The organism is Cohnella panacarvi Gsoil 349 (assembly GCF_000515335.1).
GTDB lineage: Bacteria > Bacillota > Bacilli > Paenibacillales > Paenibacillaceae > Cohnella > Cohnella panacarvi.
The window spans coordinates 1,628,056-1,743,398 of sequence record NZ_KI911563.1 but is presented as its reverse complement, the minus strand read 5'-3'; the positions used below and the strand labels follow the sequence as shown (position 1 = coordinate 1,743,398).

Genomic DNA, 115,343 nt, shown 5'->3' with positions numbered 1-115,343 from the left:
GGTTTGCGGGAAATCAGGGATTTAGGGGTCGATTTGACCTCTAGGTGGGGGATTCGCGGGAAAACGGGGATTTAGAGGGCGATTTGACCTCTATGTGGATGGTTTGCGGGAAATCGGGGATTTAGGGGTCGATTTGACCTCTAGGTGGATGGTTTGCGGGAAATCGGGGATTTAGAGGGCGATTTGACCTCTATGTGGGGGATTCGCGGGAAAACGGGGATTTAGAGGGCGATTTGACCTCTAGTTGGATGGTTTGCGGGAAATCGGGGATTTAGAGGTCGATGTGACCTCTAGGTGGATGGTTTGCGGGAAATCGGGGATTTAGAGGTCGATGTGACCTCTAGGTGGATGGTTTGCGGGAAATCGGGGATTTAGGGGTCGATTTGACCTCTAGGTGGATGGTTTGCGGGAAATGGGGGATTTAGAGGGCGATTTGACCTCTAGGTGGATGGTTTGCGGGAAATGGGGGATTTAGAGGGCGATTTGACCTCTAGGTGGATGGTTTGCAGGAAAACGGGGATTTAGGGGTCGATTTGACCTCTAGGTGGATGGTTTGCGGGAAATCGGGGATTTAGAGGGCGATTTGACCTCTAGGTGAGTGGTTTGTGCGAAATCGGGGAATTAGAGGTCGATGTGACCTCTAGGTGGGGGGGACGCGGGAAATGGGGGATTTATCCCCGAGGAAACACGAAAAAGCGCCGCTGCAGCGGTATCTTATACCGTTACAGCGGCGCGTAAGGAACAAATTAGCCTTCAAGAAGCAGCGTTTCCGGATCTTCGAGCATTTCCTTGACTTTGACGAGGAATTGCACGGCTTCGGCGCCGTCGACGATACGGTGGTCGTAGGAGAGGGCGATGTACATCATCGGGCGGTTCTCCATCCGCTCCGCGTCGATCGCGACCGGACGAAGCTGGATCTTGTGCATGCCGAGAATGCCGACTTGCGGAGCGTTCAGGATCGGCGTCGAGAGCAGCGAGCCGAACGTGCCGCCGTTCGTGATCGTGAACGTGCCTCCTTGAAGCTCGGACAGTTCGAGCGTGTTGCTGCGCGCTTTGGTCGCGAGGTTCACGATAGTGCGCTCGATTTCAGCGAAGCCTAGGCGGTCGGCCTCGCGAACGACCGGTACGACCAAGCCTTCTTTGGCCGATACGGCGATGCCGATGTCGTAGTACTTCTTGACGATGATATCGTCGCCGCTAATTTCCGCGTTAAGCAGAGGGAACGCCTTAAGGGCGCCGACGACCGCTTTCGTGAAGAAGGACATGAAACCGAGGCCGACGTCGTGCTTTTCTTTGAACGAGTCTTTGCGGCGTTTGCGGATTTCCATGATGGCGGACATGTCGACTTCGTTGAACGTCGTCAGCATCGCGGCCGTCTGCTGCGCTTCGACGAGACGCTTCGCGATCGTCATGCGGCGGCGGGACATCTTGCGGCGCTCTTCCGGTTTCGCGTAGTTGGCCGTCGCGGTCTTGTCCGACGCCGGGCTAGGCGCAGCTTGCGCTGCCGGAGCAGGCGCGTTGCCTGCGGATTTCACGTCGGCAGGAGTGATGCGGCCGATCGGATCGCGCGCCGGTACGCTGCTCAGGTCGATGCCTTGCTCGCGGGCAAGCTTGCGTGCGGCCGGCGAAGCGAGCGTCTGGCCAGCCGACGCAGCGGGCGCCGGTGCAGCCGAAGGAGCAGGCGCAGCGGCTGCCGCCGGAGGGGCAACCGCTGCAGGCGGCGCTGCCGGAGCAACTGCCGGAGCCGCGCCAGCGGCTCCGATCGTGCCGACGGTTTCGCCGATTTTAACGGTATCGCCTTCTTTAGCCAGAATAGCGGTAACGACGCCATCCTGTTCGGCGCTGATTTCCAAGTTTACTTTGTCGGTCTCCAGCTCTAGCAGCAAGTCACCTTGTTTAACGGCGTCTCCTACTTGAACGATCCATTTGGAGATCGTGCCTTCCGTGATGGATTCACCCATTGCTGGAACGATAATGTCATGCATTCGAAGTTACCTCCCGGATTTAACAACGCTTTTCTTTTTTTGGACGAGCGCTTGCGTGACGATATATTGCTGTTCGAGGACGTGTACTTGCTGGAAGCCGCTTGCCGGGCTGGAGCGTTCCGGCCGTCCGATATAGCTGACCGTCGCTTCCGCCGGAGCGATCTCGCGAATGCGCGGCTCCATGTAGAACCATGCGCCCATATTTTTCGGCTCTTCCTGAGCCCAGACGATCTCGTTCAGCTCCGGATAGCGGTCGATGATCGCTTGAAGCTCCGCCTTCGGGAACGGATACAGCTGCTCGACGCGAACGACGTGCAACCAATCGCGGTCCGCATCGGTGTTTTTCGTAAGCTCGTCGGCCAGGTCGATCGCGACTTTACCCGTGCACAGAACGAGCCGTTGAACGCGCTTCGTATGTTGGCCGAGGCCCGGTTGCTCGAGAACGGGCTGGAACGAACCTTCGCTCAGCGCCGACGCCGGCGAAGCGACGTGCGGGTTGCGGATCAAGCTCTTCGGCGCCATGACGACGAGCGGGCGAGCCGCTTCGGTATTCAAGATCGCCGCTTGGTGGCGGAGCAGGTGGAAGTACTGCGCCGCGCTGGACAAGTATGCGACCGTCCAGTTCTCTTCTCCGCAAAGCTGCAGGAACCGTTCCATACGCGCGCTGGAATGCTCGGGCCCTTGGCCTTCGTAGCCGTGCGGAAGGAGCATGACCAGGCCGGAGCGCTGCTGCCACTTCGAACGTCCGGCGGAGATGAATTGGTCGATCAGCACTTGGGCGACGTTAACGAAGTCGCCGTATTGCGCTTCCCAGATCGTCATCGTTTCCGGCGCGTACACGTTGTACCCGTATTCGAAACCGAGTACGCCGGCTTCCGACAACGGACTGTTGTGGATGGCGAACGAAGCTTTCGATTCCGGCAGCTCGTGCAGCGGGCAGAACACTTCGCCCGTAACCGGGTCGTGCAGGACAAGGTTGCGGTGCGCGAACGTCGCTCGCTCCACGTCTTGGCCGCTCAGTCGGATCGGCGTGCCGTCGGCGAGAATCGAGGCGAACGCCAGCGTCTCCGCGTGGCCCCAGTCGACTTTCTCCCCGTCGTTAAGCGCGTCTGAGCGACGCTCGAGTATACGCTGCAGCTTCGGATAGACGGTGAAGCTTTCAGGGAAGGAAAGCAATCCCTTGTTGATTTTGCGAAGCGTATCGGCTTTAACGGCCGTTACCGGCTTGCTTGCCAACGCGTTCGCGTCCGGTTGCGTCTGATGGACGGGATCTTTATGCTCTTGGCTCTTCACTTGATCGTAAGCGGCTTTGAGCTTGCGAAGCACGTCTTGTTTGATCGCTTCCGCGGCTTCCGCGGTCAGCGTGCCTTCGCGAACGAGTTTGTCCGCGTAAAGCTTGGCAACCGGCGAGTGTGCTTTAACTTTCTTATAAATAAGCGGCTGCGTCGTTTCCGGATCATCCGTCTCGTTATGGCCATAGCGGCGGTAGCCGATGAGGTCGATGACGAAGTCTTTTTTGAAAAGCGTGCGGTATGTGCTTGCCATACGCGCAGCCGCGATGACCGCTTCCGGTTCGTCGGCGTTGACGTGAATGATCGGAATTTCGTAGCCTTTGGCCACGTCGCTCGAGTAATGCGTCGAGCGGGAATCGAAGCTTTCCGTCGTGAAGCCGATCCGGTTGTTGACGATAATGTGGACCGTGCCGCCGTTAGAATAACCGCGAAGGTTATTGAAGTTGAGCGTCTCCGCGACGATGCCTTCGCCGGAGAACGCGGCGTCGCCGTGCATGATGATGGACGCGGCAGAATCGAAGTTCTGCGTCGGGAAGCCCGGCTCGGAGCGATCGTCCTGAGCGGCGCGGGCAAAGCCGGCAACGACCGGGTTCACGTATTCCAAGTGGCTCGGGTTGTTCGCCATCGTAAGGCGGGTTTCCGCCGTTTCGCCGGTTTGAATCGAACGATTCGCGCCTAAGTGATATTTGACGTCGCCCGTCCAGCCGTAATTGATGCCGATCGAGCCTTCGGACGGGATCAGGTTCTTGTTCGGCGAATGATGGAACTCGGAGAAAATATTGCCGTACGGCTTGCCTAATACGTGAGCAAGCACGTTCAAGCGGCCGCGGTGCGCCATCCCCATGACGATGTTGCGCGCGCCGTCGTTAATGAGCTCGTGAACGATTTCGTCTAACAGCGGGATGAGCGCTTCGTTGCCTTCGACGGAGAATCGCTTCTGTCCGACGAACGTGCGTTGCAGGAAATCTTCGAATTGCTCGGCTTCCAGCAGCTTTCTAAGCAAAGCTTCCTTCTCGGACGCGAGAAGCTTCTTGGAAGGAATCTTCGATTCCGCTTGCTTCTTCAGCCATTTGATCTCTTCTTCGTTATGCACGTGGCCGAATTCGAACGCGATCGGTCCGGTATAAGCTTCAAGCAGCTTGCGGTACGCTTCCCAGCTGTTCGCCAGCGCATACGGAGCGTCTTCCCATACGCACTCCGGAGGCAGGCCGCGAAGATCGGCTTCCGTTAACCCGTAAGTCGAAGGTTCGATCATATTCGCGCTAGCTTTCATATTAAGCTCAAGCGGATCGATGTCCGCCGCTAAATGTCCGAACGCGCGGATGTTCCAGGCCAGCTGTCCGGCGGCAATCGCTTTCTTGAGCGAACCCGTATCCAGCGTCCCGGATGATACGCGTGCTTCCGCCGCCGCTTCCAGCGCCTCGGAGCGCGGCGGGGCGCCCAAAGCCGCGAACAAGTCGCGATAGGCTTTGCTTACCGCTTCGGGATCGTTCGAATAAATTTCGTATTGCTCTTGGATATAACCGAGATTGGGACCATAAAATTGCTGCCATTGTCCTTGCGAGTTTGCTTTGAATTCTGACATTCCGCATCCCTCTATGTTCATGTTGGATTACCTAGTATTGCGCCGCAATCGGCGCTGCTCTTCAGATTTATTCTAACGCTTTCGAGTCAGATATAAAAATGATGATTAAACATGATAACGATCTAATTTATAGATCATTCATAGCGTGCACTCCACGGTTCCCGAACGGCTTTCTACATTATGCTTCAAAAGCCGCCGCAATATCTTCCTGATGCCAAAATTTGCGCGGGCGCGCAAGATTTTTGCGTCCGAGCGTTATTTTCGTCCTATTATGAAGGGACTAAACGATTAGAGGAAGGTGAACCCGATGATTCGGAAGGAAGTTCTCATTATCGGCGGCGGACAGGCTGGCCTCGCGATGGGACGGGCGATCCGGGCGGCGCGCCGACGAAAGACGAAACGGCCGACTCGGATTCATGCGGGCTAAGCGGACGTCCGCCAGAGGCCGGTTCGTGCAACGGCAACCCGCGCAAATCTACGGCCTGGAGCTTCGAGGCCTCCTTGAGCGGGATCGCATGTTGCTAAAACCGAGAGCAACGAACATCAACGGTGACCGGGTGAACGCCTTTGCCGTCGAAGCAATCCTACTTTCGTTCGTCTATAGACTGGACTTAGGTCCATTATTTGGATGGGTATCCTTTGTTACAATCAACGTGCAAGCGAGAGACGAGAAGAAGGATGCGGAGGTTACGAATCATGGCAAAGAAACGAACGACGGCTTATTTGCTAGCGTTGTCCATCGCGCTGAGCACGCCGCTATGGAGCTTGGCGCTCGCCAAGCCAGTCTCGGCGGCCGTCGAGACGGACGCCCGGGAGGCGCTCGGCTTTATGGACGAATTTTTCTCGAGGCCGGAAGCGATCGCGCAAGCCGGGGCCGCGGCCGTAGCCGTCGTGAAGGACGGACAAGTCGTCGTTGCCCGAGGCTATGGCGTGACGAACCGCGAAACGAAGCAAGCCGTCGATCCGACGAGAACGACGTTCCGAGTCGGTTCCGTGTCGAAAGTATTCACGGCGGCTGCTCTTATGCAGTTAGTCGAGCAAGGCAAGGTCTCGTTAGAAGACAATATCGAGAAGTATTTGGACGGTTACAAGGTTGACAATCCGTTCGCTCAACCGGTCACCGTCGCCATGCTGCTCACCCATACGACGGGCTTTGAGGTCAGGGATCCGACGGCTGCCAATATCCTCTTCGATCCGGCGCAACAACCGGTCGCGCTCAAAGAAGCGATCGTCGCGAACTTTCCGCCCGTCGCAAGAGAACCGGGCACTTCCTATATGTACGACAACTTCGCCTACGGGCTTGCGGGCTATATCGTTCAGCAGGCGAGCGGACAAAGCTTCAACGACTATATGCGGCAACATATTTTCGGACCGCTCGGCATGGATTCCAGCAGCTTCTTGCAAGAGGATCGACTGCTTGCCGAGACGCCGACGGTCTATGACCCGACCGGCGCGGCGGTACCCGTCTACCGGCTATCCCCCGACGTGATACCGGAGGGCAGCATGCTTACGACCGCCGAGGATATGAGCAAATTCATGCTTGCTTACTTAGGAGGCGGGACGACCGCCGACGGCAAGCGGATCTTATCGCCTGAATCAATCCAAGCGATGTCCTCTTACCATCAAGCGATCCATCCCGACGTACTCGACTCGACTTACGGCTTCGAGGGGCCGTTCGTGGACGCCAACGGGCATAACGTCATCATGAAAGGCGGCAGCATCACCGGTTTCGAATCGCTGTTGTGGATGCTGCCGGATCGCCGCACGGGCGTATTCGTATCTTATAACGCGAATTCGCCGCTTTCCATTGAGCTGTTCAGCGAATTCATGGACCGCTTCTTCCCCGGACAGTCGAAGCTGGGCGACGCCGGGTTCAAGGAACAATCCGCCGCTGAGCTGGCCAAATTCGAAGGGCATTACCAAGATCTGAGGGTCGGTGCGGTTAACAGCGTGCGAGTAGTCGGCGACGGTACGCTCTCGGCAGGCAACTCGGCCGGCATTCGTCGAGAGCTGAAGCAAGTGGACGATTCGCTGTTCGTCGACGAGGACGGCATGCCGATGGCGTTCCAATTGGACCGCGAAGGACGCGTACAGTACATGAAGTATAATTACGCGAATCCGGGCAGCTATGCCTCGAAGGTGGCGAGCGCGAAGCCGTTCGCCGACGTTCCTGCAGGCCATTCTTATGCAAAATACATTAACGTCCTGCACGATCTAGGCATCGTGGAGGCTAACGAATCCGGAGCATTCGGCGTAGAGGAGACGGTTACGAGAGGGCAGTTCATTCATGCGCTGATGAAGCAATTCGGAATCCCGGGCTCGAACAACGCGCCAGCATTCCAGGATATCGGGGAATCCCCGTATCGCGCGGAAATTCAAACGGCGGCGGAACTCGGACTGGTTCACGGGACCGGCCGACAGATGTTCCGTCCGGACGTTCCGATCAAGCGCGAGGAAGCAGCCGTCATCCTCTCGAGATTGCTCGTCGTATCGGGCATCCCGCCTCAACCGAGCAACACCGTGCTTGCGCCCGGAACGTCCGAATGGGCGGAGTCCGCGGTACAGCAAGTCATCGATCTAGAGCTGCATGGACCGGAAGTCGCCAAGCAAGGCGGCTTGGCGGATTATCATTCGGAGAGGGTTCTGACGAAGCAGGAGTTGGCGGCGATTCAATATTTGCTTATATTGCCGGAGGTGTCTCTGGTACAGTAACGGGGCAAGGGTCGCGGAAATCCGCCAAGGCGTGTTATAGTTAAAATAATCCAATGCAAAGGGGCGATCCTATGGTTCCGTCTACCGAACGCGTTGTTCGTGCATCTCGGGTTATGCCGACATACGCCCAATTTCCGTTCGACCAATGGGCGGAAACCCGTTATCGCCCCGGCGCAAGAAGAGGAGTCCCCTCGAAAATCTTCGACCGCAGAGCCAGATCGGCGGCGATCGGCATCGTCAATGTGCTATTCGCCATGCAGGATGCTAATCGGGCAGCGTCGGAAGACGATTCCGAGGACGAATCCGCGATCGATTACGTGCGCAAGATCGTATTGTCCTATAACAACCTTCGCGAGCAAATGAAGGACGCGGGCACGTTCTTGAGTCCGAATGTTCCGGGCGGTATAGAGCTGCAAGTCGAGGCGAGCGAATACGATCGACTCGGCGTTCGCCTCGCGGAAGACGGAAGCCTGGAGCTGGACGAAGATGCGTTTCGCGAGCGGTTCGGGGGCAACGAAGCTCAGGCGCTGGAAGCGCTGAGCGACGGCCGCGGGCTGCCTGCCGCGTTGAAGGAAGCGACCAATCGATATATCGGCGTTCCGGTTAGCCAGCTGTTGAACGATAAACTTTTCGACACGAAACTGAAACCGGGGTATCCGCCCAGACTGCATGCGGGCTTGCGCCTGTCCATGACGGGGATATTGCTGGATATGGTCATGTAATATACAACACCGCCTACCCTACCGTCGCATTCGACGAAACAGGGGGCGGTGTTCTTCGTTTAACGGAGCTTGGCGAGGTCGAACGGCGGTACGAGTCCCTCGTTCATCGCTCGGCCTAGCAGACTCTCGACTGCGGCGTATCCGTCCTCTCCGAGGTTGGCGGTGAAGGCGTTCACGTAAAGCTCGATGTGCGCTTTGGCTACCGAAGGGTCCATCTCTTGCGCGTGTTGACGGACATAGTCGCTCGACGCCTCCGGATGCGTCCACGCGTAATCGACCGATGCGCGAATCCATCCGGCGATGGCTTCGGTGTCGAGTCCTCTCCGGGCAATAATCGCACCGAGCGGGATCGGCAAGCCGGTATCCTGCTCCCACCAGCCGCCCATGTCTTCGAGTAAGGAAAGCCCGTACGAGCCGTAAGTGAAACGGGCCTCGTGGATGACGAGCCCCGCATCGACTTGTCCGTTCTGAACGGCTGGCATAATCTCATGGAACGGCATGACGACGATTCGGCCGACGCCGCCCGGCACGTTCTTGGCAGCCCATAGCCGGAACAGCAAGTACGCGGTGGAACGTTCGCTCGGCACGGCGACGACGGCGCCGGACAGCTGCGCCGGGTCTTGCGGGTTCGCTGCTTTGCCGGCGGTCAGGACGAGCGGTCCGCAGCCGCGGCCGAGCGCGCCTCCGCAGGGAAGCAACGCGTACTGGTCCAACACCCATGGGAGGGCGGCGTACGATATTTTCATCACCTCGGGGCCTTCCCCTTGAAGCGCCAAATAATTCGTAATATCGATATCGGCATATGTAACGTCCAGCTCGGGCGCTCCGGGAACTAACCCGTGAGCCCAGGCATGGAAGACGAAAGTATCGTTCGGGCAAGGCGAATAAGCGATTCTCATGGTTGCCATCCCTCCGTTAGTTGATCGAATGCGGCCTCCAGCGACCTGAGAGCGTCGCCGATTCGCCATGCGGACCGGTCGCGCGGGCCGACGCGATTGGAGATCGCGCGGATTTCGAGCGCGGGAACTCCTCTGGCTTGCGCGGCGGCGGCGACGCCATAGCCTTCCATGCCTTCGGCGATGACGCCGGCCACGCGCGCGGCGAGCCGCGCGGCGGTACCTGCCGTACCGGTTGCCGTGTTTACGGTGACGATCGGACCATAGCTTGTTTGGATTCCGCCTGCCGACAGCGCGCTTACAACCCGGCCGGCTTCCGGAATGTCCGCTTGAACGCGGGACGTGCCGAAGCCGAGCTCGTCCACGCTGCTGAACCCTTCGGGCGTCTCGACGCCTAAGTCGGCGGCCACGATCTCGGTCGCGACGACAACGTCGCCGATCTCCGCGCGTCCTTCGAAGCCCCCGGCGATGCCGGAGCTGATGACCAGGCGGTACTCGCCGCTCAGCAAGGCCGTCGTCGTGCTGATCGCGGCCGCTACCGGACCGACGCCCGCCAGTTGCACCTCGAACCGATCGTCTCCGTTAACCCCGCGCAACACGGCGTTCCGCTCAGCTTCCACGGCGGTCATGACCAATATTTTACCGTTCATGTGCTCCTCGTCTCTCCTTCTATTCCGTGCGTTCAACTTACCTCATTATAGTCCCTTCCATAAGGAGAGTCCAAGCCATAGATGCGGGCACGGGACGGGTACTGGGGAGAATGAGTCGGTTAGGGCGACTAACTTCGGACAGGAAACAAATCCTGAGCCAAAGGGATAACGCCGGCCCAACGAAAAACCGCCCCATAGTCTCAACGACTGTGGGGCGGTGCTAAGCAAAGTTACCTTGAAGCGGGAGCCGCAGTTGCCGGAACGACGTCGATCGCGGAGTTGCCGTACAGCTCGTTCATTCCGGGCAGAGGCGGATACTCGAGCGTCCCGCGTTCGCTTAGGCTGCCGAGATCGTTCGCTTTCAGCATGCTTTCGGACAGCGTGTACAGCGTGTCGCCCGCGTACAGGATACGGCGAACGGACTTGCCGTAGTTATAGCCGTACTGTCCGCTCTTGGCGAGATCGTCTTGCGACAGATGGGTAATCCGTCCGCGCAAGTCGAAGCCTTTGTTCGGATCGATGCAGTAGACGTATGCGCCTTGGTAGACGAATTGCCCGTATGCCGGGAAGCCGCCCTGCTCGATCCGGTCCTTATTCTGGACTTCCATTAGCTCGACCGGGAACGCCATCAGCCCTTTTTCCTTGGAGAACAGCAGCGCTTTATGGTTGTACAGCAGCTCGGAGCTCGTGCCGCGGTCGCCGATGACCTCCTTGAACTTTTCCTTCGGATGGTTGACGTCGGTGACGTCGAAAAGCGCGATTTTCATGCCTTGATAATAGGCCATCGTCGTTTCCTCGTCCGCGCCTTTCACCGGCAGCTCGACCGTTTCTTTGCCGAAGCCGATGATGTGGTTGTCGTCGTACGGGTGCAAGTAATCGCTGTAGCCCGGAATTTTGAGCTGACCGAGCACCGCGGGTTTCGTCGGGCTGCGAAGATCGAGGACGAAGAGCGGGTCGACTTGGCGGAACGTTACCATGTAGGCTCTGCCGCCCATGAACCGCGCCGAGTAAATGCGCTCTCCCGGCGCGAGATCCTCGAGTTTGCCGATCGTCTTCAATTGCTCGTCGAGCACGTACAGATTGTTCGAGGAGCGGTATTCGCCTTTCATCGTCCAAGCGTCTTTCGTCGTCGCGATCCGGAAGTAGCCGTTATGCTCATCCATCGAGAACTGGTTCAGCGCGTTGCCGGGAACGCTGCCCTCTCCGGCGTAGACGACGTTGCCTTGATCGAGGCGGAATTTATAAATGCGCGTTTGCATTGGATAGTTGTTATCGCCGTCCGGAACAGGCTTGGCGATCGAGACGTAAAGATGCTTGGAGGATGCATAGATCGTCTGGCCGGAGCCGAGATAAGCGGATACTTGGAAAGCTTGCTCCGGACGGTCGAGATCTAGCGCTCCGATGAGCATCATGCTGTTGTCGACGGCGTTCGGGAAGTAGCGGATATCGCTAAGCGGAAGCTTCCGGAGCTCCTTCGCCGAAGCGCTGTCGCCGTACACCGGTTCGATGCCGCTGCCGGAAGACGGCTGAGCGGGCAGACTGTCGACAAGCTTCCTCTTCTCCATCGGGTATACGTAATTGTAGTTGTATTTGTTCGTCACGACGTATAGCGCGCCGTCGATCTTCCTTGAAGAGACATAGCTGCCTTCAATCTCGGTCTCGCGCTTTAAAGTCGGGATGCCGGCATCGTCGAGCCCGTATATTTTCGTCTGAACCGTGCTCGCCATCGGAACGATCGGCATGATGCCGATTTTCTTCTCCAACGTCGAAGTATCGCCCGAAGCCGAGCTTGAACCGCTCGAACCGGAGCCGGCGGATTCGCCTGCCATAGGCAGGACGACGTTATGCTGTCCGATCACGACCAAGCGATGATCGTCTACGTACATCTCGGTCGGATAGAAATGGTCTTCCGCCTTATATTCCAGCGTTGCCGCCAGCTTCGGCGCGGAAGGGTTGGAGATGTCGGAGATGAGCCCCCGGTTGCCGCTGATCTGGTAGACGAACTTCCCGTCCGTCTTCGCCCAGTCGGCTTCGTCGACGCCCTGCACCTGCACGTTCGTCTTCGAATAATCCGCACCCTCTCCTGAACCGGAGCCTCCGTCCGCATTGTCCGCCCCCGAAGCGGCCCCATTAACCGAGGATGCTTGCGGAGCAGCGACGGCAGCGTTCGGCGGGATCGACTTCATCATCATCTGATCGGATACGACGATTCCGCCTTCTCGCATATCGAACATCCCGCCATTGTCGCGAATTTCTTGCATCAGCTCATCCAGCTTCTTCTGCGTGCCGACGACAGGGAGCTGCTTCGGATCGTCGATGCGGATGGCGTTCGCGACGCCGTCCCATGCGACGATCGTGCCGAGCGCTTCCGATATCGCCCGCACCGGAACCATGATCGATCCGTTCCGAAGCTCCGGCGCGACGTCCAGCTTGAACGTCCGGTCGTTCGCGACCATTCGAGCGACTCCCGCCGTGATCTCGGCATTGCTCTTGCCGCGCGTCAGCTTCGCGTAAGAACGGCCTTCGGCGTCCGTTCCCGAAGAGATCTTAGCTCCGAGCGCCTCCGCGATCGGCTTCAACGGCACCATCGTGACCTTATTCACCGTATAGGTCGGTTGCGAGAGCTTCAACGCGACGCCGTTCACGACGATGCTGCCTTTAAAGTCAACGGCGGCTGCCGCTGCCGGTTTCGCCGGAGCTTTGCCCGGCGGCGCGGCGACCGTAGACGCGACGAGAATAAAGCCGGCTAACAGCATCCCCGCGATCGTTGTTTTAACCATGATTATATCCCCCCAGGACAATAAGTGACTGCTTCATGCCTCGATTTGTTTGCGATTACAATCATTGACGCATAATGGTTCAATTTGGTTGCAACCCGGAATAACAAAAATGAGCCGAGCGGCATCCGTCATACAATAGAACAATCCCGCGCTTAGCCCGCAAGATGAAGGGGGTGATTCGCATGACCATGTTTCACAGCCTGGCCGCTCTTACGCTCGTCTCGTTCCAGAACCAAACCGAGCGCGAGCTCCGCCTGGAAGACGTGCGCGAACGCGTCGCAAGGTACGTGGCGGACGCGCCGGAAGCGAGCTACCATTTCATCATCGGCACCGACAGCCAAGGGCACCGCGGGTATACGAAGTTCGCGACGGGCGTCGTCATTCATCGGCTCGGCCAAGGCGCATGGGCCTGTTATCGGCAATTCTCATTTCCCAGACAATTGACAACGATCCGCGAAAAGCTGATGCTAGAGACGATACTGTCGTTGGAAGTGGCGAGGCGCTTCGATCCGGCTGAACTCCGAGGCTGCCGGAACCCGGCCGTTCCATTCGGCAAGCCCGGAGCATCCGCTTCGCTGCTCGCATATATCGACATCGACGCCGGTACCGTGCCGCAAGTGAATAAAACCGCGGAGTGCGTGCAGGAGATGGTCGGGCTGGTGGCCGTAACGGGAAAATACGAACCGCGCGTCAAGCCCGACGCCTATGCGGCTTCGTCCTATGCGAACCGGCATACGAAAAACTAAACCGAGTCTTGTAAGGGGAAAATCATGTTGCCATCAACGGTTAAAGTTCTGGCAAGGCACTTCTTCCGATTCAAAATCATGTATATCGCTCTTTTCCTGATCGCGTCCGGGATTTACGTCTTAACGCATCTATCGTTTCTGGAATCGGCGACGCCCGAACCGGCCAGCGCGAATTACGAATATGAAAGCTATGTCGCCGACAACGATATCACTTTACAAGTCATTAAGACGAACCCGAAGTACATCCGCTTGCGCCGGATCGACAACAACGTTACGGCATCAGGGATCGTCGGCGTGAACGGCGGTTTTTTCTGGGAAAAGCAGTTGCTCAGCATCGCCGTGCAGGACGATGTACCCGTCGGCGGGGAGCCCGGGGCGCGCGAGTCGGGCTGGTTCAACGCCAAATACGCCCGGGGAACGCTCGTGTACGACGGACGGACGCAAGCGTACTCGGTACAGGTCGTCGGCGACGCGAGTCAATTGAACGTGACGGATCGCTCCGACTACTGGGCGCAAGGAGGCGTCAGCCTCAATCTGCAGGATGATGCCGGTTGGCGAATGCAAGCCGATACGCAAGCGATCCCCGCGCCGGACGACAATCGTCTGCGCAGCGCGATGGCCTATGCCGAGGACGGCGTGTATTTGATCGTCGCGAATATGGGGTGCACGGCGGAAGACTTTCGAAAGACGATTCAAAGCTACGGCAAGTCGCTCCCGAACCGTCTGATCGACGGAATCTTCCTCGACGGAGACGGCTCCTCGCAATTGCTGGCGCGCGAAGCGAAGCTGATGGGCGACGGAAGACCGGTCGTTCAGATGATCGGCGTGGACTGACAGGCAGGAATTACGCGGAGGTTCGGTGAAAATAAGAAGTGGATAAAAGCAAGGTAACGCGGAGGGGAACACGATGAAATCGAAGTCGATTACGGTTCAAAGCTTGCAGGAGCATTTCAAGCTGGAGATTCTGTCCGGCGGGGATCGGCTCGATCGCGTCATCACGAAGGCGAGATCGCATCGGCCGGGCCTCGAATTCGTCGGTTATTTCGACTTTTTTCCGATGGAACGGGTTCAGGTGCTTGGGCGCAAAGAAATCAGCTATTTACATACGTTAAGCGAAGAAGAACGAAATTTGCATATCGGCAACGTCGTTAAATATCATCCCCCCTGCTTCATCGTGACGTCGAATCAGGAATATAAGGGATTGAAGTATTTGCTCCTCTACTGCCAGCAAGAAGGCATTCCGCTGTTGCGGACGAAAGACAATACGACTGAATTCGTAGGAAAACTGGACCATTATCTCTTGAAACAATTGGCGCCCGAAATCGCCGTTCACGGCGTCTGCCTTAACGTATCGGGAATCGGCATCCTGCTGCGCGGCAAGTCCGGCATCGGCAAGAGCGAAACCGCGCATACGCTCATCCGCCGCGGCCACCGGCTCGTCGCCGACGACGTCGTCGTGCTGAAGAAGCTAAGCTCGCAGACGCTGCTCGGCACGCATAACGAGACGACGCGCGAATTTCTCGCGCTGCGCAGCATCGGACTCGTGAACGTCGTCCGCCTTTACGGACGCAAAGCGTTCCAGGACGAGTCCCGCATCGTGCTTGACATCGAGCTCGCGCCGTGGCAGGACAACGCGCTCAACAACGACTTGGAGCTGGAGCAGAAGTTCTCGGAATATATGGGCGTGAAGGTTCCTTATATCGAGATCCAGCTGCAACCGGGGCGGGACGTCGCCGGCATGATCGAGGCGGCCGCTAACAACTGGTATTTGAAACAGCAAGGCTACAGCGCGGCGGAGGAGTTCATGAAACGGATCGAGGAAGAGATGGGCAGCGGCGGTTAACGTTACGGTTGCACGTATAAGTAAGCGGTCCTCGTCGTCCGGTACGTCCCTTCGAGCAGTCGCTCCGGGAGCACGTTCGTCTTGACGAGCGCGGCGATTTTGGACGGGTCCGTCTTGCACACCGCTTTCCATAGCTCGGGATCGGGAAGCGCCGAGAACACGAGCTTGTCGTCGTACACTCTTTTCTCCTGGTAGATGATTTTGAGCGTGTAATTGTGCAGATGGAATTCCGCGTCCGAAGCATAGGCGGCGATAATTTCCTCGCGAAGCGTATCTAGGGCGTCTTCGATTCGTTTCTGTTCTTCTTTCAATTGGCAATAGAGCATCAATCTCTCTTGGCGCATACGCTCACCTCTTAGAAATTGCTAGATGATGAAGTCTATGAACCTCTCTTCTGAATTATGCGTATACGTTACTACAACCGGGATCGAGCATTAGACTGTCGGTATTCCCCGGGAAATGTCGAGCGGAAAGCGGCCTCAATCTAATCGAAGCGGGGGATTACGGGTTTGAGACAAAGATCTATAACGGGCATTGCAGGGTTACTGCTGTTGGCGTTGTTGGCGGCTTGCGGCTCTTCGTCGAACGACGATTCGCAGCCGGGTGAGGGCGCGGAGCCGGTCTCCTCTACGGTCATCGCGTCTGCGGAGGCGGAATCGCCGTCCGTGCCGGCAGCCGAAGGCGAACCGCAAAAGCCGGGCTCCAAAGGTTTTCTGTGGCGCGTGACGGGCGGCGAGAATTCGGGTTACTTGGTCGGTACGATCCATGTGGCGAGGAAGGGAATGTACCCGCTCGACGAAGATCTCAAGCGTGCGGTCGCGGATTCGGATTATATCGGGTTGGAGCTGGACTTAACGACGGTCGATCAACTGGCGATGGCGAAGCTTGTGGCGGAGAAAGCGCTGCTCGCGGACGGGACGGAGCTCAAGGATCACGTGTCCGAGGAAGATTACGAGAAGTTCAAGCAACTGATGAAGAAGTCGCTGGGCATCGTCGGCGCAAGCGCGTTCGACAAGTACGAGCCATGGTACGGCGCCATGACGCTTGAAGCATTGCCGGCGACGAAATATAAAGAAGCCGACGGCATAGACCTCCACCTCGCGAAGGAAGCGCACGAGAACGGGAAAACGATCATCGAGCTGGAGAGCGTCGATTCGCAGTTGGGCATATTCGACGGCTTTACGGACGAGCTTCAGGAGAACTATTTTCACCAAACGGTGAAAGGAGCGGGGCTGGCGTCGATCGGGATGAAGCAGATGCTGGATATGTGGACGATCGGAGACGTTAGAATACTGGAGAAAATGCATGATTCTTATCTCGAAGAAGGCAGCAAGACGATGGGAGACTTGTTCGACGAGTTCGACAGAGAGTTTCTAGTGAACCGGAATATCGGCATGGTGGAGAAAATCGACCGTTACTTGAGCGAAGGCGAAGCGGGAACGTATTTATTCGCCGTCGGATCGCTGCACATGGTCGGAGAACACGGCTTGGTAGAGGAGCTTGAGCATAGAGGCTATCAAGTGGAATTTATCGATTAACGAAGCGAAAAGGCTGTTTGCCCGAGGGTTGAAGCGCACCCCGTCAAGGCAGACAGCCTTTACTATTATTTGAAAAAGACGAAGTTCGTCGGCAGCTTGCGAAGCCGGCCGTCCGAAGGGCTGTTGATGACGCGTCCGTTAAAGACGAGCGTAGACGAGCCGCCGCCGTCCAGGTTATAGCCGTCGATCGCGCCGAAGCTTTTCAGCATCGACTGCATTTCCTCGAGCGTCGCGCCGGAGCTGCCCCGCTCGTTGTAGCCGTCGGCGACGACGAACAGCAGCTGGTCGTCCTTGTAGCTGCCGATGACCGTTCTCGGCGCCCGCTTGGGACTGGTCTGCCACTTGGCCGGTATCGCCGTCTTCTTGCCGTTGTCCAGCAGGATCGGCACGAAGGAGGCGCCGAACTTCGGCTTGAGGGCGTCGAGCTGGGAGCGGCTGCGGAATTTACCTCCGATCAGCTTGTTGCTCTCGCTAAGACCGACGAAGAACAGGTCTTTATAGCTCGCCTCGAAACCGCCGACGTACTCGCCGTCCACGATCGTCGTGCTTAGCGGATATCTTCCGCCGCGGCCGTCCGCGAATCCGCCGGCGTTCACGCCGACCGCGGCCTTGTTGCGCTTGACGGCGCTTAACGTGGTCTCCGACTTGCCCGGTTGATCGCCGGCCAGCACGAGCTTCATGGCGTCCTTGTTCTTGAGCTTGACCTTGAGCGCGTAACTGCGGAAGTTTCCGTTGTTCATATAGAATAGCTGCGCGCGCAGCTTGTCCGAATCGATCGTGGTTGCGGGTTTCCCGAGCTTGCCCGTGATGCGCTTGTCGTAGATGAGGTATGGACGCGCCGCTTGCGAACTCGCTAAGCTTGCGATCGTCTTCATGTCGGCGTTCGTCCGGTTGTAAAGCTTGAGTTGCCGCTTGATCATCTGCCCGGTGATTTCGGCGGACGTCTCGGCTTGCGCGAGCCCGTTCAGCGCCGCGGCGGTTGCGGCCGCCGGATTGCCGTTGCCGGCGGCAACTTGCGGGAATGCGTCGTTCGTCAAGCCGACGTTCACGCTGCCGATCGCAAGCCAGACGAACAGACCGACGAAGGGCGCGCACGCGAGCAGCATCGTACGGTTAAGCCCGCGGGCGAAAGCCGCGCTCATCGGAGCACGTCCAGGTTCTTCTTCAGCTCGGCGAGCTGCTTCTTCACCTCGGCCAGCTGCGTGTACAGCTTATTGCTGTTGTCCGTCTTCGTATCCGCGTTGTCTTTCGTAAAGGTAAGCAGCTCGTTAAGCGTCTCGATCTTGCTCTCCAGCTGGGCGAGCTGCGCTTTGTAGCCGGTTTCGAGCTGCGTCATTCGCGCGTCGTACTCTTGCTGCATTCGGGCGATTTGCGCAGCGGTCTGCGTCTCCAATCGGTCGGACACTTGGTTCTGAATGCGGTCGGAATACCACTTGGCCCCGGCGACTCCGCATGCGATCAATAATACCCATAGGAGGATGAAAAATAAGATTGCCGAAGAATTGCGCTTTCTAGGCGCGGTCTGGCGATACGCATCGGTTGCGACTGCTGGTTGTAATTCCGTCGTTCTCATGGTTCGTTGGCGTGCACCTTTCTGTTTGTTTTGCTTCAAGAGGTTAAAGCTCTGTTAAGGATAACGTATATTGAACGCCCATGGGTACAAAATGTTGCAATTTTAAAGATTGTAATTAAAGGACGTGCTAACGGGGGCGTTGCTGCAGAGGTCAAAATGACCTTTAAAAGTAACTTTTCCCGCGAGAAGTCGCAATAGAGGTCAAAATGACCTTTAAAAGTGACTGATCCCGCGAGAAGTCGCAATAGAGGTCAAAATGACCTTTAAAAGTAACTGATCCCGCGTGATGCCGAAATAGAGGTCAAAATGACCTTTAAAAGTAACTGATCCCGCGTGAAGCCGAAATAGAGGTCGAAACGACCTTTAAAAGCAACTGGTCCCGCGTGATGCCGAAATAGAGGTCAAAATGACCTTTAAAAGTGACTGTCCCCGCGTGATGCCGAAATAGAGGTCGAAATGACCTTTAAAAGTAACTGTTCCCGCGAAAAGTCGCAATAGAGGTCAAAATGACCTTTAAAAGTAACTGTTCCCGCGTGATGCCGAAATAGAGGTCAAAATGACCTTTAAAAGTGACTGTTCCCGCGAGAAGTCGCAATAGAGGTCAAAATGACCTTTAAAAGTAACTGATCCCGCGTGATGCCGAAATAGAGGTCAAAATGACCTTTAAAAGTAACTGGTCCCGCGAGAAGTCGCAATAGAGGTCAAAATGACCTTTAAAAGTAACTGGTCCCGCGTGATGCCGAAATAGAGGTCAAAATGACCTTTAAAAGTAACTGATCCCGCGTGATGCCGAAATAGAGGTCAAAATGACCTTTAAAAGTGACTGTTCCCGCGAGAAGTCGCAATAGAGGTCAAAATGACCTTTAAAAGTAACTGGTCCCGCGAGAAGTCGCAATAGAGGTCAAAATGACCTTTAAAAGTAACTGATCCCGCGTGATGCCGAAATAGAGGTCAAAATGACCTTTAAAAGTAACTGATCCCGCATGATGCCGAAATAGAGGTCAAAATGACCTTTAAAAGTAACTGATCCCGCGAGAAGTCGCAATAGAGGTCAAAATGACCTTTAAAAGTAACTGATCCCGCATGATGCCGAAATAGAGGTCGAAATGACCTTTAAAAGTAACTGATCCCGCGAGAAGCCGCTCCCGCGAGAAGCCGCTCCCGCGTGAAGCCGAAATAGAGGTCAAAATGACCTTTAAGACGTGATAGGAATTCAGTCGATTTCGCGGCTTCATTAGGTAATCGACATCATTTGCAGTTAAAATAGACGTATGGGGTTAGCTGGAAGACTGGAGGCTGAGCGGCATGATCAGATTCGGAATAGTCGGAACGAATTGGATTACGGAACGGTTTATCGATGCGGCGAGGGAGAGCGGGAAGTTCGCGCTGACGGCCGTCTATTCGAGGACGGAGGCTAAAGGGAGAGCGTTCGCGGACAAGCACGGCGCGGCGCACGTCTATACGGACCTTCGGGCGTTCGCGTCCGGCGAGACGTTCGATGCCGTGTACGTCGCGTCGCCGAATTCGCTCCACGCGGAGCAAGCGATCGCGTGCATGAACGCGGGAAAGCACGTGCTGTGCGAGAAGCCGGTCGCTTCGAACGAAGCCGAGCTTCGGCGGATGATCGAAGCCGCGCGCCGGAACAAAGTGACTTTCATGGAGGCGCTGCTGACGACGCTGTTGCCGAATTTCCGCGCGATCGAGGACAACTTGCACAAGCTCGGGACGATCCGGCGTTACTTCGCGAGCTATTGCCAGTACTCCTCCCGCTATGACGCGTACAAGGAAGGCAACGTGCTTAACGCGTTCAAGCCGGAGCTTTCCAATGGAGCGTTGCTGGATCTGGGAATCTATTGCCTTTATCCGCTCGTGACGCTGTTCGGCGCTCCGAAGCGCGTACAAGCGGACGCCTATATGCTCGAATCCGGCGTCGACGGGCAAGGCGGCCTCCAGTTGAACTACGGGGAGATGAACGCGTCGATCCTGTACTCCAAGATCTCGTCTTCCTACGCGCCCGCGGAAATTCAAGGAGAGAACGGCACGATGGTCATCGACAAGATCAATACGCCGGAGCACGTGGAAATTCGGTATCGCGACGGCTCCGTCGACGTGCTGACGCGGCCGCAGCCGAACAAGTTCATGTACTACGAGCTTGAGCATTTCATCGAGCTCGCGGAGGACGGCACGCTCGAGTCGCCGACCAATAGCTGGACGAACTCCTTGAACGCGATGCGCGTCATGGACGAAGCGCGCAAGCAGATCGGACTTGCGTATCCGGCGGATCGGACAAGCGGATGAACGGGCGCGTAGACATGTCGGAACGCGTGATCGTCGGACTCGCAGGCTGGGGAGATCATAACGAGCTGTATCCGCCGGGCACGGCGTCTAAGGATCGGCTGGCGCAGTACGGCGAGTTTTTCCCCGTCGTCGAAGTCGACAGCTCGTTCTACGCGATTCAGCCGCCGGAGCGTTCGGCCCGCTGGGCGGCGGATACGCCGTCTTCGTTCCGGTTCGTCGTGAAGGCGTACCAGGGGATGACGGGCCACCAGCGAGGAGGACCGGGCCAATCTCCGTACGAGAACGCGGAAGAGATGTACGCGGCATTCCTCGAATCGCTGGAGCCGATCCGGGCCGCGGGGAAGCTGATTGTCGTACTGTTCCAATACCCGCCTTGGTTCGATTGCACGAAACAGAACGTCAGGCTGCTCAGGGAGACGAAGCAGCGAATGGGGGACGTGCCCTGCGCGCTCGAGTTCCGTCATCAAAGCTGGTTCTCGCCCGAGTATCGCGACAAGACGATCGTTTTCATGAAAGAGCAAGGCTGGATTCACAGCGTGTGCGACGAACCGCAGGCTGGCTCGGGCTCGATCCCGACCGTCCTGGCGCCGACGACGGAAGACGTCACGATCGTGCGCATGCACGGGCGCAACGTCGCGGGCTGGAACCAGAGCGGGTCGCCGAATTGGCGGGAAATCCGCTACTTGTATCAATATAACCCGGAAGAGCTGGCGGAGTGGGTCGGCGGCCTAGAGCTGCTGCTTCGGGAGACGAAGCAAGTATGCGTGCTGTTCAACAACAATTCGGGCGGGCACGCGGCGGGCAACGCGAAGCAATTCATGCGCATGCTCGGTCAGACGACGCGCGAGATCCCCCGCCAGCTCGATCTGTTCCATACGGAAGAATAAGTTCGTGATAACGCCGGCGTCCGGACAGACGATGCTTACCGTGCTGTTCTTCGGCGTATCGGGCATCATCGGTTCGTCGATCGGGGGTTTAGCCGTCTAACGATCGCGAAACGCCCAGATTCACATACAATAGGGTGACAACCGATGTCGGAAGGAAGGCGCGACTATGGCGAATACGTACGTGTACACGAGACGGGAGGAAGTCGTTAACGCGATCACGCATGGCTTAGGGACGCTGCTCAGCATTGCGGGATTGACGTTGTTGATCGTTTTCGCATCGCTCGAAGGAACGTCTTGGCACGTCGTGAGCTTTACGATTTACGGCGTTACGATGCTGCTGCTCTATACGGCTTCGACGCTCGTCCATGCGTTCCCGGAAGGCAAAGTCAAAGACTTGTTCGAGACGTTCGATCATTCTTGCATTTATTTGTTCATTGCGGGCACCTATACGCCGATCTTGCTCGTTACGCTGCGAAGTCCGCTCGGCTGGACGTTGTTCGGAATCGTCTGGGGACTTGCGGTGGGAGGCGTCGTGTTCAAGGCGTTCTTCACGAAAAAATATCTCGTGCTGTCGACGCTGTTCTACGTGCTGATGGGGTGGATGATCGTCTTCGCGTGGCAACCTCTGCAAACGCTGCTGCAACCGGGCGGCATTCGGCTGCTCGTCATCGGCGGCGTGCTGTATACGGTCGGCTCGATCTTCTATATATGGCGCGGCTTCCCGCATCATCATGCCGTCTGGCATCTGTTCGTGCTCGCGGGATCGGCCATGCATTTCTTCGCGATTTTGCTGTACGTGCTGTAGATCGCCGGCTCGCGTAATCCCCCTAACAACGAATCAGCGCCGTCGCGGCTGCCTGGATGGCGGCATTGCGTTCGGCGCTGATCTGCTTTCTTATTCATGACGATTTGCGTTTGCGGCTTGCGATGCCACTGTCCCCGTCTAATGGCGGGGCCGAGTTCGCCTTCTCTCTCATGCTTGCGTCTTGCCCGTTTTGCTTTCGACATTCCCATAGGGATCACCTCCGAATTTGATCTCATCATACAGCAGGCCGGGAGTCCCGCGCAAGACGGCGCTTACGCGAAAACTCTTTACATGCGGGGCGGATTCGTTCGATAATTCGGAATATAGAGTTGAATGGCTACTTAACGATGAACGACGGAAGGAGCTTGATTGTGTCTACTATGCCAGTATCCGCTCTACCGCCATCTGAAATCGTCAGACGCCAGCACGCGTTCTTCCGAGATGGAGCGACGAGACCCGTCTCCTTCCGCGTAGACCGGCTGCGCAAACTGCGAGAGGCGATCGTCCGCTTCGAGCCGCGTCTGCTCGCCGCGCTGCGGCAAGATTTGAACAAATCCGAACGGGAAGCTTACGCCACCGAGATCGGCATCGCCTTAACGGAGCTTCGCGTCGCGCTGCGCGGCGTGCGCGGATGGGCCAAGCCCAAGCGGGCCAAGACGCCGATGTCCCATTCCGGGGCATCGAGCCGGATCGTGCCGGAGCCGTACGGGACGACGCTCATCGTCTCGCCGTGGAACTATCCGTTCATGCTGACGATCGCCCCGCTCATCTCCGCGATCGCCGCGGGCAACACGGCGGTGCTGAAGCCTTCCGAGCTGACGCCGAACGTGTCCATGCTCATCGCCGAGCTCATACGCGAGACGTTCTCCTCCGACTACGTTGCGGTCGTGGAGGGCGACGCGCAGGTTAGCGCGGAGCTGCTGCGGCAGCCGTTCGACCATATTTTCTTCACCGGGAGCCCCGCGGTCGGCCGCATCGTCATGGAAGCCGCGGCGAAGCAGCTTATTCCGGTTACGCTCGAGCTCGGCGGCAAAAGCCCGTGCATCGTCGATAAAGATGCGGACTTGCAGCTCGCGGCCAAGCGAATCGCTTTCGGGAAGTTCACGAACGCGGGCCAGACGTGCGTCGCTCCGGATTACGCGTTCGTGCATCGCGAGGTGAAGGAAGCTTTCGTCGAGAAGCTGGCCGAAGTCGTTACGCGCTTCTACGGCGAGCGTCCGATGGAGAGCCCGGAATACGGACGCATCGTGAACGAACGCCATTACAAGCGGTTGACCGGCTATCTGGACGACGGCCGGATCGTCTTCGGCGGGCAGACCGACGGGACGAGCTTGAAGATCGCTCCGACGCTGCTCGATCAAGTGCCGCTCGACTCGCCGATTATGCGCGAAGAAATATTCGGGCCGCTGCTGCCGATCGTGGAGTACGAGGACGAGGCGGAAATCGAAGCGGTCGTCGAGGCGAATCCGAAGCCGCTGGCGTTGTACGTGTTTACGAGGAATAAGGCTTTCGCCGGAAGGATCGTCGAACGCATTCGCTTCGGCGACGCGTGCATCAACGATACCGTCATGCATTTCGGTTCTCCTTATCTGCCGATCGGCGGGGTCGGAAGCAGCGGCATCGGCAGCTACCACGGGGAGTACGGGTTCCGCGCGTTCTCGCACTACAAGAGCATTTTGACAATGACGAACTTGTTCGACCCGCCTTTCCGCTATCCGGACTCCAAATGGGGCATGAAAGTCATCCGCAAGCTGCTCCGCTGACGGGCTGCGAGACAACGAATTGCGATCCGACGTTATGACGAACGACGAGAGGACGATCCCTATTCAGACGCCCGATTACGCAACGTACAAATCGATTTTCTCCGGCATTCCGATGCCTTTCGCTTTCTTGGACTTGGATTTGCTGGATCGAAACATAAGCGATATTGACAAGGCGGCCGGAAGCAAAACGATCCGAATCGCCAGCAAGTCGATCCGAAGCGTCTCGGTGCTGCGTCGCATTCTGCGTTCAAGCGATACGTTCCGAGGCGTAATGTGCTATACGGCGGGTGAAGCGGCCTTCCTGGCGCGCCAAGGCTTTCAGGATTTGCTGCTCGGGTACCCGACGTGGGACGAGCAAGGCGTCATGCCGCTGCTCGATCTCATCGGGGAAGGGCATTCGATCACGTTCATGGTCGATTCGGTCGCGCACGTCGAGCATCTGGAGCGGCTCGCCCGGCAACGCGGCGTGCGGATTCCGCTCTGCTTGGATATCGATATGTCCGCGAGCTATCCGGGCTTAAGATTCGGCGTATGGCGTTCGCCGCTTGACGGATGGGAGGCGGTTCGTCCCGTCGCGGAAAGAATCAGGTCATCGTCATGGGTGTGGCTGGACGGTATGATGGGTTACGAGGCGCAAATCGCCGGCGTGGGAGACCGCGTTCCCGGCCAAGCGCTTAAAAATGCGATCGTTCGCTATTTGAAGGCGAGATCGATTAAAGACGTCGCCGCTAGAAGGGAAGAGGTCGTCCGGAAAATTCGCGCGCTCGGGATGCCGTTGCGTTTCGTCAATGCCGGCGGAACGGGGAGCTTGGCGACTTCGCGCGCGGAGCGCGTCGTGACGGAGATAACGGCGGGTTCCGGATTCTATTCGCCGCTGCTCTTCGATAACTATAAGGATTTCCGCTATCGTCCAGCGGCCGGATTCGCCGTAGAGATCGTGCGCAAGCCTCGCCCGGACATCGTTACGTGCATGGGCGGGGGTTATACGGCTTCGGGCGCGGCGGACGGAACGAAGCTTCCGGGGCCGTATCTGCCGGCGGGATTGTCATTGTTCCCGCTCGAAGGGGCGGGAGAAGTGCAGACGCCGCTCAAGATAGGCCGAGAAGCGCGCGGACTAGCGTTGGATTTAGGTGATCCCGTGTTTTTCCGCCATGCCAAAGCCGGCGAGCTATGCGAGCGTTTCGATAGACTCTATGTCGTATCCGAAGGCGCCATCGTTGACGAGTACGAGACTTATAGAGGCATGGGGGAGCATTTCTTATGACGAAGAGCGGGCACAAGTGGCGCAACTGGTCGGGCATCGTGCGGACGACGCCGCGAGACGTTGTCTACCCTTCGTCGATCGAGGAAATCGTGGATCTCGTGCGGCTGTGCAGGCGCGAGGGACGCCGTCTGCGTGTCGTCGGATCGGGGCATTCTTTTACGGCGGTAGCCGCGTCGGACGATATTCTCGTGTCTCTGGATACCATGCAGGGTATCGTGGAAGCGGATGCTGCGGCTCGGACGGCTACCGTGTGGGCGGGGACGAAGTTGAAGCTGCTCGGAGAGCTGCTCCACGCGGAAGGACTCGCCCAAGAGAACTTGGGCGATATCGACGTCCAATCGATCGCCGGCGCCATCAGCACGGGCACGCACGGCACGGGGAACGCGTTCGGAACGATCGCTACGCAAGTCGTCGGACTTACGGTTATTACGGGCACCGGCGAGGTCATAAGCTGTACGGAGGTTTCGCATCCGGAGCTGTTCAGGGCGTTGCAGGTATCGATCGGCTCGCTCGGGATCATCGCGCAGGTGACGTTGCGGCTTCGCCCGTCCTACAAGTTGCGTTACGAGAGCGCGCGCGTGCCGCTCGAGGATTGCTTGTCGCGGTTGCCTGAGCTTAACGCGGCGCATCGCAACTTCGAATTTTACTGGTTCCCTTACGCGGAGCCGTGCCAGCTGAAAATGACGAACGAGACGGAGGAGCCCGTGACTTCCCGTAAAGTTCGCGATTACGTCAGCGACGTCATTCTGGAAAATGCCGCATTCGGAGCCTTATCCGGACTGGCGCGAAGAGTGCCGGCGTTGTGCGGAACGGTCAGCCGCATATGCGCGGCTTCCGTGCCGGTTACGCGCAAAGTCGAGATGAGCCATCGCGTGTACGCGACGACGCGGCTCGTGCGGTTCAACGAGATGGAGTACAATATACCGGCCGAGGCGATGGCGGACGTCATTCGCGAGATGAGGGAGACGATGGCGCGGGAGAAGCACCGGGTCCATTTTCCGATCGAATGCCGTTACGTCAAAGCCGACGATATCTGGCTCAGCCCGGCTTACGGCAGGGATTCGGCATACATCGCCGTACATATGTACCGGGGCATGCCGCACGAGAAGTACTTCGCCGACATGGAGCGCATCTTCTTGCGATACGGCGGCCGGCCGCACTGGGGCAAGCTGCATACGCTTCAGGCGGAGCAGCTCTCCAAGGCTTACCCGATGTGGGAGAAGTTCGGCGAGGTAAGGGACCGGCTAGATCCGGACGGAATTTTACTGAACGGTTATTTGCGCCGCGTATTCGGACGATAATCGATTTACAAGCGAACAGGAAGTGATGGCAGTGCCGCATTTATTGATTCGGGGCGTAGATCCCGATCGCCTTGCTTCCGTAAGCGAAGCTTTGGCGGGAGAACTGGCGGTTATATTCGATTGTCCGTCCGACCATATTTTGTTGGAGTGCATGCATACGACTGCCGTATTCGCGGGCAAGCGCGTCGCTTCGTACCCGTTCGTCGAGGTCGTCTGGTTCGAGCGCGGAACGGCGGCTAGAGATGCGGCTGCGGCTTGCGTCGATAGGTATGTGCGCGAGGCGCTCGGGCTCGAGGAGATGGAAATCGCATTTCGAGTATATACGCCGGATGCTTATTACTCGAACGGGCAACGGCTAGGGGACGATCCTTCCGCTGGCGAGCTTGCGGAGCTGAGGGCGAAGAACGCCAAGCTGAAGGACGATCTGGATCGGACGCGCAAGGCGCTCCACGGGGCGACGCTCGGCGGCGGAGCGATGTCTTCGATGTCCAGCAAGCTGCGCGACGCGCTGAGAGAATGATGGACCGAGCCCTTCGCATGCGACCGGACGGAACGTTCACGATCGTACAGTTCACCGACCTGCACTGGAACAACGGAGGGGCGGCGGACTTGAGGACGCGGGCGTTAATGGAGCGCGTGTTGGCTGCGGAGAAACCGGATTTGGTCGTGTTTACCGGCGACATTATCGAGAGCCGGCGCTGCCGCGATCCGGTGAAGTCTTTCCGGGACGCGCTGTCCGTGGCGGCTTCCAGCGGAATTCCCTGGGCAGCGGTATTCGGCAATCACGACAGCGAAGGCAACGTAACGCGGGAGCAGCTTATGCAGGCGCAACTGGAGTTGCCGGGGAACGTGGCGCAATCCGGTCCGCCGGAGATCGAAGGAGTGGGCAATTTCTCGCTGCGGATCGAAGATAGGGAGGGGCGGTTGAGAGCCGCGCTCTATTTCCTCGATAGCGGAGACTATTCCGACCATGAGGAAGCGGCCGGCTACGGATGGATTCGGGAGCTTCAACTGGCATGGTTCCGTCAAGAGGCCAAAGCGTACCGTCAATTCAACGGCGGCGAACCGTTGCCTGCATTGGCGTTCATGCACATACCGATTCCCGAATACCGCGACGTCTGGAATCACCGCGTCTGTTTCGGACATCGGTACGAGAAGGTCGGCTGCGCGCCGGTTAATTCGGGTCTCTTCGCGGCGATGCTGGACGCGAAGTCGATCCAAGGCGTATTCTGCGGTCACGATCACATTAACGATTACGCTGGAGAGCTTTTCGGCATACGCCTATGCTACGGCCGCGCAACGGGCTACTCGACCTACGGCCGTTGGCTGTTCCAGCGCGGCGCGCGCATCATCCGGCTGCGCAACGGCAAGCCGTTCGATACGTGGCTGCGTCTCGCCGACGGCCGCAAAGTCGCCAACCCGCGCAAGCACTGGCCGACCTGGTACTCCAAAGCGTAACCGCGCCGCCTCCTCGCGAGGCGGTTTTTCGTTGTAGCGGTCTGAGAGACCGCTGCACGGTGCAGATACAGATAGCGAGATCGCGACGCCCTAGCGGTCTGAGAGACCGTAACGCGCCGAAACACCACTAACCTTCGAGCTACCTCGATACTCCGTAAGATCATCTTCCGACTGAAGTCCCGCTACACCTGAAATGCCCAAATGAGATGAACATCCACAAACTTTCAAACTATCGCAATAGCTTGCTCCTTCTCCGCATGAACCCATGGACAAGTTGTTACACTTCGTCTCATTTTGCCCATATTTTTGCTTATTGAGAAACAAAACGTATCGAACCTGCGTCAAAAGGATTAACCGCCGCCAACGCTGCTTATCTCAACCTAACCTGGGCGGAACAAAGGAGGTTGCGAAAGTGAAGAAAATCGTTGTGCTGCTCCTATCCCTCGTTTTGTTCGCAAGTGTCGCCTATAACGTCGCATCGGCTGCGGACATATCGACCGAAGAGAAATTCAATTCGCTGAAAAAAGAAGGGATCTTCACCGGTTACCCAGACGGCTCGTCCAAGTTATACAACGCGATGTCGCGCGAAGAGTTCGCCGTCGTGTTATACCGCGTTTTCGAGCTCGCGGACTCCCCGCGCACGAAAAGCTTCGACGACGTCGAGAGAAACCGCTGGTCGTTCACGGTAGTCGAAGCCGTTAACAAATCCGGTCTCATGGTAGGCGACGGGCGGAAGTTTTCTCCCGAGAATAACGTGACCGTCGAACAGCTTGCCGCCATACTCGTCCGCGCAACGGGCTACGAGAGCAGAAGCTCCGGATTCGTCACCGGCACGGTTTCGACATGGGCGAGAGGCGCCGTGCGCACCGCGCTAGACAACGACCTGATCGACAAAGCGGACGATTATACCGCTTACGCGACCCGCGGGCAGCTCGTAGAGGCGATCTATGCGATATTCAAGGATCTGAACGAGCCAGCGCTCACGGTCATGAACGTCGAGGCGGTATCGAACCGCGAGCTTAAAGTTACGCTCTTCCAACCGGCCACCAAAGTAGAGGACAAAAGATTTACCCTCGTCGACCTTTACGGCAACAAGATTAGAGTAGGGGTTTCTTCCGTCAGCAGGGACGGCAGAACGATTACGCTGTGGACGGATCGGATGTTCGGCGGCGTCCCGCATACGTTGACCGTCGATGGCGGTAGTCCATGGGGCTTTATTTCCTATGTCGAGGATACGACGAAGCCGCAACTGCAATCCGTAACGCCGCTGAACAACCGAACGGTAGAGGTCATCTTCAACGAGGCGGTCGACAAAGCTTCCGCGGAGAACGAGCACAATTACCGGTTCAACAACGGACTTCGCGTTCAGGACGCGGATTTGACTACGGATCGCAAAGTGCTTTTGACGACGAACGAGCAGCAGGACGGCTGGAGTTACGAGCTTACGATCCGGGGCGTCAAAGACAAGTCGGACAACGCGCTCGATCAGGTCACGCGTTCGATCTCAAGCGACTACAACAAACCTACGGTAACGTCGGTGCAAGTGAACAATACGGCGGTCGTCACCGTTAAGTTCAACGAGAAAATCAATCCCGACGATGCCAAGCAGACGAACAGGTACGCCATCGACAAAGGTCTCGCGGTCACGCAGGCCACTCTGGAAAGCGACGGCAAAACCGTATCGCTCAGAACGGCGCCGCAGCAGGACGGCGTGCTTTACAAGCTGACGGTCAGCGACATCCGCGACCTTGCCGGCAACCGCATGGATACTTCGACGAACTGGAAGTTCGGAGGCATCGCCAATCCTGAAATTCCGGTTCGGCTCCAATGGATCAAGGCCGTCAACAACAACACGGTTGAGGTCGGCTTCAGCCGTTCGATTACCGATCAGGATATCGCGAACTTGAAAGCCTATATTCTGAAAGACAACGGCGCGAACGTCTCGATGGACGGATGGAACCAATACGCGCTGCGCAAGGACGACAAGTCGGCAACGATCCAATTCCGCACGAAAGCGTCCGGCGATCCGAAGCTGTTCAATCCCGGCCATTATTACCTTGCTCGCGTATCCGGCGCGGCTTCGCTCTTGACTTCCGATGCCGCCGACGAGCTTGAATTCGCGGGAACGAACGTCGATAATCCGCCTCCGTACGTAACCGAAGTCAAAGCAATCGATAAAGGGCGGGTAAAGGTAAGTTTCAGCGAACCGGTAACGAACGTGGACGAAGCGGCGTTCACGGTCAAGCAGCTCGACGGGAAGCTTATCGAGATCGAGGGCGATGAGCTGAACAATCGTAACGCGCTCGTCTGGGATGTCGTGCTGAAGCTGGACCAAGAGATGGTGCCAGGCTGGGAATATCGGATGACGTTCAATGAAGGCGTTATTACGGACGCATCGAGATGGAACGGGCTCAAGACGAAGAACGGCAACGATCCGATCGCGATCGTGTACTCTGCCCGCTGGTAACCCGGAAGCAAGCAAAGGGGGTATCCCGAAAGTCATCAAGATGACTTAGGGATACCCCCTATATGTTAGGGTTGCAACTTCAAAATCTGCGTTAGCAGCTCGAACGTCTTAGGCAATCGTTCGTCTTCGGTCCGTATGCCCACGATGACGTCCTCGCCGGTCAGCTCGATGCCGTTAAAGATCGGATTGCCGGATATCTCGATCCCGTAAGCGGCCGGGCTCGGATCTTCGTCGGACTGGGATAAGCGAAGTCGTTCTTCGGGCACGTTCAGGGCGGAGAACCCTTGCAGCTCCTCGAGTTTGCGGAACGCTCCTTGCATGACGAGGTTGTCGAAGTTCCTTCGGTCTACGAAATACATCTCGTCATGATCCGCAATTAAATTGAGGACGCTCTTCTGCTGATAAGCGATATCCTGCTCCGTTCTGATTTCCAACGGAATGTACGACAGCTTCGGTTCGATGCGGTTCCATTCCGGGACGAGCTTCATCAAGTTGCCTTTGAGCAGGTCCATGTCGGCGAAGTAGAAGTTGCCCATCATGCCGATAGACAAGTCGATCGGACCGAGCCTTCTTTCTTCGTTGCGCTTATCGACGGCTTCCTTAACGGAATATCCGGCGATCAACAGGATCACGATGCTGACGATGAGATGAACTTTATAGTAATAGAAAAAATGGCCGAGTTTACTTTGTTTAGGCTGCGTGCTGGCTTTCTCCGACTCGATGCCGAGAATGAGTTTATAGGCCCGGGAGTATTCTCCAAGATCGATCTTCCGGTCGTCTCCATCCTCGTCGTCGCCGGCTCTTTGATGTTGCGTGCGTACTTTCTTCATGAGGATAAAATAACGCTTTTCAACCTGCTCGCGAGTGGCGTCGGTCGGCAGACCAAGCGTCTCGTAAGCTTTCTTCAGCTCTTCTTCCAAAGGTTTCACTCCCGTACTCTCCCGATGATAGGTCCTTATTAAAGCATCATACACGAATATCGGAAGCACGCGCAAATCCGAGGCTCCGGGCAATAACAAACCCGCCTCTACCGGTTAGAGGCGGGTTATCCTGTCGATTACCAGGTTTTGAGAAGGGACGGCGTCTCGTCGGCAGGCGCATGCGCCTGCTTCGAATCGGGCTCGCGGGCTGGCGGCGTTTCTTCGGCAACCGGCTGCTGCGATGCATCCATCTTGCTGAGGCCGTGGAAGACGGCGCCGGTTTCGATCGATAGCTCCAGCGCCGACAGGTTGCCATGCAGCTTGCCGGTCGCCTTGATCGTCAGCTTGCCTGAAGCGGCCACGTTGCCTGTCACTTGTCCGGCGATGATGACGTTGCGTGCTTTAATGTTCGACTTGGCGGTTCCGTTCTCTCCGATCGTTACGTCTCCCGTGCAATCGATGTCCCCGATGATCCGGCCTTCGACGCGCAAGCCGGCTTCGGACTGAATTTTACCTTCGAACGAGCTGCCTTCGCCGATGAGCGTATCGGTCGAGTTGGGGTCTATTTTCGCGGATTTGCTGGATTTGAACATGTCAATTTTCCCTTCTAGTCGCTTTGAGATAAGGTTTGGGGTCTACGTTGGTGCCGTTAACCGCTACTTCGTAATGAAGGTGCGGTCCTGTACTTCTGCCTGTCGAACCCATCTTGGCGATCAGGTCGCCTTTCTTCACTTTGTCTCCTGGCCCTACGAGCATCTTGCTGAGATGCGAGTAATGCGTGCGCACGCCGTTAGAATGGGAAATCCATATGTTAAGCCCATGCGAGCTCGTGCGTTCCGCGGAGAGAACGGTACCGTCCGCCGTAGCGTAGATCGAATCGCCATAATCGCCGCCGATATCGAGACCCGCATGGAACTTCGCTCTTTTCGTGAAAGGATCCTTGCGAACGCCGAACGGGGAGGTGAGCTTGCGCGAGTCCGTCGGCCAGATCGTCGGAGTGACTCGCAGAATGGCGGCCATCTTCAATACATCAGCCTTGGTCTGCTCAAGCTCCGGCCGCAAGGTTTCGGCGCGTTGCGCGAGATCGGAGTAAAAGTCCCGCGTTTCGCCGATCAACGCATTCATCTCCGCGTCGGTGACAGGGAGCTCTTCGCCGCCTGTCCCGCCTTCCATCTCGATCTCCGTCTCGACGAAGTCGGAATCGATTTCAAGACCGTCCAGCTTCGCGGCAGCCTTGGTATCGCCGCCGTCTTCTATGCCCGCCATCTGTTTGAGCTGCGATTCGAGTTCCTTGAGGTCGCTCATATGGTTGTCGATCGATTTGGCTTGCTCCGACAGGCCGACGATTTCGGTCTGCAGCTCGTTGATATGTACGTCTTTGTCTTGAATGATCTGTTCGTATTGACCGGTCGAAGCGGAAATCCGGTTCTGCAAGTGACCGATCTGGCTATGATTGCCCCTGTAGAGAAGAAAAGCGGTAATCGCGCTCGCCAAGATCGCGACGAATAACACGACGCCTGTAATCAGTACGACTGCGGAGAGCTGGAATCGAATCACTGAGCTGTTGGCGTCCGGAATCACCATGAAGGTGAATCTCTTACGGCTCCATTTCATGACTTGCCTCCTGAATCTAGCAACGATATTCATCGAGTCCATCTGTCTAAAGGCATCTTGCTAGCCTCATTTTCCTTTGCTATTCTCGTTGACCATTCACAATATCTTCGACCAAAAATGACCATAATCCTTTTTTACCGAAAAAAAACGTCATAAACCATCCTGCAAAAGGAGGATTTTGTCGTAAAAAAGCGAACTCAGTATCATCGAGTGTTCCGGATTACGGTAAACATCAACCGGCGTGCAATCGTAAGGAGGATCTTATGATCAGATTAGCAGGGATTGATATCGGCAACGATAGCGTTAAATTAGTCGTCAGCGGTTCCAACGAACCTATTATTATTCCGAGCGTCATCTCGCCCGGCTACGAACGGCATGTCCTCCAGGAGGAAGATTCCCCGCTCAAGGCGTTGGACGTCATGGTTTATAGCCCGAAACTGCGCAAGAAGAGCCAAAGATACTTCGTAGGCTTGCTAGCTTCCGAAGATCAAGACAACGCGGAGCTGGAGGAGACGGACAACAAAGCGACCAGCGACCAATCGCTGATCGTGGCGTTGACGGCGCTAGCATACGCCAGCGTAACGAGCGTGGCTCAGACGCTCCAGCCTGGCCAGTCGATCGAGCAAGTCGAGTACGTCATCGGGACCGGGTTGCCGGTTCGCACGTACGCGAGATTCCATCAGACGTTCGAGGAACGGCTCGTCGGCGAGCACGAAGTAACGTTCCTGTCGACGCCAAGATTGCGCGGACGCACGGTGCGGGTCAACATCCGCCGCGCGATCGTCTCGATCGAAGGGGCAGCGGCGCTGTTCCATATGGCGACGCACGAGAACCTGTCGGTTCGCGACGAAGAGCTGTACAACGGATGCATCGGCATTTGCGAGATGGGCGCGTTAACGACGGACTTCCCGGTCGTTAAGCGCATGAGTATCGACAACCAATTCAGCACGGGCGAGCAGCTTGGCCTCGCATCCTACCTCGATTCGATCATTCGCGATGTCGAAGATCAATACGGCTACAAGTTCCCGAGCCGCACGAAGCTGATTCACCGCATTCGCAGACACGATTTCATCATCCAGCGAGTCGGCGAAGGTCAAGCGGACATTCGTCCGATCGTTGACAACTACTTCTCGCGCGCGGCGCAGAAGATCGTCGACCTGATTCGCAAACGCTGGAAGAAGTATCCGGACATCCAATGTTTCTACGTTCTAGGCGGCGGAGCAGCGGCGCTCAAGCCGTACATTCTGGACGCGGCCGAGAACATGCGCTTGCGCTTCGTGGACGACAGCGAGCTGCAGAACGTATTCGGTTACCTGAAGCTGGCACGCAACAAAACTTCGCAGAACGAAGTGGTATCTTAATAGAGTCAAAGGCAGCCCCGGGGGCTGCCTTTGTTCGTTCCTCCTTCCTTTGAACGATATCCCCTTCGCTCAGGGGGAGGAAGTTACGACACTTCTGGAAGGAGGAGGCTACGACACTTCTGAGCGAAGGGGATATCGATGTAAGGGCGAGAGGAATAGCGTCATATCAATAGGTATTTAGAACAAATTTTACGCCGGAAGAAAAATAACAACAGAACGATAGTTATTTGAGAGCGTTTGCTGCGGATTACCGTTTCTCGCTCCGAATAACTGCGTACTGTTGTTATTTTGCCATATAACGAGATTTTCAGTGAAATAACTGCAAATGGTTGTTATTCGGAAACACGCGGTCGTCGAGCCCTCGTTCGGGATCAGATGTCGGAAAACGCGGTCGCCGAGCCTTCGTTCGGAGCAGATGTCAGGCATCAAGACTTCTCCAAAAAGCGGCTTTGCGCGCGCCAGTCGAGCGGCAGCTCGATCGATAGCTCGGTCCCGTGATCGTCTAGCGGCGCGATGGCGAGCGTTCCTCCAAGCCGAGCGATGTTATCGCGCATCGCGGACAAGCCGAAGCCGAATGCCGACGGTTCGTACTTGCGCCCGTTGTTCGCGAGCCGGAACTCGAGCTGTCCGCCGTTAACGCGCAGCTCGAACCTGAACCGCGTGCTTTGACCGTGCCGGATGCCGTTGGTCAAGCCCTCCATCAGCGCATGGAAGAGCGCCCTCTTCTGCGCGGAACCGAGCGGAGGCAACGATCCGATGCTTTCGGTAATTTCCACTCCCGCGGTGCGCCTCGTCTCTTCGATCAGTCCCCGGACGGAGCTTCCCAAATCCCCTTCCGTGCTTTCCAGCTTCAGCATGCGGACCGTTCCGCGTATATCGTTAAGTCCTTTGCTTACGAGCTCTCTCGCGGTGTCCAGCTTCGGAATCGCCTGTTCGGACCTGTTGTGGGCGATGAGCATCTTGGCCGCTTCCATCTGGGCGATGGAGGCGGTAAGCGAATGTCCGACGGTGTTGTGGATGTCGAAGGCGATCCGGTTGCGTTCCTCGAGCACCGACGCTTCCGCTAAAGCTTCCGCCGTATCTCTCAGAGACTCCTGAAGCTGGTTGTTCGTTTCCTGCAGCGCTTTCGTCCGTTGGGCGACTTTGCGTTCCAAATTGCGAGTCAACTGGGCGACGGTCAAGTGCAAAGCGATGCGGGCGAGCAGCTCTCTTTTCTCGACCGGTTTAATCAAGTAATCGTTCGCGCCGGCGTCGAACCCTTCCACGAGATCGGAAACCTGATTTTTCGCGGTGAGCAGAATGATCGGCAACTCGTTCGATTTATACGATTTGCGGATGAGCCTCGTTAAGTCGTAGCCCGTCATCCGCGGCATCATGATATCCGTCAACACCAGGTCTGGCCGGAGGCCTTGCTCGAAGAGCCGCACGGCTTCCAGCCCGTTGGCGGCCTTAACGATCTTGCACGGCTCGGCTGCCAGGAAATTGGACAGCACCTGGAGGTTGACCGGATCGTCGTCGACGAGCAGCAGCAGGGCTTCCTGTTCCTCCTGCGCCTCGACTTCGCCGTCCGCTTGTTCGAGGACTGGCAGCACGCCGGCCGCCGCGGTTTCGTTCCAGGCGATCGGAGGCTGCAGCGTCGGAGCCTGCTGCTTCCAGCTGCTGTCCGCGTGAGCGGCCGCCGGCTTCTCGTTCTCGTACAGGGGCAGCGTGAAGGTGAACGTCGAGCCTTTGCCGATCGTCGATTGCAAGCCGATCGTGCCGCCGTGGAGATCGAGAAGCTTCTTCGTGATCGAGAGCCCGAGGCCGGCCCCTTCATAGAGCCGTTCTGCGGAGCCTTCGCCTTGCTCGAACGGTTCGAAGATCGCATCAAGCTTATCGGCGGGAATGCCGATTCCCGTATCCTTGATCGAGACGTACAGCAGGTCGTCGTCCTGATGCGCGGACAGCTCGACCGTGCCGGACTCGGTGAATTTGAGCGCGTTGCCGACCAGATTGTACAGGATTTGCATGACGCGGTTTTCGTCCGCGGCCGCGAGAGGAAGACGATCGTCGATCAGGTTGACGAGCTCGATCTCTTTCATGATGGCGATCGGTTGAAGCACCTTGACGACGAAATCGGCGGTCCGCTTCATGTCGACGCCTTGAATGTGCAGCGTCATGCCGGCATGCTTAAGCTTCGAAAAGTCGAGGATATCGTTAATGAGACCCGATAACCGCTTGCCGCTGGCGACGACCATGGCCAGGTTGCTGCGGGTAAGCTCGTTAAGAGGTCCGCCGACGCCGTCGAGCAGCGATTCCGTAATGCCGATAATCCCATTGAGCGGCGTTCGAAGCTCATGCGACGTATTGGCGAGAAACTCGTCCTTCAGCTTGTCGATCGCTTCGAGCTGGCGGTTTTTCTCGACGAGCTCCTGCGCGTATTCGTTCACCTGACGGTGCAGCTCGTTCTCCCGCAGCATGACGATCGTAGCCATACAGCACAAAAATATGAATATACCTACGAAAAGCGGCAGTTGATCTTCCCGAACGTAAGGCGACAGCCATGGGGCGTTCGAGGATAGAATGTCGCGCAGCTTCGGATAGAGCAGAAGCAAAGAAGAAACCAGCGTCGTTACGGTGGACGACAGATAACCGAACACCATAATGAACGTCTCGGTCGTCCTTTTGCCTTTATAAATCCGATGAATGGCGATAAAAGAGAATATGGCGATGAGGATGAACAGGACCGGAAACACTTTATAGATCAGAATGCGATACAGCTCTACCTCTATTAAACTAGCGGCGAAACAGACAAAGGAGAACAGCAGCATGACGTATCGGGCCATACGGCGGCCGCGGACGGGACGCAATCCGAACATCTGCTCGAAAAATCCATGGAACGCGAATACGCCTAGCGGCAGCATCAGCTCGTGCACATAGATGGCCATCGGCGCATCGATGAACAAGCCGAGCGCGAAGGTCCGGCATATGCTCCCGTACGCGGCGCAGAAAGCAAGCAGCCCGAAATAGAAGTAAAGCCGGCGTTTGGTATTCAGATAGAAGAGCGCGGCCACGACGAAGATCGAAGAGAATATGATCGTATACAGCAGCTTGTCGCCGTCGCGATGAAGAATGCGCACGATGAAATCGGAGGCGTTGCCGGCATGGACGATGCCGGGACTTATGACGCCGTCCTCGGAATAAACGCGGAATAGGAGCGGATCGTTCGGATAACCGAACGGCAGCGAGACGAGGTTCCATTCGTAATAAGGAAGCATATACGGGTTGCGATCGCTGAAATTGAATTCGAACAGCCGCTCTTCGCCCCAATACAGTTCGTACGATTTCAGATCGTGGACGAACAGGTGCGGGTCGCGCCATTCCTGCGAATGAATTTGGATTCTGAGCCAATAGATTCCCGGAGAGTCCAAGCGCTTCTTGGCGCCGTCCGTATCGAAAGGCTCCCATTCGGCATCGTCGAAGAGCGGCTCTCCGTACGCGCCCTTGGGCAGATCGCCCGCATGTACTTGCCAATCGGATCTTTCGGTCAAATTCATCAGCCGCGCATCCGCGTTCTCGTTCAAGAATAAAATCGGGGCGAGCCATCCGAGCAGTACGCATAGCGTAAGTCCGAGTCCTTTAAGCAATTGCCTATACGATAATCCGAACATGAATAGTCCCCCGTCAGCGTGCTTCAGCTGTCCCGCTGCAGCCATTCTCTAAGCAAAGTGACGGCTTTCAGGCGGTCGTTGACGCCGATCTTGTTATAGATGATGCTGATATAATTGCGGATAGTGCCCTCGCTGATGAACAGCTCGGACGCGATTTCCCGATTGCTTTTGCCTTCGGCCATGCGGATGATGATGTCTTTCTCCCGGTCCGTAAAAGCGTAGGCGTCCAACACCGATGCCGTTCTTAGCGAATTCGATGCATGCGGAGGCGCCGGAGCGGTCGATGAGAGAAAGTTCAGGCGCGAGGCAAGCTTGGCGGCGATCGCAGGAGGCATGAGCAGCGAGCCCGCCATGGTGTCGCGGATGGCGGTCATGATCGTCTCGCCGGGCAAATCCTTGAGCAGGAAGCCTTTGGCGCCGTATACAAGCGCATCGATAATATAGTTATCCTCGGCGTATGTCGTTAAGATAAGCACTTCCGTGTCGGGATATTGCTCCCGGATCCGCTTCGTGGCGACGATTCCGTCCATCTCGGGCATTTGAATATCCATGAGCACAAGGTCGGGACGATGGAGGGCGACGAGCTCGACAGCCTTGGCGCCGGTTTCGGCGAGGCCGACGACTTCCATGTCTTCGGTAAGGCCGATCATCGTATGCAACCCGTCGCGCATGAGCCTCTGATCGTCTGCAATGACGATTCGGATCATGGAAGTCACCTCAATCTGCTTGGTGTATTTCGTCTAAGTCGTATTATAAGTGAAATTGTCGGTTCTTGAAACGTTTTCCATGGGATATTGCGGCGAACGAAACGGAAGCTCCGGCGGCGTACGCGCAGGAGCTTCCGTATGGAATCAGATCGACTTGCCGCCGATCCATACATGCCTAAGCTTAAGGGAGTCGTCCGTCAGCAGCAGGTCGGCCCGCTTGCCCGGAGCGATCGCCCCGCGGTCGCCGTCGACCCCGAGCTGGCGGGCCGGGTTCAAGCTCGCCATCTTGCTCGCACCGACTAGCGGAATGCCGATCTCGCGAACGATGTAGCGGAACGCTTCGATCATCGTGAGCGTGCTTCCCGCGAGGTTGCCGGAAGCTTTCAGACGGGCGACGCCGCACGTCATGCGGACGGGCAAGCCGCCAAGCTCGTAGTCGCCGTCCGGCATGCCGGCGGCAGCCATGGCGTCGGTCACGAGCATGACGTTATCCTCGCCTTTGGCAGCGGTAAGCATCTTAATGCCGGCAGGATGAACGTGATGCCCGTCCGCGATCACTTCGGCCATGATGCGCTTGTCCGTAAGCACGGCTCCGACCGTGCCGGGCTCGCGGTGGTGGAAGGCTCGCATCGCGTTAAACGTGTGAACCGCATGCCGCAAGCCATGGTCGGCGGCCGCTACGATCCGTTCGTACGTCGCGTCCGTATGTCCGCAGCTCGGAACGATGCCGTGCCGCGCCAGCAGTCCGATGTAAGCTAACGCGCCTTCCGATTCCGGCGCGAGCGTCTGGATCTTGATCACGCCGGGGAAACGCGCCGTCCATGCTTCCAGCCACTCCGGCTGGGGAGGCACGATGTAAGCCGGATTCTGCGCGCCTTTCCACGATTCGCTGATGAACGGACCTTCGAAGTGCACGCCGAGCACCTGCGAATAAGGCATCGGTTCCGACATGAAGGCGTTCACCCGTTCCAACACGGCGGTCAATTCATCCCTTGCCGCCGTTAAAGACGTGGCCAATAGCCCCGTCGTGCCATGCTCCGCGTGGAATCGGGTAATCGCGAGCAATTCGTCCCGATCCGCGTCCATGAAGTCGTGCCCGGCGCCGCCATGCACGTGCACGTCGATGAATCCAGGCAGTACGATGCCGCCTTGGGCGTCTACGATTTCATGCTCCGGCGCCGCTGGGGCGGAGCTCGAATCGTCTCCGATCGACTCGATCCTGCCGTCGCTGACAAGAAGCCAGCCGTTCTCGATCACTTGGTCCTCGGTTACGATGTCGGCGCCGACGATTAAGAACTTGCCGGTGTCGGGAGCTCTCATTGGCGGTTCTCCTGCTTCAGCTTCGATGCCGCCGGTTCGTCGAGCAGGACGACCAGGTTCGGATGCGTCTGCAGCAGCGAGGCCGGGCAATCCGTCGTAATCGGTCCTTGCAGCGCGCGCGCGACGATATCGGCTTTGTCCGCGCCTTTGACGACGAGCAATATTTTCTTCGCTTTCAGAATCGTCCCTACCCCCATCGTAAGCGCCTGCTTCGGCACCTCGTCGATCGAGTCGAAGAACCGGGCGTTCGCTTCGCGCGTTTCCTCTGCCAGATCAACGACGTGCGTACCGCGAATCAGGGCATGAGCGGGCTCGTTAAAGCCGATATGCCCGTTATGGCCGAGTCCGAGCAATTGAAGATCGATCTGGCCCGCCTGTTCGATCAGCGAGTCGTATCGCAGGCATTCCGCTTCCGGATCGGGAGCGTTGCCGTTCGGGATATAGCGCTGGGATGCGGGAAGATCGATATGGGAGAACAGATGCTGGTTCATATAGGAATGATAGCTTTCGGGATGATCGGCCGGAATATTCACGTATTCGTCCAGATTGAACGATACCGCGTTCCGGAAGCTGATCATGCCCCGCTTGAATTCCTTTACGACTTCCCCGTAAATGCCGACCGGCGTGCCTCCCGTTGCCAAGCCCAGCACGGCGCGCGGAGTCGTCTGAACCGTGCCTATAATAATGCCCGCGGCGGCTTCGTTTAATTTGCCGTCGCTGTCGAATGTCAGAATGTTCATCGCGTCGATTTCTCCTTTTTGCCCGTATAATGCGTAACCGTCTGAAAAGACCGCTCCAACCGCGGCACGTATTCCTCGAAATGCTCGCTGACGAGTCCCGTGAACAGAATATCGACGATGTGCAGCTGCGCGATTCGCGAAGCCATGTCGCCGCGCCGCATCCCGGCTTCCGCAGAGGAAGTGAACAGCCGGATCGACGCGGTATCGGCCAAGCCGTTCGAACCGTACTTCGTGATCGATATCGTCGTCGCGCCTTGCTCGGCGGCGGTGCGAAGCGAGTGAATCGTCTCTAGCGTCTCGCCGGAATAGGAAATGCCTACCGCTACGTCGCGGGAGGCGAGCGAAGCCGCTGACGTAAGCTGCATGTGCGGGTCCGAGAACGCGGCCGCCGCTTTGCCGATTCGGATCAGCTTGTGGAACAAGTCCTGCGCGACGATTCCGGACGTCCCCGAGCCGTACAGGTCGATTCGTCCGGCCGCGTGCAGCGCCGCGATCGCCGATTTGAGCTGGGCGACGTCGAGCAGCCTCGTCGTATCGGTGAGCGACCTCATGTGGTTCGCCGTTATCGCGTGCACGATGTCCGACAGCGGATTGCCGGCGACGATATCCTGATATTGGTTCGGCGTCGCCGTAAGTTGAACGAGCTCGGTAGCAAGCTTGCGTTTGAATTCGGGGAAGTTCTGGCATTGGAACGACTTACAGAACCGCGATATCGTCGCCGTGCTGCTGCCCGAATGGCCGGAGAGCTCCGTGATCGTCATTTGGACGGCTGCCGAGGGGTCGGACAGCACGAAGTCCGCGAGCCTGCGCTCCTTCGGGTGAAGGGTTTCCAACTTTTCGCGAATCGCATTCAGTAAGCTCATGGTCGCACCACGCTTTGAGAGAAAATTAATTTCGTAATTATATTATATAAAATGAAAATAATTTTCTCAATAGACACTCCATCTAACTAAAAATGTTTATGGCGACTGTCATGAGTATCTATTCCAATGTTTAATGATGTGAATGATGAAATGACATGCGACTATTCGCTTACGGACCGAAAGAAAATGAACTAAACCTAGTCGTTTTTACATATTTATCAAAAAAGGACTTTTGTTGGATGGATTAATTAATTGTTGTTGTTAAGCTGTGTTGGAGGAGCCATAATAGCTTTTGCTGAAATGTCGTCTCAATTCAACGTATTGGAGGGAATATCGTGTGAGAAGAAATATGTTTATTTCGATTGTTATGAGTATCGTATTGGCGCTGGGCGTGCTGGGGCAAGCGGTTGCTGCCAACGGAATTGTGTATTCCCGGAATAAAATCGCTTCCGGTGGAATCATTGGTCAGCCGTTGCCGGGGGTCAAGGGCGGGGTGCCGTATATGTGCAGCTACTCCAGTCCGAATCAAACATTTTTTACTATAACATGCGCCCAAGATATTAATTATAGTCCGTACGGGTTTTACGCAATAGACAAAAGGACATTCGATCTGAATATATTCGAGGACAAGTTAACTCTTAGATATTTGCGTGAAGACATTGATAACCTTGTATCCATGTATCAGAACTATCTTCGTGAATTGAGCTTGCTTTTGGAGGAGTTGAACAGGGCCTCATTAACATGGAACGAGCTCAAATACTATGCGAGAAATGCAGATATAGTAGGCTCTTATGCGAAACTTGCCCTCATTAATTGGCAATATTTAGAGGGGCAAATCGAGTATATTAATAATGAAATCGATTTTTGGGTAGCGCCGTAACGGAGAAAAGAATCGTTAATCGAAACAGAAGAAACTATACCGAAATTATTCCGATCACCGCCGTCGCCGGCTAGCATGCGCCGTGTGAGGGTGGTTTTCTATCCATCATAAGGATGCAGAGAACGAGGAGGATTATCGAATGAACCGTAAAGTGTTAATGTCGTCCGTATTGCTTATCGTATTGGTGCTAGGCGTGCTGGGGCAGGCGGTTGCCGCCAAAGTAATTACGCCTTCTCCGTATGAACCCGCGCCTGCCAGAAGTTTCGCGGACAAGCCGTTTCCGGGAGTTAAGGGAGGAGTGCCGAACGTGTGCAGCTACTCCGGGTTTATTGCCAAGTATTATACGTTTAAATGCGCCACGGAAATCGAATACAGTCCGAGCGGGTTGCATGCGACGGGCATCAGGTCGTTTACCTTGAATATTCGCGAGAGCCTCGACTACACCGAATTGCGTGAATATATTGATGAATTTGCGAAGAACTATAGTTATTATCGCGCCGTTTTGGACAAGTTTTTGAAGGATTGGAATAGAACCTCCGTAACATGGGACGAACTCAATAACTATTCGAAGTATAGAAGCCAAATGGGCTTTGATGCCGCTCTAATCGTACAAGAGGTGGGTTTCTTACAGTCCGATCTAGACGCGATCAATCATTTCATTGAGGCTTGGATATTACCGTAACGGTTAGAGGAACCGAATATCGAACCGCCGTCGCCGGCTAACACGTGCCGCGCGAGGGCGGTTTTCTATTGCTATAGGTTTGACAGAATTTTACTTCCCATATATAGTAAAAGTGACTTTGTTGCAAACGTTTGCAACAACCTTTCGAGCTTGAAAAACGGGGGGAGTGACGTCATGCGGAAGCTCAAAAACGGGCTTGCCGGGCGGGTATGACCATCTCTAATGGAGGCAGCGGCAATAGCGGACGGAGAGAAGCGCTCGCCTCCCGCGAGGTCGGCATCAAAGCGATCGCCGAAGCGCTGCGGCTATCCGCCAGCACGGTGTCCAGAGCGCTGAACGGCGTTCCTGGCGTTAATCCGGAGACGAGGAAGCTTGTCGAGAAGACGGCCAAGGAGATGGGCTACGTGCCGAACATGGGCGCGCAGCAGCTCGTAGGTAAGCGCAGCAATCTGATCGGGGTTTACGTCCCGGAATTCGAGCATGACAACATGTCTTTCGGGGATATGTTCTCGTCGATTCAGAAAAGCATTCAAAAGTATGGAAAAGATGTGATATTCTACTTTGTTCCTCTCGTCGTATACGAAGGACAAAGACTGATAGAGAGCGTTCAGTCTCGCAACCTTGAAGGGTGTGTCCTGTTTCCCGCCTTTGACGAGCATCATCCGCTCACGAGAGAAGCGCTGCGAATCCAAGTGCCGTGCGTCAATTTCGAGGGCGTCTTAGGTCCGCATTGCTCGTCGGTCTTATCCGACGATACGGAAGGAGGCCGGATTGCCGGAAGAAGATTGTTGGAAGCCGGTCATCGGGTCATCGGGTACATAAACGGCCCGTCGCATTTGCGGATCTGCAAACAACGATATCAAGGATTCGTGGAAGCGCTTGCGGAGTACGGAATCATCCATCCTGCCAGCCTTGTCGCCGAGGGCAACTTTACCGCCGCAAGCGGTGAAGCGGCATTGATGAAGCTGCGCGAAGCCCATCCGGAGATGACGGCGGTGTTCGGCGCGAACGATCTGATGGCGACCGGCGCGATCTCCAATTTGCAGAAGGGCGGGCTACGCGTGCCGGAGGATTTCTCCGTCATCGGGTATGACGACGACTTGCTCGCGAAATTCATCAACCCTCCGCTAACGACGATCAGGCATGGTCAATCGTCGGTCGTCCCCCTACTGAACGAATTGTTCGAAGGGAAGCCGGGGCGTCTGGTCATGGCGAAGCCCGAACTTGTCGAACGGCAGACGGTGGCGGACAGGCGAACGCGAGATTGAAGGGCGAGTTGGTTCCGAGCCGACGCAGAGTCGTTTCTATCAAGGAGGCAAGCATTCAGATGGCTGTAATCACCCAATCTATTATTCAAGCATCGGGCATTAAACGCGTCTTCGGCAGAGGGTCTGGCGCGGTTACCGTACTCAAGGGCGTAGATATCCGGCTTCCCGCCGGCAAGCTGGTCGCGTTCAAGGGTCGTTCAGGCTCTGGCAAGACGACGCTCATTAACTTGCTTAGCGCGCTCGACCGCCCGACGGAAGGGACGATCGTATTCGACGGCCGGGATTTGACGGCGATGTCGAACAAGGAGCGGGACGAAGTCAGGCGGACGGAGATGGGACTCATCTTTCAATCGTTCGCGCTCATTCCGCTCATGTCCGCTTACGAGAACGTCGAGTTCGTGTTGCGGATCGCGGGCGTACCGGCCGGAGAGAGGAAAGCGGCGGCGACCGAAGCGCTCGATCAAGTCGGGATAAAAGCGAGAATGCACCATCGTCCGTTCGAGTTGTCCGGGGGCGAGCAGCAACGCACCGCGATCGCGCGAGCGATCGCCCACAAACCGAAGCTGATCCTGGCGGACGAACCGACCGCCGAGCTCGATAGCCGGACGGGCTTGCATATCATTAGGGTGTTTCGCGATCTGGTCGAACAGAGCGGCATTACGATCGCTCTTACGACGCACGATCCGGCCATTATGGAGATCGTCGACCACGTATACGAACTGGAGGATGGACAAATTGTCTCGCACAGTCAATAAAGCTGCCGCATTAGGCCTGACCGTCATGCTCGGCGCAGCATTGGCCGGATGCTCGCTGCTTCCGAAGGAAGAGGAAGCGCTTAGCCCGCCGCTCGTCAAACCGGCCAAAGAGAACTATTCGACGACGAAAGCCGAGAAAGGCACCGTCATGAAAACGATAAACGGAAGCGGAACCTTCGAGTCCTATTCGACGGACTCGGCCCAATTCACGGGGGCGGGAGGACGGATCGACGAGATTCTCGTCAAGGCGGGAGATCAAGTCAAGAAGGGCGACGTTCTCGCGAGGCTGCTCGTCGACGGGCTTGATCTTCAGCTCAAAGAGCAGCAGCTCGCGTTCGAGAAAGCGAAATACAATTTCATGCAGACCCGGGACGGAGACGAGCAAGCGCTTAAGATCGCCGGACTGCAGCTGGAAATCGAGCAATTGAAGTACGACAAGCTGAGCAAGCTTTACGACAGCAAGCAGTTAGTCGCCCGGATCGACGGCGAAGTCACTTACGCCGAATCGCTTAAAGAGGGGGATTTCGTCGAAGCGTACCAGACGCTGGTCGTCATCTCGGATACGAAGAAGCTTCGTCTGGCGCTTCCGCTAACCAACCCCGCGGACCGTACGGAAGTGAAAGTCGGCGTCGAGGCGGAAATCACGTTCAAAGAGAAGAAATACGTAGGAACGGTGACGCAGGCCCCCTCCTCCGCTCCGGTCACGGACAACCAGGAGCTCGCGCAAAAATACGCGCAGACGGTCTATATCGATATGGATGAATTGCCGCCGGAAGTCGAAATCGGCAAGCTGGCCGGCGTGAAGATCATTACGCAACAGCGCGACAACGCCATTAAAATTCCGAAGAGCGGCTTGCGTTCGTACTTGGGGCGCAACTTCGTACGGATTATGGAGGACGGCAATAAGCTGCGCGAGGTCGACGTCGAACCCGGGTTGACGACGCCTACGGAAGTTGAAATCATCAGGGGGCTCGAAGAAGGACAAGAGATCGTGCTTCAGTAATTCATCCCCGTAATCCGATCGGTGGGAGGCTTAACCGTGGCCTTATTCGTCATGATTATTCGCAAAATGATTCAGAACAAGTGGCTCGTCCTCAGCATGTTCTTCGGCATTCTGATGACCGTCGCGCTCGTGAGCACGATGCCGATCTACTCGGAGGCGATTCTGTCCCGGATGCTCGTCAAAGACCTAGAGACGTTCCAGAAGGATCGATCGCTCTATCCGGGAGCGCACTGGTCCAGCGTCGGATTCTATAACGAGCCTTTGGATAAAAAGCAGCGTATTCTCCAAGAGCTCGACCAGTTCATGCAGGACAAGGCAGCGCCAAGCTTCGGCATTCCGGTGACCGAGCTCGTAACGGAGCGGCGCACGAAGCCGTTCGTCTTCGTTCCGGAGGAAGGCGTCGAGGATACGAGGAAATCGAAGCCGAGCGCGACGCTTCGCTCCTATACGGACTTGGAGGAGCATATTACGCTCGAAGACGGAAGAATGCCGGCGAAGGAGCCGGTGAACGGCGTCTACGAGGTGCTCGTCACGAACGGGGCGCTAGCCAAATTCAAGACCGTTCTGGACAAAGTATTCGTCGTGCAGGACGACAAAGTCGCAAGCACGATTAAGATCAAACCGGTCGGCATCGCCGCGAAGAAACGGGACGACGACCCGTATTTCAGAAGCGCGGGGCTCGCCGATTGGAATTCCGCGTTCCTTATGAACGATACGCTGTTCGATCGGGAGATCGTCAGGGGGAATAAAATCCCGCTGGCCTTAAGCAGCTGGTTCTTCGTGCTCGATTACAGCCAAATGAATTTGCGCAACGTCAACGCTTTTATCGATACGGACCAATCGATCCGCGACTTCGTCAAATCGCGCGTCGTCGTTTTCCAGGCGGATTTCAACGTGCCGGCGCTGGATACGATCACGAAATATTTCGATCGGGCCAAGCAGCTCGATAAGCTCATGTGGTCGCTCAACGTGCCGGTATTGATCATGCTCGGTTTCTACATGTTCATGGTATCCAACCTGATTACCGACAGGCAGAAGAACGAGATCGCCGTCTTGCGGAGCCGAGGCGCGGCAAGGTGGCAGATCATGGTTTCTTTCGCGGTCGAAGCGATGATCCTTTGCTGTATCGCTCTCGCGGCAGGGCCGTTCATCGGACTCGGACTGACGAAGGTGTTAGGCTCCTCGAACGGATTCCTGGAGTTCGTCCAGCGCACTTCGATGAACGTAAGATTGAATCCCGACGCGTATAAGTACGGAGCGATCGCCGCCGGCGTATCGTTCGTCATGATGCTCATCCCGGCGCTGCTCGCGACGCGCGTGACGATCGTCGGCCATAAGCAGCAGATGGCGCGTTCGATGAGAATGCCGCTCTGGCATAAGGCGTTCCTGGACGTGCTCGCGCTTGGTTTAGCCATCTATGGGCTTTACTCGATTCGCAACCGTCTGGAAGACATCCAGAGACTCGGGCTTAACGCCGACGATCTGAACATCGATCCGTTGCAATTCGTGCTGCCCGCCCTGTTCGTCGTCGGAGCCGGACTGCTTCTTCTTCGGCTGTACCCGTACGTGTTAAGGCTGATCTATTGGATCGGACGTAAATGGTGGCCGCCTTCCTTGTACTCGACGCTCATTCAGGTAGGCCGCTCCAATAGCCAGTACCAATTCCTGATGGTTTTCCTCATCATGACGATCGCCATCGGCGTCTTCAGCGCCGGCGCGGCGAGAACGATCAACGCCAACACGGAAGACCGGATTCGCTATGGCAACGGAGCCGATTTCGTGACGCAGGCGAACTGGCCGAACGACAAGCCGCCGCCGGTGACGGGACCGATGGGGGGGCCTCCGACGACGGAGCAGCCTATACCTAAGGTGATTCACTATATCGAACCGTCTTTCGATCCCTACACGAAGCTGCCGGGCGTCGAGCATGCGGCCAAAGTGTTCGTGAAGCCGAACGCCAGCTTCGGCGCTGGATCGGGCACGGGAAGCGCGATGCTGATCGGCATCGATACGGACGAATTCGGGCAGACGACGTGGTTTCCGGACAATCTGATCGATCATCATCTGAACGAGTATTTGAACCTGATGGCGACCGATACGAGAGCGGTGCTCATCTCGAAGACGCTCGCCGAGCAGAAGGGCGTGAAGGTCGGCGATTCGATCAACGTCGGGTGGGAGAACATCCAATCTCAGCCGTTCATCGTGTACGGCATTATCGATTACTTCCCGACGTTCAATCCGAATCCGCCGACGGGGTCGATTAACGTGGCGGACGCCGCGAAGAAAAACGCGCCGATGCTCATCGTCGGCCATCTGGGACGGATTCAGTTCCAATTGGCGCTTGAGCCGTATCAAGTATGGATGAAGATGAAGCCCGACGCTCCGACTAGCGAGCTCTACAAGGGGATCGAAGAGAGCAGGCTCGACATATTCAGCGTCGTCAACTCGCGAGAGCTGCTCGCCAAAGCGAAGAACGATCCGTTCCTGCTCGCCCTCAACGGCATATTGACGCTCGGGTTCATCATATCCATCGTCATCAGCTTCGTCGGCTTCCTGCTCTACTGGATTTTGTCGTTGAAGGGACGCACGCTTCAGAACGGCATTATGAGGGCGATCGGGTTGTCGCTTCGCCAACTGATCGGCATGCTGGGACTTGAACAGCTTCTGACGTCCGGGGTGGCGATCGGGATCGGGGTTCTCGTCGGCAACGTCGCCAGCCGCCTGTACGTGCCGAACTTCCAATTCGCCTTTAATCCGAGCAGCCTCGTGCCGCCGTTCAAGGTCATGTTCGATGCGGCCGATTTCTTCCGACTCTATTCCATCGTCATTATCATGCTGTTGCTCGGGCTGGGCATCCTGTCTTTCATGCTCTCCCGCATCCGCGTCCATCAAGCGCTGAAACTAGGGGAGGACTAATCGATGATTCACTGCGAAGGCTTGGTCAAAATATACAAAGCGGCGGATCTCGAGGTGTTCGCGCTCCAAGGGCTCGATCTGACGGTAGAGAGCGGAGAGCTTATGGCGATCATCGGCAACAGCGGAAGCGGCAAATCCACGCTGCTGAACATGCTGGGAGGGCTTGACCGGCCCTCCGCCGGACAACTGACGATCGACGGGAAGAACATGCTGAAGATGAACGAGCGCGATCTTGTGAGATACAAGAGGGAAAGCGTCGGGTTCGTGTGGCAGAACAACGCGCGCAACTTGATTCCGTACTTGACGGCGCTTGAGAACGTCGAGCTGCCGATTCTGCTCAAGGGCAAGCGCAAGCGGATGCGGGCGCTCGAGCTGCTCGAGGCCGTCGGTCTCACCCATCGGAAGAACAACAAGCTGCAGGAGCTGTCGGGCGGCGAACAACAGCGGGTGGCGATCGCCATCGCGCTGGCGAACCATCCGAAGCTGCTGCTCGCCGACGAACCGACGGGCTCGGTCGACTCGAAGATGGCGGATCAAATTCTCGACCTGTTCCGCGAGTTGAACCGGACGATCGGCATTACGATCGTAATCGTTACGCACGACCCGCTGCTCGCGAAGAAGGTGGACCGCGTCGTCGCGATCCGCGACGGCAAGATCTCCTCCGAGATGCTGCGGCGCAAGTCGTACTCGGAAGAGCTGGAGGAGCTGGAGCGCGGGATCAAGCAGGCGGAAGGCGATTCCCACGTCGAATACGCGATTCTTGACCGCGCGGGTCGGCTGCAAGTGCCCGCGGCGTTATTGGAATCGATCGGCGTCAAAGATACGAACAAGGTCAAGCTCGAATTGGTAGAGGGCAAAATCGTGCTGACTTCGCCGGAGGAAGCGTCTTGAATACGGATCGCTAAGTGCAAGCCTTTGCGAACGCTCGGTCATGCCGAGTCGCAGCAAAGGCTTTTTCGCGTGGCCGGGGATCGTCCTGTTATAATAATAATGATAGATTAACGATTAGCCGCGAAGGAAGCGAAGGAGAGTTCGTTCCATTGACGATAGATAAGCTACCTATAGAATCGGTACTTCCGGATCTAAGGCGAGGGCTGGAAGGTCACGCCAACGCGGTGCTGATCGCCGCGCCCGGCGCGGGCAAGACGACGCGCGTACCGCTGGCTTTGCTGAACGAGGCATGGCTCGCAGGCAACAGGATCATCATGCTGGAGCCGAGGCGGCTGGCCGCCCGGAGCGCCGCGAAATACATGGCTTCCGCGATCGGCGAGGCCGTCGGGGAGACGGTCGGATACCGCGTTCGGATGGATACGAAGGTCGGTCCTCGGACGCGGATCGAAGTCGTTACCGAAGGCGTGCTCACCCGGATGCTGCAGGACGATCCGGCGCTCGACGGGGTAGGGCTCGTCATCTTCGACGAATTCCATGAACGCAGCCTTCAAGCCGACTTGGGGCTGGCGCTGAGCTTGCAATCGCAGGTGCTGTTCCGCGAGGATCTGAAGCTGCTCGTCATGAGCGCTACGCTCGAGGCGGAGCCTGTCGCGAAGCTGCTTGGCGACGCTCCCGTCGTCGTCAGCGAAGGGCGCGCATATCCCGTTGAGACGATCTATCGTCCGCATGCCGCGGGCACGTACTTGGAGGATGCGGTCGCATCCGCTGTAGTCGATGCCTTGCGGGCGCACGAGGGGGACGTTCTCGCGTTCCTGCCGGGCATCGGCGAAATTCGAGCGGTAGAGGCGAAGCTGGGCGGCATGGTCGCGGGGATGAACGGGAGCGGCGGCGTGCGGATTCACCCGCTGCATGGAAGCCTGCCGATCGGGGAGCAGGACGCGGCGATCGCGCCTAACCGGACCGGCGGCCGCAAAGTCGTGCTGTCCACGTCGGTCGCGGAGACGAGCTTGACCGTCGAGGGCATTACGGTCGTCATCGACGCCGGACTCATGCGCGTGTCGCGATTCTCTCCGCGTACGGGGATGTCCAGACTCGAGACCGTTCCCGTGTCCGCGGCATCGGCGGACCAGCGGAGGGGACGCGCCGGCCGCTTAGGTCTGGGGACGTGCTACCGCTTATGGAGCCGCGAGGAGCAGGATCGGCTCGCCCCGCGCGGCATTCCCGAGATCATGGAGGCGGATTTATCGCCTTTGCTGCTCGAGCTGGCCGTCTGGGGAGTCCGCGATCCGGCCGAGCTGGCATGGCTCGATGCGCCGCCGCTCCCTGCCCAACAGCAAGCGAAGGAGTTGCTGACGCAGCTTGGCGCACTGGATGCGGGAAGCGGCGCAATCACGGCGCACGGCAAACGCATGAGCGAGCACGGCGTCCATCCGCGCGTCGCGCACATGCTGATTAAGGCGCTGCCGCTCGGTTTGGGCGCGATCGCTTGCGAGCTTGCGGTGCTCCTGAGCGAACGGGATATCGTTAAAGGGCGCGCGGGCGCCGACATCAGGCTGCGGTTAGATGCGCTCCACGGAAGAGGCGGCACGACAGCGGACGAAGGCGCGCGGCGGAGGCTGCTGGACGAAGCGGGAAGACTGAAGCGGGAGCTAGACGTAAAAGGCGAAGGCGCAGGCGCAGCGGACGACTGCGGTTTGCTGTTGGCTTTCGCCTATCCCGATCGCATCGCTCGCCGGCGCGATACCGGCAAGTATTTGCTCAGCGGGGGCAGAGGAGCGGCGTTCGCAAGCGGACAAGCGCTATCCGGGGAAGAATGGATCGTCGTCGCGGACGTGGACGATGCCGGCACGGACAGCCGAATCCGGCTGGCGGCCCCGCTCGCCTATTCGAAGCTGCTCGAGCACTTGAAAGAAGATATTGATGAGGAGACGGACGTGTATTGGGATTCGGAATCCCATTCGGTAAGAGCGCGAACGCGACGGAGGCTCGGGGCGATCGTGCTGGAAGAAACCCCGACGAACCGGCCTCCGGCAGAGCTCGTGCTTGCCGGGCTGCTGAAGGGCATTCGGGCAGAGGGTTTGGGTATACTGCCTTGGACGCGCGCGGCTCGGCAATATCAGGAACGCGTCGTGTTCGTGCGTCATCACGATCCGCAATGGCCGGATCTTTCCGACGATGCGTTGTTGGAAGGCCTGGAAGAATGGCTCGCTCCTTATGTGGAGGGGATGAGAGGGCGATCGGATTTGCAGCGCCTTAACGTCAAGGAGCTGCTCGAAGCGATGCTGAACTGGGAGCAGAGACGCTTGCTCGATACGTACGCGCCGACGCATTGGACCGTGCCAAGCGGCTCGCGCCTTCCGATCGATTACGCGGACATCGAAGCTCCCGTGCTGGCCGTTCGGCTGCAGGAGCTGTTCGGCCTGCCCGAGACGCCTTGCATCGCGGGAGGGCGCGTAGCGCTAACGCTGCATTTGCTGTCGCCGGCGCAGCGCCCCGTGCAAGTGACGCGCGATCTGGCGAGCTTCTGGCGCAGCGCGTATTTCGAGGTTCGCAAAGATTTGAAGGGACGATATCCGAAGCACTATTGGCCGGACGACCCCCTCGAAGCCCAGGCGACGCGCCGGGCGAAGCCTCCGGGTCGGTAACCTCGAGCTTTTCTCGGGATACCGCTTCAGCCCCATCGCACAATATTTTTAGTGAAATCGCCGCCCAAGCCAGTCGCTATACCGCTCCTTGCCCGTAGCTGCGAGCGTCTACGCTAGTTGAACGAAGACGAGAACGAATACGGAGGCCAGCCATGAAGATCGGATCTAAGCTATCGTTTCGCAATAAGCTGCAGTCCGCGTTCATCGCGCTCGCGATCCTGTCTATTCTCATTACCGGATTTTTCTCCTACACGACGACGGCGAACATTCTGGAGAATAACGCGCTTAAGCTAACCCAGGACAGCGTCGTCAAATCCGCGCAGATCGTCGACGAGAAGTTGAACAAGCTCATGCTCGTCATGATGACGTTTATGATTAGCAGCTCGTTCCAGAATATGCTTAAAGACGCGACGAGCGGCAACGACCGCGCTTACTTCACGCATTTGACCAACATGGATAACGTGTTCTCTCAAGCCCGCATCGCGGAGCCGCTCATTCAATCGATCTATATCTCGACGCCCATCGGAGAGTTCTATCCGCTCTCCATGAACCGGAACCGGGCGACCGCATTCGAGGATACGCAGCTGTACCGGCGCATCGCGGAGGAGAATCGCAACGTCTGGATCGAAGGACACGAGGATCAGCTGTTCACGGGCAAGCGCCGCGTCGCCTCGCTTATCCTGCAGCCGATAGCGGAATATCCGGCCAAGGACGTTTATGTCGTCGTTAACGTCAGGGAGGACGGCTTGCGCCGAATCGTCGGATCGTCGAGCGAAGGGAGCTCTTCGCGATTCCTGCTCGATGCAAGCGGCGACCTTGTCTATAACGAGTCCGATCCGCTCATCCGCCAGACGGCGGAGACGGGGCTCGTCGCGGGAATGGCCGGAGAGAACGCGTCGGGCTATACTTCTTTCGATCTCGATAACAAGACGTATTTGCTGAACTTCGCGAAGCTGGAACTGAACGATTGGACCGTCGTGGCGATTCAATCCAAAGCATACGTGCTTAAAGATTTGAACGTCGTCAAATGGACGATCCTGCTGATTGCGGGCTTAAGCCTCATCGTCACCGTCCTGCTCTCGGAATGGTTCACGAGATTCCTGCTTCGTCCGCTGCAGCGGCTGCAGCTCGTCATGAAGCGGGTCGAGAGCAACGATCTTGCCGCCCGCTTCGAAAGCCGTGACAACGAAGACGAGCTTGCGCAGCTCGGGACGAGATTCAACCGCATGCTGGAGCAGATCGTGCTGCTCATCGACGAGGTGAAAGCGGCGGAGGCGAGCAAGCGATCGGCGGAAATCAAAGCGCTATCTGCCCAGATGGATCCGCACTTCCTCTATAACACGCTCAATACGATCTACTGGAAGCTGAAGCTGAATCAGGTCGAGCATTCCCAACGGATGGTTGTGGCGTTGTCTCGCCTTTTCCAGATCGGACTTAACAAAGGACAGGAAATGACGACCCTGCGCAACGAGATCGAGCACGCTCGCCAATATCTCGCGCTTCAGGGCGACTGCTACGAGAACCTGTTTCGATACGAGATCGCGGTACGGGACGAAACGCTGCTGGAACAGCCCGTGCCGCGCATCATCGTTCAGCCGTTGGTCGAGAACAGCATCCTGCACGGCTTCGACAGCATGGAGACGGGCGGCGAAATCGCGATCGAGGCGGATCTCGGACCGAACGAGGGCCAATGGTTCGTTCGCGTGAGGGATAACGGACGCGGAATGGACCCGTCTGCGGTCGGAAGCCTTTATGCGCAGGAGGCCGGCCATGGTTACGCCGTAAGCAATCTGTTAAGCCGATTGCAGCTTTGTTACGGCGACGAGGCCCGATTAACGGTGCATAGCGGAATCGATGAAGGGACTACGGTCGAGATCGTCATGCCATGGAGAGGAGAGGACAAGCATGAATAACCGGGAACCCGTCCGCATGGTCATCATCGACGACATTAAGAGCGTTGTCGACGGGCTGACCTCCATCGAGTGGACGTCTTGCGGGGTAGAGGTCGCAGGCGTATCGGCCAACGGGCTGGACGGCCTCGCTCTCGTGAGCGAAACGAAGCCGGACATCGTCATTACCGATATTCGGATGCCTCGCATGGACGGATTAACGATGCTGAAGGAAATATTGGCGTTGAAGCATGCTTGCAAAGTCATCTTGATCAGCGGATATTCCGATTTCGAATACGCCAAGCAAGCGGTTCAGCTTGGCGCCTTCGACTTTGTCGTCAAGCCGTTCACGGAGGAAGAGATCGTCGGCGCGGTCGTTAAAGCTCGGGACCAAGTGCTGGAGGAGCGGACGAAGGTAACGGGAATCAAGGAGATGGAGCGAAGACTGAGGGAAAGCATGCCGCTTCTGCGGCAAGAATACTTCACGTTGCTCGTCAACCATCGAACGCCATGGGAGCAAGCGGCTAACCGGTGGGCGTTCTTGAACGTCGGCCTCGAGCCGCGGGGATTCGCGGTCATGCTGCTGTCTGTCGACGGATTCGAGGAGCATGCGGCCGGACAGAACGTTCACGAGGTCGAGCTTGTCCGGTTCTCGCTTCAGAACATCGTCGAGGAGACGGTCGGCAAGCACGCGAAGAGCGTCGTGTTCCGCTTCGGCGTCAACCGGTTCGTCGCGGTGCTTAACGAACCGACCTTATTCCAAGTCGGGGAAATCGCGGAGCGATGCTGCCAGAATATCGCGCGGTTCACGAAGTTCACCGTCTCGATCGGCGTCGGGGGTACGGTCGAACACGTGCACGAGCTCCCGGACTCGTATAGGCAGGCCGAACGCGCCCTTGCCTATCATCTGTTCACGGGCGGCAACGGCGCGGTCGGGTACGACGCCGTCGCCAAGACGGGCGGGCAGGAGCCGGTCGGATTCGACGGCAAGGAAGAGCTGCTGCTCGTCCTCCGTTCCGGCAACGGAGAACGGGCGTCGGCGCTCCTCGCGGACATCTCGCGATCGCTCACGATGGCCGATCCTCAGCCGAATCCTCTGTATTCGCTCAGCTTGTACGAGGAACTCGCGGCGTCGGCGATCCGTACGCTGTACGAGCTGGTCCCTTATCAAGAAGCGCAGCCGCTCGTCGATCGCTATCGCGCGGCCCGGGAATCGGCGGGCTCGACGCTGACGGGATTGGAGCAGCGCATTCACGCGCTCGTGCGCGGAGGGGCCGACCTCGTTAGGGATAATTCGTTGTCGGAAGGTCAGGCGATCGTCTACAAATCGCTCGATTTCTTAAAGAGTCAGTTGGACAGTAACGCGGGAGTCACGGTGGCGGATTGCGCGGCATGCGTGCACTTGAGCGCCAGTTACTACTCCAGCCTGTTCAAGAAGGTAACGGGGATGACGTTCACTCAATACGTAACGTCGGAAAGAATCAACAAAGCGAAGGCGATGATCGTCGGCGGCATGCCGGTGCAAGACGTCGCCGCGGCCGTCGGGTACGAAGAACGAAGGTACTTCAGCGAGATGTTCAAGAAAGCGACGGGAATGACGCCGTCGGAGTTCCGCGAGAGCTACTTCCGGAGTTCGACTCCTTCGGACAGACAATGATTTTGTCGCCCTGAATAGTGGACTCGCCGCACGTTGCCTCCGATGATCCCCTTCTATAATGAGGACGTAGCAACCAAATCACGGCAAAGAGGGGTTAGTCACATGTGGAAAAAAGCGCTAGGTATCGGACTGGTCACCGTAATGGCCGCTTCGACGGCAGCATGCGGCAATTCGAATTCGAACGATAAGGAATCCGCACCGGCAACATCGACGGCTTCCGCGACGACATCGGCTTCGCCGTCCGCTCCGTCCGGAGAGAAGAAAGTCATTGCGTACTGGACGGACGACCGTCACGATCAAGAGTATATCAAGCAAGTCATCGACGAATTCAACGCGAACAATACGGATAACATCGAAGTGGAATTGACGGTGCTGTCCGAGAATTACAACCAGAGCGTCGATATCGCCTTCTCCAGCAACCAGGCGCCGGATCTCCTCCGCCTCAAGAGCGCGAACACGGGAACGTTCGTGAAGAAGGGCTATCTTGCTCCGCTCGACGAATATATGACCGACGAGCTGAAGGCGAAATTTTCTTCCGTTATCCTTAACGACGTCAACGTGTTCGGCGGCAAGCTGTACAGTCTTCCGAACTCCGGGCTGACGCTGCGGCTCGTGTATAACAAGGATTTATTCCAACAAGCGGGTATCGCGAATCCGCCGAAGTCGCTTCAAGAGATGGTGGACGACGCGAAGAAAATTACCGAGATGGGCAAGAAAGACGGCGTATACGGGTTCGCGCTCAACTTCAAAAATCCGAAAAGCGCTTTCGAACGCTCGGTGCGGGAAATTCTATCGCTCAGCGGCTATCAAGGCTTAGGCTTCGATTTCAAAACCGGGCAATTCGACTTCGGCCCATACAGCCAAGTCATCGAATACTTCAAACAGATGCAGGATGACGGAAGCATCATTCCGGGCGCGGAGACGCTGGATATCGATCCGATGCGCGCGCAATTCGCGGCAGGCAAGATCGGCATGTACCTCAGCTTCTCGACCGAACCCGGCGTGTACAAGGATCAGTTCCCGACGACGATCAATTGGGGCGGGGCGCTTGCGCCGACGCTCGACGGTCAAATTAAAGGAACGTCCGAGATCGTATCGGCTGGTACGTGGCTCGGTATAAGCGACAAGTCAAAGAACAAGGACGCTGCTTGGAAGTTCATGGAATACATGCACCAAGACAGCATTCTAACCGCCTACCATGAGAAAGGCTTCGGCATCTCCGTCGTGCCGTCCATCGCGGCGAAGGCGAAACAGCCGGACATCGCGGGAATGGAAGGCTTCCTCGTCGGCGAGAACGATTCGTTGTGGCCGGCAGCTCCGAGCGTAACGCCGGAAGGCGCGAACTACGGGGATGCATTCTTCAAATACGTTCTGAGCGGCGGGAATTTGCAGGACATTACGGCGGATCTGAATGCCCGCTATAACGATGCGCTGTCCAAAGCAGTCGCCAAGGGCGACGTAACGGTAACGCCTGATCCGGCGTTCGATCCTGGCAAGCTGTAAGGAAGAGCACGATGTAAGGGAGGCTTTCGCGCGCGAGCGTCGAAAGCCTCTTTGTTTTTGCCGCGCACGGCTGTACCTGACGTCATGAACCGTCATTTTGTAGCCCTGGATAGTGAATCCGCCGTACGCGCCAATCCGCCGCCGCTTCCTATAATGAAAGAAGCAAGATTTAGAAGAAAGGGGAATGGGAGATGACACGTTGGGGGAAATGGCGGGAAAATTCCCTGTTTCTGCTTCCTAGCGTCGCGCTGACGTTGGCACTCGGTATTTATCCGCTGGCGTGGGTGCTTCGCTACATGTTCTACGAGTATGCCGGGTACGGCCAAGAGACGTTCATCGGGCTCGACAATTTCGAACGGCTATGGAGGGATGACGATTTCTGGGCATCCGTCCGCAACACGTTCGTATTTGCCGGAGGCAAGCTGCTGCTTACGATACCGGTCTCGTTGCTGCTCGCGGTCATATTGAACGGCAAGCTGAGAGGCAAGCACGTGCTGAGAGCGGTATTCTTCATGCCGACGGTAATCAGTACGGCCGTCATCGCGGTTGTTTTCTACATTATCTTTAATTCCTACAACGGAATGATTAATCAATTGCTCCTGACGAACGGCGCCATCGCGGAGCCGATCGCGTGGCTGGGACCTAAATTCGCGATGCTGACGGTCATAATCGTGGCGGCGTGGGGAGCGATCGGCAACTATATGCTGTTGTTCCTGGCGGGGCTGCAGAGCATTCCTCATGACTTGTACGAAAGCGCGTCGATCGACGGCGCAGGTCCCGCACGGCGGTTCTGGAGCATTACCGTACCGATGCTCGGGCCGGTCATGCAGATCATCATCATGCTCGCGATTATCGCTTCGTTGAAAGGCTACGAGAGCATTATGGTCATGACCGAGGGCGGTCCGATCGGCAAGACGGAAGTCATGTACCTCTACCTGTACAAGCTGTTGTTCCCGATCGCGGGCTCCGGCACGCCGGTCGATCAGCAATTCGGCTACGGCAGCGCGGTCGGCTTCGCGACGGCGCTCATCGTAGGCGTCATCACGGCAGCGTACTATTACATGTCCAGAAAAATGAACAAAGTTTACTAGGAGGCGGGTTATTCCATGCGCGAACATACATTAAAAGGCGGCCGATCGGCCACCCGTCTCCCGGTCATCGCCGGTAAAGTCATCGTTTGGTTATTCCTGGCGGCCGTCGCCGTCGTCACCGTATTTCCGATCCTCATGACCGTTACGGGCTCGCTCATGACGAATGCCGAATTGCTGGGCGGCGGCAACATCCTCCCCAAGAGCTGGCAGTTCGGCAATTACGCGGATGCTTGGCGGCAGAGCAACTTCGCCCGGTTCACGTGGAATAGCGTCTTCCTTAGCGTCATGGCCACCGTGGGCACGCTGCTCGTTGCAGCGATGGCTGCCTACGTCGTCGATCGCAGAAGCTTTCCGGGCAAATCGCTGTATATAGGCTTGCAGGCTTCGACGATGTTCATCTCGATGGGGGCGATCGTGCTTCGTCCGCAGTTCGACCTCATGGTCAAGCTGGGGTTGAATACGTCGCTATGGGGCGTCATCCTGATCCTCATGAGCGCCCACGCGAGCACGTTCTTCATTCTGCTTAGTTTCCTCAAGGCGATCCCTCGGGAAATCGACGAGTCGGCCATGATGGACGGAGCGAGCTTCACGAGGAGCTTCTATCGGATCATTCTTCCGTTATTGGCTCCAGGTCTTGGCGTCTCGGGGCTATTCGCCTTCCGTCACGCTTGGAACGAATATATATTGCCGCTCGTCTTCACGATGACGAATCCGAAGCTGCAGACGTTAACCGTCGGCCTGGCGAATTTGAGATACGGCTCTTCGGCCGCGATGCAGACGAATCTGATGATGGCGGGGGCATGCCTGTCGATCGTGCCGATGCTGATCGTTTACGTCTTGGCGAATCGCACGTTCATGCAGGTGACGGCCGGCTCTATCAAAGGCTAATCTTTAACCGTTCGAATACGGGAGATTCATTCAACATTGGAGGGTGTGCACCATGAACGAACAACGAATCGGCACGCTAGTCTCGAGCCCGATCATCCGCCGTCATCCGGCGAATCCGCTGCTTGAGCCCAAGAATGTGCCTTACGGGCCTGCGATGGTGTTCAACGCGGGCGTCGCCAAATACGAAGGGAAATACGTGATGGTCTTCCGCAACGACTACGGCAACGCCGAGAACGAGACGATCGAGCCGCACGCGACGACGAATCTGGGACTCGCGTATAGCGACGACGGCATCCGATGGGACGTGCAGCCCGCGCCGTGCTGGAGCTGGAACGACGAGGAAGTCGTTCGCGTGTACGATCCGCGCCTTACCGTCATCGACGGCAAGTGCCATATGTGCTTCGCGGTCGATACGAAGCACGGCTTGCGCGGCGGTATCGCGATTACGGAAGACTTCAAGACGTTCGACATTCAAAGCCTGTCGCTGCCGGACAATCGCAACATGGTGCTGTTCCCCGAGCGGATCGGCGGAAAGTACGTGCGGTTGGAGCGCCCGTTCCCGGTTTATAGCCGCGGCGGCATCGATCGCTTCGACATGTGGATGAGCGATTCGCCTGATTTACGCTATTGGGGCAACTCCAGTCTCTTGCTCTCCGTCGAGCAGGTACCGTTCGCCAACGACAAGGTCGGTCCGGGCGCCCCGCCCGTCAAGACAAGCCATGGCTGGCTAACGACTTTCCATGCGGTGGATCTCGACCGCTCGCGCGGGAAGAACGGCTGGGAGCCGTCTTGGAAGAAGCGATATACCGCAGGGATCATGCTGCTGGATCTAGAAGATCCGAGCAAGATCGTCGGCATGTCCCGCAAGCCGCTGCTCGCGCCCGAAGCGGCCTATGAGACGAGCGGCGGGTTCCGCAACGACGTTATTTTTCCGGGCGGCATGATTCTCGAACCTTCGGGTGAAGTGAAGATTTATTACGGAGCGGCGGATACCGTCGAGTGCTTGGCGTCCGCGGACGTGAACGATTTGGTACGAATATGCCTCGAAGGCGAATGACGGGAGGGACGGAAATGAGAGCTATCGAAGTTACGCTGCCGGAGACATCCGTGCCCGTATCGCGGGAAGCGGACGTTGTCGTCGTCGGAGGAGGCGCATCGGGCATCGCTTCCGCGATCAGCGCGGCGAAAGGCGGCGCGCGCACGTTGCTTATCGAACAGAGAGGGTTTCTCGGCGGAATGGGTACGGTATCGCTCGTGCCGGCTTTCTGCCCGTTCACGGATAAGGTGAAGCCGATCGTTCGCGGGATCGGCATGGAGCTGATGGAACGGATGAAACTCGCATGCAACGCGGAATATCGCGAGGCATACGCGAATACGCTCGATTGGGTGCCCATCGACCCGGAGACGCTGAAGCGGGTGTACGACGACGCGGCGGTCGAGAGCGGCGTAGAGCTCCTGTTCCACACGTTCGTATACGACGTGCTCATGTCCCCAGACGGGCGAACGATCGAAGGGATTGTCATCGTCAACAAATCCGGCCGTTCCGTCGTACGCTGCAAGTATGTCATCGACGCGACCGGCGATGCCGACATCGCGGCGCTTGCCGGGGTGCCGTTCCAGAAAGGAAGCGAGCAAGGAGAGCTCCAACCGGGATCGATGTGCTATTACGTCGCCAACGTGGACCGCAAGCGGTTCAACCGCTATGTAGAGGAGACGGGCGATACCGGGCAGTTGCACAGGACGGTGGAGCGCGCGATCGCCGAAGGCGCCCTGCCGGAAGGACGCAAGTCGATCTCCGGCCTCGCTTGGGTGAACGATTACCTGGTCGGCGTGAACTTCGGACACGTGTTCGGCATCGACGGCACCCGCGCGGAGGATTTGACGCGCGGCGCCGTCGAAGGCCGCCGTCTCGTCGAGCGGCAGATGCAATTCTTCCGCGCGTACGTGCCGGGCTTCGAGCATGCGCATCTCATCGCGACGGGCGAGCAGGTGGGCATTCGCGAGACGCGGCGCATTCAAGGCGATTACGTCTTGACGGCGGAGGACTTCATGAACGCCCGCTCGTTCCCGGACGATATCGCGCGCAACGCTTATTATATCGATATCCATCTGGCGAACAGCAAGGGCAGCATGACGTTCACGCATCTGAAGCCGGGACAGTCGCACGGCGTGCCTTACCGCTCGCTTCTGCCCGTAGGCGTCGACAACCTATGGGTGCCCGGGCGCGCGGCTTCCGCGGACCGGGCGGTACAGGGATCGCTGCGGGTCATGCCGAACTGTTTCGCCATGGGGCAAGCGTCGGGCACCGCGGCGGCCATGGCGCTGCGCGGAAGAGGCGGATCGCGGGATATCCAGGTCGCGCAGCTTCGCAGCGCGTTGCTGGAGCAGGGCGCATGGCTCGGCGAAGGAGGAGAAGAAGGTGAACTGGCAAGGGAAAACATGGGCGACGCTAGGTGACAGCATAACGGCTGCGAACGGTTATCAGCCGCTGGTCCGGGAAGCGCTCGGCTTTGCAGATGTACGCAACCACGGCAAGAGCGGGTGCCCGATGACCGCGGGCGGGGATACCGATGAAGGGTCGACATACCGGGTCGGTCTCGGTATCGAATCGGTACCCGACTGCGTCACGATCTTCGCGGGAACGAACGATTACCGGCTCGGCAAGCCGCTCGGCAGGCGGAACGAGGGAGATCCTCAGACGTTCGTCGGCGCATACGCCGGGCTGATCGAGGGACTGCTGGCGCGGAATCCCGCGGCTCGGTTGAATTTGTGGACGCCGCTGCAGCGGGATAAGGACGGATATGATACCGAAGCGCCAAACGCGGCGGGACACCGGTTGTCCGAATACGTCGAAGCCGTGCTGGCGCTCGGCCGCGAGTACAGCCTTCCCGTGCTCGATCTGTACGCGGAGAGCGGGTTCACCAAGCTGACGCTGCCATTGTTCACGTTCGACGGCTTGCACCCGAACGACCGCGGCCACGAGCGGATCGCTTCGCTCGCGGTGCCGTTCCTTCGTCGAATCTCGGATCAATAACGGTCAAGGGGGTGTCCCAAAGGTCGATTAGACCGAGGGACGCCTCTTTGTTGTTTACTGATCGATATCAACTAAGCCAACGCAGCATCATCGCTCGACACTAACTGCATGAATGGCAGGTATTCTAGTCAATGGGATACTCCTTGACCTGTAAACGGTACGAAGTGCAGTTATTCTGTAGAAAATGAGAGTTCGGACGGTTTCGGCGATAATGAGGAGTATTCGATGCAGCTATTCAGTAGAGGAATGACGATAGGGTGATAAAGAACTGTACTCCGTGCAGTAGCGAAAGGCCCCTGTAGCCGCCTATTTCGGGAAAGCCTCTTTTAATCTTACTATTCGCTTGTATCGGCCGTCGTCTCGCCGACGGCGGCAGCCGCGGCCTCTTCCTCGTCTTTCGCGCGCAATTCCGCCAATTTAGCGTCGATGCCTTGGGCCATATCTTGCAACGTAGGAACAAGCTCGCTAACATCTTCTTGCATCATAAGCATAAAGTGGTTCGAATAGTACCCCATCGCCTCGCCCCATCCGCTCGATTGCATGACCGCGCGTTGTTGCGAATAGGGGAGCAGTTGATAGTCGAGGGCCAGCGAAGGATTGACATCGGCACCGCTGTTGTCGAACACTTTCTTCGAAATGCTCATCCCGATTCGCAACGCCTCTCTTGTTATTTCGTTGTCTTCCATCGTCAATGCGATAATATATTTTAATGCGGCTTCAGGATTCAAACTAGACGAGTTAATGTTGAACATCGTTACGTACGGAGCGCTGACGATATAGTCTCCATTTATGCTCGGCAGAGGAACGATTCCGATATCGGCGTTCGCGGACATGAAGCTGTTGATAATCGGCGTTGCGGAAACGACCATTCCCGTCGTTGTACCGATCTGCGACAAGTCCCCGGTAGAGTCGGGATCGAGAGCGCCGCTGTCGGCAAGCCCTTTCAACCACGCCATCGTACCGACCGTCACAGGACCGTCCATGTAACCGGAAGTCTGTTTTCCGTCGGGTGATAGGAACGAGCCGCCTCTGCTCAAGACGATCGACTCGATATATTCCGAATACAACGGGAAGCTAGCTCCGTATACGGTTGTGGAATCCGCGCCGTTCGCCTCTTTGAGGGCGATGGCATCGGACTCGAACTGTTCCCAAGTCCAATTCGGACTTGGCTCGGCCAAACCGGCGTTGCCATACCACGATTTGCTGTAGGCGACCGCCATATGGTTAGCGGTTAGAGGGATCCCGAGCAGTTTGCCGTCCACTGTCGCCATATCAAGAAGACTACTCGGGAAATATTGCGTAATATCCACGTTCGCTTGCTCCAGCAGAGGATTCAAGTCGTACAGTTTTCCCGCGTTCTGAGGCTTCGTCAGCTCGTATGGTAGGGCCCAGTAAATGTCCGGCTTCAGTTCGATGATCTTGTCCGCGTATTGGTCATGGGGCACTCGCACCAAGTTAACGATAAGTCCGGGATTTTCCTGCTCCACGAACGTTTTGCTTTTATCCAGCAATGTGTTCACCTGCGAACCTAGCGCGCTCGCGCCTTGATCGTCCACGAGCACCGTGATCGCGACTTCCTCGAACTTCGGCTTTGCATTCGAGCAGCCGGTAAGAGCTACTGCGGTTAGCGCCGCCGCGAGCAGAATGCCGATTATTGTGCTTCTCCCCATCTTGGAACCTATCCACCTCTCCTAGTGTATATCTTATTGACGTAAATTGTGGAAATCGGTTTCATGATTTTGGAGAACGATAGAGAGATAGACCATACGATTAGGATACTGTGATATGATGATTGATAACGACAGTAGATTGGCGCGAACGCCAACACTGGGAGGTACGAGGTCAATAATGAGTAAGCTATTAGCGTTCGGAGCGTTATGGTGGTTGTTCGGAAATCCTTTCGTCGCCGTATTGGTCTTGCTCGTCATCTTCTATTTTTTGGAGCGGCGCTATATCGGATTATCCCCAAGCATCGTGCGCCCGTTGAAACGCAGAAGCGCCATCTCCAGATGGAGGCGGCACATTCAGATGAGTCCTCACGACGTGTCGGCGAAATCGGAGCTTGCGAGGCTGTTAATCGAACGCAAAAGCTATGCGGAGGCGCGCGGGATCCTGTCCGGGATCGAGACGCAGATGGATCATTCCGCGGAATATTGGAGCGACATCGGCACTTGCGATTTGGCGCTCGGCAGGTTGATAGAAGGGGAACGGGAGATGGAGCAGGCGCTGGCCATCAGCCCGAGAGTCAAATACGGCCAGCCTTATTTAAGGTTGGCGGAATCGTTCGCTAAGACCGAGCCCGAGAAGGCGATCGGGTGCTTGCAGCGTTTCAAGGACGTAAACTCGTCTTCCTGCGAAGCTTATTATCGGCTAGGCACGATCTATGACGGCCTCGGCCGGGCCGACGATGCGAAACTCGCGTTTCGGGAGTGCACTCAGCTTTACCGGACGCTGCCGCGTTACATGAAACGGCACGAGCGTAAATGGGCGATTCGAAGCATGCTGCGCAATCGTAAATAACGTAGTCAAGGGGCTTCCTCCTCGGTCTTGGCGACCGTCTGAGAAAGCCCCTTTGCACGGAAACGGATCGGTAGGAATGATGTCAGTCTACGACGGACTCTTCGCTAACGGCTTCCGATTCGTCCGCGGCAACTTCCGCCAGAGCAGGCTCGTCGGCTTCTGCCTCTGCCGTCACTTCGGCTTGTTCCGCTTCCGCTTCAACCGATTCCTCGGCTTGCGCCTCGGTTTCTACCGCTTCCAGCTCGGCTTCTACCGCTTCGGACTCGACTTCCGCTGCCGCTTCCGCTTCCACGGATTCCGCCTCCGCGACGACCTCCTCGGTTGCTTGTTCCGCAGCTTCAGCTTCCTCGGCTTGAAGGCTGACTTCGGCCTCCTCGGCCGCCGTTTCTGCCTGAGCGTCTTCTGAAGACGCTTCCAATCCTTCAACCGCTACTACTTCTTCGTTTTGATCCATTTCGAATACCCTCCCGAGAAGTGATTAAGGGGACAAGCCCCCTAAAATCAACGTTATAACGGAAGTCAAAAACTGGCAACGGTGTTATTTTGTAACTTAATGGCGCCTTTGATCGAAAGCGGGACAAGTCGCGTTTTTCCGTTATTTAACGGCAGAGGTTCCTATGAAGGTCGAAAAGTTGAAGCATAGTGAAAGAAGGATAACGCTGTCTGAGCATGGCGTGCGCAGGGGTTATTCAACACCGCGCGGCGACGAATACTTCCACGCGCAAGCAAAGTCTAGAAGAGCGAAATGGAGCTAGCAAGCTTTTCCTGTCCTATTTTTATAGGTTTTGTAAACCCTTAGCTTTGCGCTGAGCTTGCGGTTAAGGCGCGAAGTTTGACAAGGCTGGTCAGTTCCCGTATATTGTTCGTGATTCGGCGCGGCACGACCGTGCCCGTACGGGATAAATTCGGAGGTAAATCGCATGAGTGGAGCAGGCAGAGGGAGATCGGGCGGTTCCGATCGCGGCGGACGAAACGGCGGCAGATCGGGCCAAGGGGGCCGTAGCGATTACGCAGGCCGCGGGGGCAGAGGCGATGGCGCCGGACGAAGCGGACGGAGAGACGGCGCCGGACGTCCGGGACCAAGCAAAGGGGCAGGGCGATCCGGGCCGCATGATCGTACGGCTAGAGACGGTCGCGGCGAGAGCGTCTCGCGAGGCGGAAGCTTCGCGAGAGGAGGAAGCAAGGACGGCGCGGGGCGGACCGGCGCGTCCGGAGGCGCTCCGGTTAGAAACGGATCGCGTCCGCAGGCGCAGCAGGCCATGGTCCATCCGTCGTCCCTGCTAAAGATGGGTCGGATTAAAGGCGAATGGATGGAAATACGGCTTCCTGATTATTTGGCTGGCGCGCCGTTAGCGAAGGTGACGGCTCATCTGCCGTTGCCGCCGAAGCATATCTCCAAGCTGCTGCAGGCGCGCGGATTATTGCTTCAAGGACCGAATTTGCGTCTGCACCTGTTCCCTCGCGAGCAGCGCGATTTTCCGCCGGACTGGATGGAGCTTAATATTTTATACGAGGATGAATTTACGCTTGTCGTCAATAAACCTGCGGGAATCGAGGTTCATCCGAGCGAGCACGGCCAGAGGAAGACGTTGGCGCATGCGGTAGCCGCCTATTACGAGATGTCCGGGCAAGACATCCGCGTTCGCCACGTCCATCGGATCGACAAGGACACGACGGGCCCCGTCCTCTATGCGAAGAACGAGTTTGCCCACTACCAATATGACAAAGCGATGCGCGAGAAGAAGACCGAGCGGATTTATTTGGCGCTCGCCGAAGGATACGTGGAAGGAAATAGAGGCACGATCAACAAGCCGATCGGACAAGACCGCCATCACTCGACGAGACGCCGAGTCAGCGATACAGGCGAGCATGCGGTTACGCATTTCGAGGTCGTCGAACGGCTGCGCGACCATACGCTCGTAAGGCTGCGGCTCGAGACCGGCAGGACGCATCAGATCAGGGTGCACCTGTCCTCGATCAACCATCCGCTGGCCGGAGACGGCATGTACGGCGGTTCGCGAGGCGTCATGTCCAGGCAAGCGCTCCACGGCGAGCAGCTCATCTGGAGCCATCCGTGGACAGGGGAAAAGCAATCGGTTCGCGCGCCGCTGCCGGACGATTTCAGCGAGGCGCTGAACAAGCTGCGGCAGGATTAATGGAGAGCGGCGAAGTAACGTTGCGTGGCAACGCTAATGCGAAGGTGTGACGGGAGAGCGGCGAAGCAACGTTGCGTGGCAACGCTAATGCGAAGGTGCGACGGGAGAGCGGCGAAGCAACGTTGCGTGGCAACGCTAATGCGAAGGTGCGACGGGAGAGCGGCGAAGCAACGTTGCGTGGCAACGCTAATGCGAAGGTGCGACGGGAGAGCGGCGAAGTAACGTTGCGTGGCAACGCTAATGCGAAGGTGTGACGGGAGAGCGGCGAAGTAACGTTGCGTGGCAACGCTAATGCGAAGGTGTGGCGGAAGAGCGCCGCAGTAACGTTGCGTGGCAACGCTAATGCGAAGGTGCGACGGGAGAGCGGCGAAGTAACGTTGCGTGGCAACGCTAATGCGAGGGTGTGGCGGGAGAGCGGCGAAGTAACGTTGCGTGGCAACGCTAATGCGAAGGTGCGACGGGAGAGCGGCGAAGTAACGTTGCGTGGCAACGCTAATGCGAAGGTGCGACGGGAGAGCGGCGAAGCAACGTTGCGTGGCAACGCTAATGCGAAGGTGCGACGGGAGAGCGGCGAAGCAACGTTGCGTGGCAACGCTAATGCGAAGGTGTGGCGGGAGAGCGGCGAAGTAACGTTGCGTGGCAACGCTAATGCGAAGGTGTGGCGGGAGAGCGGCGAAGTAACGTTGCGTGGCAACGCTAAGCTAATGCGACGAATCTGGAGCATCTAAAAGGCGTCCTGCAGTCATCTCGATGATGACGGCGGGACGCCTTCATTTTACCGATCTCTGCAGATCGCAATCGTCATTAAATAGGATATCGTCGATTCCGCGCCGCAGTTCATATTCGGCCCGTAGCGCGTCAGCCCGTCGCAGCAGCTCCCGTCGGATGCGTCGACGAGCGGGGCGTGGAGGTCGTTGCGGCCGTAGAACCAATCCCGGCAAAGGTCCCGGAACGCGCGGTGATCGACGATGCTGTCCGGAAGACCGCCCGCCGCGAAGTTGCCGACGAGCACGCCTCGATCGTCCCGTTCCGCCGGCTGCAGAACCGTCGCGGCTTCAGCCAGCGCCAGCGCGAGCTTGAACACCTCCAACGGCTGCTGGTCCCATCGGCTCGAACGATTTCGCGTGCACCAGCTTTCGTTGCCGATCGGGCGAAGCCAACCTTCCTCGGCCAGCATCGTTTCCAGCAGAAAAGCCAGGCTTTCGAGCCCCGCCGCGAGCGTTCCTGAGCGACGGGTATACCGGTACGTACGAAGCATGGCCCAGGGCAGAACGCCGTTGCCGTAAGTCATGGCGGGCTCGAACCATCTCCATTCCCCGTCGTTAAAGTGGCTGAATGCGCGTGCGAGCACGCCTTCGTATCGATCCATGTGGTACAGCAGCTCTAAGCGAATGTCGCCCGGAAGGGCGATCACGCCGCGATCCGACGCATCCAGCAGATGCGCGCAGGCGGCCATCGCGAACGCTTGCCCTCTGTGCGAATCGATGCTGCCGAGCGTCGGCATCGCGCGCGCGACGATCGCCTTGGCGGTTTCGCGCGAAGATTGAGACAGCCGCACCCAAGCGTCGGCGCATGCCCAGATCGCACGGCCTTGGCAATCGTGGGAGCGTTCTTCCCGTTCGGGCGTCCGATCGTAAGCGATATTGTTATGAATCCAGCCGTTGTCGTTCTGGCTCCATAGCAGGTAGGCAATGTATATATCGGCAAGACGTTCAAGCTCGGAGCGCTCGCTCGGGAGAATCCGGCTGTCGTCGCCCGTGAGCCATTCCGTCGCCGTCCATAACGCGCGGGCGTTGTCGTCGGCGGTATAGCCCTCCTTGCGGCGCGGGATTCGCCCTAGCGCATGCTCGAGCAAGCCGGTATCGTCCGTCAGTCGGCGCAAATGGACGAACGAAGGGCGTTGATCCGGGCGCGGCAGCGAGCGAAGCTTAGACGACATCCGCGATTCCTCTCGATTGCCGATCGATGAGCTGCCGGAACAACCGCAAATGCTGCGCCCCCACATGCGGCCAATGCATCCCTTGTCCGATTTCCGACATGACGCGCTCCCATTCCGCAAGCATTCCCGGCGTCGTGAAAAGCTCGATCAATTTCTGTCCCCACTGATCCGAGTCCCCGAACGGAAGCAGCATCTCCTCATGTCCTTGAACCAAATCTCTCGCATATACATAAGGCGTAGACAAGATCGGACGGCCTAAACCCGCCGCATACGCGAGCGTGCCGCTCGTAATCTGAGACAGGCCGGGATAAGGCGTCACGTATAGATCGGAAGCCGCAATCATCGAGGCAAGCTCGTCCTCCGGCACGTAGCGGTCGATCCATTGCACGTGCCGGTTAAGTCCGAGGCGATTGACGAGCGTTAACAGCTCGTCCCGGTAGGCTTCGCCTTCGTGCTTGCGGACTTCGGGATGGGTCTGCCCGGCGACGACGTACAGCAGCTCGGGAACTTCGCGGACCGCGCTTTCCATGGCCTGCAGAATGAGCTCGATGCCTTTGCTGCGCCCAAGAAGGCCGAAAGTGAACATGACTTTGCGCTGATCCCAACCGTTATCCCGGCGTATCCGCGCTCGATCGACGCTGCCTAGAACCGGCGTGCCGTGGGGAATGAACGATATTTTAGCGGGAGCGATCTCGAATCCGTCCTGCAAATAGCCGATGCCTTTGCGGTTCATCACGATCAGATGATTGCTCCAATGCGCGATCTGCTTCTGCACGTCCGAGTAAGGAGCGGCGGGCTGTTCGAATACGGTGTGGAAAGTCGTGACGACGGGCTTCTTAAGCCTGCGAATCAATTCGATCGCGTAATGGCCGGCTTCACCGCCGAAAATACCGAATTCATGCTGCAGCGACACGACTTCGGCGGCGCTGTCGTTAATGAGATCGGCGATGTCGCGATAGTCGCTTAGGTTCACCTTGACGAGCGGATGCATCCAGGGCTCCCGATAGTCGGGCAACTCATCCGCGTTGCACATCGCGACGACGGGATCGGGAAGCGAGCCTTCTTTGGCTTTGGAGACGGCTTCCCGCAGATGGTGCGTGTAAGTAGCTAAACCGCATTTTTTCGGAACGTAAGTGCTGACGTAGGCGATTTGCGGATATTTGGCGTTCATTGACGATTAACCTCCAAGTTACGATTACATACGGCTTCGTGAAGAATATGGGGACCGGCTTGCATCCCGGAACCGAAAATACAATTGTTAAGCTGCGCGCCCGCGCGAACTCTGCAGCGATCCCACAGGATGGAGTTGGATAAGCGGACCTGCCCGCCGATTCGGCTTCCGTTGCCGATAACGGCGTACGGACCGATGATGGACCGGTCTCCGATCGTCACGTCGTCGCCGATCATGACGGGCGGCACGATCAAGACGCCTTGACCGATCCGAACGTCGTTGCCGAGCCATATCCCTTTGTCGTCCATCTCCTGTCCGTCGATGCTGACCGGAAAACGGCGATCGAGCAAATCCCAATGAAGCTGGCGGTAACGTTCCGTCGTGCCCATGTCCATCCAATACCCGCCGATCGGATGGCCGTACACGCCGCTTCCGTTGGCGATCAGCAGCGGGAACGTTTCTCTCTCGATAGACGCAGGCTTGCCGTACGGAATAAGGCCGAGCGCCCTTCGTTCCAGAATGTATATGCCCGCGTTGATCAGATTCGAAGGCGCCTCGTCCCGCTTCGGCTTCTCGACGAAACGGACGATTTCCCCGCTGTCCAGCTGCTCGACGACGCCGTAATGCGACGGATCGTCGACCTCCGTCAGGCAGATCGTCGCCGCCCCTCCGTGCCGTTCATGGAATTTCAAAGCGGAAGCGAGATCGACTGAGTGAATAATATCCGCGTTGACGACGATAAACCGATCGCCCAGCAGATGTTCCGCGTTCTTGATAGCGCCCGCCGTGCCGAGCAAGTCTTTCTCGACGGCGTATTCGATGCCGACTCCGTATTTAGAACCGTCGCCGAGGTAGCCTTCGATGAGCTCGCGGTAATGTTTGACGGCGATGACGAATCGTTGCACGCCTTGTTCCCTATAATTCAGCAGCAGATGCTCCAGCCAGGGGCGGTTGCCGACTAACGCCATCGGCTTCGGAAGATGTTCCGTCAGGGGGCGAAGCCTGGTACCGAGTCCGCCGGCGAGTAACAGTGCTTTCATGTGGGATCAACCTCCGTTATTTCAAGTGTTCCCCGGAAAAGCGTCTCGCAACCTTATTTTCCAACGTCGTCGTTCAGCTAACAGATTTATACTTGGGGTCAAAATGGTTTATGCTTCGTTCCGGGAAGGACAAAGCATGCCGGCGCCGGGTTTCGGATTCAAACCCGCGACAACGGGAATACCAAGGACGCATGTCCCAACAGGAACAACAGAATTCGGACGGAGGTGCGACATGATGGAGAACATCGCGATATTCGATAACGAACAAGGCGTGCTGGATGCCATTCGCTTGCTTCGCGAGGCGGGTGCGGAGCAAGACGATATCCGCGTCGTCGTGAACAATCGAGAAGGAGCGCCCAGGCTTACGTCGGAGGGCAATGTTCGGATCGAGGAGCTCTACGAGCTGCAGTTGGCCCGCTTGGACAACGGGGGCGATGCGCGTCTGATTACCCCGGGACTTCAGCCGGGCGGGCTGTCGCAGTACGGCTCGACCGGACTCGAAGCAGCGCTCGTCGGCAACCCGCACCGCGACGAGCCGTCTAGCGAGGAGCTGCTGCGCGACATCGGCATACCTGGCGAAGCCGCCGGCTGCTGCGCGAAAGCGATCGAGAACGGAAGGTACGTCGTCGTTACCGATACCGAGGTCGGCATAAACGCCGAAGCCTTGCTTAGGCGATCGGGGGCAACGGACATCGTTGGCTGGGAAGGCGTATAAATAAGGAGGAGCTGCTTCAACCCTGACTTAAGGCGGAGGCAGCTCTTTCCTTAGACGGACGAAGCGGCGCCGGCGCCCGGAATGGCGACGCGGCGATCGGGCCGGACGATGGTTGAAGCCGGATGATCGTTGCCCGTCAGATTATCCCGAATGACATTCGCGCCAAGCATGCTGTATACCGCGCCGTTCCCGCCGTAGCCGAGCAAGTAGTGCTGGCCCGGGCGGTCGGGATCTTCGCCGATCCAAGGCAACCCGTCCGCCGATTCGCAGAAGGAGCCGCACCATTCATACCGGATTTCCGGCTTCCATTGCGGGAACAGCTTGTTCATTTCGGACAGCAATCGAAGCGAATGCGCGCGCAATTCCTTGGCGGTGAGCACCGGCAACCTGAGATTCTCGTCCAGTCCGCCGACGACGAGGCGGTTATCCGGCGTCGTCCGGGCGTATAGGTAAGGGCGGGCCGTCTCCCAGAGCAAGCAGCGTTCATGCCAGCCGGTCAGGCTTGCCAGCGGGTCCGTGACGATCGCGTACGTGCGGCACGTTCTGGCGCGTATCCAGCGGCCTCCGGCTTGTTCGGGCGTATAACCGACCGCATAGACGATGTGGTCGGCTTCGATCGTGCCGCCGCTCGTCTCGACGACGAATCTCGCGCCGCTGCCGGCGGGCGCATGATGGACGGATTTCAACGCCGTATGCTCATAGACGGATAATCCGAGCTTGACGGCTTCTTCGGCGAGGGCGAGCACGAATAAGTAAGGGTTGAACTCGGCGTCTCCGTGCGTAAGGATCGCCGCGTCTTTGCGAAAGGGGAAGCGCTCGGCAATCATGCTCGCGTCCCACCAGTCCGCGCCGAACCCATGCCGGCGAAGAAGCTCGTATTCTTGGCGGAGCGGAGCGGCTTCCTCCGGGGTCGAAGCATAGTACAGGCTGCAGCGTCTTCGGGCTTGCGCGCCGCGAGGCAAACGCTCGGAGATCGCGAGCAAGCGTTCGACGGCTTGAAGGCAGGCCCGATATAAAGTCACGGCATCCCGCTCGCCGAGCGTGCCTATGAAATCGCCTAGCATTCTATCGCTCATAAATTGCACGATTCCGCTATTCGCCGCCGAGCTGCCGCCGGCGATCCGCCCTTGCTCGATGAGGACGGCTTCCATGCCGGACCGTGCGAGCTCGTATCCGCATGCAACGCCGGACATGCCTCCGCCGACGATGGCGACGCGCGTCTTGACGTCTTCGTTCAGCGCGGCATAGGAGGCGGGCTTCGCGCAAGTCTCGGGCCAATATAACGTTCCGAAATGCAAGCTCATGGCAGCGGTTCCTCCGTCCGTTGATAACGATACACTAATATGCCGAAATCGATGTCAGGCTATGCAGTGCAACTATTCGCGCGGTCATAACGTCATTCGGTTAGAGATTGCCGCACAACGTTGAAACGCGTACTTTTCGGCGACAGCGCTTTCGTCTACAATAGGAAGGACTACGTGCGAGAGAGCGAGGACGGACATGGAAGCTTTAAACACCGCGAATAGCGGCTACGCATACTACGGACGGAGGAATGAATCGTCGCGCGAGCACAGACGCTGGACGCGGACGGATCTGATTTGGATATTGCTTCTAACGTTGATTTCCGCCGTGATGACGTTTACGGATTTGGGCAACCGATCGGCGCCGCAGACGTTCTGGAAACCGGGCCATGCCGGGGAGGGCTTCGTCGTGGATTTCGGTCAAGCTCGCGACGTCGACCGGCTCAATCTATACGAAGGGCCGGGGGCTAAAGGCAAGACTCGCGTCGAATCGTCGATAGATGGTCGGAATTGGTTACCCTACATAGAAGTCGAACACAAGACGAACCGCGTGTTCACGTGGAAAACGGACGAGAAGTCGGTAAAGGCCAGATACATGCGTTTTACGGCGGAGAGCATCGGTTACCGGCTCTACGAAGCGGCTTTCTACACCAAAGGCATCACGGACGTCGCGATCCCGTTCGACAAGTTAGAGCCGATCGGCACGCCGGGCGCGGATACGGAAGGCAGCGAGCTGAACGTATTCGACGAGCAGGAACTCGCTCCTTATCGCCCGGATTACCGTAACAGCATGTACTTCGACGAAATTTATCACGGAAGAACGGCCTACGAATTCCTGCACGATATGGAACCGTACGAGTGGACGCACCCGCCGCTCGGCAAAGTGCTGCTGTCGATCGGGGTTAAGCTGTTCGACATGACGCCTTACGGTTGGCGCTTTATGGCCGGCGTCTTCGGCACGCTGATGATTCCGGTTTTCTATGCCGTCGCTAGAGGGATGTTCAAACGCACGCGTTACGCGGTCATCGCGACGGCGCTAATGGTGCTTGAAGGCTTTCACCTCGTGCATTCCCGCAGCTCCAACATCGATATCATCGGCGTGACGTTCACGATCATCATGTTCTACGCCATGTACCGGTACGGCGAGACGGCTTGGCGCAAAGGAGAGTTCGGCCGCGGTCTCGGCTGGCTGGCCCTTGGGGGCGTTTTCTTCGGCGCCGCGGCCGCGGTGAAGTGGAACTATTTGTACGGCGGAGCCGGACTGGCCTTTCTGCTCTTGCTCGCGCTCGTCCGCCGCTGGCGGGAGGCGAGATACGAAAGGGAACGCGGCTTCGCGCAGAAGCTCGTGCTTACGTTGATGGCTTGCATCGTTATTTACGTTGCGGTTCCGGTCGGCATCTATTCCGCTTCCTACGTTCCTTTCTTCCATGCGACGAAAGCGGAGGACGGCGTTAACGCCAAAGACTTGTGGCAGCAGCAGAAGAACATATATAACTACCACAAAGGCGTCAAGGAGAAGCATCCGTTCTCGTCCAAATGGTATACGTGGCCGCTTATGCTGCGCCCGGTATGGTATTACGGAGGCAAAGACCTCGCGCCGGACACGAAGCAGAGTATCGCCGCGATGGGGAATCCCGCGATATGGTGGGGCGGTCTCGCCGCGATGCTTGCCGCATGGGCGCTATCGACGATCGCTTGGTTCCGGGGCTCGCTGCGCAGGGACCGCATCGTTCTTACGCTTACGGTCGCATACCTGTCGTTCTACGTTCCTTGGATCGTCGCTCCGAGAAGCGTGACGTTCCTCTATCACTATTTTCCGATCGTTCCGCTGCTGATCTTGTTCCTCGTCTGGTTGTTCAAATGGCAGGAGGAGCGGAGTTACTTCGGCAGATGGATTACGTACGCATGCTTATTCGTCACCGCGTTCTTATTCGTCTGGTTCTATCCGGTATATACGGGCATTACGATCGACAAAGACTGGATGAATATCGCGATCCGGTGGTTGCCGAGCTGGGATTTCTAGAGACAAGAAGGGGGTTACACGCGTGAAGGAGCCGATTTTCCTTTCCGTCGTCGTACCGATGTATAACGAGGAAGAAGTCATCGAAGTGACCTATAATCGGCTGAGAACGGTACTGCAGTCGCTCGGGGAGACGTACGAGATCGTGTTCGTGAACGATGGCAGCCGAGACCGGACCGCGGCGATCGTAAGGGAAATTTGCGCGCGCGACCGTACCGTGAAGCTGGTCGACTTCTCGCGTAACTTCGGGCATCAAATCGCGGTAACGGCCGGCATGGACCATTCCAGCGGCAGAACCGTCGTGCTTATCGACGCGGATTTGCAGGATCCTCCGGAAATTATTCTGGATATGGTCGCCAAGTGGCGGGAAGGGTACGACGTCGTGTACGGCAAACGGATGGAACGCAAAGGCGAGACGTGGTTCAAGAAAACGACGGCCGCGATGTTCTATCGGCTGCTTCGTTCGATGACTTCCGTGAACATTCCGGTGGACACGGGCGATTTCCGGCTCATGGACCGGAAAGTGCGCGACGCGCTTACGCAAATGCGCGAGAGGAGCCGATTCATCCGCGGGATGGTAAGCTGGTCGGGCTTCAAGCAAGCTTCGGTGGAATACGTGCGGGAAGAGCGGTTCGCCGGGGAGACGAAATATCCGCTTCGCAAAATGCTAAGGCTGTCCCTCGATGCCATTACGTCGTTCTCGACGAAACCGCTTAAGATCGCGGGAATACTCGGTTTTCTTCTGTCGGCGGGAGGATTTATTTATCTGATCGTCGTTCTATGCCAGCACTTCTTCACGGATACGACGACGCCCGGCTGGACTTCGCTGATCGCGATCAGCTTGCTGTTCAACGGGATTACGCTGTCGCTGCTCGGCGTGCTGGGCGAATATATCGGAAGGATATACGAAGAGACGAAAGGGCGGCCGCTCTATCTCGTCTCGGACAAAGTGAATTTTACGAGCGAAGCGCGGGACGATCGCAAGTTGACCGAACCTGTAGGCGCCGGAGCCGGAAGCTGATCAGGAACGTAGAGAGACGACCAACGCGTTGGTCGTCTCTTATATGTGCGTGCCTGCATAGAAGTGAACAATGGAGCTACGCTAACAACACGAATCTGGGACATAAGAGATAGGAGTAAACGAGATGAACCATATACCTCAAGATCAGACATTAGCCGTGATGATTCGCGGAGCACTCCCGGAGAACGCGCATCGGGGGCGGATCAGCGTCGTTGCGGCGACGGACGGCCGCGAGCTGTATTCGGTCGGGGATACCGGGGCGCCGACCTACGTGCGTTCGACGGCGAAGCCGATGCAGGCGATCGCGTCATTGGAGGATGGACTCGCGGAAGCGTACGAATTGGAGTCGCGGCACCTTGCTCTGATGGGGGCTTCTCATCGGGGAAGTTCCGAGCAGATGGTCGTGCTGGAGGAGATGCTGGCGCTGACCGGGGTGCCGGAAGACGCGCTTGCGGTTGGGGCTACGTTGCCGGCAGGCAGTCGAAACCGCGATGCCTTCGTTGCGGGGGGAGGTCGGCCTCGCAAGCTGTTTCATACGTGCGCGGGCAAACATCTTGGCGTGCTGGCGTATAGCAAGCTGAAGGGATGGCCGCTGGAGGGATACATTCATCCGGATCATCCCGCCCAGCGGGAAGTGCTCGGCGCGGTGGCGCGGTGGACCGGCGAAGACGCTTCGCAGGTGACGGTCGGCCGCGACGGCTGCGGCTTCCCGGTGGCGGCGATGCCGCTGCGGAGGCTGGCGCTCGGGTACGGCAGGCTCGCGAGTCCCGAACTGGCCGCGACAGCAGGCGTCGACGCCGCTTCGACGGCGGCAGCGGCCGCGATGGCGCAGGCGATGAACGCTCACCCGCTGCTCGTCGAAGGCGACCGTCGTTTAGCCAGCATCCTGCTGGCCGACCCGAACGTCGTCGCCAAGAGCGGCGCGCACGGCGTATTCGCGTTCGGCCTCCGTCGCGAGCGGCTTGGCGTCGCCTTCACGGTGGCGAACGGCACGGAAATCGCGTGGCCTTATATCGCAATGGCGCTGTTGGAGCGGTTCGGCAACTTGGCCGAGGAGACGAAGCAACGCCTCGCGGCCGCGTTCCCGGCGGAGTTCCAGAACGATGCGGGAGAATCGGCAGGTCGGTGGGAAGCGGCGCTTCCGTGAGCTGGCGCGTTAGAACCGGTGCAGAGGGCGAAATAGAGTCACTGTGTGATCTTAATTTGCGGGAAACCGGTGCAGAGGGCGAAATAGAGACACGACGTGATCTTAATTAGCGGGAAACCGGTGCAGAGGGCGAAATAGAGACACGGCGTGATCTTAATTTGCGGAAATCCGGTGCAGAGGACGAAATAGAGACACGGCGTGATCTTATTTGGCGGGGAACCGGTGCAGAGGGCGAAATAGAGACACGGCGTGATCTTAATTAGCGGGAAACCGGTGCAGAGGGCGAAATAGAGACACGGCGTGATCTTATTTGGCGGGGAACCGGTGCAGATGGCGAAATAGAGACATGGCGTGATCTTATTTGGCGGGGAACCGGTGCAGAGGGCGAAATAGAGACACGGCGTGATCTTAATTAGCGGGAAACCGGTGTAGTTGGCGAAATAGAGACACGGCGTGATCTTATTTGGCGGGAAACCGGTGCAGAGGGCGAAATAGAGACACGGCGTGATCTTAATTTGCGGAAATCCGGTGCAGAGGACGAAATAGAGACACGGCGTGATCTTATTTGGCGGAAATACGGAGCGGGGCGAAAACGCGAATGCCAAATAGAAGCAAAATCGCCCTAAAATGGAGGAAACGCGGACATGCGCATCGAATAGAGGCATGTCCGCCTTTATTTGGCCCCCTGTCCGACCGCGGACCGGTACATCGACGGCGATTGACCGTGCCAGCGCCGGAATTGCTTCGAGAAGTAGAGCGGATCTTGGATACCGACGGAGGACGCGATTTGCTCGACGGTCAGCTCCGGGCGCTCCCGAAGCAGGCGTCTTCCATGGTCGATTCGCAGCTTGGTCAGGAAGGTGACCGGCGACAACCCGACGACCTGCTTGAACAGACGCGATAAGTAGGCGCGATTGTAGCCTAACGTTTCCGCCATCGCTTCGATGGTGATCGGCTCGGCGTACTGCGTCGTCAGATAGCCGATCACGAGCTGGACAAGCTCTTCGTTGTGCGAATTCGGACGAAGTTGCGGCGAAGCCGCGCGATCGGAAGCGCCGGTCGCCAGGTCCGCGAACAGCAAGTGCAGGTGGCCGGTCGCTTCCACCGAAGCGGCCCCGGCACGCATGCGAAAACAATCGAAAATCGCGCGGCAGCGATCCGCCGGCGCCGGGCTGTCGCCGGTGTCGACGACCGGCGAGAGGAGCCCGAGTCCCGCCGATGCAACCAGCTCGCCCGCATCCGCGCCGATGAAAGCCACCCAACGATAGCGCCACGGCTCGGCCTCGTCGGAGACGTAGTCGAACAATTGATGCGGATGGATGAGGAAGCTTGAGCCGGCCGTCAGCTCCCCGTCGTATTCGCCGCTATGAAACCGCCCTCTTCCGGACAAAACATGGTGCAACAAATAGTAATCGACGACTTTAGGACCGATGCGGTGACCCGGCTTCGTCTGGCTTTCCCCGGAGAACAGCACCGTCAATCCGCGCGGCTGCAGGGTGACCGGATTGGACGCCACGCGATACGTATAAGCGTCGGATGCAGTCATGGTTATACTCCTTATGACCTCATAAACTTTCCCTCATTATAGCACGAACAGTCGGCAGGAGTTCCTCTGAAAGTCACATTTCTCCATGTATAAAGCATTTCAAGCCATTGGGGTAAGCAAGCGGATTCGCTATACTGATTACAAAAATAGACGTACCAAGGAGAGAAAGTTCCGATGGCAGATGTGACTTCTTTGAAACAGCGGTTCGTAGAACGGTTTGGCGGCAACGCCTCCGACATTTCCGTATTTCAAGCTCCCGGACGCGTGAATCTGATCGGCGAGCACACGGACTACAACGGCGGCGCGGTTTTCCCGGCGGCGCTTACGTTCGGAACGACGCTGCTGATCGCGCCTCGCCAAGACGGCAGGCTCAGCTTCGCTTCGACGAATTTTCCTTACTCGCTCGAGATATCCGCGGACGACATCGCTTACGCGGATGAGCACGACTGGGCGAACTACCCGAAAGGAATCGTATGGGAACTCGCGCGGCAAGGCGTCGGCCTGAGCCAAGGGTACAGCTTTCTCTACCACGGTGAAATTCCGAACGGCTCCGGCTTGTCTTCCTCGGCATCGATCGAGGTCGTTACGGCTTACGCGTTATTGACGCTGGAAGGCCAGCCAACGGATAAAATCGCGATCGCACGCTGGTCGCAGCATGCGGAGAACGAATATATCGGCGTCAAATGCGGCATCATGGACCAGTTCGCGGTCGCGAACGGACGGAAGGATCACGCGATTCTGCTTGATTGCGATACGCTCGACTACACGCTCGTTCCTTTTCGCTCCGGCGACTATAAAATCGTAATAAGCAACACGAACAAACGCCGCGGATTAGTAGATTCGAAGTACAACGAGCGTCGTTCCGAGTGCGACCGGGCGGTTGCCGATCTGAAGGGGGCGGTCCCTGATCTCGCATTGCTCGGACAGTTGACTCCGGCGCAGTTCGAGTCGCATCAACGCCTGATCGAGAACGATACGGTACGACGACGCGCGCGGCACGTCATCGAAGAGATCGACCGCGTGAAGCAGTCGATGGCCGTGCTCGGCCAAGACGATCTGGCGGCTTTCGGCAAGCTGATGAACGCTTCCCATGACTCGCTGCGCGATCTCTATGAAGTGACGGGCAAGGAGCTCGACGCGATGGTAGACGCGGCGCGCAGAGTGCCGGGCGTGCTCGGCGCGCGCATGACGGGAGCGGGATTCGGCGGCTGCACGGTGTCGCTCGTGCATCGCGATTCGGTCGAGCGATTCAAAGCGGACGTTGGCCGTGAATATGAAGCGAAAACCGGCTTGCGCGCGGACTTTTACGTTTGCGATATCGGCGACGGGGTACGCGAGATCAAAGGGGGGGCGTAAACGATGGCTGTTCTCGTTACAGGCGGCGCAGGATACATCGGGTCGCACGCGGTTGCGGCATTATTGGAAAAGGGCGAGCAGGTTGTCGTCGTGGATAACTTGGCGCAAGGACATCGGAAAGCGGTGCTCGGCGGAAAATTGTACGTCGGCGATATACGGGATGCGGAGTTTCTATCGAACGTGTTCGCGGAGAACGAGATCGACGGCGTTATTCATTTCGCGGCGAGCTCCCTCGTCGGCGAGAGCATGCAGGATCCGGCCAAATACTATCGCAATAACGTATACGGCACCTTATGCTTGCTGGAGCAAATGCACAAGTCCGACGTGAAGAGAATCGTGTTCTCCTCCACGGCGGCTGCTTACGGAGAGCCGGAGCGCACTCCGATCGACGAGTTCGACCGGACCTTGCCGACGAACACGTACGGCGAGACGAAGCTCTCGATGGAGCGCATGATTCGTTGGTTCGACGTCGCGCACGGCATCAAATACGTATCGCTTCGTTATTTCAACGCCGCCGGCGCGCACGAGAGCGGTAGGATCGGCGAAGACCATAGCCCGGAGACGCATCTCGTCCCGCTCGTCCTGCAAGCCGCGCTAGGGCAGCGCTCGCACATCTCCGTGTTCGGAGACGACTATCCGACGGTCGACGGCACCTGCGTGCGCGATTACGTTCACGTAAGCGATCTGGCGGACGCGCATTTGCTCGCGTTGGAGCGGCTGTGCAACGGCGGGGAGAGCGGTATCTTCAATCTCGGCAGCGGCCAAGGCTTCACGGTGAAGCAAGTGATCGACGTCGCTCGCCAAGTGACGGGACGAGAAATTCAGGCGAAATACGAGCCTCGCCGCGCGGGAGACCCGGCTGCGTTAGTCGCTTCGCCTGCTAGAGCGATACGGGAGCTTGGTTGGACGCCAAGACGCGATCGCCTGGAAGATATTATCGCCAGCGCTTGGCAATGGCACGTCAACCATCCGGAAGGTTACGGGCAAGACTGATGGCGAGTTTGTTCGAGCCCGACGAAGATTACAATTATCGAGGAGGAACGACATGTCGCGGACGAATTCAACCGTACCGGATCGGGCAACGACCGGTATGCACATCGAGAGGCTTGTCGCTTTCGCTTTGAAGAACGGACTTATCGATTCTATGGATTTAGAGTTCTCTCGCAACTCGCTATTGGACTTATTCGGACTGACGGAGCCGGTTACGGGATACTCGGCGGACTTAGACGCGCTTCCGGACAGCCCCGTGCCGCTGCTAGAACCGCTCTTGGATATCGCTGCGGCTCAAGGGCTTATCGAAGATCATCTTGCGGCGTATCGCGATTTGTTCGATTCCCGTCTGATGGGATTGCTCATGCCTCGGCCTTCGGAGACGAACAGGATTTTTCGGGAGAAGGTCGAGAGCAGCGGCGTTACGGGCGCGACGGACTGGTTCTACAAAATGAACATCGTCGTGAACTATATTCGCGAGGACCGCAACCGGAAGAACGGGTATTGGAGACACGCGACGCCGTTCGGCGAGCTGGAAATCACGATCAACCTCGCGAAGCCGGAGAAGGATCCGAAGGAAATCGCGCTTCTCAAGTCGATGCCTCAGGCGAACTATCCGCCATGCCTGCTTTGTCGGGATAACGTCGGCTATGCCGGACGTCTCGACCATCCGGCCAGGCAAAACTTGCGCATCCTGCCGTTAACGCTTCATGGCGAGCCGTGGTTTTTCCAATACTCGCCTTACGCTTATTATAACGAGCATAGCATCCTGCTCAAAGGCGAGCATACGCCGATGGTCATCTCTCCGGCGACGTTCGTCAGGCTGCTCGATTTCGTCGACCAATTCCCGCACTACTTCATCGGTTCCAACGCGGATTTGCCGATTGTCGGCGGATCGATTCTGAATCACGATCATTTCCAAGCCGGACGTCACGTCTTCCCGATGGAGAAGGCCGACGCGCTCGATTGGAATGCCTGCGCGGCCGAGCCTTCCGTATCGATCGGAAGGGTGGAGTGGCCGATGTCCGTGCTGCGTATGCGCGCTGCGGACCGCCATGCGTTGCTGCGCGCGGCGACGTACATTCTGGCGAGCTGGAGAGCATACAGCGACCCGGATGCGGATGTATTGGCGTTCAGCGCTAACGGAAGCGAACGAGTGCCGCACAACACGATCACGCCGATCGCGCGGCGACGGGAAGACGGCTCGTACGAGCTTGACCTGGTGCTGCGCAACAATCGTACCAGCGAAGAGCACCCGGCTGGCATTTTCCACCCTCATCAAGAACTGCATCATATTAAACGCGAAAATATCGGGTTGATCGAAGTGATGGGACTCGCGGTATTGCCGGGACGGCTGAAAGGCGAGCTTGCGCAGATTGCCGACTTGCTTACGGGCGTCGCGCCGTACGACGCCTCCATGCTGCGATCGCCGTCTCACCCGCTGAACTTGCACGCGGATTGGATCGGCGAGCTCGTTGCCAGGCACGGAACGGCGAACGAAGCCGAGGACGCGCGGCGTCTGCTGGAAGCCGCGGTCGGGGACAAGTTCGCGGCGGTGTTGCGGGACGCCGGCGTATACAAGACGGATGCCGCCGGGCGCGAAGCGTTCAAACGCTTCTTAACGAAAACTTCGATTATCTGATACAATAAGTTGGAATCTAGACGATAGAGGAGCGCTTGAATATGTCGGTAGCAACGATTAAAGTCATTCAACATGAAAGATGGGGCCGCTGCGTATCGTTGGCGAGCGATCGCGTGGAACTGCTGGCAACGCTCGATTTCGGGCCGCGCATTATTCACCTGTCCTCCCAGGGCGGGACCAATCTGTTCTTGGAAGATAAAGACGACGCGCTGACGAACGGCGGCGACGCGTTCGAGCCGGTCGGCGGGGACAAGTGGCACATTTACGGCGGACACCGCCTGTGGACGAGCCCTGAACGACTGCCGCGCACGACTTACCCGGACAACGATCCGATCGAATGGGCGCAAGTCGGCGAGCGCGGCATCGTTCTTCGTCCTTCCGAAGAACGGTGGAACCAAGTCGCCAAGGAAATCGAAATCCAATTGGATGCTTCCGGCGACGGCATTACGGTTACGCACCGCGTGACGAACAAAGGAGCTTGGCCGATCAACTTCGCGGTATGGGCATTGTCCGTCATGGGCGCCGGCGGCCGGGCGATCGTGCCGATGAGCGGCGCGAATACGGGCTTGCTGCCGAATCGCCGCTTCATTCTGTGGCCTTACGCGCGCTTGAACGATTCGCGGATCGTGTTCACGGAATCCGAGGTCGTCGTCAACCAAGGAGACGGGCCGACGCCTTACAAGTTCGGCAGCGACAACGAAGCCGGTTGGGCGGCTTACAGCAACCACGGCGACACGTTCATTAAGCGTTATACGTCAGTTCCCGGCGGAACGTATCCTGATTTCGGCGTTTCGTTCGAGCTGTACACGAACAACCTCATGCTGGAGCTGGAGACGCTCGGCGAGCTGCAGGAAGTGGAATCCGGGGAAACCCTTACGCACGTCGAGACATGGCGAGTCGTGAAAGGGCTTGACCTGAAGCGAGGCACCGAGCAAGAGGCGGTAGCGAAGCTTCAGCCCTATGTGCAGTAAACAAAAATCCTTCAACCGCAATCGGGTTGAAGGATTTTTTTAGGAGAATAAGCACACGTGGTGACTCTAAATGCGTCGGTGGCGCGGGTTTCGGCGAAATAAGCACACGTGGTGACTCTAAATGCGTCGGTGGCGCGGGTTTCATCGAAATAAGCACACGTGGTGACTCTAAATGCGTCGGTGGCGCGGGTTTCGGCGAAATAAACACACGTGGTGACTCTAAATGCGTCGGTGGCGCGGGTTTCGGCGAAATAAGCACACGTGGTGACTCTAAATGCGTCGGTGGCGCGGGTTTCGGCGAAATAAGCACACGTGGTGACTCTAAATGCGTCGGTGGCGCGGGTTTCGGCGAAATAAGCACACGTGGTGACTCTAAATGCGTCGGTGGCGCGGGTTTCGGCGAAATAAGGTTACTTCTATGCCCGCAGCTTGCCGAGCTCGGAGACGAGCGCCTCGACTTCGCTGATGCTGAATCGGTCTTTGGACGCGACCATGTCGTAAATGTCTTTAATGTCCTCGTACTTGTCGACGGCGAAGCTGGACGCTTGCATGGCGGCGCCGGTTGCCATCCGCAGCTTCGTTTTGATCGCTTCGATCATATATTCGATGTTTTGCTCATTCGGAACGCTAAGATCCATTCGGTTAACATCCTCTCCGGAGAATAGGGATGCCGTCATTGTATCATAGAGCGCCAACCGTCCGCCATGCGCCAACACGCGGCTAGCCCGCAGCGGTAGCAATCGACGAGCGAGAATGGTAACCTGTATGTAACTTGTTCAATCGAAAGAAAGAAGAGAATGACATGTCGGATCCATTGGCGCAGGCGGCCAAACGCGTCGATATCGCGGGCGTCGCCGATTTTATAAAACAGATCTGCCGGACGCATCCGATCGAGCAATTGACTTTCGTCTGCATCGGCACCGATCGTTCCACCGGGGACAGCTTGGGACCGCTCGTCGGAACGATGCTCGAGGAGAGCGGCTTCCGGCGGGTCATCGGCACCTTGCGCGAGCCCTGCGATGCGGACCGGCTGCCGCAGATGGCAGATCGATTCGCGCGCGAAGCCGAGGAAGGAAGAACGTTAGTCGCGATCGACGCTTGCCTGGGACGGCCGGAGGGCGTCGGCGCTTATTTAGTATCGAGCGGCCCGCTCGTTCCAGCGCAATCCGTAGGCAGGACGTTCCCTCCGATCGGCGCGTACAGCATCGCCGCCATCGTGAACGAGAACGGTCCGAAGCCTTATTGGACGCTGCAGACGACTTCGCTATATCGGGTAATCGGCATGGCTAAGGACATCGCCGACGCGTTGACAACGTTGAGGAAGAACACGAATCTAGCATGACAAAAAGGAAGGGTGCGAACATGTTCGTTAAAGAAACCGGGAGCGGCGTGCCGCTCGTCTTGCTGCATGGCTATTGCGGCAGCCATCGATATTGGGATGAGGCGGCAGCGCTCCTGGCCGAGCGCTATCGCGTCATTACCCCGGACTTGCGCGGCCATGGCGATTCGCCGGCTGCGGATGGCGACTACCCGATGGAAAGCTTGGCCGAGGATACGCTTCGGCTGCTCGACCGTCTCGATCTGGCGCGGGTTTATTTGTTCGGCCACTCCTTAGGCGGGTACGTCGCGCTGGCGTTCGCCGAACAATATGCCGATCGCCTATTCGGCTACGGGTTGGTGCATTCGACTTCGTACCCGGACACGGACGCGGCGAGAGCGAACCGCGACAAAGCAGTCGACACGATCGGCAAAGAAGGCGTTGAAGCGTTCGTTAACGGTCTCGTGCCCAAGCTGTTCGCTCCGGAGCATCGGAACGAGGAGCAATACCCGATGCGCAAGGCGCTCGAGATCGGTTACGGCACTTCCTCTCAAGGGGCGATCGGCTGCGCTCTCGGCATGCGGGACCGGCCGGACCGCACCTCGGTGCTGCGGCGCGCGAATATGCCCATTCTCCTGCTTGCCGGGGAGAAAGACGAAGTGATAACCGAAGAGCGGAGATTCCCCGTCTCGGGTCCTTCTATCGCGCAGGTGACGCTATCGGGAGTCGGTCATATGAGCATGATGGAGAATCCGCGCGCGTTAACCGACGCGATTACAGCTTTCGTGCAAGGGACGGGAAAATAACGTGCTGGAAAGAGACTATTTGATGCGCTTGATCTCGCAAGCCGCGTTAGTGCTGGGTCGATCGATGGGATTAAGAGAGCAAATGAAACCGAATGAAGCGCTCGATCTCATCGACGAGTTTCTTAGCAAGGAGCTGCGCATACGCACGCGGCTAGCCATGGGTCTTACCGACGAGCAACTGCTGCAAATGCTCACTGTCGGCGGCGTTCCGAACGCGGAGTCGGTTGCCGTCATCGCGGCTTTCCTGCAGGAAGAGGCGGATCTGCTCGCCGAGCTCGGCCAAGAAGATCAAGCGCTGCCCAGATATGAGAAGGCGTTGAGGTTACACCTTTATTTACTGCGTAATCATGTCGAGATTCAGGAATGGAATCTCGAAGGAAGGGTTAACGCGCTGATGATGGCCATCGCTCCTTATCGGATCGAAGTCGGGACGAAACGGGCGATCTGGAGCTGGCACGAAGAGAACGGCAGGTTCGCGGACGCGGAGAACGTTCTATATGAACTCGCGGGCGATTCCGGCGTTACGGCCCTAGAAGGCGAAGACTTCTACGTCCGTCTGGGGTTGCACAGCGACGAGCGGCTACAGTCCGGAGGCATGCCGCGCGACGAATTGGAGGAAGGGCGCAGACAATGGCAAGCGCTCATGAAGGAGAACATCGGATGACGGATAATCAGACGAACGCCAAGCGCAACCGTTCCGCGGAGTGGGACGACTTCGCGGACGAGCTTGCCGAGCCGGGCAAGCTGCTGCAAGCTTCGTTCAGCGGACCACGTGACAAAAGCTCGGATATAGCCAGGAAAATCACGGTGAGGCCGATTAAATTGAAGAACGGTGTCCACTTTCAGTTCGAGAGCCGGTTGAACAATAAAGCGTATCACGACAACGTACCTGCCGAACGTTTGAAGGATCGGCTGAACGCCGTGATGTCGCAATACAAGCAGGCGTTGTTCAAGACGCCGGAGGCGGACGTTCAAGTGCTTGCGAACAAGAAAGGCGCACTGTCGCTGCTTGCCCGCAAGCCCACGGCCAAAGCGGCGGAAGCTCCGTTAACGCACAACCGCAACAAGTCCTACGTGATCCCGGATGGAGAACCGGTTCCTTTCCTGATCGCGCTCGGGGTGATGACAGCCGAAGGCAAAGTCGTTAAAGCGAAGTACGATAAGTTCCGTCAAATCAATCGGTTCCTGGAGATGGTATCCGACGTTCTGCCCGAGCTGCCGAGAGACAAAGAGCTGACGATCGTCGACTTCGGCTGCGGCAAATCGTATTTAACGTTCGCGTTATATCATCTGCTCGCGGTCAAAGAGCAATTGCCCGTGCGCATTATCGGCCTCGACTTGAAGGAAGACGTCATTGTCGCCTGCGCCAAGCTCGCCGATCAATTGCAATGGGACAAGCTATCGTTCGCCGTGGGCGACATCTCTCAATATGAAGGGCTCTCCAGCGTCGACATGGTCGTTACGCTTCACGCCTGCGATACGGCAACCGATGCCGCGCTGCTCAAGGCGCTAGGCTGGAACGCGAGCGTCATCCTGTCCGTGCCTTGCTGCCAGCATGAGTTGTTCCGGCAAGTATCGCAGCCGATTCTGAAGCCGCTTCTGAAACACGGCATACTCAAAGAACGGTTCGCTTCGCTCGTGACAGACGCCGTTCGCGCGAATTTGCTTGAGACGGCGGGCTATCGCGTGCAGCTGTTGGAATTTATCGATATGGAGCATACGCCGAAGAATATCCTGATTCGTGCGGTCAAGCAGCGTCAAGCCGACAACTCCGAAGTTCTGGATGATTATATCAATTTCAGGGAGTTTTTAGGCATATCCCCATATATGGAGAAATTGCTTCGTTAATTTACGACTTAAGTCATAAGGAAATCGCCGGAAAGTCCTTTAAATCAAATAAGTTTGTATAAAATTGCGGGACATTTGGACGCAATTACTGTCGTAATATCGCACGATATGGTAATATTGGGCTTGTAAATTCTTTCACATTACTGTCGATGGAAGAGTGAATGCCTTGGCGTTTCTTCGGCCCGATTTCTTTTTATTCGTGTTTTTATTCCTGATGTTCGTCGGCGTGCTCGCTTTTAATCGCATCACGCAGACGCATAAGGTGTATTTGGCGTTCCATTTCGTTATGATGATCTGGCCGCTAGGTCAATTCTCGACACACTTGACGGACCTCCACGAATACGAATTGTTTTTCATCAATATGTCATTCGTGGCAATGGGTTTGCTCGGACCCGGCTGGCTGATCTTCGTGTTCTTCCTAACCGGAAGAAGTCCGATGCTGAAATGGAAGCGCATCCTTCTATACTTAACGCCGGCGTTCGCCTGCATTACGCTCGCGATGTGGAATCCCGGCCGCTTGTTCATGTCTCCCGTCGGCGGCACCTATGTGGACCGGATTTACGGACCGCTGTTCTGGCTGCTCGTGCTCGTGCAGTTCGCCTACTTTTTCACCGCGCTCATGAACATGTTCCAAGCTTTGAAGACGGTTAACGGAATCAATCAGCGCAAGCAGCTCGCTACCGCGCTCATCGGCATGTTCGTGCTGACGGGCTTCGGCTTGCTGGACGTGCTGGTCAACGTACTGCTGTCGCAATGGCTTCCGATCGTTCCAGGTCTTCTGGCTACCGGAATTCTGCTGTCGGATCTCTGCTTCGTCGTTGCGATCTACCGTTACGGCATGTTCGATCTGCTCAGCATGGCGCAAAGAGACTTCATCGAACATATGACGACGGGCATCATCGTCATCGACGAAGAGGGGAAAGTGCTTGAGGTGAATCGGGGCGTGTCTCCGTTCCTCCAAATTTCCAAGGGCGAGCCGTTCGAGATGGAGAGGTTTCTGTCGCCGATGCACGCGCAAGGCGAAGTGTACGAATTCCTGTATCGTTACATCAACCATCCGCACGAAAGAATACAGATGGAATACGCGTTGCAGGATGCCGCGGGGCGTCACGTATCGATACAGATTTCCCCGATTCTGGACGATCGGAAGACGTTGCTGGGGCGTGTCATTACGTTCCACGACGTGACGGAGCTGCGCAAGCTGGTGGACGAGATGAACCGCAAGAACGAAGCGTTGCATGAACGCAATCTGGAGCTCATCTCCATTCAGGAAGAACTGTTCAACGTCAACCAGAAGCTCGAGCAGATGGCGGTCACGGACGCGCTCACCGGCTGCTTCAATAGAAGATATCTGATGCAGCAGCTTGAGCATGAAGTGCTCCTTAACGTTCGTTATCGTATTCCGTTCTCCATCTTTCTGTTCGATATTGATCATTTCAAGCAGATTAACGACAAATACGGTCACCTTGTCGGCGACGAGGTCATTCGCAGCACGGCGGACACCGTCCGTTCGAAGCTTCGCAGGACGGATATTCTCGCGAGGTACGGCGGGGAAGAGTTTACGGTCTATCTGCCGCATACGAATCGCGAGCAAGCAGAGCTTCTTGCGGATCGAATCATGCATGCCATCGGCGCGAACATCGTGCAGGCGGGCACCGAGCAAGTCAGCGTGACGATCAGTATGGGCGTCGTCTCCGAAGATACGGACGACCTTACGGTCGAGAATCCGAAGGAATATTTACGCGATTTGTTTTCGAGGGCGGATGCTGCGCTGTATAAAGCGAAGAACGAAGGTCGGAATCGCGTCGTCACTGCCTATTAATTCCATCCCTAATCCTATTCTTATAGAAATCTTAGTGACTTAGGTCACAAGTTTATGTTACAATCTTCTCCAAGATGCGATTTGTGGCTATCCGATAATGGCAAACTTGCTGAAAGGCAAGGACGCAAAGCTACAGGGTCTAATGTTCACGCGAACGATGACAGCCTGGCTGCCGATCAGTCCCGTAAGTTGGGTCTATTAGGTACATCAGGCAGCTCCTTAACGGGGCCGCCTTTTTTTCGCTAGAATGATATTTTCCGAAGGCGGAAAGGTGGTAGCTGATGACACAGGCCGGAAACGCAAAAAGAGTTGTAGCCGACGAGAAGGAGCTTCCTCCTCTCAATGTACTGTTGCACTGTCGGACCGTAGTGGAGAGCGCGAACAGCCTGACGACCGGGGTGATGACACACGTCGAAGGAGAGCTGTTCGAAGTCGAATTGCACGATTTCGACAAGTTCGAATTAGGAGAGAGCGTGAAGCTGACGGTCTATTCTCCCGCGGGTTTGCAGACGATCCAATCGACCGTGTTCGCCAAATACGAAGGCGCGATCGCCTTGATTCAGCCGCCCAACGTGCAGAAACGGTTCAAGGAAAGGCGCGAGCATCCTCGCGTCAACGTCAACGGGAGCATAATGGTTCACTCCGTTCAAGACGAAGGCGGGCAGGTAATGAAGTTCGAGCACCCGTTAACGTTCGAGGTGAACGACATCAGTCTGTCCGGTATCGGTATTTCGGCGCCCGATACAACGCAAATTTTTCGCAATATGAAGCTAAGAGCGAGCGTCGAATTCGACTTCGCCTTCAATTGCGAGCTCGAAGTGATCCGGAGAGAACGTCAAGACGACAAACTGCTGCTAGGCGCGAAAATGCACTTGATCGAGCAGGAGATGATGCGCCCGCTTAGAGCTATGATCTTGAAGCATCAGGTGGAGAAGAGCGCTGCGCTTCGCAAGGAAACGGTCATGAAAAAACGCTTCTAATCGATTACAGGCTCCCGAGCGGGGCCTTTTTTATTTGCGGTCATGCGATGCAACTTTAGGCAGGTTTCGTTCGTTAATGGCGAGGACTTATTTGTTATCGCTTGAAGGGATATCGTGGGGAGATTGACGATAGAAGGCGCAAAAAGAATGGTGCAACTGCTGCCGGCGCCTATAGGATCCGGGATTGTTTGCGTTACGTTAGGTTGGCCGGCGATTGGCAGGAGATGGCGCTAAAGTTATTGGACGAATAAATGGACGCGTTCATAGGAGGCTGCCCGTAGCTGTCGGCGATGGAACCACATACATTGAAGTTGAAACTATCGCTTCAAGGAGTGATTCCATGACTGTCCGGTGTCCAACACCGCCGAGGTCCGATTCAGGCCGATCCAGAATCGTGCGCCGAACATCGATCAAGAGACCCCGCGCCTTGAGAACGGGACCGATTTTTACCCGCCTCACGGTCGAATGGGTGCAAAGGAACGGCGTTCCCTTTAATACAACCGGATTTTTCGCCAGCTTATCGATCGGGGGCACGCTCGTAGCGACGACGAGATTCGACCGTTTCGGCGTTGCGCGCTTCAACAACGTCAGAACGTTAACGACCTCCCGCTTTACGCTTCGTCTCTTCAACGCGAACGGCGTCTTGTTCCGTACGAGGACGATTCCCGCGGGCATCGAGACGTTCGTCGTCATCGGTTAATCTTCGAGCTTGCTGAAAGAAAATCGATCATATTTTAGAAATGGTGGCTATAGGGGGATGATCCCTGTAGCCACCATTTCGCGTTTTTTGGTCCATCGCAGCCTTCTTCAATCACCCGATTGACCGACAGCGCATAGCCTTCCTCGCTACCCCAACTGCACGGAGTACAGTTCGTATCGCCATATCGCCCTTTTTCTACTGAATAACGGCATTGAATACATCTCATTATCGCCGAAACCGTCAGAACTCTCATTTTCCACAAAATAGCTGCACTTCGTACCGTTTACAGGTCAAGGACTAAACTCGCTCGATTGGAATACCTGCCGTTCATGCAGTTAGTGTCGAGCAATGAGATGACGCTGCGTTGGCCTCTTGGTGCTGCTTACAGGACTTATTTACTTCAAATCTTCTGGAGGATGACCGCCGCTCCGGCGCGAGTCCTGCACGAATGATCGTCCCTTATCCGCCGAATGCCGCTCTGAACGCTTGCCGCAGACGCTCGAGATCGACGTTCCACAACGCGGCGATTTCTTCGCTGACCGCATCGTCCCACCAATCGGCCAGCGCCTTGCGATTGCTGCGGTTATCGTGGATCCAGAGCAGGTTGCCGATCACTTTGCGCACGTATGACTCTTCGGCTTGCTTCACAAGGGGGGCGGGGACGTGCAGCTTCAGCCTCTTGACCGTCCTGTACAGCTCGTTGCCGCACGCCCTGCGAATGCTCCGCGGGGACGGAAGAGGGGAAGTATGCTTTTCTTTGAATATTGTCATCCTTGCTTCACCATGCCTCTCTTTCGATACCCTATGCGGAGGGCAGGGGAGGGGACACCGGGTTGGGCGAACGTCTAGAACGAGCAAGAAGAACGCTCCCATAAGAGCGTTCTTCGCGAATCGGACTATGCTTACTGAACGTACAAGTAACCGATCATCGGGGTGCTTGAGTTTTCTTCGGAGTGGGTCTCGCAAATAATGCTGTAGACTCCGGACTCCTTCGGCGTGAATTTCACGATCGTCGTTTTGCCTTTATTGACGGTTGCGGAGATGCCGAGTCCTTCGATTACGAAAGGATGCGATTGGCCGTTGACGCCCGAGATGCGAAGCTCTACCGGCTGGTTTCTTTTCACGTAGATGGAACCGGGAATGAATTGGTAGGCTTCGAGCTTTTTGCCGCCGACGTCTGCCGTAAATTCGCCCGTAACCATGTGATACACTTGCACGTCGCCGGACGCGGCCGGCGCCGACGCAGGCTTGGACTGCTGCCACCCGATGTATGCCCCCGCCAGGATCACGACGAGCGCCAAAATACCGTAAAACTGAATCTTTTTCCGGTTAAGTAATACGACTTTGCTCATGCCACTCTCTCCTCTTCAACTTTGTCCACCTACCGAATGTGTATGCGCATGTCCGCTCCGTCATGACAGGCCCGTACGAAATAACGAGACAAGTCTTGAAGTGGAACAAGCAACATACCATATGCTAGAATGGTAACGGTAATCATGGGAGAGAAAGCAGGTTTGCGCGATGATGGATACGATTCACCAATGGCTTGACCAATTGTTGTTATGGATCGAGGACTTAGGGTATTGGGGTATTATTATCGGTCTCGCCATCGAAGTCATTCCGAGCGAAATCGTCTTGGCATACGCGGGGTATCTCGTGTTCCGCGGAGAAGTTTCGTTCCCGGTCGCCGTCATATGCGGCGTGATCGGCGCGCTCCTGCAGCAGTGGCTCCTCTACGCCATCGGGAGGTACGGCGGACGGCCTTTCGTGGACAAGTTCGGCAAGTATTTGCACTTGAAGCCGAAGCATATCGATATCGCGGAGCGATGGTTCGAGAAGCACGGGACGATCATCGTATTCACCGCGCGGTTCGTGCCGGTGATGAGACAAGTCATATCGATCCCTGCGGGAATGGCGCGGATGAAACTAAGCTTATACACGCTGCTCACCGCACTGGCATCTATTCCGTGGTCGATCTTGTTCGTTTATTTAGGTAACGAGCTCGGGAATAAATGGGACACGATCGAAAGCGAGTCGGGGGACCTGGTGATATGGATCCTTTGTTCGGCTCTCGGGCTTCTTTGTTTGTACTTTGTCGTTCAGTATTGGCGCAAGCGGGGCAAAAACAAATAAAGAGAGCTTGTTCGGGCTCGGCGAAAAATCAGATTGATCAAGGAGAGGTTACGATGAGTCAGCAATTGGGAGATTATTTGAGAAAAGGCATCTCGCCGCAGCAATTCATAGACGGAATGGCCAAGAATCAAGAGGCTCTCCGTTCGTGGCAGGAGAAGTTCGAGTGGCCGGACGCGGACACGGAGTATTTCTTCGAATCGCAGAATAACCGAGACGACCTGCGCTGCATGATCATCGCGGCGGAATGGTGCGGCGACGTCGTGCGCAACGTTCCCGTCGTTCTCGCGGCGATGGAGAAGGCAGGCATCCCTACGGAAATGTACATTATGGAGCAGCACCTGGAGTTGATCGACCAGTTCCTCGTGATGGGCGGACGTTCGATTCCGGTCGTGCTGATCGTGGACACGGGCGGTCATCTGCTTGGCAAATGGGGACCTCGTCCGAAGTACATCCAAGAGCCGATGGTGGCGTTCAAACGCGACAATCCGGACCGCGAGGCGCCGGATTATCAGGACAATCTGGCTGCGGCGCGCAAAGAGATCATGGCGCGTTACGGCGAAGGCACCGACTATCAGAAGCTGATTCTGGAAGAGCTGCGCGAGCTTCTGTCCGGGGTATAAGGGGTTTATCGATCATGTTGACGTTCCATACCTATAGTCTAGGCGCGCTGGAGACGAACGGCTACGCCGTCGTGAACGCGGAGCGTACGCATGCGGTCGTCATCGATCCGGGTACGGCCGACGGCGCGCTCATGCGCAAGCTGGACGGCCTGAAGGTCGAGGCGATTCTGCTGACACACGCGCACTTCGATCATATCGGCGGCGTAGACGCTTTGCGCAAGCGCTATGAATGTCCGGTTTACATTCATTCGCTGGAGAAGGATTGGCTGACCGACGCCGCCAAGAACGGCTCCCTGCGCTGGGCGCAGGTGACGCCTCCGATCACGACGGATGCTCCGGAGCATTTGCTCGCGGACGGTCAATCGCTGACGTTCCTCGGAGAGAATTTCCGAGTGCTGCATACGCCCGGACATTCCCCGGGCAGCGTAAGCTTCTTGGTCGGCGATTTGCTGTTCGCCGGAGACGCGCTGTTCCGGCGTTCCGTCGGGCGTACCGATTTGCCCGGCGGCAATCACGAGCAGTTGTCCCGTTCGATCCGCGAGAAGCTGTACGCATTGCCCGATTCCGTTATCGTATTGCCGGGTCACGGGCCGGATACGACGATCGGGGAAGAGAAGCGGGACAATCCGTACGTGAGAGCATAAGATGCCGACCTATCGCTCCTATTGTCTCGGCGTGGTGCAGACGAACGCGTACGTCGTCGTGAATGAGGCTGGCACGAAAGCGGTCGTCATCGACCCCGGCACGGCGGACGAAGCGCTTATGCGGCAGCTTGACGGCCTGAAGGTCGAGGCGATCCTCCTGACGCATGCGCATTTCGACCATTTCGGCGGCGTCGAAGCGCTGCGGAAGCGATATGATTGCCCGGTATACCTCCATGACTTGGAGAAAGACTGGCTGTGGGACACGGATCGTAATCTATCGCTCAATTGGCCGAACGTGCCGGAGATTACGGCGTCGCCCCCGGACTACTTGCTCGAGGACGGGCAGTCGCTGGGGTTGATCGGCGAGACGTTCCATGTGCTGCATACGCCGGGGCATTCCCCGGGCAGCGTGAGTTTCTTGGTCGGCGATTTCCTGTTCTCCGGAGACGCGTTGTTCCGCCGCTCGATCGGGGCGACGGGCATGCCCGGCGCCGATCACGGGCAGCTTGTCCGTTCGATCCGCGAGAAGCTGTATACGTTGCCCGACACCGTTATCGTGCTGCCGGGCCACGGTTCGGAGACGACGATCGGGGAAGAGAAACGGGATAATCCGTTCGTAAGCGCATAGCCCGGGAATCGTCAATTGGATAAAAAAGGGCTTTACACCCGTACGTGTATTTGTTATATTGAGCGTGACAAATCCGATATAGGCTATTTGATCGCTGCGAAGCACGCAGGCGAAGGAGATTGATCTCCTACGCCTGCGTTTTTTATTTTTCCGGAAAGCGGTGATGGAGATGAACAGGCGCAAGCAACTGACGATCAGTCTAGCGGCGGCCGTATTGTCCGGTCTGCTGGTGTACGGCGTATACCTGCTTCAATTGAAACAGATCAAGCTCGAGGAGACGGTGGAGGTCGTCGCTCCGAAGCGGTTCGTTCCGGTCGGCACGATGTTGACCGAAGCGGATCTGAAGACGATAGATCTGCCTCGAGGAGCGGTAGATGAGGGGATGGTCAGGGCGATGGCAGACGCGGTCGGCATGGAAGCGGTCGTACCTCTCGGCGGGGGAGAGCCGCTGCTTCGTTGGAAGCTGGACAAATACAGGCTGCTTCCTCGGGTGGACGAAGCGACTTTCCAAATTCCGCGAGCCTACGTCAAGTCGATATCCAATGGCATTCGCGCCGGAGATCAAGTCGCGGTGTACGTATCCGGGGAGTCGGAACAAGCGCCTTCGCGCAAGCTGTTCGACGGGCAAATCGTCGTGGCTGCGGTCAAGACGGCTGCGAACCTGGAGATCGACGATCCGAAAAATCCGAATTTGCTCTCGCTCGCGAACGACGACAAGGAGAGCATGTATGCCTCGCGGAGGGACGCCAACGGAGCGATCGATTCGATCAACTTGAACCTGACGGAAGCGCAATGGCTGGAATTGGACGCTGTCTGCAAAGGAGGGGGCGCCAAGCTGATTATCGCTTACCAAGCGTCATCCATTGGAGAGAAGGAGGAGGAAAGGGAATGACGGGAAGATTGGCAGCGTTCGCAGGGTCCACGCCGAATATCGGCACGTCATTGACGGCGCTAGGAACGGCGTACCGGATCGCGGCCACGACGGAGCTGCGCGTCGGCTATTTATGCTTGAACCTGAAGAGCGCCAAGTCGCATTTGTACTTGGGCGTCGATAAACCGGAGGTTACGCTGGACGGCGTTCGCCCGGAGCTTAGGGCGAGAACGTTAACCGGGGACAAGCTTCGGCAATACGCCTTTCAATCGCCGCGAATGGGCGGGTTGAGCGTTCTATTCGGCAATATGGCCCGGGAACAGGCGGAGTACTACGAACCGGAGGATATGAGCCAGTTGTTCGCTGCCGCGAGGGATGCCTTCGATCTTACGATCGCCGACGTTAGCGCGTATTGGGACAATGCGGCTACGGTGTGCGCGATGAGAGAAGCCGATGACCGGTTTCTCGTAACGACCGGTCGTCTGAGCCATTTTCAAGAAGACGTCCATAAATGGACCGGTCAAGTCGGTTCGATGTTCGGCATCGCGCCTGAGCAATTCGAATTGGTGCTGCTGCAAGGAAACGAACGAATATCGGGGGGATACCGCATGAAGGAAGTCCGCAAAGAAACAGGATGCATCGCATTTACCGAGATGAAGCTGGTCGAGAACCTTCATCTGCAGTTGGACAGCGGAAGACTGGACGAATGGCTAAGCGCGCAAGAAAGGAACGCGGCTTCCTTCGATCCGGTGGCGAATAAGCTGCTCCACCGGCTGAATTGGACGAAGCGGTTACAACAAACCGATCGTCCGTGGCTGCGCAGGCTGATGGTGCATCGGTCCAGAACAAGATGAGCGCGACATCGTCGCCGAAGCGGTTTTCGACTTCCGCCTACGCCGCCGATCTGCAGATTCGTTCGCCGGATCCGGCAGAACAGAAGGCCCGATCGGAGAGCGGATCCGATATGCGCGCGTACGCGGAGGAGATCAGACGCATGCTGGCCACACCGCGAGGTCATACCGAGGAAGAGCGAAGGCAATATACGGAGAAGCTGAATCGTTCGGTCATCGGATTTTCGCAAGAGCGGCTGGAGATGCTCGCCATTATTTCGGACTGGATCATTAAGAAACGGCTGCAGCATATGCCGATCGAGCAGTCCCAATACGTATCGCTAGCGGAGGCGATGTTCGCCGAGGTGATCGGACTTAACGTGCTCGAATTGGTGCTGCGGAACCGGGAAGGGCTCGAGGAGGTGCAGGTCGTCGGCACTCGGATTTTCGAGGTGCGGGACGGCCGGGCGACGGCTTCGCCCTACAGGTTCCAGAGCATCGCGGACGTGGAGCGGATCCAGCAAAATTTGGTGTTGTTCAATAACGACAGGATCAATCCGCGCAAGAGATGGGCAGAGGTGCTGCTTCAGGACGGTTCGCGGGTGACGCTCACCGGCTTCGGATTTACTTCCCAACCGACGATGACGATCCGTTTGTACACGGTTAAACGGTTCGGGCTCGATACGCTATGCCGGCAGGAATACCAGACGATCGACGACAACGTGCGGCAACTGCTGCTCGTCATTCTCCGGAGCCGATTCAACATGGTCATCATCGGCGCCACGAATACGGGGAAGACGCATTTAATCAAAGCTTTGATCGCCGGAATGCCGGACGAAGAGCGGATCGTGACGATCGAGGGGCGGTTCGAGCTGATGTTGACGAGGGATTTCCCGGATAAGAACGTCGTCGAATACGAGTCGGAGGAGGATGATCCCCAGCACGGTTCGAGGCAGGCGTTCAAGCTGGCTTTGCGTCAGTCGCCGCAACGCATATGCCACGCCGAGATCAGGGACGAGGACGCGAACATTTACGTGCGCGCTTGCACGAGGGGGCACGAAGGCAGCCTGACTTCGGTTCACGCGAATGCGCTCGAGGACGTGCCCGACACGATAACCGACATGTGCATGCTCGACGGACGCGGCATGAATCCGGCGAGAATGACGCGGCGCATTACGGAGCATGTCACGCAGATCGGCCTTGAGATGCGAATCGTCGGCGGCGTTCGCAAGCTCGTGCGAATCGGCGAGTACGAATGGCGGGACGGCGAGGTGAGGGTCCGAACCGTCATGCACTACGATGAGGGGGCGAGGAGATGGGAATTTCCCGGACCTCCTTCCGAGCGGGCGGCAGCTAGAATGGCCAGAATGGATCCTGAAGGCTATGAAGCCATTCGGCGGTTGTACGCGGTGGCGGAATGCTGACGTTAGCCCTCGCGTCTCTTGCCGCCCTGCTCTTCGTGTTGCTCTACGTTAGCTTTAAGCACGGACTATCGGCTTGGTCGGATGGATATTCTCGCAAACGCAGGTTGAAAGCTTATCGAGACACGTTATGGAGCAAGTTTCTGAACCGTCAACTCATGAAGATCGGCAAGCCTTATGAGCATATCGCGGATTTGTTGCTTGCTCTCGGTTGGAAGACGGGACCGATCGGGTTCATGCTCATGTCGTCGCTGCTCGGTGTTGCCGGCATCGTAATCGGGGCGCTGCTGTTTCAATCCCTGAAATCCTCGACCATCTTGCTGGCGATTCTCGGATGCTTCCCGTATATGCTCCTTCGGATGTCGCTCGTTAATCGGCAAATGGCGACCCGGCTCGAATTTCTGCCGGCGGTCGAGCTGTTTTATCAATGTTATTTGGTTACGGGGCGCAGACACGTGCGAACCGCTCTTCAGAAGACGGTCGAGGAGAGGCGGCTTGGCGGTCGCGTGCAGTTCGTATTCGACCAGCTGTATCGCCATTTATCGATACGATCGGAGGACGAGAGCAGCATTCGCAGGTTTACGCTGTCGTTCGGACATGTCTGGGCCGATTATTTCGGAAGCATCTTGAAGGTGTCGCTGGAAGAAGGCAACGATATCTCGGCCAATTTGAAGGAATTGATCGCTGATATGCGCAAATCCCAGATGGACAATCAAGCGGAGAGATATCGATTGCTTGAAATCCGGATCGCCAACTTTACTCCGATCGTGTTTTTGGCGGTGTTCCTCGGCATTAACTTTCAGATGAATCCGGAAGCGAGCCATCAATATTATATCGTGGATCCGGGAGGCAGAAGCATGTTGTTGAATGCGGTCGTCCTGTTGTTCGTTTCGTTCATTATGGGATTGGTCTTATCTCGGCGAAAGCTGTAAATGCGCTTCGGAGATCATTCGGGAGGAGGAAGGCAGCGTAATGACTGGATATGGCGAAGGGTTAAGTTACGCTATCGGCTGGCTGCTGCAATTCGCTCTCGCTTTCGTAAGCATTGCGGCTTTGCTGAAGGCGTTGACCTCCTCGCGTAATCGATGGCGCATTCATCTAAAAGATTGGCGGTTGCATCGATCGCCGAGGTGGTGGCTCGCGCTATGGCGGGCTAGCGCGGAGAGCGCCGCGTTGCAGGAGAGGCGCGTGCTGCTCGCGGGTTGCGGCATTCGATTTCCGCCCGATTCGTATTTGGCTTATCGGCGCTTTTCCATGGCGATGTGCCTGTTAGTCGCCGGAATCTTATATCTGCTTGCCAGGCGGGGGATAGGGTTCGGGTTCGCGAGCTGGAACATCGGGTTGGCGATCGGAATCCTGTTCGTTGCGATCGCTTACGATCATGCGTTGCTCCAAGCCTTCAAACGATATCGAACGGATCGGATCCGCAAGGAGATCGTATCGGTCTGCAGCCAGCTTCTCTATTACACGGGTTCCAGGCTTCATCTTCATGCCAAGCTGATGAAATGCTTGCCGCTTACCCGCGGTATCCGTAACGAGATGAACTTGCTTCTTAACGAATGGTATCACGATGCCGACGCTTCGCTGAAGCGGTTCAAGGAGCGGCTCGGCACGGAAGAAGCGTACGGTTTTGCGGAGACGTTAAGGTCTTTACGGCTGGACGAGAGCGAATCGATCTACGATTTGCTCCGGGAAGTCGTCCGCGAATACAAGAACAAGACCGAGCTTGCGAAGAACAGCCGCAAGGAGACGACGTCCTATTTGCTGTTCGTACTGGCGGGAATTCCGATTTTGTATATGTTCCAAATCTTCTTGTATCCATGGGTAAGGGAAGCGGCGAAGCTGTTCGATGCATTGAATCCATAATTCGAATCGGAGGATTAACGAATGAGAAACATTTTAATCACGGTGATGATGATTATCGTAGTGGCTTTGATGTTCAACGGCATCATCGCCAACGATACTACGGGTACGCGCGCTCGGATCGAGACGCAAGGTACGGCGGCGAATTCGACGATCGGAAGCATGACGCCATAATCGGGGAGGTTGTATGATATGCGGCAAATATTGACGACCGTGCTGTTGCTTATGACCGTCGCCTTGCTGTATTCGAATCTTGTGAGCGGAGAAGACGGTACAAGAGAGCAAATCTCGTACTCGGGGTCACGGATGGCGGATAGGATCGCCAAGATGAGCCCGTGAAGCAATTGCTCGTATTCGTTCTGTTCGCGGCGATGTTCTGCTGGCTCATGTTCTCCCCGATCTATAAGCATGTGCTCGTCATTAGGCAAGCGCTACTTCAACAGGAGGTTAACTACATGCTCGAGATCGGGGCCAGCGGGAATTACGGCTATATCGACGAAAGCATGGTCGCGGACTCCCGGCAGAGAATGGGTGAATACGGCTTTAACCCTGCTTTGCTGGAATACGAAGTGACATCCACGACAGGGGGGGAAGGCCGGAGCGCTTCCGAGCCGTTGCCGAGAGGAGCCGGATTGCGCCTGAAGCTGACGTATCCGTACGAACGGCTGCTGGACATCGATCGATTAATAGGTTTAGCTCCTCCTTCGGAAGATGCGCGAATTGCCGGGCGCGGCATGCGAATGAGCGAGTACGTGCCTTGACGGAAGGACGGTGAGGGCGGATGGCCAAGCTGCTATTCGGTATTCTGATGACCGTCGTATGGTGGATGCTGCACGCGCTTCAGCTTGACGAAGAAGCGGCAATGGGAACGTTGAACGACGTGAAGCAGGCGGCGAACAGCGCCGCGCACGCCGCCGCCCAGCAGTTAGACAGGGACAAGCTGGAGCTAGGCGTTGTGACGATCGATTATGACCGGGCGGAACAAGCGGCGGCAACCTATTTAATGGAGAACCTTGCGCTCGATCTAAATTTACAGCCTACGGAAGAGAGTATATTGGAAAGCGCAGTCGAGGTACGCGCGTTCGAGGTATTCGGCGAACATACCTTATATCCTTATACGTATAGGAACGAGGAATACGATTACGAGGTTACGTTCGACCGCCCCGGCGTCGTGCTGATCGTGCACGTGCGATACCCGGCGTTGTTCGGCGTTCTCGCCCCGATCGGGTGGGACGTCAGAAGCTCGGCGGAATTGGTCTATTAGCGGCCGATGGCCATAGTTGACGCGCCCCCTTCCATTTGCTCTAATGGTTTCATAGCGAACGAATCGGAAGGGGGATCGCGAGCATGACGCAACGACAAGCGCATCCGGAGGAATGGAACAACCGGGCGGCGAAGCTCCAGACGCGGCTTCGAGAGGCAGGGATGCAGGGCTGTCTGATCTCGCAGAACGTCGGCATCTATTATTACGCCGGAGCGATGCAGACTGGGTATTTGTTCATGCCCGCGCAAGGCGAGCCGACGTACTACGTGCGAAGAAGCGTCGCGCGAGCGGAGCGGGAGTCGAAGATCCGCGCCTCGGAGCTTCTTTCGTTCCGGAATTTCGGCGAGCAGTTAGCGGCGGATTATCCGTGGCTGAAGGCGGCCGAAGATCAGAACAAACCTGCGATCGGAGCAGATCTCGACGTCATGCCGGCGCAGTTGTACTTGCGCTTGGCGGAGGCCGCTCCAGGGGTCGCATGGACGGACGGTTCGTCGCTGCTGCGCGAGGCAAGAAGCGTAAAGTCCGAATACGAGCTTGAATGCATCTCGAACTCGGCGCAGGTAGCCGCGGATGCGCTTGAGGCGGGACTTGCCGCGCTTAAGGAAGGGATGACCGAGCTCGAGCTGATGGCGGTCATCGAGAACGCGATGCGATTGCGCGGCCATGTCGGAATCATGCGGATGAGAGGGTACAATCAAGAGATTATGACCGGCGTCGTCGCCGCGGGAGCGGCTGCCGCCGAACCGTCTTATTTCGACGGACCGGCCGGCGGCAGGGGATTAACCGAGGCCGCGCCGCAAAGCTCGAGCACGAGGCCGATCGGCCGGAACGAGCCGATTCTGCTCGATATCGGTTGCTGCGTTGACGGCTATACGATCGATCAGACCCGCACGGCCGTTATGGGTAAGCTTCGCCCTGAACTACAAGCGGCATACGACACGTCGGTTTCGATTATAAGAAGAAGCGAAGAGCTTCTGAAGCCCGGCGCAAAGCCGGAAGATCTGTACGCGGAAGCGCTTGAGATGGCCGCGCAAGCGGGATTGTCCGAGCATTTCATGGGCTACGGCAGAGACCAGGTCAAATTTCTCGGACACGGCATCGGACTCGAGATCGACGAATGGCCGGTGCTGGCCCGCGGATTTCGCGCGCCGCTCGAACCGGGCATGGTTATCGCGATCGAACCGAAATTTACGTTCCCGGAATGGGGCGTCGTCGGAATCGAGAATACGTACGTCGTGACGGAGACGGGCTGCAAGGCGATCACGAAGTCGCCGGAGCGCCTATTTGAGTTGCCGTTGTAGACATGCTAGAATCTGTATTATAATGGAAAATAATGCACGTTGGGGGGATTGCAATGTCGGATAGAACGTCGTTCGATCCTTTTCTGATCAAAGAGTCGGGCTGGACTTACGAGGATTACGCGGAGCTTCCCGATAACGGCAATCAATACGAGATCGTGGCGGGAATGCTAGAGTTAAAACCGTCTGCATCGACGACTCATCAAAGAGTTAGTCAGAAGTTGGAGAGAATTTTACTGGGAAGTTGCGAGAATGAATATATCATTATAGATGCGCCGATGGACGTTATCCTCTCCGAACAGGATACGCGGCAACCCGACATTCTGATGGTGCACCGTTCCCGCGCTCACATCGTGCAGGAACATGCCGTCGTCGGACCGCCGGATCTCGTGATCGAGATCTTGTCCCCGACCTCGATCAAGCGCGATCGGATGATGAAGCTGCGCACGTACGCGCAATTCGGCGTACCCGAGTATTGGATCGTGGACCCTGCACATATTACGATAGAACAATATTCGCTCGCGCATGCAGGCCAACCCTACGAGCTTCTGAACGTGTACACGGCGGAAGAATACGTCGAATCCGAGCATATTCGCTGCGTGCGTTTTAAAGTCGTCGACGGCCTGACTTTCAAGTAGTTCTCATCTACTCTCTTAAGGCGTTTCCTCGGCGGAAGCGCCGCATTTGTTTTCCGGCGATTTGCATAGCGTTGTCGATTTTAGTAGGATATAGCTAATAGAAACGAAAAGGCAGCTTGTAACTTGTTACAGTAGGAGGAGTAGCGATGCTGAAGCTCGGGGAAAAAATCATAATCGTGGAAGATCGCTTCGAGCAGAATATGCCCGTTGGCGAGTACGGCTTTATTATCGCTTATGATCGTAACAACGACAGCGCGTTCGACTACATTATCCGCGTTCCGAAAGCGAACAGGCAGTTCTACGTGCCTGCTACCGATATTGAATTGGAAACGACGTTGCTGGAGCTGGAGGCGGAACGGACTTCGCGCGAGGCGCTGATCGATTATGCGCTCGCCACCCGTAACGAGGAGCTGTTCAAGAGCATTATGAACGGCGGCAACGGGGTTCAAGCGGAGCAGGAAGACGATGAGGGCGCCGAAGTTCTCAGCCCGGAAGCGTTCATTAAGCAAGTCAACTTAAAGGCATGGATTTGAGATCAATCGGGACGGAGCAGGATTTACCCGCTCCGTCCCTTTCCTTATCGCGAAGACGCCAACATTCGGGCAGGCCCCGGCGATGCTCGGCCGAATAGGAATCCCTGGAACAACGGGATACCGACTTGGCGCAAATAACTCCATTCCTCTTCCCTTTCGACTCCTTCGGCAAGAACCGTTCCCCCGAATTTCGCCGCGCGATTAACCAAATCGCCGATATACCGTTTCTTTGCCTCGTCGGTATCGCAGCCGCTTACCCACCTTCTGTCCATTTTGACGTAGTCCGGCTTCAGCCGATCTACCGTACTTAGCGTCGCGAAGCCCATACCGACGTCATCCAAAGCTAGTCGAACGCCTTGCGAACGAGCGATGTCGAACACCCTGCCGAGCGCAGGGTCGTCCAACCGTTCGGTTTCCATGACCTCGAACACGTAATCCTGCGCGTAGGTCCCGGATTCGCGAATGCAATCGAACGTCCCTTGCAAGCACTCGTCGGGTTGATGGAGGGAAGAGGGGAGGAAGTTGATGAATCGCTTCGTACCCGCCGGCAGATGGCTGGCTCCCAGGCGAATGGCAGACCGGCGAGCGGCGCGATCCAGGAAGGCGTGATGGCCGATTCTCCGCGCGGTTTCGAACAGATTCGCGGGCTGGAACGGAGCAAGCTCCGGCAACGGACGCAGCAGGAACTCGTATCCCTCGATGCGGCCTCCGGACTGTACGATCGGCTGCATGTAGGTCGTGAACAGGCGATGCAGGATCGTCTCGGCAACGCTTCTTCCCCCGACTTCGCCGAACAACTCGGGAAGCGGCTTCCAATCCGGTTTCATGTCGGGACCGTCGGAAATTCGGAAGCGTATCCGCCTCGTTTCATCTGGAGGAAGCCGTCTTTGAAGCGTGCTGATCAGACGCAGAAGCTGTCCCTCTTCATCGTAATGCAGCGATAGCGGCATATTCTCGGACGGCGATACTTCATGAATGACGTCGCGAAGCAAGGCGCGCGCGCCGGCGTTGTCCGCCGCGAACTCTACGTAACCGTTATCTTTAAGCGGAAGCGGGTAACGTCCGCTGCGGGGTTCGTTCTCGAGTGGCATGTTAACCCTCCTTGTCATGTTGTTGCTTAAGCGCGAGTATGTCCGATATAATGGTAGGAATGAGCGGAAATACGGTTGTTAAGGAGGATTTACACGAATGAGCATCAGTATTAAAGACGTCGAACATGTAGCTAACCTAGCGAGACTAGAACTGTCGGATGCCGACAAAGAACAGTTCGCGGGGCAGCTTAACGCGATATTGAAATATGCGGAGAAGCTGAACGAGCTTCATACCGACGAGATCGAGCCGACGAGCCATGTGCTCCCGATCGTTAACGTGATGCGGGACGATGCCGTTAAGCCTTCATTGACGGCCGAGAAGGCGCTGTTGAACGCTCCCGAAGAGGAAGACGGTCAATTCAAGGTGCCGGCAGTACTGGAATAGGAAACTAAGGGTGAGTTAGTTCGAACCCGACGAAGATTCAATAAATCTAGGAGGAGCAGAGCCCCATGTCGTTGTTCGATTTACGGCTTTCCGAATTACATAATCGTCTTACAACCAAACAATTATCCGTCGCCGAGCTCGTCGATGCCTCGCTGTCTAGAATCGCGGAGACCGACGTCAAGATCGGCGCGTTCTTGACTTTAAATGAAGAGAACGCGCGCAAAGCGGCATCCGAATTGGACGCTGAGCTCGCGTCCGGCGGCGAGAAAGGCCTCTTGTTCGGCATTCCTGCCGGCATTAAGGACAACATCGTAACCGAAGGCTTGCGCACGACTTGCGGCAGCAAGTTCCTGGAGAATTACGACCCGATCTATGACGCCACCGTAATGAAGAAACTGCGCGCCGCGCAATCGATTACGGTAGGCAAGCTGAACATGGACGAATTCGCGATGGGCGGATCTAACGAGAACTCCGCGTACCATCCCGTTCGCAACCCATGGGCGCTGGATCGCGTACCCGGAGGCTCCAGCGGCGGTTCGGCCGCAGCGGTCGCCGCGAGGCAAGCGTATTTCACGCTCGGCTCCGATACCGGCGGCTCGATTCGCCAACCGGCAGCTTATTGCGGCGTAGTGGGCTTAAAGCCGACGTACGGTCTCGTGTCCCGGTTCGGGCTAGTCGCCTTCGCGTCGTCGCTCGATCAGATCGGTCCGATTACGAAGAACGTCGAAGATTCCGCGTACGTGCTGCAAGCGATCGCGGGTCACGACGAGCGCGACTCGACTTCCGCGAACGTGGACATTCCGGATTACCTGTCCGCGCTTACCGGCGACGTCAAAGGACTCAAGATCGGTGTTCCAAGAGAGTACATGGGCAAAGGCATCGACCCGCAAGTGAAAGAGCGGGTGCTCGAAGCGCTCAAAGTATTCGAATCGATGGGCGCGCATTGGGAGGAAATTTCCTTGCCGCATACCGATTATGCCGTTGCTACTTATTATTTGCTGGCTTCTTCCGAAGCATCCTCGAATCTCGCTCGGTTCGACGGCGTCCGTTACGGCGTCCGCGCGAGCAATCCGGATAACCTGCTCGACATGTATCGCCGTTCCCGCAGCGAAGGCTTCGGTCCGGAGGTTAAACGCCGGATCATGCTCGGGACTTACGCCCTTAGTTCCGGATATTACGACGCTTATTATAAGAAGGCGCAGCAAGTGCGCACGCTCATTAAACGCGATTTCGATCAAGCGTTCGAGAAGTACGATCTCATTATCGGACCGACCGCGCCGACTCCGGCGTTCAAGATCGGAGAGCAGGTCGGCGATCCGCTGACGATGTATTTGAACGATATTTGCACGATTCCGGTCAGCCTGGCCGGCGTGCCCGCGATCAGCATTCCTTGCGGCACCGCGGACGGACTTCCGGTCGGTCTGCAAATTATCGGCAAGCATTTCGACGAGGCGACCGTGCTGCGGGCCGCGCACGCGTTCGAGAGCCAGACCGGGTTCCATAACCTGCGTCCGGCGTTGTCTTAGGAGGGCGTTCATCATGGCTAATTCCAAATACGAAACCGTCGTCGGGCTTGAAGTGCACGTCGAGCTCCACACGAAGTCCAAAATTTTCTGCGGCTGCTCTACGTCTTTCGGCGCGCCGCCTAATACGCATACGTGTCCGGTTTGCCTCGGGCATCCGGGCGTCCTGCCCGTACTGAACCGCCAAGCGGTCGAATACGCCATGAAAGCGGCGATGGCGATCAATTGCGAAATCGCCGAATGGTGCAAGTTCGACCGGAAGAACTATTTTTATCCCGACTCGCCGAAAGCGTACCAAATCTCCCAATACGACCAGCCGATCGGACAGAACGGTTGGATCGATATCGAGGTTAACGGCAAGACGAAGCGGATCGGCATTACCCGCCTTCACTTGGAGGAGGACGCGGGCAAGCTGACGCATATCGACGGGGGTCTCGGCTCGCTCGCCGACTTCAACCGCGTCGGTACGCCGCTCGTCGAGATCGTGTCCGAACCGGATATCCGCTCTCCAGAAGAAGCGAAAGCGTATCTCGAGAAGCTTCGCGCGATCATGCTTTATTGCGACGTATCCGACGTGAAGATGGAAGAGGGCAGCATGCGCTGCGACGCCAACATCTCCATTCGTCCGTTCGGTCAGGAGAAGTTCGGCACGCGCGCCGAGCTGAAGAACATGAACTCGTTCCGCGGCGTTCAGCGCGGCCTCGAATACGAGGAGCTTCGTCAAGCGGACATCCTCGACGGCGGAGGACAAGTCGTGCAAGAGACGCGCCGTTGGGATGAGAACCAAGGCAAGACGTTCAGCATGCGCAGCAAGGAAGAAGCGCACGATTACCGCTATTTCCCGGATCCCGATCTCGTTCGACTGCGTATCGACGACGAGTGGAAAGCGCGCGTTCGCGCGTCGATTCCGGAGCTTCCGGACGCGCGCCAAGCGCGCTACATCTCGGAATACGGTTTGTCCTCATACGACGCGGGCGTATTGACCGCTTCGATGAAGCTGGCGAATTTCTTCGAAGAGAGCCTGAAATTCACGACCGACGCGAAAGCATCGGCTAACTGGATCATGGGCGATCTGCTCGGCTACTTGAACGCGAACAACTTTGAGCTCGAAGATGCGAAGATTACCGGCCAAGGTCTCGGAGAGTTGATCCAGCTCATCGAGAAAGGTACGATCAGCACGAAGATCGCCAAAACGGTGTTCAAGGGTATCGTGGAGACTGGCAAATCACCGGCGCAGATCGTCGAAGAGCAAGGCCTCGTGCAGATTAGCGACGAAGGCGCGATCGTCGCGGTCGTCGATGCCGTCATCGCCGCGAATCCGCAATCCGTGGAGGATTTCCGCGGCGGCAAGGATAAGGCGATCGGCTTCTTGGTCGGCCAGATCATGAAGGAAACGAAAGGCAAAGCAAACCCGGGCCTAGTGAACAAGCTGCTGATGGAACGGTTAAAAGGATAAACGAACTGGGAAACGGCAATCCCGCTCGGGCGGAATTGTCGTTTCGTGCATCCGGGAGTGATAGTATGCTCGAGATTATAGGAATAAAAGACGCGGAAGTCGCCGAAGAAGTATGGGCGCTTCAGCACGCTGCCTATCGGGTAGAAGCGACGTTGATCGGCGTGGCGGATCTGCCTCCCCTTCAAGATACGGTGGAGAGCCTCCGCCAAAGCCGGGAGACGTTCTGCGCTATACGGGGGCCGGAGGGCGATTTACAGGGCGTGATCGCTTATGAGCAAGAGCGAGAAGGGCGATACGTCATCTGCAGGGTAATGGTGAACCCCGATCATTTTCGCCAAGGCGTCGGCTCCAGGCTGCTCTCCCATCTGCTCGATGTTTTCCCCGGCGCGCATTGGTCGGTTACGGCCGAAGCTCGTAATCTGCCTGCTTTGGCGTTATACGAGAAAGCCGGATTCAAGAGACTAGGGGCATTCCGACCGGCACCGGGCATCACGCTCATTCGGCTCGAACGTGGCGTGTCTCCGTCTTAAGGCTTGGGATCGCCTAGTCGACAGCCCGTTGTTGCCTTGACAACAACCATGCTACAATGAATAAAATTGGGCGAGGAAGATGACAAGACATGCACGATCCATGGATTATCGGCGATGAGCATCTCGCGTTGCGGCTGCTGTTATCGGTGCTGCTGGGCGGCCTGGTCGGCTTCGAGCGGGAACGCAAAAATTCCGCCGCGGGATTGCGAACGCATATACTAGTGTGCTTGGGCTCATGCCTGATTATGGTGTTGTCGATGTACGGCTTCGCCGCCTTCGCGGACGAACCGAACGTCAGGCTCGATCCGGCGAGGCTTGCGGCGCAAGTCATTACGGGTGTCGGTTTTCTTGGCGCCGGAACGATCCTATTCACGGGCAAAGCCATTACCGGACTTACGACGGCCGCGTCCGTATGGGTCGTCATGGCGGTCGGGCTGGCGGTCGGAGCCGGTTTCTATATGCCCGCCGTCACGACGGCCGTTCTCGTGCTTCTCACTCTGTGGGGATTGAATATCGTAGAGAAAAGGTTCGTCAAGCACAGGCGGGAATATGCGATTACGATAACGGCCGATTCGAAGGCGCAGCTCGTGGAAAGCGTGCATCAATTGCTAGCGGACAAAGGTGCCAAGCTTACCCAAGTGCGCTTCGGGGAAGCGGTCAGGACGGCGGACGACGCCGCGCCGTTGCAGCATATTCATCTGAATATCATGCTACCGGCCCGTGAACAGCTCATGTCGGTTGCGGACCAATTCAGGCGAATCGAAGGCGTTAAATCGGTAATCGCGGAGTAAAAGCGAAAGGTCGGAGGAATCCGTTATGAATGAAACCGATCCATGGCAACAAGACCGCGGCTATCGGACGCCTCAAGGCTATCCGCCCTACTACGGACGCCCCCCGCATAGAAAAAGCAAATGGCTTGCAGGGCTGCTGTCGTTTTTAATTCCGGGCGTCGGGCATATGTATGTAGGGAAAATGATCAAGGCCATCTTCATCATGCTGATGATCGCCGGTGTCATAACCGGAATCGTACAGGTAGCGATGGCCGGAAGCAATGCGCTCAGCATCGTGCTGCTGAGCCTGTTGTTGCCGATCATCTACTTTTACAGTTTATTCGATGCGATCCAGAGCGCCGACAGCGTCAATGCGAGGCTTGCCGCCGCGGAATGGCACGGAAACGCCGGGTATCCGAACGGTTATTCGCAACCAATGCCGCCGCAGCAACCCGTGCAACATCATGTGCCGATGCAACCGCCGCAACAGTCTCCTTTTCCGGAGCTCAAAGGAGTTCCGCTCAAAAAAATGGCGCTGCTGGCGATTGTTTTCTTATTGGTTATTATTATCGCGGAGGAGACTTGGTCTGGATGGAAAATCGAATCCACGCTATCGATCATCGGGGCAGTCCTATTGATCGGAGCGGGAATCGTGATGTGGGCTTGGGAGCTGCGAGGTCCTCATGGACCTAACGGACCTAACGGACCTAACGGACCCGGGCAATAACCTCTCGGAGGCTTCTTCCATTGACAAGTTTCGAACCTCGCACGTACAATGAGGCTATAACTGACATGAAAGGCTGTGAAGAGCATGGACTCCAGGGTCGATCATGCCGTGGACCAGCTCAAATCCGGAGGAGTCCGGATGACGCCGCAACGGTATGCGATACTGCAATATTTAATGGAATCTCACGACCACCCGACAGCAGACGAAATCTATCGGGCGTTGTCTCCGCAATACCCGAGCCTGAGCGTGGCGACCGTGTACAATAATCTAAAGGTGTTCATCGACGCCGGACTAGTCCGGGAACATACTTACGGGGACGACTCCAGCCGATTCGACGCCGATCTCTCCGACCATTATCACGCGATCTGCACCAAATGCGGCACGATGGTCGATTTTGAGCATCCACCGATCAAAGACGTGGAAGAGGCCGCGACGGCATCGACGGGCTTCAGCGTATTCGGGCATCGGATGGAAGTGTACGGACTGTGTCCGACCTGCAAGACGATGCATGCATAACGAGCATCAATAACAAAGCGCGCAAGGACTCGAGGTCTAAGCGCGCTTTTTTATTTCGTACGAATCAGCAACTTTGGCGCAAGCAGCTTCGTTTTGTTATCGTAACCTTTTCAACTTAGATGGGGAGTGAAAGTATTGGATAATCCGATGATGACGGGCCGACGCCGCCGCCGCGGACGATTCGCGCCGTTACTTCTATATAGCTTTGTTGTATTACTTGCCGCTTTCGCCGTCGTATGGTGGTACGGTCTGAGGGATACGTCGTCGCATGAGCGGGTCGTACCGGAATATATGTCCCAGCGGCATCCGATCATGCTGCGCGGCGAATGGACAAGCAGCCATGCGTTGGGCGACGGAGAAGGGATGCGAGTTCCGTTGTCGGTCGCGCAGAAATTGTTGGGTGACGGACTGCGTTACGAGAAGGCCAGCGAATCCATCATTCTTACGACGGAGCACGACGTGCTTCATTTTCGGACAGGCGAACTCGAAGGCACGCTCAACAATAAACCTTTCTCGCTTGCTTTCGCGGCGGAAAAGTCGGGCGGCGATTTGTATTTACCGCTTGCTCCGCTGACTAAGCTGTTCGGACTGCAAGCGAATACGGACGGCGGCAGCGGGATCGTGACGATCGACGCGCCGGGCGACGAATTCCGGACTGCCGAAGTGCCGTCAACTTCCAAGAAGGACATCAAGCTGCGCGCGGGGCCAAGCAACAAGCACGCGATCGTCGAAGATTTGCCTGCGGGAACTTCGCTGCGCATCTGGTCCGAGCAAGAGGGTTGGTATGCCGCGCAGTCTGTTTCCGGTCAATTGGGTTACGTGAAGTCAAGCGCCGTGAACCTTACCGGGGAGCAGAAGATCGCGGAGAACACGGACGGCGAAGAACCGTTCGTCGCATGGAAAAGCGACGGGCGCAAAATCAATATGACTTGGGAAGCGGTATACTCCGCGAATCCGGACACGAGCAAAATCGGCGAGTTGCAAGGCGTGAACGTCGTAAGTCCGACGTGGTTCGAACTGTTGAACGGCAAAGGCGAAATCCGCAGCAAGGCGGACGGAAGCTATTCCGCCTGGGCAAGGTCGAAAGGCATCCAAGTGTGGGGGTTGTTCAGCAACGGTTTCGAGCCGGATCGCACCCACGAAGCGCTCTCTTCCTACGAGACGCGGCTTGCGATGATCGAACAGTTAATCGCATATGCGAAATCGTTCAAGCTGCAAGGCATCAATATCGACTTCGAGAACGTGTATACGAAGGATAAAGACAACCTTGTTCAATTCGTACGCGAGATGACGCCGTTGCTGCATGAATACGGCCTAGTCGTATCGATCGACGTTACGCCCAAATCAACAACCGAAATGTGGTCCGCGTTTCTCGATCGCGCGCGACTTGGCGAAGTCATTGATTATATGATGGTCATGAGTTATGACGAGCATTGGGCAAGCAGCCCTAAAGCCGGCTCCGTATCTTCGTTGCCATGGGCGGAAAATACGGTAGCGCGTATTCTGGAGGAAGACGGGGTGCCGCCCGGCAAGCTGATTATGGGGATTCCATTATACGCCAGATTATGGACGGAAGAGCCAGACGGTAAAGGCGGCATTAAAGTAAGCTCTAAATCCTTGGGAATGAGCGCGGTTCAAAAAATCGTTAAGGACAGAAAGCTGAAGCCTCAGTTCTCCGAGGAAACGGGTCAGTACTATGTCGAATATAAGGACGGGGACAAGCTCATGCGAATTTGGATCGAGGATGCGACTTCGATTAAAGCGCGAGCGGAAGTCGCCCGGAAGTATGACTTGGCTGGCGTGGCGACATGGCGTCGCGGCTTTGAGACGCCCGATATTTGGGGCGTGCTGGACGAGGCATTGCAAAGCCGTCCGTAATAGGCAACGAAAAACCTCCGCTTACGGCTCGTTGGCAGCCGCGGGCGGAGGTTTCGATATCTTCTACAGATCAAGAAGAAGTCGTCGTGGTAACCGTGGGCGAAGCGGGTTCGGAATCCTCGTCATGACCGTCCGCGGCATAGGCGGGATCCCAAGTCAGAATCGTATGGCAATACATGCAGCGATCCGTCCTGCCTAGCATCTTCGTCTTTTTACCGCATTCCGGGCAATCCAGAACCGGAGCGCTGGTAGACAGCATTCCTACATAGAAGTAAATTCCCATGCTCGCGAAGCAACTGATCATTCCGAGCACCATGAATACGGCGGCGATTATTTTACCGACATTGCCGAACAGCAGAATGCCGCTAGTACCGAATACCATAATTCCCATGCCGAGCAACACGAGGAGCAGCCCCCAAGTGCGCATCGTCGATATTTTGCTTGCTTTCCATTTCATGTTGTTTAACTCCCATCCTTGTAGGCCGTACTTAGTAATCGGCTAGCTGCTGCAACGCGGAGTTAACGTCCGCAGCAGGAAACCGCGGGGGCGTTGTAGAACTAGACCATACCTGAAATATTATTATAACTTACATTCGGCGGACAGGCGAGCGTCAGGCTTCGGTGCTGTCCGAATCACTTTGGGAGGCGTGACGAAGATGGTCAGGTCGGACAATAAGGGGCTATTGTATACGGAGTGGTTCGGGGACGAGAGGGGATTGATCGGGCTGCTGCTCGTCGCGAATCCTTACTCGTATCAGCCGATGATCAACGGAATGGACCGTATCGCGGTATTGATCCTGAACGAAGTGGAGCCGGTCAAGGAGATCGAACATATCCTCTTGGACGGAGATCGAGTTCAGGTAAGGCGGCTTACGCCGATGATGTTCGAGAGCCTGCTGCTGAGCCGGGATAATCACAACGCGGTTCAGATGCTTGCGCAAGGCGAGATTCTCCTCGATGGCGAGCGATATCTGGCCGAACTCCGCGGGAGATTAATCGAGTGGTCGCCTATGCTCCGCGACCAGAAGCTGCTATGCGAGTTCTCGAAATTCGCGCGCACGTATTTGCAGGCTAAACAAGACATTAAGGACGGGCAAGTTCTCGACGCTTATGCCAACATCTTGTCATCGCTTCATTATTGGGCGCATATCGCTCTGATCGAGGAGGGCTTGCATCCGGAGTTAACCGTATGGGAGCAATTGCGGCGCGTCAACCCCGGCGTCTATAAGCTGTTCGAGGAGCTGACGACAAGCCAAGAGACGCTCGAGCAACGGGTACAGCTTGTTTTGCTCGCATGCGAGTTCTCCGTACTAACCAAAATGGAGTCCTGTTGCGCGCTGCTCATTCGCATTATCGCTTCCCGTCAGGAGCCATGGTCCCCGGCAGAGCTTCTGCAGCATCCGGACCTGGCCGAGCTGTCGATCGACATCTCCTTGCTGCTGCAGAAGCTAACGATGCGCGGGTGTATCCTGGAGATCGCAAGACCGACTCGTTCTCGCGGATCGGGCATACTGGAGCTATGCTACAAGGTGCCGGACCGTTAAAAATTTCATCGTCAAAAATGTCGAATTAAGCGTTGACTTCGGATGTCGATCTGTGATAAATTAAGTCTCGCCGCTGAAAACGGGTAACGAAAGAAACGCGCAGCGGACACGGTCGAACAGCCGACGAGTGGTAAAGTTAAAAAATACCTCTTGCAATCGGTTAGGCGAATGTGATATATTATAAAAGTCGCCGCTGACGCGGTGGCCACGAAAATGCAACGAAGCTTGTTCTTTGAAAACTGAACATCGAGCGTAATTTACGGTAATAAAACGTTCACTTCGGTGAACAAACCAGCAATACAGATTGAGCCGAAAGGCTCTTCGATAAA

The 115,343-nt window shown here is 56.9% G+C and carries 104 protein-coding genes and 1 riboswitch; of the genes, 75 read left to right on the top strand and 29 right to left on the bottom strand.

Features of this window, described 5'->3' with window-relative positions; translation table 11 throughout:
- Positions 1-746: 746 nt before the first annotated feature.
- Complete coding sequence (gene odhB / locus COHPA_RS0108460; protein ID WP_027085748.1) at positions 747-1,985, bottom strand: 2-oxoglutarate dehydrogenase complex dihydrolipoyllysine-residue succinyltransferase; 1,239 nt, start codon at positions 1,983-1,985, stop codon at positions 747-749.
- Positions 1,986-1,991: 6 nt separating this feature from the next.
- Positions 1,992-4,862 (bottom strand): 2-oxoglutarate dehydrogenase E1 component, encoded by a 2,871-nt coding sequence (locus COHPA_RS0108455; RefSeq protein ID WP_027085747.1) that lies wholly within the window; start codon positions 4,860-4,862, stop codon positions 1,992-1,994.
- A gap of 696 nt (positions 4,863-5,558) precedes the next feature.
- Between COHPA_RS0108455 and COHPA_RS0108445 the strand changes: the two genes are divergently transcribed.
- Both COHPA_RS0108445 and COHPA_RS0108440 read left to right on the top strand, forming a co-directional pair.
- On the top strand, positions 5,559-7,574 hold the full coding sequence (locus COHPA_RS0108445; RefSeq protein WP_027085746.1) for a serine hydrolase domain-containing protein: 2,016 nt from the start codon (positions 5,559-5,561) through the stop codon (positions 7,572-7,574).
- Between the two features lie 71 nt (positions 7,575-7,645).
- Positions 7,646-8,296 (top strand): hypothetical protein, encoded by a 651-nt coding sequence (locus COHPA_RS0108440; protein WP_027085745.1) that lies wholly within the window; start codon positions 7,646-7,648, stop codon positions 8,294-8,296.
- Between the two features lie 59 nt (positions 8,297-8,355).
- Here the strand turns inward: COHPA_RS0108440 and COHPA_RS0108435 are convergent, their stop codons facing one another.
- The 3 genes from COHPA_RS0108435 to COHPA_RS0108425 form a co-directional block, all read right to left on the bottom strand.
- Positions 8,356-9,195, bottom strand: a complete 840-nt coding sequence (locus COHPA_RS0108435) for a 1,4-dihydroxy-6-naphtoate synthase (RefSeq protein WP_027085744.1) — start codon at positions 9,193-9,195, stop codon at positions 8,356-8,358.
- The gene (locus COHPA_RS0108430; protein ID WP_027085743.1) at positions 9,192-9,842 is read right to left on the bottom strand and encodes a futalosine hydrolase; all 651 of its coding nucleotides are present in this window, start codon (positions 9,840-9,842) and stop codon (positions 9,192-9,194) included. The genes COHPA_RS0108435 and COHPA_RS0108430 overlap by 4 nt, the downstream gene beginning before the upstream one ends.
- A 230-nt stretch (positions 9,843-10,072) precedes the next feature.
- On the bottom strand, positions 10,073-12,622 hold the full coding sequence (locus COHPA_RS0108425; protein WP_027085742.1) for a beta-propeller domain-containing protein: 2,550 nt from the start codon (positions 12,620-12,622) through the stop codon (positions 10,073-10,075).
- 182 nt (positions 12,623-12,804) lie between these two features.
- Between COHPA_RS0108425 and COHPA_RS0108420 the strand changes: the two genes are divergently transcribed.
- The 3 genes from COHPA_RS0108420 (at position 12,805) to hprK (ending at position 15,211) form a co-directional block, all read left to right on the top strand.
- Complete coding sequence (locus COHPA_RS0108420; RefSeq protein WP_027085741.1) at positions 12,805-13,368, top strand: ribonuclease H-like YkuK family protein; 564 nt, start codon at positions 12,805-12,807, stop codon at positions 13,366-13,368.
- A gap of 24 nt (positions 13,369-13,392) precedes the next feature.
- The gene (locus tag COHPA_RS0108415) at positions 13,393-14,202 is read left to right on the top strand and encodes a hypothetical protein (protein ID WP_027085740.1); all 810 of its coding nucleotides are present in this window, start codon (positions 13,393-13,395) and stop codon (positions 14,200-14,202) included.
- Positions 14,203-14,275: 73 nt separating this feature from the next.
- Complete coding sequence (hprK, locus tag COHPA_RS0108410) at positions 14,276-15,211, top strand: HPr(Ser) kinase/phosphatase (RefSeq protein ID WP_027085739.1); 936 nt, start codon at positions 14,276-14,278, stop codon at positions 15,209-15,211.
- A 2-nt stretch (positions 15,212-15,213) separates the two neighbouring features.
- Here the strand turns inward: hprK and COHPA_RS0108405 are convergent, their stop codons facing one another.
- Positions 15,214-15,555 carry a hypothetical protein gene (locus COHPA_RS0108405; protein ID WP_027085738.1) on the bottom strand — a complete coding sequence of 114 codons (342 nt, stop codon included), beginning with the start codon at positions 15,553-15,555 and terminating at the stop codon, positions 15,214-15,216.
- 165 nt (positions 15,556-15,720) lie between these two features.
- Between COHPA_RS0108405 and COHPA_RS0108400 the strand changes: the two genes are divergently transcribed.
- Positions 15,721-16,749 carry a TraB/GumN family protein gene (locus COHPA_RS0108400; protein ID WP_027085737.1) on the top strand — a complete coding sequence of 343 codons (1,029 nt, stop codon included), beginning with the start codon at positions 15,721-15,723 and terminating at the stop codon, positions 16,747-16,749.
- Positions 16,750-16,814: 65 nt separating this feature from the next.
- Here the strand turns inward: COHPA_RS0108400 and COHPA_RS0108395 are convergent, their stop codons facing one another.
- Together COHPA_RS0108395 and COHPA_RS0108390 are read right to left on the bottom strand one after the other, a co-directional pair.
- Positions 16,815-17,891, bottom strand: coding sequence for a phosphodiester glycosidase family protein (locus tag COHPA_RS0108395; protein ID WP_027085736.1), 1,077 nt, complete (start codon positions 17,889-17,891; stop codon positions 16,815-16,817).
- Complete coding sequence (locus COHPA_RS0108390) at positions 17,888-18,322, bottom strand: hypothetical protein (protein WP_027085735.1); 435 nt, start codon at positions 18,320-18,322, stop codon at positions 17,888-17,890. The genes COHPA_RS0108395 and COHPA_RS0108390 overlap by 4 nt, the downstream gene beginning before the upstream one ends.
- Before the next feature lie 1,305 nt (positions 18,323-19,627).
- On the opposite strand from COHPA_RS0108390, the gene COHPA_RS0108385 reads away from it, so the two are divergent.
- The 9 genes from COHPA_RS0108385 to COHPA_RS0108340 all read left to right on the top strand — a co-directional run bounded on the left by COHPA_RS0108385 (position 19,628) and on the right by COHPA_RS0108340 (position 30,565).
- Entirely contained in the window at positions 19,628-20,620 is a 993-nt protein-coding gene (locus COHPA_RS0108385; protein WP_027085734.1) for a Gfo/Idh/MocA family protein, read from the top strand.
- A gap of 14 nt (positions 20,621-20,634) precedes the next feature.
- Positions 20,635-21,507 (top strand): DUF72 domain-containing protein, encoded by an 873-nt coding sequence (locus COHPA_RS0108380; protein WP_035120393.1) that lies wholly within the window; start codon positions 20,635-20,637, stop codon positions 21,505-21,507.
- Between the two features lie 166 nt (positions 21,508-21,673).
- Positions 21,674-22,312, top strand: a complete 639-nt coding sequence (gene trhA, locus COHPA_RS0108370) for a PAQR family membrane homeostasis protein TrhA (RefSeq protein ID WP_027085732.1) — start codon at positions 21,674-21,676, stop codon at positions 22,310-22,312.
- Positions 22,313-22,692: 380 nt separating this feature from the next.
- Complete coding sequence (locus COHPA_RS0108365; protein WP_027085731.1) at positions 22,693-24,075, top strand: aldehyde dehydrogenase; 1,383 nt, start codon at positions 22,693-22,695, stop codon at positions 24,073-24,075.
- A gap of 34 nt (positions 24,076-24,109) precedes the next feature.
- On the top strand, positions 24,110-25,339 hold the full coding sequence (locus COHPA_RS0108360; RefSeq protein ID WP_051421817.1) for an amino acid deaminase/aldolase: 1,230 nt from the start codon (positions 24,110-24,112) through the stop codon (positions 25,337-25,339).
- Positions 25,336-26,640 (top strand): D-arabinono-1,4-lactone oxidase, encoded by a 1,305-nt coding sequence (locus COHPA_RS0108355; protein ID WP_027085729.1) that lies wholly within the window; start codon positions 25,336-25,338, stop codon positions 26,638-26,640. The genes COHPA_RS0108360 and COHPA_RS0108355 overlap by 4 nt, the downstream gene beginning before the upstream one ends.
- A gap of 31 nt (positions 26,641-26,671) precedes the next feature.
- The gene (locus COHPA_RS23200; RefSeq protein WP_027085728.1) at positions 26,672-27,160 is read left to right on the top strand and encodes a DUF1904 family protein; all 489 of its coding nucleotides are present in this window, start codon (positions 26,672-26,674) and stop codon (positions 27,158-27,160) included.
- Positions 27,157-28,098 (top strand): metallophosphoesterase family protein, encoded by a 942-nt coding sequence (locus tag COHPA_RS0108345; protein WP_342667803.1) that lies wholly within the window; start codon positions 27,157-27,159, stop codon positions 28,096-28,098. The genes COHPA_RS23200 and COHPA_RS0108345 overlap by 4 nt, the downstream gene beginning before the upstream one ends.
- Before the next feature lie 412 nt (positions 28,099-28,510).
- A complete protein-coding gene (locus tag COHPA_RS0108340; RefSeq protein WP_027085726.1) occupies positions 28,511-30,565 on the top strand; it encodes an Ig-like domain-containing domain in 2,055 nt (684 codons plus the stop codon).
- A gap of 65 nt (positions 30,566-30,630) precedes the next feature.
- On the opposite strand, the gene COHPA_RS0108335 is transcribed toward COHPA_RS0108340, so the two are convergent.
- The 3 genes from COHPA_RS0108335 to COHPA_RS0108325 all read right to left on the bottom strand — a co-directional run bounded on the left by COHPA_RS0108335 (position 30,631) and on the right by COHPA_RS0108325 (position 33,099).
- On the bottom strand, positions 30,631-31,494 hold the full coding sequence (locus tag COHPA_RS0108335; RefSeq protein ID WP_156926618.1) for a hypothetical protein: 864 nt from the start codon (positions 31,492-31,494) through the stop codon (positions 30,631-30,633).
- A 128-nt stretch (positions 31,495-31,622) separates the two neighbouring features.
- Positions 31,623-32,078, bottom strand: a complete 456-nt coding sequence (locus COHPA_RS0108330) for a bactofilin family protein (RefSeq protein WP_027085724.1) — start codon at positions 32,076-32,078, stop codon at positions 31,623-31,625.
- A 1-nt stretch (position 32,079) separates the two neighbouring features.
- Positions 32,080-33,099 (bottom strand): M23 family metallopeptidase, encoded by a 1,020-nt coding sequence (locus tag COHPA_RS0108325; RefSeq protein ID WP_027085723.1) that lies wholly within the window; start codon positions 33,097-33,099, stop codon positions 32,080-32,082.
- A gap of 263 nt (positions 33,100-33,362) precedes the next feature.
- Between COHPA_RS0108325 and COHPA_RS0108320 the strand changes: the two genes are divergently transcribed.
- Entirely contained in the window at positions 33,363-34,460 is a 1,098-nt protein-coding gene (locus COHPA_RS0108320; protein ID WP_027085722.1) for a ParM/StbA family protein, read from the top strand.
- A gap of 425 nt (positions 34,461-34,885) precedes the next feature.
- Here the strand turns inward: COHPA_RS0108320 and COHPA_RS23195 are convergent, their stop codons facing one another.
- The 5 genes from COHPA_RS23195 to COHPA_RS0108295 all read right to left on the bottom strand — a co-directional run bounded on the left by COHPA_RS23195 (position 34,886) and on the right by COHPA_RS0108295 (position 41,740).
- Positions 34,886-38,110 (bottom strand): ATP-binding protein, encoded by a 3,225-nt coding sequence (locus COHPA_RS23195; protein ID WP_027085721.1) that lies wholly within the window; start codon positions 38,108-38,110, stop codon positions 34,886-34,888.
- 23 nt (positions 38,111-38,133) lie between these two features.
- Positions 38,134-38,817, bottom strand: coding sequence for a response regulator transcription factor (locus tag COHPA_RS0108310; RefSeq protein ID WP_027085720.1), 684 nt, complete (start codon positions 38,815-38,817; stop codon positions 38,134-38,136).
- Positions 38,818-38,961: 144 nt separating this feature from the next.
- Entirely contained in the window at positions 38,962-40,137 is a 1,176-nt protein-coding gene (gene nagA / locus COHPA_RS0108305) for an N-acetylglucosamine-6-phosphate deacetylase (RefSeq protein ID WP_027085719.1), read from the bottom strand.
- Positions 40,134-40,877: a glucosamine-6-phosphate deaminase gene (nagB, locus tag COHPA_RS0108300; protein WP_027085718.1), complete on the bottom strand. Its 744-nt coding sequence runs from the start codon at positions 40,875-40,877 to the stop codon at positions 40,134-40,136. Before nagB ends, nagA begins: the two co-directional genes overlap by 4 nt.
- Positions 40,874-41,740, bottom strand: coding sequence for a MurR/RpiR family transcriptional regulator (locus tag COHPA_RS0108295; RefSeq protein WP_027085717.1), 867 nt, complete (start codon positions 41,738-41,740; stop codon positions 40,874-40,876). The genes nagB and COHPA_RS0108295 overlap by 4 nt, the downstream gene beginning before the upstream one ends.
- Before the next feature lie 337 nt (positions 41,741-42,077).
- On the opposite strand from COHPA_RS0108295, the gene COHPA_RS0108290 reads away from it, so the two are divergent.
- From COHPA_RS0108290 to COHPA_RS0108215, 16 genes are all read left to right on the top strand, one after another.
- Positions 42,078-42,620, top strand: coding sequence for a hypothetical protein (locus tag COHPA_RS0108290; RefSeq protein WP_027085716.1), 543 nt, complete (start codon positions 42,078-42,080; stop codon positions 42,618-42,620).
- A gap of 139 nt (positions 42,621-42,759) precedes the next feature.
- A complete protein-coding gene (locus tag COHPA_RS0108285; protein WP_027085715.1) occupies positions 42,760-43,302 on the top strand; it encodes a hypothetical protein in 543 nt (180 codons plus the stop codon).
- Between the two features lie 209 nt (positions 43,303-43,511).
- Positions 43,512-44,570, top strand: a complete 1,059-nt coding sequence (locus tag COHPA_RS0108280; RefSeq protein ID WP_027085714.1) for a LacI family DNA-binding transcriptional regulator — start codon at positions 43,512-43,514, stop codon at positions 44,568-44,570.
- A 59-nt stretch (positions 44,571-44,629) separates the two neighbouring features.
- Positions 44,630-45,325, top strand: a complete 696-nt coding sequence (locus COHPA_RS0108275; protein ID WP_027085713.1) for an ABC transporter ATP-binding protein — start codon at positions 44,630-44,632, stop codon at positions 45,323-45,325.
- The gene (locus COHPA_RS0108270; RefSeq protein WP_027085712.1) at positions 45,306-46,328 is read left to right on the top strand and encodes an efflux RND transporter periplasmic adaptor subunit; all 1,023 of its coding nucleotides are present in this window, start codon (positions 45,306-45,308) and stop codon (positions 46,326-46,328) included. The genes COHPA_RS0108275 and COHPA_RS0108270 overlap by 20 nt, the downstream gene beginning before the upstream one ends.
- A gap of 36 nt (positions 46,329-46,364) precedes the next feature.
- A complete protein-coding gene (locus COHPA_RS0108265; RefSeq protein ID WP_027085711.1) occupies positions 46,365-49,244 on the top strand; it encodes an ABC transporter permease in 2,880 nt (959 codons plus the stop codon).
- Between the two features lie 3 nt (positions 49,245-49,247).
- On the top strand, positions 49,248-50,135 hold the full coding sequence (locus COHPA_RS0108260) for an ABC transporter ATP-binding protein (protein ID WP_027085710.1): 888 nt from the start codon (positions 49,248-49,250) through the stop codon (positions 50,133-50,135).
- 155 nt (positions 50,136-50,290) lie between these two features.
- Complete coding sequence (hrpB, locus tag COHPA_RS0108255; RefSeq protein WP_035120382.1) at positions 50,291-52,780, top strand: ATP-dependent helicase HrpB; 2,490 nt, start codon at positions 50,291-50,293, stop codon at positions 52,778-52,780.
- A gap of 152 nt (positions 52,781-52,932) precedes the next feature.
- Complete coding sequence (locus tag COHPA_RS0108250; RefSeq protein WP_027085708.1) at positions 52,933-54,693, top strand: sensor histidine kinase; 1,761 nt, start codon at positions 52,933-52,935, stop codon at positions 54,691-54,693.
- Positions 54,686-56,326, top strand: a complete 1,641-nt coding sequence (locus COHPA_RS0108245) for a response regulator transcription factor (protein ID WP_027085707.1) — start codon at positions 54,686-54,688, stop codon at positions 56,324-56,326. Before COHPA_RS0108250 ends, COHPA_RS0108245 begins: the two co-directional genes overlap by 8 nt.
- Positions 56,327-56,428: 102 nt before the next feature.
- Positions 56,429-57,829: an ABC transporter substrate-binding protein gene (locus COHPA_RS0108240; protein ID WP_027085706.1), complete on the top strand. Its 1,401-nt coding sequence runs from the start codon at positions 56,429-56,431 to the stop codon at positions 57,827-57,829.
- A 191-nt stretch (positions 57,830-58,020) separates the two neighbouring features.
- Positions 58,021-58,920 (top strand): carbohydrate ABC transporter permease, encoded by a 900-nt coding sequence (locus tag COHPA_RS0108235; RefSeq protein ID WP_027085705.1) that lies wholly within the window; start codon positions 58,021-58,023, stop codon positions 58,918-58,920.
- A gap of 15 nt (positions 58,921-58,935) precedes the next feature.
- The gene (locus COHPA_RS0108230) at positions 58,936-59,808 is read left to right on the top strand and encodes a carbohydrate ABC transporter permease (RefSeq protein WP_027085704.1); all 873 of its coding nucleotides are present in this window, start codon (positions 58,936-58,938) and stop codon (positions 59,806-59,808) included.
- A 52-nt stretch (positions 59,809-59,860) separates the two neighbouring features.
- On the top strand, positions 59,861-60,865 hold the full coding sequence (locus COHPA_RS0108225) for a glycoside hydrolase family 130 protein (protein ID WP_027085703.1): 1,005 nt from the start codon (positions 59,861-59,863) through the stop codon (positions 60,863-60,865).
- Between the two features lie 14 nt (positions 60,866-60,879).
- Positions 60,880-62,265, top strand: a complete 1,386-nt coding sequence (locus COHPA_RS0108220) for an FAD-dependent oxidoreductase (protein ID WP_027085702.1) — start codon at positions 60,880-60,882, stop codon at positions 62,263-62,265.
- Positions 62,228-62,842 carry an SGNH/GDSL hydrolase family protein gene (locus COHPA_RS0108215; protein ID WP_027085701.1) on the top strand — a complete coding sequence of 205 codons (615 nt, stop codon included), beginning with the start codon at positions 62,228-62,230 and terminating at the stop codon, positions 62,840-62,842. Before COHPA_RS0108220 ends, COHPA_RS0108215 begins: the two co-directional genes overlap by 38 nt.
- Positions 62,843-63,177: 335 nt before the next feature.
- On the opposite strand, the gene COHPA_RS0108210 is transcribed toward COHPA_RS0108215, so the two are convergent.
- The gene (locus COHPA_RS0108210) at positions 63,178-64,512 is read right to left on the bottom strand and encodes an ABC transporter substrate-binding protein (protein ID WP_027085700.1); all 1,335 of its coding nucleotides are present in this window, start codon (positions 64,510-64,512) and stop codon (positions 63,178-63,180) included.
- 178 nt (positions 64,513-64,690) lie between these two features.
- On the opposite strand from COHPA_RS0108210, the gene COHPA_RS0108205 reads away from it, so the two are divergent.
- On the top strand, positions 64,691-65,362 hold the full coding sequence (locus COHPA_RS0108205) for a tetratricopeptide repeat protein (protein ID WP_027085699.1): 672 nt from the start codon (positions 64,691-64,693) through the stop codon (positions 65,360-65,362).
- An 82-nt stretch (positions 65,363-65,444) separates the two neighbouring features.
- Here COHPA_RS0108205 and COHPA_RS24295 read toward each other — a convergent pair whose 3' ends face one another.
- On the bottom strand, positions 65,445-65,816 hold the full coding sequence (locus COHPA_RS24295; protein ID WP_027085698.1) for a hypothetical protein: 372 nt from the start codon (positions 65,814-65,816) through the stop codon (positions 65,445-65,447).
- A gap of 470 nt (positions 65,817-66,286) precedes the next feature.
- Here COHPA_RS24295 and COHPA_RS0108195 point away from each other — a divergent pair, with 470 nt between their 5' ends.
- Together COHPA_RS0108195 and COHPA_RS0108190 are read left to right on the top strand one after the other, a co-directional pair.
- Positions 66,287-66,646 (top strand): hypothetical protein, encoded by a 360-nt coding sequence (locus tag COHPA_RS0108195; RefSeq protein ID WP_027085697.1) that lies wholly within the window; start codon positions 66,287-66,289, stop codon positions 66,644-66,646.
- Positions 66,622-67,518 carry an RluA family pseudouridine synthase gene (locus COHPA_RS0108190; RefSeq protein ID WP_027085696.1) on the top strand — a complete coding sequence of 299 codons (897 nt, stop codon included), beginning with the start codon at positions 66,622-66,624 and terminating at the stop codon, positions 67,516-67,518. Before COHPA_RS0108195 ends, COHPA_RS0108190 begins: the two co-directional genes overlap by 25 nt.
- Here COHPA_RS0108190 and COHPA_RS25500 read toward each other — a convergent pair.
- The 4 genes from COHPA_RS25500 to COHPA_RS0108165 are packed head-to-tail and all read right to left on the bottom strand — an operon-like array spanning position 67,484 to position 71,668.
- The gene (locus COHPA_RS25500; protein WP_156926617.1) at positions 67,484-68,242 is read right to left on the bottom strand and encodes a hypothetical protein; all 759 of its coding nucleotides are present in this window, start codon (positions 68,240-68,242) and stop codon (positions 67,484-67,486) included. The genes COHPA_RS0108190 and COHPA_RS25500 overlap by 35 nt on opposite strands.
- 51 nt (positions 68,243-68,293) lie before the next feature.
- Positions 68,294-69,457 (bottom strand): hypothetical protein, encoded by a 1,164-nt coding sequence (locus tag COHPA_RS0108175; protein ID WP_027085693.1) that lies wholly within the window; start codon positions 69,455-69,457, stop codon positions 68,294-68,296.
- Positions 69,447-70,628 carry a glycosyltransferase family 4 protein gene (locus tag COHPA_RS0108170; RefSeq protein WP_027085692.1) on the bottom strand — a complete coding sequence of 394 codons (1,182 nt, stop codon included), beginning with the start codon at positions 70,626-70,628 and terminating at the stop codon, positions 69,447-69,449. The genes COHPA_RS0108175 and COHPA_RS0108170 overlap by 11 nt, the downstream gene beginning before the upstream one ends.
- Entirely contained in the window at positions 70,625-71,668 is a 1,044-nt protein-coding gene (locus COHPA_RS0108165) for a nucleotidyltransferase family protein (RefSeq protein WP_027085691.1), read from the bottom strand. Before COHPA_RS0108165 ends, COHPA_RS0108170 begins: the two co-directional genes overlap by 4 nt.
- 232 nt (positions 71,669-71,900) lie before the next feature.
- Between COHPA_RS0108165 and COHPA_RS0108160 the strand changes: the two genes are divergently transcribed.
- Positions 71,901-72,383 (top strand): general stress protein, encoded by a 483-nt coding sequence (locus COHPA_RS0108160; protein WP_169733254.1) that lies wholly within the window; start codon positions 71,901-71,903, stop codon positions 72,381-72,383.
- Between the two features lie 50 nt (positions 72,384-72,433).
- Here the strand turns inward: COHPA_RS0108160 and COHPA_RS0108155 are convergent, their stop codons facing one another.
- A complete protein-coding gene (locus tag COHPA_RS0108155) occupies positions 72,434-73,687 on the bottom strand; it encodes an NAD(P)/FAD-dependent oxidoreductase (protein WP_027085689.1) in 1,254 nt (417 codons plus the stop codon).
- A 196-nt stretch (positions 73,688-73,883) separates the two neighbouring features.
- On the opposite strand from COHPA_RS0108155, the gene COHPA_RS0108150 reads away from it, so the two are divergent.
- The 3 genes from COHPA_RS0108150 to COHPA_RS0108140 all read left to right on the top strand — a co-directional run bounded on the left by COHPA_RS0108150 (position 73,884) and on the right by COHPA_RS0108140 (position 77,872).
- Positions 73,884-75,707 (top strand): phospholipid carrier-dependent glycosyltransferase, encoded by a 1,824-nt coding sequence (locus tag COHPA_RS0108150; protein ID WP_027085688.1) that lies wholly within the window; start codon positions 73,884-73,886, stop codon positions 75,705-75,707.
- Between the two features lie 22 nt (positions 75,708-75,729).
- The gene (locus tag COHPA_RS0108145) at positions 75,730-76,725 is read left to right on the top strand and encodes a glycosyltransferase family 2 protein (protein ID WP_027085687.1); all 996 of its coding nucleotides are present in this window, start codon (positions 75,730-75,732) and stop codon (positions 76,723-76,725) included.
- 124 nt (positions 76,726-76,849) lie between these two features.
- Entirely contained in the window at positions 76,850-77,872 is a 1,023-nt protein-coding gene (locus COHPA_RS0108140; protein WP_027085686.1) for an asparaginase, read from the top strand.
- 673 nt (positions 77,873-78,545) lie between these two features.
- Here the strand turns inward: COHPA_RS0108140 and COHPA_RS0108135 are convergent.
- Complete coding sequence (locus COHPA_RS0108135; RefSeq protein ID WP_027085685.1) at positions 78,546-79,418, bottom strand: helix-turn-helix transcriptional regulator; 873 nt, start codon at positions 79,416-79,418, stop codon at positions 78,546-78,548.
- A gap of 174 nt (positions 79,419-79,592) precedes the next feature.
- Here COHPA_RS0108135 and COHPA_RS0108130 point away from each other — a divergent pair, with 174 nt between their 5' ends.
- Genes COHPA_RS0108130 through COHPA_RS0108115 form a run of 4 tightly spaced genes read left to right on the top strand, consistent with a single transcriptional unit; the run spans position 79,593 to position 84,377 of the window.
- Complete coding sequence (locus COHPA_RS0108130) at positions 79,593-80,774, top strand: galactokinase (RefSeq protein WP_027085684.1); 1,182 nt, start codon at positions 79,593-79,595, stop codon at positions 80,772-80,774.
- Between the two features lie 3 nt (positions 80,775-80,777).
- Positions 80,778-81,767: a UDP-glucose 4-epimerase GalE gene (gene galE, locus COHPA_RS0108125; protein ID WP_027085683.1), complete on the top strand. Its 990-nt coding sequence runs from the start codon at positions 80,778-80,780 to the stop codon at positions 81,765-81,767.
- 52 nt (positions 81,768-81,819) lie between these two features.
- Positions 81,820-83,406: a UDP-glucose--hexose-1-phosphate uridylyltransferase gene (locus COHPA_RS0108120; protein WP_027085682.1), complete on the top strand. Its 1,587-nt coding sequence runs from the start codon at positions 81,820-81,822 to the stop codon at positions 83,404-83,406.
- A 41-nt stretch (positions 83,407-83,447) separates the two neighbouring features.
- Positions 83,448-84,377: a hypothetical protein gene (locus tag COHPA_RS0108115; protein ID WP_027085681.1), complete on the top strand. Its 930-nt coding sequence runs from the start codon at positions 83,448-83,450 to the stop codon at positions 84,375-84,377.
- 416 nt (positions 84,378-84,793) lie between these two features.
- On the opposite strand, the gene COHPA_RS0108110 is transcribed toward COHPA_RS0108115, so the two are convergent.
- A complete protein-coding gene (locus COHPA_RS0108110) occupies positions 84,794-85,015 on the bottom strand; it encodes a DUF1128 domain-containing protein (RefSeq protein ID WP_027085680.1) in 222 nt (73 codons plus the stop codon).
- 164 nt (positions 85,016-85,179) lie between these two features.
- Here COHPA_RS0108110 and yyaC point away from each other — a divergent pair, with 164 nt between their 5' ends.
- From yyaC to COHPA_RS23185, 7 genes are all read left to right on the top strand, one after another.
- Complete coding sequence (gene yyaC, locus COHPA_RS0108105) at positions 85,180-85,719, top strand: spore protease YyaC (RefSeq protein WP_027085679.1); 540 nt, start codon at positions 85,180-85,182, stop codon at positions 85,717-85,719.
- A gap of 20 nt (positions 85,720-85,739) precedes the next feature.
- Positions 85,740-86,501, top strand: coding sequence for an alpha/beta fold hydrolase (locus COHPA_RS0108100; protein WP_027085678.1), 762 nt, complete (start codon positions 85,740-85,742; stop codon positions 86,499-86,501).
- A 1-nt stretch (position 86,502) separates the two neighbouring features.
- A complete protein-coding gene (locus tag COHPA_RS0108095) occupies positions 86,503-87,165 on the top strand; it encodes a DUF6483 family protein (RefSeq protein ID WP_156926615.1) in 663 nt (220 codons plus the stop codon).
- The gene (locus COHPA_RS0108090; RefSeq protein ID WP_027085676.1) at positions 87,162-88,349 is read left to right on the top strand and encodes a class I SAM-dependent methyltransferase; all 1,188 of its coding nucleotides are present in this window, start codon (positions 87,162-87,164) and stop codon (positions 88,347-88,349) included. Before COHPA_RS0108095 ends, COHPA_RS0108090 begins: the two co-directional genes overlap by 4 nt.
- A gap of 166 nt (positions 88,350-88,515) precedes the next feature.
- Positions 88,516-90,171, top strand: a complete 1,656-nt coding sequence (locus tag COHPA_RS0108085) for a histidine kinase N-terminal 7TM domain-containing diguanylate cyclase (RefSeq protein ID WP_027085675.1) — start codon at positions 88,516-88,518, stop codon at positions 90,169-90,171.
- Between the two features lie 89 nt (positions 90,172-90,260).
- Positions 90,261-90,348, top strand: a riboswitch (cyclic di-GMP riboswitch).
- 104 nt (positions 90,349-90,452) lie between these two features.
- Positions 90,453-91,151 carry a PilZ domain-containing protein gene (locus tag COHPA_RS0108080; protein WP_027085674.1) on the top strand — a complete coding sequence of 233 codons (699 nt, stop codon included), beginning with the start codon at positions 90,453-90,455 and terminating at the stop codon, positions 91,149-91,151.
- A gap of 427 nt (positions 91,152-91,578) precedes the next feature.
- Positions 91,579-91,851, top strand: coding sequence for a hypothetical protein (locus COHPA_RS23185; protein ID WP_027085673.1), 273 nt, complete (start codon positions 91,579-91,581; stop codon positions 91,849-91,851).
- A gap of 459 nt (positions 91,852-92,310) precedes the next feature.
- On the opposite strand, the gene COHPA_RS0108070 is transcribed toward COHPA_RS23185, so the two are convergent.
- The gene (locus COHPA_RS0108070; RefSeq protein WP_027085672.1) at positions 92,311-92,622 is read right to left on the bottom strand and encodes a hypothetical protein; all 312 of its coding nucleotides are present in this window, start codon (positions 92,620-92,622) and stop codon (positions 92,311-92,313) included.
- A 131-nt stretch (positions 92,623-92,753) separates the two neighbouring features.
- On the bottom strand, positions 92,754-93,203 hold the full coding sequence (locus COHPA_RS0108065) for a cupredoxin domain-containing protein (protein WP_027085671.1): 450 nt from the start codon (positions 93,201-93,203) through the stop codon (positions 92,754-92,756).
- A 169-nt stretch (positions 93,204-93,372) separates the two neighbouring features.
- Between COHPA_RS0108065 and uptA the strand changes: the two genes are divergently transcribed.
- The 16 genes from uptA to COHPA_RS0107985 all read left to right on the top strand — a co-directional run bounded on the left by uptA (position 93,373) and on the right by COHPA_RS0107985 (position 104,594).
- Complete coding sequence (uptA, locus tag COHPA_RS0108060) at positions 93,373-93,984, top strand: undecaprenyl phosphate transporter UptA (RefSeq protein ID WP_027085670.1); 612 nt, start codon at positions 93,373-93,375, stop codon at positions 93,982-93,984.
- A 53-nt stretch (positions 93,985-94,037) separates the two neighbouring features.
- Positions 94,038-94,604 (top strand): thioredoxin family protein, encoded by a 567-nt coding sequence (locus tag COHPA_RS0108055; RefSeq protein WP_027085669.1) that lies wholly within the window; start codon positions 94,038-94,040, stop codon positions 94,602-94,604.
- 14 nt (positions 94,605-94,618) lie between these two features.
- Positions 94,619-95,248: an MBL fold metallo-hydrolase gene (locus tag COHPA_RS0108050; RefSeq protein WP_027085668.1), complete on the top strand. Its 630-nt coding sequence runs from the start codon at positions 94,619-94,621 to the stop codon at positions 95,246-95,248.
- Between the two features lies 1 nt (position 95,249).
- Positions 95,250-95,876, top strand: coding sequence for an MBL fold metallo-hydrolase (locus COHPA_RS0108045; protein ID WP_027085667.1), 627 nt, complete (start codon positions 95,250-95,252; stop codon positions 95,874-95,876).
- A gap of 169 nt (positions 95,877-96,045) precedes the next feature.
- Positions 96,046-96,768 carry an SAF domain-containing protein gene (locus tag COHPA_RS0108040; protein WP_035120357.1) on the top strand — a complete coding sequence of 241 codons (723 nt, stop codon included), beginning with the start codon at positions 96,046-96,048 and terminating at the stop codon, positions 96,766-96,768.
- Positions 96,765-97,601, top strand: coding sequence for a CpaE/TadZ family protein (locus tag COHPA_RS0108035; protein ID WP_027085665.1), 837 nt, complete (start codon positions 96,765-96,767; stop codon positions 97,599-97,601). The genes COHPA_RS0108040 and COHPA_RS0108035 overlap by 4 nt, the downstream gene beginning before the upstream one ends.
- On the top strand, positions 97,598-99,001 hold the full coding sequence (locus COHPA_RS0108030; RefSeq protein ID WP_027085664.1) for an ATPase, T2SS/T4P/T4SS family: 1,404 nt from the start codon (positions 97,598-97,600) through the stop codon (positions 98,999-99,001). The genes COHPA_RS0108035 and COHPA_RS0108030 overlap by 4 nt, the downstream gene beginning before the upstream one ends.
- Positions 98,995-99,930 (top strand): hypothetical protein, encoded by a 936-nt coding sequence (locus tag COHPA_RS0108025; RefSeq protein WP_027085663.1) that lies wholly within the window; start codon positions 98,995-98,997, stop codon positions 99,928-99,930. Before COHPA_RS0108030 ends, COHPA_RS0108025 begins: the two co-directional genes overlap by 7 nt.
- A gap of 40 nt (positions 99,931-99,970) precedes the next feature.
- On the top strand, positions 99,971-100,864 hold the full coding sequence (locus COHPA_RS0108020) for a hypothetical protein (protein ID WP_027085662.1): 894 nt from the start codon (positions 99,971-99,973) through the stop codon (positions 100,862-100,864).
- A gap of 21 nt (positions 100,865-100,885) precedes the next feature.
- Positions 100,886-101,035 (top strand): hypothetical protein, encoded by a 150-nt coding sequence (locus COHPA_RS25810; protein WP_169733253.1) that lies wholly within the window; start codon positions 100,886-100,888, stop codon positions 101,033-101,035.
- A gap of 18 nt (positions 101,036-101,053) precedes the next feature.
- On the top strand, positions 101,054-101,200 hold the full coding sequence (locus COHPA_RS25495; protein ID WP_156926614.1) for a hypothetical protein: 147 nt from the start codon (positions 101,054-101,056) through the stop codon (positions 101,198-101,200).
- The gene (locus tag COHPA_RS0108005; protein WP_027085661.1) at positions 101,197-101,622 is read left to right on the top strand and encodes a hypothetical protein; all 426 of its coding nucleotides are present in this window, start codon (positions 101,197-101,199) and stop codon (positions 101,620-101,622) included. Before COHPA_RS25495 ends, COHPA_RS0108005 begins: the two co-directional genes overlap by 4 nt.
- 20 nt (positions 101,623-101,642) lie before the next feature.
- Positions 101,643-102,125, top strand: a complete 483-nt coding sequence (locus COHPA_RS0108000; RefSeq protein WP_027085660.1) for a hypothetical protein — start codon at positions 101,643-101,645, stop codon at positions 102,123-102,125.
- Positions 102,126-102,208: 83 nt separating this feature from the next.
- The gene (locus COHPA_RS0107995) at positions 102,209-103,426 is read left to right on the top strand and encodes a M24 family metallopeptidase (RefSeq protein ID WP_027085659.1); all 1,218 of its coding nucleotides are present in this window, start codon (positions 102,209-102,211) and stop codon (positions 103,424-103,426) included.
- Between the two features lie 53 nt (positions 103,427-103,479).
- Positions 103,480-104,061 carry a Uma2 family endonuclease gene (locus tag COHPA_RS0107990; protein WP_027085658.1) on the top strand — a complete coding sequence of 194 codons (582 nt, stop codon included), beginning with the start codon at positions 103,480-103,482 and terminating at the stop codon, positions 104,059-104,061.
- Positions 104,062-104,207: 146 nt separating this feature from the next.
- Entirely contained in the window at positions 104,208-104,594 is a 387-nt protein-coding gene (locus tag COHPA_RS0107985; protein WP_027085657.1) for a hypothetical protein, read from the top strand.
- A gap of 44 nt (positions 104,595-104,638) precedes the next feature.
- Here the strand turns inward: COHPA_RS0107985 and COHPA_RS0107980 are convergent, their stop codons facing one another.
- Positions 104,639-105,685: an EAL domain-containing protein gene (locus COHPA_RS0107980; protein WP_027085656.1), complete on the bottom strand. Its 1,047-nt coding sequence runs from the start codon at positions 105,683-105,685 to the stop codon at positions 104,639-104,641.
- A 97-nt stretch (positions 105,686-105,782) separates the two neighbouring features.
- Between COHPA_RS0107980 and gatC the strand changes: the two genes are divergently transcribed.
- The 8 genes from gatC to COHPA_RS0107940 all read left to right on the top strand — a co-directional run bounded on the left by gatC (position 105,783) and on the right by COHPA_RS0107940 (position 113,470).
- Positions 105,783-106,070 (top strand): Asp-tRNA(Asn)/Glu-tRNA(Gln) amidotransferase subunit GatC, encoded by a 288-nt coding sequence (gatC, locus tag COHPA_RS0107975; protein WP_027085655.1) that lies wholly within the window; start codon positions 105,783-105,785, stop codon positions 106,068-106,070.
- A 65-nt stretch (positions 106,071-106,135) separates the two neighbouring features.
- Positions 106,136-107,596, top strand: a complete 1,461-nt coding sequence (gene gatA, locus COHPA_RS0107970; RefSeq protein WP_027085654.1) for an Asp-tRNA(Asn)/Glu-tRNA(Gln) amidotransferase subunit GatA — start codon at positions 106,136-106,138, stop codon at positions 107,594-107,596.
- A gap of 13 nt (positions 107,597-107,609) precedes the next feature.
- Positions 107,610-109,049, top strand: a complete 1,440-nt coding sequence (gene gatB, locus COHPA_RS0107965) for an Asp-tRNA(Asn)/Glu-tRNA(Gln) amidotransferase subunit GatB (RefSeq protein ID WP_027085653.1) — start codon at positions 107,610-107,612, stop codon at positions 109,047-109,049.
- 65 nt (positions 109,050-109,114) lie between these two features.
- A complete protein-coding gene (locus tag COHPA_RS0107960) occupies positions 109,115-109,579 on the top strand; it encodes a GNAT family N-acetyltransferase (RefSeq protein ID WP_027085652.1) in 465 nt (154 codons plus the stop codon).
- Positions 109,580-109,668: 89 nt separating this feature from the next.
- Complete coding sequence (locus COHPA_RS0107955; RefSeq protein ID WP_027085651.1) at positions 109,669-110,370, top strand: MgtC/SapB family protein; 702 nt, start codon at positions 109,669-109,671, stop codon at positions 110,368-110,370.
- Between the two features lie 25 nt (positions 110,371-110,395).
- A complete protein-coding gene (locus COHPA_RS24290; RefSeq protein ID WP_027085650.1) occupies positions 110,396-111,076 on the top strand; it encodes a DUF6677 family protein in 681 nt (226 codons plus the stop codon).
- 84 nt (positions 111,077-111,160) lie between these two features.
- Positions 111,161-111,592 (top strand): Fur family transcriptional regulator, encoded by a 432-nt coding sequence (locus tag COHPA_RS0107945; RefSeq protein ID WP_027085649.1) that lies wholly within the window; start codon positions 111,161-111,163, stop codon positions 111,590-111,592.
- 135 nt (positions 111,593-111,727) lie between these two features.
- Complete coding sequence (locus tag COHPA_RS0107940) at positions 111,728-113,470, top strand: glycosyl hydrolase family 18 protein (RefSeq protein WP_027085648.1); 1,743 nt, start codon at positions 111,728-111,730, stop codon at positions 113,468-113,470.
- A gap of 70 nt (positions 113,471-113,540) precedes the next feature.
- On the opposite strand, the gene COHPA_RS0107935 is transcribed toward COHPA_RS0107940, so the two are convergent.
- Positions 113,541-113,927 carry a DUF2614 family zinc ribbon-containing protein gene (locus COHPA_RS0107935; protein WP_027085647.1) on the bottom strand — a complete coding sequence of 129 codons (387 nt, stop codon included), beginning with the start codon at positions 113,925-113,927 and terminating at the stop codon, positions 113,541-113,543.
- A 199-nt stretch (positions 113,928-114,126) separates the two neighbouring features.
- Here COHPA_RS0107935 and COHPA_RS0107930 point away from each other — a divergent pair, with 199 nt between their 5' ends.
- Positions 114,127-115,014, top strand: coding sequence for a nucleotidyltransferase-like protein (locus tag COHPA_RS0107930; protein ID WP_027085646.1), 888 nt, complete (start codon positions 114,127-114,129; stop codon positions 115,012-115,014).
- The last annotated feature ends 329 nt before the right edge of the window (positions 115,015-115,343 follow it).

Bases quoted from the DNA above. Each gene is read 5' to 3' on its own strand.
- COHPA_RS0108280 (WP_027085714.1), top strand. From the start codon at position 43,512: ATGACCATCTCTAATGGAGGCAGCGGCAATAGCGGACGGAGAGAAGCG.
- COHPA_RS0108395 (WP_027085736.1), bottom strand. From the start codon at position 17,891: ATGAGCGCGGCTTTCGCCCGCGGGCTTAACCGTACGATGCTGCTCGCG.
- COHPA_RS0108325 (WP_027085723.1), bottom strand. From the start codon at position 33,099: ATGAAATGGAGCCGTAAGAGATTCACCTTCATGGTGATTCCGGACGCC.
- COHPA_RS0108420 (WP_027085741.1), top strand. From the start codon at position 12,805: ATGACCATGTTTCACAGCCTGGCCGCTCTTACGCTCGTCTCGTTCCAG.
- galE (WP_027085683.1), top strand. From the start codon at position 80,778: ATGGCTGTTCTCGTTACAGGCGGCGCAGGATACATCGGGTCGCACGCG.
- COHPA_RS0107990 (WP_027085658.1), top strand. From the start codon at position 103,480: ATGTCGGATAGAACGTCGTTCGATCCTTTTCTGATCAAAGAGTCGGGC.
- COHPA_RS0107980 (WP_027085656.1), bottom strand. From the start codon at position 105,685: ATGCCACTCGAGAACGAACCCCGCAGCGGACGTTACCCGCTTCCGCTT.
- yyaC (WP_027085679.1), top strand. From the start codon at position 85,180: ATGTCGGATCCATTGGCGCAGGCGGCCAAACGCGTCGATATCGCGGGC.
- COHPA_RS0108260 (WP_027085710.1), top strand. From the start codon at position 49,248: ATGATTCACTGCGAAGGCTTGGTCAAAATATACAAAGCGGCGGATCTC.
- COHPA_RS0108310 (WP_027085720.1), bottom strand. From the start codon at position 38,817: ATGATCCGAATCGTCATTGCAGACGATCAGAGGCTCATGCGCGACGGG.
- COHPA_RS0108035 (WP_027085665.1), top strand. From the start codon at position 96,765: ATGACGGGAAGATTGGCAGCGTTCGCAGGGTCCACGCCGAATATCGGC.
- COHPA_RS0108080 (WP_027085674.1), top strand. From the start codon at position 90,453: ATGACACAGGCCGGAAACGCAAAAAGAGTTGTAGCCGACGAGAAGGAG.
- COHPA_RS0108175 (WP_027085693.1), bottom strand. From the start codon at position 69,457: ATGTCGTCTAAGCTTCGCTCGCTGCCGCGCCCGGATCAACGCCCTTCG.
- COHPA_RS0108090 (WP_027085676.1), top strand. From the start codon at position 87,162: ATGACGGATAATCAGACGAACGCCAAGCGCAACCGTTCCGCGGAGTGG.
- COHPA_RS0108120 (WP_027085682.1), top strand. From the start codon at position 81,820: ATGTCGCGGACGAATTCAACCGTACCGGATCGGGCAACGACCGGTATG.
- COHPA_RS0108430 (WP_027085743.1), bottom strand. From the start codon at position 9,842: ATGAACGGTAAAATATTGGTCATGACCGCCGTGGAAGCTGAGCGGAAC.
- COHPA_RS0108295 (WP_027085717.1), bottom strand. From the start codon at position 41,740: ATGAGCTTACTGAATGCGATTCGCGAAAAGTTGGAAACCCTTCACCCG.
- COHPA_RS0108230 (WP_027085704.1), top strand. From the start codon at position 58,936: ATGCGCGAACATACATTAAAAGGCGGCCGATCGGCCACCCGTCTCCCG.
- COHPA_RS0108275 (WP_027085713.1), top strand. From the start codon at position 44,630: ATGGCTGTAATCACCCAATCTATTATTCAAGCATCGGGCATTAAACGC.
- COHPA_RS0108285 (WP_027085715.1), top strand. From the start codon at position 42,760: ATGAACCGTAAAGTGTTAATGTCGTCCGTATTGCTTATCGTATTGGTG.
- COHPA_RS25495 (WP_156926614.1), top strand. From the start codon at position 101,054: ATGCGGCAAATATTGACGACCGTGCTGTTGCTTATGACCGTCGCCTTG.
- gatB (WP_027085653.1), top strand. From the start codon at position 107,610: ATGGCTAATTCCAAATACGAAACCGTCGTCGGGCTTGAAGTGCACGTC.
- COHPA_RS0108110 (WP_027085680.1), bottom strand. From the start codon at position 85,015: ATGGATCTTAGCGTTCCGAATGAGCAAAACATCGAATATATGATCGAA.
- COHPA_RS0108115 (WP_027085681.1), top strand. From the start codon at position 83,448: ATGTCGGTAGCAACGATTAAAGTCATTCAACATGAAAGATGGGGCCGC.
- COHPA_RS0108360 (WP_051421817.1), top strand. From the start codon at position 24,110: ATGACGAACGACGAGAGGACGATCCCTATTCAGACGCCCGATTACGCA.
- COHPA_RS0108345 (WP_342667803.1), top strand. From the start codon at position 27,157: ATGATGGACCGAGCCCTTCGCATGCGACCGGACGGAACGTTCACGATC.
- odhB (WP_027085748.1), bottom strand. From the start codon at position 1,985: ATGCATGACATTATCGTTCCAGCAATGGGTGAATCCATCACGGAAGGC.
- COHPA_RS0107955 (WP_027085651.1), top strand. From the start codon at position 109,669: ATGCACGATCCATGGATTATCGGCGATGAGCATCTCGCGTTGCGGCTG.
- nagB (WP_027085718.1), bottom strand. From the start codon at position 40,877: ATGAACATTCTGACATTCGACAGCGACGGCAAATTAAACGAAGCCGCC.
- COHPA_RS0108025 (WP_027085663.1), top strand. From the start codon at position 98,995: ATGCTGACGTTAGCCCTCGCGTCTCTTGCCGCCCTGCTCTTCGTGTTG.
- COHPA_RS0108165 (WP_027085691.1), bottom strand. From the start codon at position 71,668: ATGAAAGCACTGTTACTCGCCGGCGGACTCGGTACCAGGCTTCGCCCC.
- COHPA_RS0107960 (WP_027085652.1), top strand. From the start codon at position 109,115: ATGCTCGAGATTATAGGAATAAAAGACGCGGAAGTCGCCGAAGAAGTA.
- COHPA_RS0108385 (WP_027085734.1), top strand. From the start codon at position 19,628: ATGATCAGATTCGGAATAGTCGGAACGAATTGGATTACGGAACGGTTT.
- COHPA_RS0108445 (WP_027085746.1), top strand. From the start codon at position 5,559: ATGGCAAAGAAACGAACGACGGCTTATTTGCTAGCGTTGTCCATCGCG.
- COHPA_RS0108055 (WP_027085669.1), top strand. From the start codon at position 94,038: ATGAGTCAGCAATTGGGAGATTATTTGAGAAAAGGCATCTCGCCGCAG.
- nagA (WP_027085719.1), bottom strand. From the start codon at position 40,137: ATGAGAGCTCCCGACACCGGCAAGTTCTTAATCGTCGGCGCCGACATC.
- COHPA_RS0108140 (WP_027085686.1), top strand. From the start codon at position 76,850: ATGAACCATATACCTCAAGATCAGACATTAGCCGTGATGATTCGCGGA.
- COHPA_RS25810 (WP_169733253.1), top strand. From the start codon at position 100,886: ATGAGAAACATTTTAATCACGGTGATGATGATTATCGTAGTGGCTTTG.
- COHPA_RS0108160 (WP_169733254.1), top strand. From the start codon at position 71,901: ATGATGGAGAACATCGCGATATTCGATAACGAACAAGGCGTGCTGGAT.
- COHPA_RS0108365 (WP_027085731.1), top strand. From the start codon at position 22,693: ATGCCAGTATCCGCTCTACCGCCATCTGAAATCGTCAGACGCCAGCAC.
- COHPA_RS0107930 (WP_027085646.1), top strand. From the start codon at position 114,127: ATGGTCAGGTCGGACAATAAGGGGCTATTGTATACGGAGTGGTTCGGG.
- COHPA_RS0108390 (WP_027085735.1), bottom strand. From the start codon at position 18,322: ATGAGAACGACGGAATTACAACCAGCAGTCGCAACCGATGCGTATCGC.
- COHPA_RS0108435 (WP_027085744.1), bottom strand. From the start codon at position 9,195: ATGAGAATCGCTTATTCGCCTTGCCCGAACGATACTTTCGTCTTCCAT.
- uptA (WP_027085670.1), top strand. From the start codon at position 93,373: ATGATGGATACGATTCACCAATGGCTTGACCAATTGTTGTTATGGATC.
- COHPA_RS0108065 (WP_027085671.1), bottom strand. From the start codon at position 93,203: ATGAGCAAAGTCGTATTACTTAACCGGAAAAAGATTCAGTTTTACGGT.
- COHPA_RS0108170 (WP_027085692.1), bottom strand. From the start codon at position 70,628: ATGAACGCCAAATATCCGCAAATCGCCTACGTCAGCACTTACGTTCCG.
- gatA (WP_027085654.1), top strand. From the start codon at position 106,136: ATGTCGTTGTTCGATTTACGGCTTTCCGAATTACATAATCGTCTTACA.
- COHPA_RS0108425 (WP_027085742.1), bottom strand. From the start codon at position 12,622: ATGGTTAAAACAACGATCGCGGGGATGCTGTTAGCCGGCTTTATTCTC.
- COHPA_RS0108030 (WP_027085664.1), top strand. From the start codon at position 97,598: ATGAGCGCGACATCGTCGCCGAAGCGGTTTTCGACTTCCGCCTACGCC.
- COHPA_RS0108320 (WP_027085722.1), top strand. From the start codon at position 33,363: ATGATCAGATTAGCAGGGATTGATATCGGCAACGATAGCGTTAAATTA.
- COHPA_RS0108070 (WP_027085672.1), bottom strand. From the start codon at position 92,622: ATGACAATATTCAAAGAAAAGCATACTTCCCCTCTTCCGTCCCCGCGG.
- COHPA_RS0108135 (WP_027085685.1), bottom strand. From the start codon at position 79,418: ATGACTGCATCCGACGCTTATACGTATCGCGTGGCGTCCAATCCGGTC.
- COHPA_RS0108330 (WP_027085724.1), bottom strand. From the start codon at position 32,078: ATGTTCAAATCCAGCAAATCCGCGAAAATAGACCCCAACTCGACCGAT.
- COHPA_RS0108020 (WP_027085662.1), top strand. From the start codon at position 99,971: ATGACTGGATATGGCGAAGGGTTAAGTTACGCTATCGGCTGGCTGCTG.
- COHPA_RS0108205 (WP_027085699.1), top strand. From the start codon at position 64,691: ATGAGTAAGCTATTAGCGTTCGGAGCGTTATGGTGGTTGTTCGGAAAT.
- COHPA_RS25500 (WP_156926617.1), bottom strand. From the start codon at position 68,242: ATGCTCCAGATTCGTCGCATTAGCTTAGCGTTGCCACGCAACGTTACT.
- COHPA_RS0108050 (WP_027085668.1), top strand. From the start codon at position 94,619: ATGTTGACGTTCCATACCTATAGTCTAGGCGCGCTGGAGACGAACGGC.
- COHPA_RS0108250 (WP_027085708.1), top strand. From the start codon at position 52,933: ATGAAGATCGGATCTAAGCTATCGTTTCGCAATAAGCTGCAGTCCGCG.
- hprK (WP_027085739.1), top strand. From the start codon at position 14,276: ATGAAATCGAAGTCGATTACGGTTCAAAGCTTGCAGGAGCATTTCAAG.
- trhA (WP_027085732.1), top strand. From the start codon at position 21,674: ATGGCGAATACGTACGTGTACACGAGACGGGAGGAAGTCGTTAACGCG.
- COHPA_RS0108440 (WP_027085745.1), top strand. From the start codon at position 7,646: ATGGTTCCGTCTACCGAACGCGTTGTTCGTGCATCTCGGGTTATGCCG.
- COHPA_RS0107995 (WP_027085659.1), top strand. From the start codon at position 102,209: ATGACGCAACGACAAGCGCATCCGGAGGAATGGAACAACCGGGCGGCG.
- COHPA_RS0108355 (WP_027085729.1), top strand. From the start codon at position 25,336: ATGACGAAGAGCGGGCACAAGTGGCGCAACTGGTCGGGCATCGTGCGG.
- COHPA_RS0108240 (WP_027085706.1), top strand. From the start codon at position 56,429: ATGTGGAAAAAAGCGCTAGGTATCGGACTGGTCACCGTAATGGCCGCT.
- COHPA_RS0108245 (WP_027085707.1), top strand. From the start codon at position 54,686: ATGAATAACCGGGAACCCGTCCGCATGGTCATCATCGACGACATTAAG.
- COHPA_RS0108100 (WP_027085678.1), top strand. From the start codon at position 85,740: ATGTTCGTTAAAGAAACCGGGAGCGGCGTGCCGCTCGTCTTGCTGCAT.
- COHPA_RS0108045 (WP_027085667.1), top strand. From the start codon at position 95,250: ATGCCGACCTATCGCTCCTATTGTCTCGGCGTGGTGCAGACGAACGCG.
- COHPA_RS0108455 (WP_027085747.1), bottom strand. From the start codon at position 4,862: ATGTCAGAATTCAAAGCAAACTCGCAAGGACAATGGCAGCAATTTTAT.
- COHPA_RS0108415 (WP_027085740.1), top strand. From the start codon at position 13,393: ATGTTGCCATCAACGGTTAAAGTTCTGGCAAGGCACTTCTTCCGATTC.
- COHPA_RS0108380 (WP_035120393.1), top strand. From the start codon at position 20,635: ATGTCGGAACGCGTGATCGTCGGACTCGCAGGCTGGGGAGATCATAAC.
- COHPA_RS23195 (WP_027085721.1), bottom strand. From the start codon at position 38,110: ATGTTCGGATTATCGTATAGGCAATTGCTTAAAGGACTCGGACTTACG.
- COHPA_RS0108225 (WP_027085703.1), top strand. From the start codon at position 59,861: ATGAACGAACAACGAATCGGCACGCTAGTCTCGAGCCCGATCATCCGC.
- COHPA_RS0108040 (WP_035120357.1), top strand. From the start codon at position 96,046: ATGAACAGGCGCAAGCAACTGACGATCAGTCTAGCGGCGGCCGTATTG.
- COHPA_RS0108220 (WP_027085702.1), top strand. From the start codon at position 60,880: ATGAGAGCTATCGAAGTTACGCTGCCGGAGACATCCGTGCCCGTATCG.
- gatC (WP_027085655.1), top strand. From the start codon at position 105,783: ATGAGCATCAGTATTAAAGACGTCGAACATGTAGCTAACCTAGCGAGA.
- COHPA_RS0108210 (WP_027085700.1), bottom strand. From the start codon at position 64,512: ATGGGGAGAAGCACAATAATCGGCATTCTGCTCGCGGCGGCGCTAACC.
- COHPA_RS0108150 (WP_027085688.1), top strand. From the start codon at position 73,884: ATGGAAGCTTTAAACACCGCGAATAGCGGCTACGCATACTACGGACGG.
- COHPA_RS0108000 (WP_027085660.1), top strand. From the start codon at position 101,643: ATGGCCAAGCTGCTATTCGGTATTCTGATGACCGTCGTATGGTGGATG.
- COHPA_RS0107935 (WP_027085647.1), bottom strand. From the start codon at position 113,927: ATGAAATGGAAAGCAAGCAAAATATCGACGATGCGCACTTGGGGGCTG.
- COHPA_RS24290 (WP_027085650.1), top strand. From the start codon at position 110,396: ATGAATGAAACCGATCCATGGCAACAAGACCGCGGCTATCGGACGCCT.
- COHPA_RS0108235 (WP_027085705.1), top strand. From the start codon at position 58,021: ATGACACGTTGGGGGAAATGGCGGGAAAATTCCCTGTTTCTGCTTCCT.
- COHPA_RS0108405 (WP_027085738.1), bottom strand. From the start codon at position 15,555: ATGCGCCAAGAGAGATTGATGCTCTATTGCCAATTGAAAGAAGAACAG.
- COHPA_RS24295 (WP_027085698.1), bottom strand. From the start codon at position 65,816: ATGGATCAAAACGAAGAAGTAGTAGCGGTTGAAGGATTGGAAGCGTCT.
- COHPA_RS0107985 (WP_027085657.1), top strand. From the start codon at position 104,208: ATGCTGAAGCTCGGGGAAAAAATCATAATCGTGGAAGATCGCTTCGAG.
- COHPA_RS0108130 (WP_027085684.1), top strand. From the start codon at position 79,593: ATGGCAGATGTGACTTCTTTGAAACAGCGGTTCGTAGAACGGTTTGGC.
- COHPA_RS0108155 (WP_027085689.1), bottom strand. From the start codon at position 73,687: ATGAGCTTGCATTTCGGAACGTTATATTGGCCCGAGACTTGCGCGAAG.
- COHPA_RS0107945 (WP_027085649.1), top strand. From the start codon at position 111,161: ATGGACTCCAGGGTCGATCATGCCGTGGACCAGCTCAAATCCGGAGGA.
- COHPA_RS0108190 (WP_027085696.1), top strand. From the start codon at position 66,622: ATGGTCCATCCGTCGTCCCTGCTAAAGATGGGTCGGATTAAAGGCGAA.